This window comes from Curtobacterium sp. VKM Ac-1376, from assembly GCF_015351025.1.
Classification (GTDB): Bacteria; Actinomycetota; Actinomycetes; order Actinomycetales; family Microbacteriaceae; genus Curtobacterium.
The window spans coordinates 1-112627 of sequence record NZ_JADKRV010000004.1; the positions used below are offsets into that span (position 1 = coordinate 1).

A 112627-nucleotide genomic window follows, 5' to 3' on the forward strand; every position below is an offset into this window, starting at 1 on the left:
CAATCACCACCGGCCCCACACCGCCATCGGGAACCGGTCACCCATCACACGGTTGACCAACGTCCCTGGGCAGTACATCTAGGCGAGACCCCCGACAGCGACCTCGGGCGGCAGGATGGCGCCGTGGCGATCACACCGGACCGACCTGACGTCTTCGTGCTCCCTGCGATGTCGGCCGCGATCCCCGCCACGCAGGACGTCCTCTGCATCCTGCCCCCGGACGGGCGCGACGACCCCGCCGCGATCATCGAGAGTCACCGTCGGGCCCGTGCTCAGCGGTCTCGACAGGACACGGCGGGGTGCCTGGTCCCGCTGTCGGTCGGCATGGTCGCCGCTGGGCTGTGCCTGGCCGCACTCGGGGCCCTCGCTGCGTCGACGTTCCCGAGGAGTGCCCGGCTCCTCGTCGCCGTGGTGGTGTTCCTCGTCGTCTCGTCCGCCGTCGCGGTCCTCGTCGATCGACGGCGACGCCGACAGCCACAGGTGCAGCCCCTCCCGGTGACACCGATCGACGCTCGGGTCGCCCGTCTCGCGCCCGGGGACCTGCCCGCAGCCGAGGTCATCCGCGCCTCGGCAGTCCTGCAGGCGCTCGACCGTGCGCGTGCCGACCTCCGGAAGGGCGAACACGACGCCGACCTGACGGACGCGCAACGGACGGTCTCACCCGGCGACCGGAGCACGTGGTTCTTCCGGCCCGAGGACCTGGCCGCACTCCGCGCCGCTGCCACGTCCGCACGCGAGGAGGCCACCGAGGTCCTCCGGTCAACCGGCATCCCGCTCGAGGCGCTCGAGGACTAACCGGGCACGCACCGCTAGGTCGGGGTGGTCGGCGAAGACCCCGTCGACTCCGGTGCGGATCACCGACGTGAACCAGCGCTCCCAGTCACCGAAGGCCGCGACGTCGCCACCACGACGCAACGGCGACGGCAGGAACCGGTTCTCCGGCCGGAGGGTCCACGTGTACACCGCGAGGCCGACTGCGTGGGCGCGGTCGGCGATCGCGCTGCGCACCGGGGTCGGGTCGTCGAGCGCGACGCTGTCCACGCCGGCCATCAGGGTGCCCAGGTCGACGCTGATGCCGTGGAACTCGGTCGCGAACGACGCGAGCGCGTCCTCGGAGCGCTCGGCGGCGTAGGTGGGGGCGAGCGATCCGTGCGACGCGACCTCGTCCGCGGCGCTGCCACGGGCCTCCTGGAGGTACACGAGCCGACCACCGGTCCCACGCTCGCGCAGGTTGCGCAGCACGCCCTTCTCGAAGCTCTCCACCGTGAGCCGCTCGTCCTGCCGCCACCCGGCCTCGCCGAGCACAGCGTCGATGAGCTCGCCCATCGGGAATCCGGCACGGTCGAAGAAGGCGGCGTGCTTGACCTCGGCGACGAGCCCGACGGGGCGGGGCGCGGCATCGAGGATCGCGAGCAGGTCGACGAGCCGCAGGATCGGCTGTTCCCAGTCGTGCTCGGCGGATCCCGGGCGCAGCACGGGCAGGCGCTCGCGGGTGCGGAGCGTCTGCAGCTCGGCCCAGGTGAAGTCCTCGGTGAACCAGCCGGTCAGCGTCTGCCCGTCGACGGTCTTCGTCGTGCGCAGGTGCCGGAACTCCGGGTGGTCGGCGACATCCGTGGTGCCGGAGACCTCGTTCTCGTGCCGGAGCACCAGCACGCCGTCCTTCGTGGGCACCAGGTCCGGCTCGATCGCGTCGGCTCCGAGCTCGATCGCGAGCTCGTAGGCACTCCGCGAGTGCTCGGGGCGGTGGCCGGACGCGCCGCGGTGGGCGATGACGAGGGTCATGGCGCGACCCTACTTGTCGTGGGTGTCCGGGGACGGCGTCGCGTGCGGCTCGGGTGTCCTGTGTCGCGGGACACATGCGCTCGTGCGGGGGCCGTCGTTCCCAGTGTCGCCGCAGAGCATCGCCGCATGACCGTCCATTCGCTCTCCACCGCCGTCGAGGCCCGGATCGACCGCGCCGCCCGCCGCGTGCTCGATGCCGGGCACCAGCCGCACCGACCCGTCCGGGTGTTCGTCACCGAGTTCCTGGTGTTCGGGGCGAAGCAGGCCTGGGCGTGCGCGCTCGGTGCGCTGCTGCTCGGCACGATGGCCGTGGTGCACCTGACCCTGCCGGCGGCGATGCGCAACGACGTGCTGACGATCGCGGCCGTGCTGCTGCAGGTCGCCATGCTCGTGTTCGGACTCGAGACCGTGCGGGAGCTCCGGGTCGTGCTGTTGTTCCACGTCGTCGGCACCGTGATGGAGGTCTTCAAGACGCACATGGGCTCGTGGACCTACGAACCCGGCGGCCTGCTCGTCGTCGCCGGGGTTCCCCTGTTCTCCGGGTTCATGTACGGAGCCGTCGGGTCCTACATGGTGCGGGTGTACCGGCTGTTCGACCTGCGGTTCGAGCGGTACCCACGGCAGTGGGTACTGGCGGTCGTCGCCGCGGGTGTCTACCTGAACTTCTTCGGACACCACTTCGTCGCCGACGCCCGGTACCTGCTGCTCGCGCTCGTGGTGCTGCTCTTCGCCCGCACGACCATGCACGTCCGCATCCACCGGGCGACGCTGCGGATGCCCGTACTCGTCGCGATCGGACTCGTCGCCGTGTTCATCTGGGCCGCCGAGAACGTCGCCACCTGGGCCGGGGCGTGGAGCTACCCCGCGCAGCTCGACGCGTGGCAGCCGGTCGCCCCGACCAAGATCGTGGCGTGGTTCCTGCTCATGACGATCTCGGTCGCGCTCGTCACATGGCTCCACCCCGCGGCGGACTCTCGTCGACCTCGCGGCGCGCGCGCAGCGGGTCCCCATAGGCTCCCCTCGTCAGGGCCTCCCGTGCCCGCGTCCGCTCGCCGCGAATCCTCAGCCTTCCGCGACCGAGCACACCTAGGCTGAGAGGACTCGAATCTCCTAGGAAGAGGACACCATGGCCTTCAAGCCCGGTTTCGACCAGTCCCCCGCCTTCAACGCACAGGGGGCCAACACCTGGGGCGGGCGCGGTGCTGGTCAGCAGCAGGCCGGCTGGGGACAGACCCCGCAGCAGGCCCAGGGCGGCATGACCCCCGAGCAGCTGCAGTACATGTACGACCGTCCGACAGCGTCCCCGGTGGACACCGACCGCATGTCGTACGAAGACACCATCGTCAAGACGCTGCTCGCCTTCGGCGTGCTCGTCGTCGGCGCGGTGGCCGGCTGGAACCTGCCGCCGATCGTCTGGATCGTCGGCGCGATCGTCGGGTTCGTCCTGGCGCTCGTGAACACCTTCAAGAAGAAGCCGTCGCCGGGTCTGATCCTGACGTACGCGTTCTTCGAGGGGCTGTTCGTCGGCGGCATCTCGGGGTTCTACAACACCGCGTTCGACGGCATCGTCCCGCAGGCCGTGTTCGGCACGCTCGGTGTGTTCTTCGTCACCCTGCTCCTGTTCCGCTCGGGCAAGGTGCGTGCGACCCCGAAGGCCACGCGCTTCTTCCTGATCGCGATGGTCGGGTACATGGCCTTCTCGCTCGTGAACATCGTCCTGATGCTGACGGGTGTGACGCAGAGCGCGTTCGGTCTGATGGGCGTGACGCTCTTCGGCATCCCGCTCGGTGTCATCATCGGAATCTTCGTGGTCGTCATGGCGGCGTACTCGCTGATCCTCGACTTCGATCAGATCAAGACCGGTGTCGAGCGCGGCGCACCCCGCATCTACGCCTGGACCGCAGCGTTCGGCCTGATCGTGACGCTCGTCTGGCTGTACCTCGAGATCCTGCGCATCCTCGCCATCATCGCGAGCAGCTCGCGCAACTAGTACCACCGCACACGCGAAGGGCCCCGGCACTGCCGGGGCCCTTCGTCGTTCCCGGGCCGGTCGGGGGCGCTCCGACTCCTGCCGCCCGAGGTCGCACAACACGCCGCACGCGCAGCGCCGAGGTCGCGCGAACTGCCGTCCGATGCCCCGCCGGGCGGCAGTTCGTGCGACCTCGACGCCGGCCCCGGACGCACGAAGGCCCGGCACGCGAGCGCGTGCCGGGCCTTCGTGACTCTGGGGAGCCCTACTCCCACTCGATCGTCCCCGGCGGCTTCGACGTGACGTCGAGCACGACCCGGTTGACGTCGGGCACCTCGTTCGTGATGCGGTTCGAGATCTTCGCGAGGGTGTCGTACGGCAGACGCGTCCAGTCGGCGGTCATGGCGTCCTCTGATGAGACCGGACGGAGCACGATCGGGTGCCCGTAGGTCCGGCCGTCGCCCTGCACGCCCACGGAGCGGACGTCGGCGAGCAGCACGACCGGGCACTGCCAGATCTCGTCGTCGAGACCGGCCGCGGTCAGTTCTTCGCGGGCGATCTTGTCGGCGGCACGGAGCAGTTCCAGTCGCTCCGCAGTCACCTCACCGACGATGCGGATGCCGAGCCCCGGGCCGGGGAACGGCTGGCGACCGACGATGACCTCGGGCAGCCCGAGCTCACGACCGACCGCGCGGACCTCGTCCTTGAACAGGGTGCGCAGCGGCTCGACGAGCTCGAACGTCATGTCCTCGGGCAGGCCGCCGACGTTGTGGTGCGACTTGATGTTCGCGGTGCCCGCTCCACCGCCGGACTCGACGACGTCCGGGTAGAGGGTGCCCTGCACGAGGAACTTGACCTCGCCCTCCTCGTCGGAAGCCTTGGCCTCGAGCACGAGCGCCTCAGCCGCACCTTCGAACGTGCGGATGAACTCGCGCCCGATGATCTTGCGCTTCTGCTCCGGGTCGCTCACACCGGCGAGGGCGTCGAGGAACTGCTGCTCGGCGTCGATCGTGATGAGCCGGACACCGGTGGAGGCGACGTAGTCCTCTTCCACCTGCTTGCGCTCGTCGGCACGGAGGAGCCCGTGGTCGACGAAGACGCACGTGAGCTGGTCGCCGACGGCCTTGTGCACCAGGGCTGCGGCGACGGCGGAGTCGACACCACCGGAGAGCCCGGCGATGACCCGCGCGGAGCCGACCTGCTCGCGGATGCGGGCGACCTGGTCCTCGATGACATTGCTCGAGTTCCAGTCGCCGGGCAGCCCGGCAGCCCGGTGCAGGAAGTTCTCGAGCACGGCCTGGCCGTACACGGAGTGCTTCACCTCGGGATGCCACTGCACGCCGTAGAGCTTGCGCTCGTCGGACGCGAAGGCCGCGACGGGCGTCGAAGCGCTCGAGGCGAGCACTTCGAACCCGGCCGGCGCCTTGGCCACGGAGTCGCCGTGCGACATCCACGCCACCTGGTCCGACGGCTGGTCGCCGAGCAGCGTGCTCGTGCCGGGGGCCAGCGTCACGTCGGTCGCGCCGTACTCGCGCAGACCGGTGTTCGCGACCTCGCCGCCGAGCGCGGTCGCCATGGCCTGGAAGCCGTAGCAGATGCCGAGTACGGGGACGCCGAGGTCGAGGATCTCACCGTCGAGCGAGGGCGCCCCCGCTTCGTACACGGACGACGGACCGCCGGACAGCACGATGGCCGCCGGGTCCTTGGCGCGGATCTCGTCCGCGGTGATGGAGTGCGGGACGATCTCGCTGTAGACGTTCGCTTCACGGACCCGACGCGCGATGAGCTGCGCGTACTGGGCCCCGAAGTCGACGACGAGGACGGGACGCTGTTCGGTCTCGCTCACCGAGCGGCCTCCTTCTCACGCTGCTGGGCAGCGATCAGCTCGTGGTAGGTGGTCATGGCCTTCTGCTGCATGCGGTGTTCGACCACGAAGGACATGAACGGGATGATGCCCCCGAGGGCGATGAGCAGGAAGCGCGACGGCCTCCAGCGCATGATGCTCCACAGGCGGAAGTCCGTGAAGAGGTAGAGGACGTACAGCCAGCCGTGGGCGATGAGGATCGCGATCGACAGGTTGAACGTGCCGGGGGTCTCACCGGCGGTGCCGTTCGGCACGAGGAACGGGCCGTTGCCGAGCTGCATCTCGAGCTGCAGCGGCGTGTACTTGATGATGACCTCGACCACCAGGGCGAGCAGCAGCACACCGGTGATGTACGCCGAGACGCGGTACCACTTCACCGCCCCCGGGATCTTCGGGATGTCACGGGTGCGGACGGTCAGGGCCATGTCGGCAATCCTACCGTCGGAGCGCGTCGGCTTCGGTGGCGAGCACTGCCTCGCGCTCGTCCTCCTGCTCGCGCTCCCAGGCGTCCTTCACGAAGCGGTACCAGAGGAACACGGCGAAGCCGGCGAAGACGACCCACTCGATCGCGTAGAACAGGTTGAGCCAGTCGAAGCGCACCTCGCGAGAGGGAGCGCGGTCGGCGATGGCGCCGAGGTCGGCGGCCTTCGCGGTGGTGCCGTCGGCGACGACGTACCCGAGGTACATCCGGTCGTCGAACGCCTGCCAGGTGTTCACGAACCGGGCCGGTGCGACGGCCGAGTACTCGGCGTCCTTGTACGAGTCTTGGTCGGGCGACTCCGCCGGGTAGTACCGGCCCTGGATCGTCAGGGTCTGGCCGTCCGCCAGGCGGTCGCCCCCGGCGACGGCGTCCGACCGCTGGTCGGACCACCCGATGACCACCGGGAGGCTCGCCCCACCCTCCGAGTCCACCAGGTGCCCGACGGTCTGGTACTTCCCACCCCCGGTGCGGCCGGTCAGGACGGTGGTGTCACCGGCGACGAAGGTCCCGGTGACGGTGACCTTCTGCCCGGCGATGTCCTCGCTGACGGGTCGCGCGGGGTTGGTCACCGCCTCGAGCGTCCTGCGGGTCTCGGTGGTCGCCGGCAGCGGTTTGCCGTTGGTGATCGACCGCTCGAGCTGCCACTTGCCCAGCCCGGCGAACACCGCCGCCAGCACGAGCGCCAGCAACAGCAGCGCGATCCACCTCGGTCGTCGGGCAACGGCCCACATTCGTATCAGTACTCCGGATCGCGCTGTCGGACCGGGCGTTCGGGGCGCTCGGCGGGGATCTCGACCGGCGACGTCACGGGGTCGGACGTCGTCTCGGGCCCCTCATTCTCTCGCTCGTCCCTGCCAGCAGCCTCCACGAGCGCGAACTCCTCCGCGAACTGGCGGTCCCGCTCGGCCTTGCGCGCAGCCGCCGTGGCGTCCGCCTCGGCCACGGCTGCCTCGGCACTCTCGGCGGCCGCAGCCGCGACGGCGCCTCGGCGCCCGCCGAGGCGCCCGCGCAGGCGGATGAGTCGACCCGGGCGCGCCACGAGGCGGCCGATCCGGTCCGAGTTCACCGCGAGCAGGGGGCCGAGCACGGCCATGCACAGGACGTAGAGGCCCGCGAACGCGGTGATCCGCGCCTCCAGGCCGGCGGCAGCCGACAGGGTCGCGAGGATCAGCGCGAACTCGCCACGGTTCACCAGGATGACGGCGGTGTTGATGCCCTGCTGGACGTTGAACCCGTTCATGCGGGCGACGATCTGCCCGGCGACGGCGTTGAGCACGACCGTCATGCCGATCGCGGCGACGACCGGCCAGAGGACCTCGCCGAACGTGGAGAGGTCGAGGCCGAGCCCGAAGTTCACGAAGAAGAACGCGGCGAAGACGTCGCGCATCGGCAGGGCGAGCTGCTCGATGCGGTCGCGGTACCGGGTGGCGCCGCAGAGCAGACCGATGACGAAGGCGCCGATCGCGTCGGTCACGCCGAGCAGTTCGCCGATGCCGCCGAACATGACCGCGAGACCGAAGAACAGCACCGTGAACAGCTCGTCGTCGCGGGTGGCGAAGATCTTCGAGACCCACTTGCCCGCGAAGCGCGCGAGCGTGAACATCACGATGAGGAACCCGAACGCGAGGGCGAGCTTGCCGATGACGGCCCACACGTTGGTGTCGCCGGAGAGCACCACGGAGACGATCGCCAGGTACACGGCGATGAAGACGTCCTCGATGACCGTGACGCCCAGGATCATCGGGGTCTCGTCGTTCGCCAGGCGCCGGAGCTCGATGAGGAGCTTCGTCACGATGGCGCTCGACGAGGTCGCCGTCATGCCCGCGATGATCAGGGCCTCGCGGGTGCCCCAACCGAGCGAGAAGCCGAAGGCGAACCCGACGCCCATGTTGATGACGACGTAGGTGCCGCCGGAGACCAGGAGTTTGCCGGCGTTGCCGTAGAACTCCTCTTGGTCGAACTCCAACCCGAGGTTGAACAGCAGGAGGATGAGCCCGAACGTCGCGATGAGCTCGATGGTGTGGGACTCGACGCTCAGCCCGAACCACGGCGTGTTCGGACTCGCGACGAGCCCGACCACCATGTAGATCGGGATGGCCGGCAGACCGATGACCTTGCCGAGCCGGCCGAGGACGTAGGCGATGACGAAGAGCACACCGATGGTGAGCAGCTCACCACCCAGGTGCACGCGCTAGCTCTTCCGCGGGGCCTCGGCCGATGCGGCCGCAAGCTCTCCGCTGCGGTAGAAGGAGAACGCCTTGGAGACCTTCTCGGGGGAACCGGCGACCACGATCGTGTCGCCGGGGAACACGACGAAGTCCGACGACGGCACCGGGTTCGCGCTGTCGCCACGGACGACGGCCACGACGGTCAGGCCGATGAAGCCCGAGTCGTGCAGGTCGCCGAGCGGCTTGCCGGCGATGGCGTCGTCGTAGTCGACGGAGAACCAGTCGATCGACAGGCCGGGGATCTCGTCGAGCTTGTCGAGCCCCTCGGTGATCCGGGTGCCACCGAGCAGTTCGGCGAGCGTGTGTGCTTCGTCTTCGCTGAGGCGCAGCGAGACCTTCTCGGACTTGTCCGCCCCGTCGGAGACGTCGGCGAACGAGATGAGGTCGGAGTGACCCGACCGGTGCGTGATGACACCGCACTTGCCACCGTCGTCGGTGTAGAAGCTGTGCAGCACGCCGACTCCGGGGAGTTTGACGCGATGGACGTCGACCATGATGGCTCCCTCTTCGAGTACCCCCATGCTAACCACCGGATGGTCTCGGCCATTCCGCCGTCTACTGTTCTGTGGATGAGGAGAACCCGGGTCGTCGTGGCCGTCGTCGGGGTGTCGGTCGTCACGCTGTACGCGGCACTGCTGGCGGTGAACGCGCTGGTGCTCGACCCGCTCGGCGCGGTCCCCGGTGCGACGCTGGCCGAGATCGACCGGCACCTCGACGCGCAGGGGTTCCACGTGCAGACCGACATCGTGGTCGTGATCGCGCTCGCCTCGGTCGGGGTCGTGCTCGCCGTGGTGCTGTCGGTGCTGCTGCTCGTCACCCGGGCACCGACCCACGTCATCGCCGCGGTCCTGCTGGCCGTGGTCGTGCTGGGCGGTCCGGCGTCGTTCTGGAGCGGGTTCGCGCTCGGCATGGACGTCGCGGACGGCTTCGGCACCGACGGCGGTGACCACACCATCTGGGCCGGCGTGCTGTACGTGACGAGCCTCGTCGCGCTCGTCGCACTGCCGTTCGTGCTCGTCATCGGTCAGGCACGGCACGTGCGCCGCACCACCCTGCGGGCGCGCGCGGCCTGACGGACGCACCACGGGCCTCCAGTCCGGTCTTCCGGTCTTCCGGCCTGGAGGCCCGTGGCCGCGTCCGCACGACGCCGTCGTCTCGTCGAGACGCCCCGTCCACCGCGAGACGCCGCCGTATCCGGCGGCGTCTCGACGACCAGACGGCGTCAACGCAACACGACGGCGTCTGCCGGCCGTGCTACTCCGGCTCGCTCGTCTTCTCGCCGATGACCTGCTCGTCGGACGCCTTCGCACCCTCGGCGCCGTCCGACCGCCCGCCGCCCACGACCACGTCGTCCTCGTCGAAGCCGAACGCGATGTCCGGGGCCTCGAGCCGCACGCGGTCCGCGCTCTCGTCGTCGGGCTGCAGCTGCGACTCCCGCTCGGCGGCGACGCGCTTGAGGTAGTTCGCGACCTCGTGCTCGGTCGTCTCCTGGTCCCAGCCGAGCACGTCCGCCATGAGCCTCGCGGCGACCGGGGCCGCGGACTCGCCGCGGTCCCAGGCCTCGATCGAGATGCGTGTGCGGCGGGCCAGGACGTCCTCCAGATGCAGGGCTCCCTCGTGCGAGGCCGCGTACACGACCTCGGCGCCGATGTAGTCGTCGGCTCCGGGCAGCGGCTCGGCGAGCGCCGGGTCCTGCTCGACGAGCTGCAGGACCTCGGTCGCCAGGGTGCCGTACCGGTTCAGCAGGTGCTCGATGCGGACCTTGTGCACGTTGAACGCACGGGCCGTGCGGGCGCGACGGTTCCACGCGGCCGGGTAGCCCTCGGCCCCGAGGAGCGGGATGTCCTCCGTCGTCGACGCCGGGATCTTGCCGTCCATCGCTGCGACGGCCTCGTCGATGGCGTCCTTGCCCATCACGCGGTAGGTCGTCCACTTGCCACCCGCGACCACGACGAGCCCGGGGACGGTGTGCGCGACGACGTGCTCGCGGCTGAGCTTCGAGGTCTGATCGGACTCGCCCGCCAGCAGTGGGCGGAGCCCGGCGTAGACGCCCTCCACGTCCTCGCGGGTGAGCGGCACCCGGACCACCTTGTTGATGTGCTCGAGGATGTAGTCGATGTCCGCCGCGGTCGCCGCCGGGTGGGCCTTGTCGAGGTACCAGTCGGTGTCGGTCGTGCCGACGAGCCAGTGTCGGCCCCACGGGATGACGAACAGCACGCTCTTCTCGGTGCGCAGGATCATGCCCATGTTCGACTGGAACCGGTCGCGCGGGATGACGAGGTGCACGCCCTTCGACGCCCGCACCTTGAACTGCCCGCGGGTGCCGATCATCGCCTGGGTGTCGTCGGTCCAGACGCCGGTGGCGTTCACGACCTGCTTCGCCCGGATCTCGAACCGCTCACCGGTCTGGATGTCGTGCGCCTGGGCACCGACGACCCGCTCCCCGACCTTGATGAAGCCCTCGATGCGGATCCGGCTGGCGGCGTGGGCACCGTACGACGCCGCGGTGCGGACGAGCGAGGCGACGTAGCGGGCGTCGTCGACCTGGGCGTCGTAGTAGGTCATGCCACCGACGAAGGCGTCCTTCTTGAGCGCCGGCATCGAGCGGAGCACCTGCGTGCGGCTGAGGTGCCGGTGGTGCGGAACCCCTGGCGGACGACCCCCGGACCAGCTGAACGCGTCGTACATTGCCATGCCGATGCCGATGTAGAAGCGCTCCCAGACACGGTGGTTGAGCGGGTAGAGGAACCGTACGGGCTTCACCAGGTGCGGGGCGATCCGCTGCAGCAGCAGACCGCGTTCGATGAGGGCCTCGCGCACGAGCCCGAAGTTCAGCTGCTCGAGGTACCGGATGCCGCCGTGCACGAGCTTCGACGACCGGCTCGACGTGCCAGAGCCCCAGTCGCGCGCCTCGACGATGCCCACGCTCAGGCCACGGGTGACGGCGTCGAGCGCGCTCCCCGCGCCGACGATGCCGCCGCCGACGACCAGGACGTCGAGCTCCTTGGTCTTCAGCGTCTCGATCGCCGCCGCGCGTTCGTCGGGCCCGAGCTTCGCCGCGGGGTCGAACCCCACGCCGGGCGCGACGTCACGCGGACGTCCGGCCGTGCTGGTCTGCTTCGTCGTGCTGGACTTGGCCATCGTCGCCTCCGGGTCACGGACGGCGCCGGGGCGTCACCCGCGGCAGTGCCCGGGTGCCACCGTCACTGGTGGTACGGCGCCACGACCACTTCTACTCGCTGGAACTCCTTGACGTCGGAGTATCCGGTGGTCGCCATCGACCGACGGAGTGCACCGACGAGGTTGGCACGCCCGTCGAACGTCGGCGTCGGACCGTTCAGGACGTTCTCGAGCGGGGCGATGGTGCCCACCTGGACCCGGCGACCGCGGGGCAGCTCGGGGTGGTGCGCCTCGGCACCCCAGTGGTAGCCACCACCGGGAGCCTCGGTCGCGCGGGCGAGCGCGGTGCCGAGCATGACGGCATCGGCCCCGACGGCGATGGCCTTGACGATGTCGCCGGCGGTGTCGAGCCCGCCGTCGGCGATGACGTGCACGTAGCGGCCACCCGACTCGTCGAGGTAGTCACGACGGGCACCGGCGACGTCCGCGACGGCGGTGGCCATCGGGGCGTGGATGCCGAGCGCGGCGCGGGTGGTCGACGCTGCGCCGCCACCGAAGCCGACGAGCACGCCGGCGGCACCGGTGCGCATCAGGTGCAGCGCCGACGTGTACGTCGAGGCACCGCCCACGATGACCGGGACGTCGAGCTCGTAGATGAACTTCTTGAGGTTGAGGGGCGCTTCGTTCTGCGACACGTGCTCGGCCGAGACCGTCGTGCCACGGATGACGAACAGGTCGACGCCGGCGTCGACGACCGTCTTCGAGAACTCCTGCGTGCGCTGCGGGCTGAGCGAACCGGCGACCGGCACACCGGCGGCACGGATCTCGGCCAGGCGTGCGGTGATCAGTTCGGCCTTGATCGGCTCGGAGTAGATCTCCTGCATGCGCTTCGTGACGTTGCCGTCGGTGAGTGACTTGATCTCGTCGTAGTGGGGCGTCGGGTCCTCGTACCGGGTCCACAGCCCCTCGAGGTCGAGCACGCCCAGGATGCCGAGCTTGCCCATCTGGATGACCGTCGCCGGCGAGGACACGGAGTCCATCGGTGCCGAGAGGATCGGCGATGCGAAGGTGAACGCGTCGATCGACCACTGCACACTGACGTCACGCGGGTCACGCGTCCGCCTGGAGGGGACCACTGCGATGTCGTCGAACGCGTACGCCCGACGTCCGCGCTTGCCTGCACCGATCTCGACTTCGCTCACCAGGACAGCCTACCGGGCGGGTTCCGCCGCGTGCACGGGCCGGACGGTGCGGACGGGGGCGTGGCGGGCGGGTCGTGTGGCGGGCGGGTCGTGTGGCGGGCGGCCTCGCACGGTGCGAGGCGTTCCGCGCACGGTGCGAGGCGTTCCGCGCACGGTGCGAGGCGTTCCGCGCACGGTGCGAGGTTCCGTCTTCGGTGCGAGGTCGCGAGGATCGCACGACGTGCAGAACCTCGCACCAGGCGGCGTCAGCGCGACCGGAGCCGTCAGCGCGGACGCCGCGGCGCGCGCCGGCGCTTCCGGAGCGCCCGCAGCACGAGGCCGAGCAGGAGCGCGAGCACCACGAGGACGACGAGGAGCACGGCCGCCACCTTGACGAGCAACGCCGCCCCCACGAAGAGCGCGATGAACACCAGCCAGACGAGGGCGTCGAGCACGAGGGGTCCGGAGGTACGCACCCGCGGAACGATACCGACCTGCGCGGGGCGAGCCGTGCCTCCAGGCCGGGTGAAGGAGCGGGGCCGTGCGGCGCGAAGCGACCACGCACGGCCCCACCCGTCACGGATACCACCCCCACAGCGGTACCCGTAGCCGACGACAGCGCTAGCGCTGTGCGTCGACGTCCTTGGCGAGCGTCCCCAGGTAGAGCTCGATGACCTTGGGATCGTCGGCGAGTTCCTTCCCGGTGCCCGAGTACGCGTTCTTCCCCTGGTCGAGCACGTACCCACGATCGCAGATCTGCAGACAGCGTCGCGCGTTCTGCTCCACCATGATGATCGACACACCGGCCTTGTTGATCCGCCGTGTGCGCAGGAACGTCTCGTCCTGGCGGACCGGGGACAGTCCAGCGCTCGGCTCGTCGAGCAGCAGCACCTTCGGGTCCATCATCAGCGCCCGGGCCATCGCGACGGACTGCCGCTCACCGCCCGAGAGCGATCCGGCCCGCTGGTTGCGCCGCTGTTCGAGGACCGGGAACAGGTCGTAGATGACCTCGAGCCGCTCCGCGAACTTCCGGGGCCGCAGGTACAGCCCCATCTGCAGGTTCTCCTCGATCGACAGCGAGGGGAACACGTTGTTCGACTGCGGCACGAAGCCGACGCCGGCCTGCACGAGCTTGTTCGCCTTGAGGTTCGTGATGTCCTCACCCTGCAGCGTCACCGCGCCCTCGCGGATCGACACCAGCCCGAACAGCGCTTTGAGCAGCGTCGACTTGCCCGCGCCGTTCGGCCCGATGATGCCGATCAGTTCGCCCGGGTAGCAGTCCAGGTCGCAGCCGTTCAGGATGTTCACGCCCGGCAGGTACCCGGCGACGAGGTTCTTCGCGCTGAGCACCGGCTCGCGTTCCAGCGTGGCCGCCGGGGACGGACTGGAGGCACCGCTCACGTTCGTGGGGTCCGTTGCGTCGGTCATCGGGTCGTCTCCTCTGCTGCGTCCTCTTCGGCGACTTCCTCGGCGAGTTCCTCGAAGGTCTCCTCGGTGAGGAGCGAGTCGTCGCCCAGGTCGGTGTCGTGGTGCGCACCGAGGTACGCGTCGATGACGGCCTGGTCGTCCATCACCGTGTCGGCCGGCCCCTCGGCGACGACCTTGCCCTCGGCCATCACGACCACCCAGTCCGAGATGTGCCGGACCATGTGCATGTCGTGCTCGACGAACAGCACGGTCATGCCGTCGTCGCGCAGGGACTGGATGTGCCCGAGCAGTGACTGGGTGAGCGCGGGGTTCACGCCGGCCATCGGCTCGTCGAGCATGATCATCGTCGGGTCGGACATCAGCGCCCGTGCCATCTCGAGCAGCTTCCGCTGGCCGCCCGACAGCGAGCCCGCGTAGTCGTCCTTCTTGGTGTCGAGCTTGAAGCGGGCGAGCAGGTCCTCGGCCTTCGCCGTGATCTCGCGCTCCCGCTTCGCCCACACCGGCTTGACCAGGGCGGCGAAGAAGTTCTCGCCGGGCTGGTCACGGGCGCCGAGCAGCATGTTCTGCATCACGGTCAGACGGGACAACGCCTTCGTCAACTGGAAGGTGCGGACCATGCCCCGGTTCGCGATGTGCGTCGCGCTCGTCTTCTGCAGCGTGGTGCCGTTGAACTGCGTCGTCGCACCGGGGCCCGGCTTGTCGAACCCGGTGAGCAGGTTGAAGAACGTCGTCTTGCCGGCGCCGTTCGGACCGATGAGGGCCGTGATGGAGCCGCGCTGGACCTCGAGGTGGTCGACGTCGACGGCGGTCATGCCCCCGAAGCGCCGGGTGACGCCGTCGACCGAGAGGATCGGGTCGGCCTTGGGGTGACTGTAGGTCTCAGACACTGAACGTCAGCTCCTTCTTGTTGCCGAGCAGTCCCTGTGGACGGAACACGATGAGGAGCATGAGCGCGACGCCGACGAGCACGTACGAGAACTGCTCCGCCTGCTGTGCGTTCATGACGGAGTCCGGGATGAAGTCGCCCGCGAGGGTGCGGACGAACAGCCGGACGACGAAGAACAGCACGGCGCCGAGCACGGGCCCGAACACCGTCGCCGCTCCGCCGAGGATCAGCGCCGTCCAGATGAAGAACGTCATCGACCGGCCCATGGCATCGGGCTGCACCGAACTCGGCAGCACGTAGATGATGCCGGCGATGGCACCGAGCGCCCCGCCGAACACGAGCGCCTGCATCTTGTACGAGTAGACGTTCTTGCCGAGCGAGCGGACGGCGTCCTCGTCCTCGCGGATGGCCTTGACCACGCGGCCCCACGGGCTGCGCATGAGCAGGAAGAGCACCAGGGTGAACAGGGCGACCATGCCCCACGCCGCGATGCGGATCCACCAGCCGTTGACGCCGTTGTTGGCGTAGGTGAACCACAGGATCGTGGTGGTGCCGTCGGGCAGCGGGCTGAGCGCGTTGAACGGGTCGCGGTAGCTCGAGCCGGTGATGCCGTTCGAACCGCCCGTGGTCGTGGTGAGCAGACTCGAGCGGCCGACCATGCGGATGATCTCGGCGCCGGAGATCGTGACGATCGCCAGGTAGTCGCCACGGAGCCGCAGGGTCGGGATGCCGAGGATGATCGCGAACACGATCGCGACGAGCAGGGCGATCAGGACGGCCATCACGAACGGCAGGCCGTTCGTGATCGAGATGGCGAACCCGTAGGCGCCGAGCAGCAGGAACGCCGCCTGGCCCATGTTCACGAGCCCGGTGAGGCCGAAGTGCACGTTCAGCCCGATCGCGGCCAGGGCGAACGCCGCCGTGGTCGGGGCGAGTGCTTCCTGACTGAGCGAGGACAGCAGGTTGAGGATGTAGTCCATGCGCGTGCTCCCTTAGCCGATCCGCTCGGCGCGGCCGAAGATGCCCTGCGGCCGGAACAGCAGGATGAGGATGAGGATGACGAGGGCGGTGGCGTACTTGAAGTCACCGGGGAGCACGAGGTTCGTGAGCTCGACGACGACGCCGATGATCATCGACCCGACCAGGGCGCCGTAGGCGGTACCGAGCCCACCGAGCGTGACCGAGGCGAACATGAGCAGGAGCAGCTGGAGCCCGGTCTGCCAGTTCACGCCGTTCAGCACGAGCCCGAGCATCACGCCGGACAGCCCCGCGAGGCCGGCGGCGAGCGTCCACACGAACCGGATCACCCGGTCGACGTCGATGCCGGACGCCGCGGCGAGCGCCGGGTTGTCCGAGACGGCGCGGGTGGCCCGGCCGAAACGGGTCTTCGCCAGGAAGAGCCCGGTGGCGACGAGGACGACCAGCGCGATGCCCATCGCGACGTAGGACTGCACCGTGAGGGTGACGCCGGCGAACCGGACGGTCTCCGGGTTGCCCTGCTGGATGCGGACCGTCGAGGCGCCGAAGAAGTACTGGAACGCGTACTGGGCGGCGATCGACAGGCCGATCGTCACGATCATGAGCTGCGTGAGGCTGATGCGCCTGCGTCGGAGTGGTCGCCAGATGGCGGCGTCCTGCAGGTAACCCGTCGCCGCGCAGAGCAGGGTGACCACGATCCCGGTGACCCAGATGTTCCACCCGAGCTGGTTCGCGAACACGTAGGCCAGCAGCCCGCCCAGGGTGACCTGCTCGCCGTGCGAGAAGCTCGACAGCCCGGTCGTGCCGTAGATGAGCGAGAGCCCGATGGAGGCCAGGGCGATGAGCAGCCCGAGTCGAAGCCCCGAGGCCAGCTGCTGCCATGCTCGCTGCGCACTGACACCCGTCGAGTCGGTCGAGGTCGTCGCGCCCTTCTGGTCGGACAGCTGGAAGATCTGCCCGACGTTGGCGTTCAGCGTCGCCTGCACCTTGCGGTCGGCGTCGGCCGCGTTGGTCAGGTACTGCCCCTTCGGCAGCGTGCTCTGGTCGACGCTCACGGTGTACCCGCCGGCATCGTCGACGCTGACCGACCAGCGGCCGTCGTCGTTCGTGGTGGCGGTCTCGGCGAAGCCGCCCGGGCCGGTGACGTCGACGTCGACGCCTGCGGCCGGCTCGCGCTCGGAGTCGGTGATCGTGCCCTGGATGCACCCGTTGTCGGGGCTGACGGTGCAGGCCTGACTGGTGGCCGGTGCCGAGGTGGCACCGAGCGCCGGCAGGGTGACCGCCCAGTCGATGAGGAAGGTCGCCAGGAACGCGGCGACGAGCACGGCCGCGAGGACCGGTCGTCGTCGTGCGTGGCGGAGGCGGAACAGGCGCGGCTGCGCCCGTCCCGGAGGAGTGATGGATCCCACGGAAGAGCCTCTCGTTCGGATGACGAGGACGCTATGGGGATTTTGTGACACCCGTGTTTCCAACACGTTCCCTGTGTGATTCGTACCCGAACTGTGACGTTGTGGGGGAACGTTCGCGGCGGGCGCGATCCGTGCCTCCAGGCGGAATGCGGCGACAGCCGCCCGCGTTACCATGTCCTATCCGGAACCCGTCGTCGCGTTCCCGGTGTCTCGACCACTTCACGCGCCCACGAAGGGGACCCATGGACCAGCCGGATCCGTTCGGATTCATCGGACTCACGTACGACGACGTCATGCTCCTGCCCGGGCACACCGACGTCATCCCCAGCGAGGCGTCCACGGCGTCCCGGCTCACCAAGCGGATCTCCGTCAACGTCCCGCTGCTCTCCGCGGCGATGGACACCGTCACCGAAGCCCGCATGGCCATCGCCATGGCACGCCAGGGCGGCATCGGGATCCTGCACCGCAACCTGTCCATCGAGGACCAGGCGGCCTACGTCGACAAGGTCAAGCGCTCCGAGTCGGGCATGATCACCAACCCGGTGACCACGACGCCGGACGCCACCGTGGCCGAGGTCGACGCCCTCTGCGGCCAGTTCCGTGTCTCCGGCCTGCCGGTCGTCGAGCAGGACGGCACGCTCGTCGGCATCATCACGAACCGCGACATGCGGTTCGTTGCGACGTTCGAGCAGTCGACCACCTTCGTGCGGGACGTCATGACCAAGGCGCCGCTGATCACCGCGATGGAGGGCATCGACCCCGAAGAGGCGATCGCCATCTTCGCGCAGCACAAGATCGAGAAGCTGCCGCTGGTCGACGCCGAGGGCAAGCTCCGCGGGCTGATCACCGTCAAGGACTTCGACAAGAGCGAGCAGTACCCGGACGCCACGAAGGACGACGAGGGCCGGCTCCGCGTCGGTGCCGCGATCGGTTTCTTCGGTGACGCCTGGCAGCGCGCCGAGGCCCTCCGCGACGCCGGCGTCGACGTCCTCGTCGTCGACACCGCCAACGGCGAGAGCGAAGGCGTGCTCGACATGGTCCGCCGTCTGAAGGCCGACCCGTCGTTCGACGCCATCGACGTCATCGGCGGCAACGTCGCCACCCGCGCGGGTGCTCAGGCGCTCATCGACGCCGGAGTGGACGCCGTCAAGGTCGGCGTCGGCCCGGGCTCGATCTGCACCACGCGTGTCGTCGCCGGTGTCGGTGTCCCGCAGGTGACCGCCGTGTACGAGGCCTCCCTCGCCGCACGCGAAGCCGGCGTCCCGATCATCGCCGACGGCGGTCTGCAGTACTCGGGCGACATCGCCAAGGCCCTGGTGGCCGGCGCCGACACCGTCATGCTCGGTTCCCTCCTCGCCGGCACGGACGAGTCCCCGGGGGACCTGGTGTTCGTGGGCGGCAAGCAGTTCAAGGCCTACCGCGGCATGGGGTCCCTCGGGGCCCTGCAGACCCGTGGCAAGAAGACCTCGTACTCGAAGGACCGCTACTTCCAGGCGGACGTGCCGAACGACGACAAGTTGATCCCCGAGGGGATCGAGGGCCAGGTGCCCTACCGCGGCTCGGTCGGCAACGTCGTGTACCAGCTCACCGGCGGTCTGCGGCAGTCGATGTTCTACGTCGGCGGTCGGACCGTCGCCGAGCTCAAGGCCCGTGGCAAGTTCGTCCGCATCACCGCGGCGGGGCTCAAGGAGTCCCACCCGCACGACGTCCAGATGGTCGTCGAGGCGCCGAACTACCGCAGCTGAGTTCTGGTCCGGGCCGATTCTGGTCCGCGAGACGCCGTCGTGTCGTTTTGCGACTCCTCCACAGCCGGCAACGGACTGGAGGCTCTCCACCGGTCCGACGTGCGAGTCGCCTCGCAGCGTGGTCGCGTTCCATGCTGCGGGCATGAACACGCTCGCCCAGACCGTCCTGGTCCGTGTCCCGTCGGCCCCGCACGAACCGGTGCGTCTGTTCCATGGCGCCGCCGTCGAACGCCCGGAGTGGGAGGCGCTCTCACTCCTCGAACGCCGGCGACTGTTCGTCCGCGCACGGTACGGATCCCTGGAGTCCGAGTGCGTCGTCTCGGGGACCTCGGCCGCGGCGCTCTGGGGGTTGCCCGACTTCGACGCTGCGGACTGGCGGTTGCACGTTATCGACGTCCGGCTCGACAAGACGCACACCGGTCGGGGCGTCGTCCGTCAACCGGGCGGATCCGGAACGGCGAGCGCGTCGTGGTCGACGGGATACCGACGACGTCCCTCGAGCGGACGGTCCTCGACATCGCGCGTCGGCAGTCGTTCACCCACGCCGTCGTCGTCCTCGACCACGTGCTCCGGAGCTCGCCGACCTGCGGCACCCGGACGGCGGGTGGGTGGTCTTCGCCGACCCCGAGGGCAACGAGTTCTGCGTCCTGCGGTCCCAGGCCGAACTCGACGAGGAAGCCGGCCGGCAGAGCTGACCAGCGGGGCCGGCCAGCAGCGCTGGCCCGACGGACCGAGCCCCTACGCGGAGCGCCAGTCGTTCGACGTGATGTGCGAGCCGCCGTGCGGCCCCATCTGCAGCATCCCGCCGTCCACCGGCAGGGACACCCCCGTGATGTACGACGACGCGCGCGACGCCAGGAACGCCACCGCGGCCGCGATCTCCCACGCGTTGCCCGGACGCCCGAGCGGTACCCCGGGGCGGTCGATCGTGTGCGGGTCCTCGTCCTCGGCTCCGGTCATCCTGGTGGCGATCTCGCCGGGTGCGACGGCGTTCACGGTGATGCCGTGCTCGGCGAGCTCGATCGCCATCGTCTTCAGCAGGCCGCCCAGCCCGTGCTTCGCGGCGTCGTAGGCGCTCGCCCCGTACCGCGGCTGGTGCTCGTGCACGCTCGTGATGCCGATGATCCGACCGCCGGTGCCGGCCTGCACCATGTGCTTCGCGGCGGCCTGCATCGTGACGAAGGCGCCGTCCAGGTCCGTCGACACGGTGTGGCGCCACTGGTCGAGCGTCATCTCGAGGAACGGCGCGTTGTCACCGGTGCCGGCATCGGCGACGAAGACGTCGACTCCGCCGAGCTGGGAGACCAGGCGGTCGATGCCCTCCGCGGCGCCCGCGAGGTCGGAGACGTCGACCTGCTCGACGAAGGCCCGGCGTCCGAGGGCTCGGACCTCCTCGGCCGTGGCCTCGGCGCGCTCGGGTTCGGACAGGTACGTGATGCCGATGTCCATGCCGGCCTCGGCGAGCGCGACGGCGGTCGCGCGGCCGATCCCGGATTCGGAGCCGGTGACGATGGCGGTGGTGGGCTGGTAGTCGCTCATGCGGCGGAACGTACGCCGGGCCTCCCGGACGACCTGCCGGACCATCCGCGTGACGCAGGTCTGCCCCGGCCCCCGGCCGCACGACGGGTGCCGCGATCCCTGACCTTCCGCTCAGCAACGTCACGGCTCGATAACGAAACACTTTTGCGTACCACCCCGTCACACGGGCGAAACACATGGACCCTACGTTTCTCGACATCCAGTGGAGGCGTCGCATTCACCCGAAGCGGCAGAGCCTCCGCGCAGAGAAAGGGCTCCACGGATGATCAGAACCACCCGTGCCACAGCGGCACTGGCGTTGGCGGGCGCAGCAGCCGTCCTCCTCGCCGCGTGTTCCACCACCGGCAGTGCTTCCCCCTCGAGCTCGGCGTCGAGCGATTCGAACAAGGACCCCGCCGCCAGCTGCAAGGCCCCCGACACCCCGAGCACGGACGCGCTGAAGATCGGCACGATCCTGCCGCTGACCGGTTCGCTGGCCTACCTCAACCCGCCGGCCGAGTCCGGTGTGGGCCTCGCCGTCAAGGACATCAACGCGGCGGGTGGCGTGCTCGACAAGGACGTCACGATCGACCCCGCGACCGACTCCGGCGACAGCAACGACATGACCGTGTCGAGCTCGGCCGCGACGAAGCTCGTGAACGCGAAGGTCCCGGTCGCGATCGGTGCCGAGTCCTCGTCCGTCACGCTGAACGTCATCGACCAGCTGACGAGCAACTGCATCGTCGAGATCTCGCCGGCGAACACGGCGAGCGACCTCTCCGGCTACTCGTCGTACTACTACCGGACCGCTCCGCCGGACTCGGTGCAGGGTTCGGCGCTCGGTCAGCTCGTGACCGGCGACGGCAACGCGAAGGTGGCGTTCCTGGTCTTCAACGACACCTACGGCACGGGCCTCCGCAACTCGGTGCAGGCAGCGGTCGAGGCCTCCGGCGGCCAGGTCGTGTACGGCGGCAAGGGCGAGGGCCAGGAGTTCCCGCCCGGACAGACCACGTTCTCGTCCGAGGTGACGGCGGCCCTGGCCTCCAAGCCCGACGCGATCGTCGTCCTGGCCTTCGACGAGACGAAGTCGATCATCCCGGAGCTCGTCTCGCAGGGGAACGAAGCGAAGATCTACATGTCCGACGGCAACACGGCTGACTACTCGAAGGACTTCGACAAGGGCACCCTCGACGGCGCGCAGGGCACCATCCCCGGTGCTTCGCCGAAGGACGAGTTCAAGAAGCAGCTGGCCGCCTTCTACAAGGACTCGTCGGGCAAGACGCTCGCCGACTACTCGTACGCCGCTGAGTCCTACGACGCCACGATCCTCGCCGCCCTCGCCGCGGTGAAGGGCAAGGGCACCGACTCGGGCACGATCCAGGCCAACATGGCTGCGGTCTCCGGCGCTGACGGCGGCACCGAGTGCGCCACGTACAAGGAGTGCGTCGCGCTCCTGGACGACGGCGAGGACATCCACTACACCGGCCCGTCCGGCATCGGTCCGTTCGACGACAACAACGACCCGTCGAGCGCCTACATCGGCATCTACAAGTTCGACGGCGACAACAAGCCCGTCTACCAGAGCGCCATCCAGGGTGCGGTGAAGAAGTAGGGCACAGCCCAGCACCGCTCGCCGAAGCGACAGTCCCCCGCGGAACTTCCGTGGGGGACTGTCGCTTTCGCGTTGGTGGCCGGGAGGCCCGGGGATGCGGCCGTCAGGTCGGCTCGACCGGGGTGGGCGCGAACGTCCGGCGGGACGCGCGCGCCGCGACGAAGGAGTCCGCGGTCAGCACCACGAGCGCCACCCAGACGATGCCGAAGCCGAACCAACGCCCGGCCGACATCTCCTCGTGCTGCACCACGACGCCGACGAGCAGCTGCATCACCGGCGCGAGGTACTGCGTCAGGCCCAGGGTCGACAGGCTCAGCCGTCGCGCCGACGACGCGAACAGCAGGAGCGGCACCGCGGTCGCCGGCCCGGTCAGCACCGTGACGGCGACGTGCCCCCAGCCCTCGCTCGCGATGGTCACGCCACCGCCGAGCCCCGTCACCCCGAGCACCACCAGCGCCACGACCGCGATCGGCAGCAGCCACACGGTCTCGATCGTCAGCCCGCTGAGCGCGTCCACGGTGCCGCCGACGCGCTTCTTCACCAGGCCGTACGCGCCGAACGAGAACGCCAGCGCGAGCGCGATCCACGGCATCCGGCCGTAGCCCACCGCGATGACGACGACCGCGACGACGCTCAAGCCCACGGCCGCCCACTGCGCTGGACGCAGGCGTTCGCGCAGGACCACGACGCCGAGCGCGATCGTGACGAGCGGGTTGATGAAGTAGCCGAGTGCCGCCTCGACGGTGTGGCCGGTCGTCGCCGCGAGGACGTACACCGTCCAGTTCACCAGGATGAGGACCGCGGCGAGGCCCATCACGAGCATCACGCGGCGCTGGGCCATCAGGGAACGGGTGCGCAGCCACGACCGGGTGATGGCGATGGCGATCACGCAGAACACCAGGCCGAAGACGATCCGCCAGGACACGATCTCGAACGCCGCGGCGGGGGCCATCGCCGCGAAGAGGAGCGGCATGAGTCCCCAGAGCCCGTACGCCACGATCGCCTGCACCACGCCGACGGATGCCTCGCTGCGGACGGGTCGCGTCGGACTCGGTTCACTCACGGAACCATCCTAGGAACGACCGTTGACCCGTGGGACCCGCACCGGGCCTTCAGGCGGGCTGATCAGGACCGGAGCACCCGGGTGAGGTGCCCCGAACGCACGAACGCCCCGCCGGCCACAGGGCCGGACGGGGCGTCCGAGAGGAGTACTGGACTCAGTGAACGATGACCGCGAGGACGTCGCGGGCCGACAGGACCAGCAGGTCCTCGCCCGAGTACTTGACCTCGGTTCCGCCGTACTTGGAGTAGATGACCTTGTCACCCACGGCAACGTCGAGCGGAACGCGGTTGCCGTTGTCGTCGATCCGACCCGGACCCACGGCGACGACCTCGCCCTCCTGGGGCTTCTCCTTCGCGGTGTCGGGGATGACCAGACCGGATGCAGTGGTCTGCTCCGCCTCGACCTGGCGGATGACGATGCGATCCTCGAGCGGCTTGATGCTGACGGCCACGGTGACCTCTTCTTTCTCGGTACGGACTCGGTACAGATGAAAACCGGGTTGGCACTACGCACAGGAGAGTGCCAACGCCAACTCTAGGGGGCCACTGGCACTCGGTCAATCCGAGTGCCAGCACATCCGGAGAACACCCAGCACCTGGGAGGATCGGGGGCATGGACGCCGCCGAACTCGCCGAACTGCTGACCCCCGACGGGATGGCCCTGCTCGACCGTACGCCCGCTGTCTCGGACGGGGGCGAGATCGTCCGCGCCGTGTCCCGCCTGCGCGCCGACGGACACGGCCCGCGGCTCGTCGCGGCCGTGCTGACGCAAGCGAAGCTGCGCCTGAAGGCCCGCGGCAAGTTCGGCGACTTCGCCGGGCGCATGCTGTTCACCGAGGCCGGTCTCGAGCAGGCCACCCGCCTGCAGGTCGCCGCCCAGCACGCCGGACGCTTCGCCGCCGCCGGCATCACCCGGGTGGCCGACCTCGGCTGCGGCATCGGGGGCGACGCGATGGCGATGGCCGCGCTCGAACTCGACGTCACCGCCGTCGACCGCGACGAGGTCACCGCGGCCGTCGCGACGCACAACCTGGCGGTGTGGCCGAACGCCCGGGTGGAGCTCGGCGACGCGGCGTCCTTCGACCTGTCCTCGGTGGACGGCGTGTGGATGGACCCGGCACGACGCACCTCGGGTCACTCGGACACCCGGCGGTTGTCCGACCCGGACGACTGGTCCCCCTCGCTCGACACCGTGTTCGCCGCCGCGACGACGACCCCGACGGGCGTCAAGCTCGGCCCGGGGATCGACCGCGACCTGATCCCCGACACCGCCGAGGCGCAGTGGACCTCCGTCGACCGCGAGGTCGTCGAGCTCGCCCTGTGGTTCGGCCCGCTCGCCCGACCGGGCATCCGCCGTGCAGCCACCGTGATCGGTGCGCACGGGATCGCCGAGATGACCGGACCGGAGGACTCCGAGGACGCCGAGGTCGGACCGCTCGGCGCCTACCTGTACGAGCCGGACGGCGCCGTCATCCGCGCCCGGCTCATCGGCGATCTGGCCCGCGCACTGGACGGGCACATGCTCTCCGACGGCATCGCCTACGTCACGTCGGACCGCGCAGTGGCCACGCCGTTCGCGCAGGGCTTCCGGGTGCTCGACACCATGCCGCTCGACGTCAAACGCCTGTCGGCCCGACTCGCGGCGGACGGCATCGGCACCGTCGAGATCAAGAAGCGCGGCGTCGACGTCGACCCGGCGCAGTTCCGCAAGCGGCTGCGGTTGCGCGGGACGGGTCGCGTCACCCTCGTGCTCACCCGCCTGGAGGGACGCCACACGGCGATCCTGTGCGAGCGGCTCGGCGACGTGGCCGGCTGACGACCCGCCCACGGTCCCGGCGCGGGGCCCTCCTCGGGCACGCGGTCAGCGGATGACGGCGCCGGTCCCGGAGTCGTAGCCGTAGTCGGACGAGTACCCCGACGAGTTCGCGATCGAGATCCACACCAGGGCGACGATCAGGACGAACAGCCCGGTCATGATCCAGCCGCCGATGATGCCCGCGAGCGCGAGACCCCGCCCGCCCTCGCCGGTCTGCTTGATCTTGCTCAGGGCGACGTGGCCGAGGATCGCGCCGGTCGGGCTCGTCAGGATGACGATCGGCCAGATGATGATCCCGCCGAAGGCGAAGATGATGGACAGGATCGACAGCACGTTCGTCTTCGGTCGCTGCGCGTACGGCTGGTACGCGTACGGGTTGGACGCGTAGGGCTGCTGCTGGACGTACGGGTTCTGCTGCTGGGCGTACGGGTTCTGCTGCTGTTGAGGAGCGCCGTACGGGTTCTGCTGCTGCTGTTGGGGAGCGCCGTACGGGTTCTGCGGCTGCTGCGGAGCGCCGTACGGGTTCTGCTGCTGCGGAGCCGCGTACGGGTCCTGCTGCTGGCCGTACGGGTTCTGGGGCGCTTCCGGGGCCGACGGCGCCTGCGGTGCGTCAGGAGCCTGCGGGGCGTCCGGGGCGGGCGTGCCGTCGGGCTGTCCGTTCGCCGGGCCGTTCGGCGTCTCGCCCGGCTTCGGCCACTCGTTCTGATCAGACACCGTCCACCCCTCTCGGGCGTCCGGTCTCTCCGACGCCCGTGTGAATCCTCCCACAGGCTCCCGAAGAAGGACCGGGGCCGAACTGGTCAGACCTGGACGGTCGTCACCGGCAACGTCGAGTCCGCGGCGATGCCGAGGTCGCTCGGCGCGTGCCCCTCGGCGACCAGGCGTGCCCCGACGGCCGCGATCATCGCGCCGTTGTCGGTGCACAGGTCGAACGGAGGAATCCGCAGCCGCACCCCGGCGGCCGCGCAACGTTCCTCGGCCACCTGGCGCAGCCGGGCGTTCGCGACGACCCCGCCGCCGAGCAGCAGTCGGTCGACCCCGGTGTCGCGGCAGGCGTTCAGTGCCTTGGTGAGCAGGACGTCCACCACGGCCTCGCGGAAGCTCGCGGCAACGTCGGCAACGGGGACCTCGTGCCCCTCGTCGCGGCAGCGCTCCACCCAGCGCGCGACCGCGGTCTTCAGCCCGGAGAACGAGAAGTCGTACCGGTGCGCGGCCATGTCCTTCGGCAGCGTCAGACCGCGCGGGAACCGGATCGCCCGCTGGTCGCCCTCGGCCGCCGCACGGTCGATCTGCGGGCCGCCGGGGTACGGCAGGCCGAGCAGCCGTGCGACCTTGTCGAACGCCTCACCCGCCGCGTCGTCGATGGTCTCGCCGAGCAGTTCGACGTCGCCGACCAAGTCCTTCACGAGCAGCAACGACGTGTGCCCGCCGGACACCAGCAGCGCGATCGTCGGCAGCTCGATCTCGCTGCCGTCCTCGCGCAGCACGTCGGCGCCGACGTGACCGACCAGGTGGTTCACGCCGTACAGCGGCTTGCCGGTGGCCACGGCGAGCGCCTTCGCGGCCCCCACCCCGACCATGAGGGCACCCGCGAGTCCGGGGCCCGCGGTGACCGCGACGGCGTCGAGCTCGTCGAGCGTCACGCCGGCGCGGTCGAGTGCCTCGTGCAGCGTCGGGGTCATCGCCTCCAGGTGGGCCCGTGCGGCGACCTCGGGCACGACCCCGCCGTAGCGCGCGTGCTCGTCCATGCTCGACGCGATCACGTTCGCCAGCAGGGTGCTGCCCCGCACGATGCCGACGCCGGTCTCGTCGCAGCTCGTCTCGATGCCGAGCACCAGTGGTTCAGCCACCGGTGCTGGGTCATCCCTGGCGCAGCTCGTCTCGATGCCGAGCACCAGTGGTTCAGCCACGCTCATCGAGCGCCTCCTGTCCGATCGGTCCGACGGCCGACGTCGGCGCCACCGGGTGGGTCGTCACGGGCAGCTCCGCCCGCATCACCCACGCGTCGACGCCGTCCGGCTGGTAGTACCGGGGCCGGGTCGCGATGTGCTCGAAGCCGAACGCGGTGTACATGGCCTGGGCCACGGGGTTGTCCGCACGCACCTCGAGGAAGACCTCCTGCACGCCGCGGCGTCGTGCCTCGTCGAGGAGCTCGGTGAACAGGACCCGTCCGAGCCCCTTGCCGCGCTGGTCCGCGGCGACCGCGATGGTCTGCACGTCGGCCACCGGGTTGCCCGCGAGCGACGAGAGCCCGGCGTACCCGACGACCAGCGGTGCCGCGGAGTCGTCGATGGTCTCGATGACGACGTAGTACCCGTGCGGCGAGTACAGCTCGCCCGACATCTGCGACGCCGACCAGGCGTCCGTCGGGAACGAGACGTGCTCGAGCCACATGATGTCGTCGAGGTCCTGCGGGTGCGCCCGCCGCAGGCGGAGACCGTCCGGCAGGGTCACTGCTTCACCCGCTTCGGCGCACCCGGCACCGTGACGTCGGGGTCGCGCAGGTACAGGGGCGTGTCCTGGTCGAACGCCGCGCCGGACGCGAGCCGGTCCGCGGCGAGCGCCCCGAGCCTCCAGGCCGGGATGGACAGGGCGGTCACGCGGTCCCAGCCCACCGCTTCGGGCCGGGAGGCACGGATCGCCTCGTCGAGATCGGCCGGCTTGGCGAGACCCGGGCCCGCAACCCGGGTGCCGGTCTGGTCGTACGCGCTCCAGTAGACCTCGCGGCGGCGGGCGTCCGTCAGGACGACGAACGGGACGGCGAGCCCGTCCGCACGCTGGTCTGCGGCGACGGCGTCGTGGCTGACGAGTGGTAGGACGGGGACGCCGACCGCTGCGGCGAAGGTGCGGGCGGCGGCGATGCCGACGCGCAGTCCGGTGAACGGGCCGGGTCCCATGCCGGCGACGACGCCCGTGACGTCCGCGCCGGTGAGGCCGGCCTCGGCCAGCGTGTCGGCCAGGAACGGGCCGATGACCTCGGCGTGCCGACGGCTGTCCTCGGTGTCGCGGGTCGCGAGGGCCTGGCCGGTGGCCGGGTCGACGACGGCGACGGACGTTCCGGCGGAGGTGTCGATCGCGAGCAGCACCCGTCCATCGTAGGCGGCTCCGCCGACCGAACCGGTGGTGGTGTCAGAGGGCCACGCCTGCCCAGCGCGGGCCGGTGGCGGTGACCAGGACGCGGCGGGGCTCGTCGGGGACGTCGTCCGGGTCGTGGTCGACCCGGACGTCGTCCGCGCCGGTCGCACGGGTGATCTCGACGTCGAGCACGCTGTCGCTGATGCCGTCGACCATGCCGCGTCCCCACTCGACGACGACGATCGCGGCGTCCCAGTCGAGGTCGAGGTCGTCGAGCTCCACCGGGTCGGACAGCCGGTAGGCGTCGACGTGCACCAGGTCCGGGCCGGCCGTCGTGGGGTGTGTCCGGGCGAGCACGAACGTCGGGCTGGACACCTGGCCCCGAGCACCGAGCGCTGCGCCGAGGCCGCGGGTCAGCGTCGTCTTCCCGGCACCGAGCGGCCCGGTCAGCACGACGAGGTCTCCGGCGCGCAGGACTGCGGCGAGTCGCGCGCCGAGTTCCCCCATCGCCTCGGTGCTGTGGACGGTGGTGTCGAGCAGGACGTGCGCCGGGTCGGTCACGGCCGCTCGCCTCGCAGGTAGGCGCCGACCCGTCCCTCGACCTCGTGCCCCTCGTAGACCCGGGGCACACGGCTGCCGATCCGGCAGACGATCTCCTCGCCGATGGTGTCGAGCGCCCGGCCCCAGTCGAGCACGGTCATCTCGTCGTGCTCGCCGGTGCCGAAGAGCACCACGGTGTCGCCGGTCTGCACGTCATCGTCGCCGACGTCCACCAGGAACTGGTCCATCGCCACGCGGCCGGCGATCGGGTAGCGTTTGCCGCCGATCGCGACCTCGATGCGGCCCTGCGCCAGACGTGGGACCCCGTCCGCGTAGCCGACGGGCACGAGCGCGAGGGTGGTCTCCGTCGCCGTGCGGTACGTGTAGTCGTACGAGACACCGGTGTCGACGGGGACCCGCTTCGTCTTCGCGACCGAGGCCGTCAGGGTCATCACCGGCTCGAGCCCGAGGTCCGCCGCCGAGACGCCGTCGGCCCCCGGGATCCCGAACAGGTTCGCGCCCATCCGGACCATGTCCTTCCGGAACTCCTTGCGCTCCAGGCCCGCGAGTGACGCGGCGACGTGCTCCATCGGGACGTCGAGCCCCAGGTCCTCGGCGATCTCGATCGCGGCGTCGAAGACGGCGACCGCGGCGCTGTCCTCGTGGTCGGACGACTCCGCCAGGTGCGTGTACGCGGCGACGACCTCGATGCGGCCGTTCCGCTGGGCGTCCCGCGCGAGCTCGACGAGCGCCGGCCAGTCCGCCGGGGTCGCGCCGTCGCGGTGCAGGCCCGAGTCGACGCCCAGGTGCACGCGAGCCGGACGCTGGTCGACGGCGTCGACGATGCGCTGCAGCTCGGCGACGTTCGAGACGCCGAGGTCGACGGCGGAGTCGACGGCGTCGCGGAACTCCAGGTCGGGATCGTGCTGCCAGGTGAACAGGTGGACGTCCTCGCCGACACCGATCGACCGGAGGCGCAGGGCTGCCGGGACAGTCAGGACACCGATCCAGCGGATGCCGGCGTCCACCGCGGCGAGCGCGATCGGCTCGAGGCCGTGCCCGTACGCGTCGGCCTTCATGATCGCCATGACCGACACGGGGTCCATCCACTCGCGGACCAGGTCGAGGTTCGCGCGGTAGGCGTCGAGGTCGATGCGCGCCTGACGCAGGGGTGCGGAGCTCACGTCGTCCTCCGTTCCACGCTGCGGCCGACCCGGGCGACCACCTCGTAGTTGATCGTGCCGATGGCGTCGGCCCAGTCCTCGACGGCGGGGTCACCGTTCGCGGGGTCACCCCAGAGCACAGCTTCGTCACCGACCCGCACGTCGGCGTCACCGATGTCCACGTGCATGGCGTTCATGGCGATCCGGCCGACCACCGGGAACAGCCGGTCGCCGATGCGGACCGAGACCCGGTTGCCGAAGTCACGGTCGAACCCGTCAGCGTACCCGAGTCCGATGACCGCCAGGCGGGTGTCCGTCTCGGCACGCCAGGTGTAGCCGTAGGAGACGCCATCGCCGGCGCTGGCCGGCACGGTGCGCAGCACGGCGGCGGTGACCCGCATCGCCGGGCGCAGGCCCAGGTCGGCCGAGGTGCGGCCCTCGAAGGGGCTCAGCCCGTACAGGGCGAGACCCACGCGGGACAGGTCGTGGCGGGTCTCCGGCACGGCGAGGCTCGCGGCGCTGGCGGCGAGGTGCACCACGTCCGGCACGATGCCGTTCGCGGCCAGTCCGTCGAGGGCGCGCTGCAGTGCGGCGTCCTGGTCGAGGTCCTCGGTGCGCGACGCGTTCGACAGGTGCGACATGAGTCCCTCGACGCGGGTGCGGTTCCCGCCGCGGGTCAGGGCGCCGGCGGTGGCGAAGAGCTCTGCCCACTCGGACTCGACCGCGCCGTTGCGGCTCAGTCCGGTGTCGACGCACAGGTGCACGGCACGGACGTCGGAGTCGGCGGCGGCGGAGAGCTGCTCGACGCTCGACACCGCCGGCGTGATGTCGTACTGCGCGGCGCGCCGGAAGTCCTCGTCGGGGGCGTGCAACCAGGCGAGGATCCGGACACCCTCGTCGATGCCGCCCTGGCGCAGCGCGACGGCCTCGTCGATGTCCGCCACACCGAGCCACTCGGCCCCGGCGTCGACGAACGCCTGCGCGGCGCCGACCGCCCCGTGGCCGTACGCGTTGGCCTTCACGACCGCGATGACCCCGGCCGGGGCGACCTGCTCGGCGATGGTCGCGTAGTTCTCGATCAGGGCCTCACGGTCGAGCGTGATCCCGGTGAACGCAGTCACTGATCCGTTCCTCCCAGAACCACGTCTGTTCCTTCCAGGACCACGTCTGTTCCCTCCAGGACCACGAACGCGGTTGCGATCCCTCCATCATGGGAGAGCGAGAGGTGCACCGACGTGACGCCACGCGCATCCGCCACCTGCCGCGCGCCCTGGTGCAGCGTCAGCGACGGGTTCCGCTGGTCGTCGGACACGACCTCGAGGTCCTGCCAGCTGAGTCCGGCGCTCGACCCGAACGCCTTGATCAGCGCCTCCTTCGCGGCGAACCGTGCCGCGAGCGACGCGATCGGCCGGGGTTCACCGTCACGGAGCTGCTCCGACGGGGTGAACAACCGCGCGCGCATGGCCGGGGTGCGCGACAGCACCCGCTCGAACCGCTCCAGGTCGACCACGTCGACCCCGATGCCGATGATCACGTCCGACTACTCGACGGTGACCGACTTCGCGAGGTTGCGCGGCTGGTCCACGTCGAGGCCCTTCGCCGCGGCGAGCTCCATGCCGAACATGTGCAGCGGCGCCACGGCGAGCAGCGGCTCGAACAGCGGCGTCGCGAGCGGGATCCGCAGGACCTCGTCGGCGAAGGGCAGCACGGCGGCGTCGCCCTCTTCCGCGATGGCGATCACCCGGGCACCGCGGGCGCGGATCTCCTGGATGTTCGACACGACCTTGGGGTGCAGCGACCGCGGGTCGCGGGGCGACGGCACGATGACGAAGACGATCTGGCCGGGCTCGATGAGCGCGATCGGGCCGTGCTTGAGCTCGCCGGCGGCGAAGCCCTCTGCGTGGATGTACGCGAGCTCCTTGAGCTTCAACGCACCCTCGAGCGCGATCGGGTACCCGACGTGCCGGCCGAGGAACAGGACGCTCCTGGTGTCCGCCATCCAGCGAGCCAGGTCCTTGATGCCGGCGGCGTCGTCGATGGTCTGCTGCAGCTTCGGCGCGAGCCCCTCGAGCTCGGCGACCTGCTCCGCGATCTGCTCCGTGGTGAGCGTGCCGCGCAGCGTCGCCAGGTGCAGCCCGAGCAGGTACAGCGCGACGCCCTGCGCGATGAACGCCTTCGTCGAGGCGACGGCGACCTCGGGCCCGGCGTGCGTGTAGATCACCGCGTCGGACTCACGCGGGATCGTCGCGCCCTGGGTGTTGCAGATCGACAGGACCTGCGCGCCCTGCTCGCGGGCGTACTTGACGGCCATGAGCGTGTCCATGGTCTCGCCGGACTGGCTGATCGAGACGACCAGGGTGCGCTCGTTCAGTACCGGGTCGCGGTAGCGGAACTCGTGCGCGAGCTCGACCTCGACCGGGATCCGAGCCCACTGCTCGATGGCGTACTTGCCGAGGATGCCGGCGTAGGCCGCGGTGCCGCACGCGATCACGATGACCCGGTCGACGGTCGCCAGGCGCTCGGCGATCGGGTCGAGGTCGGTCAGCGTGACGGCGCCGTCGTGCACGCGGCCGAGGATCGTCTTGGCGACGGCCTCGGGCTCCTCGCTGATCTCCTTCGCCATGAACGAGGACCAACCGCCCTTGTCGGCGGCGGAGGCGTCCCAGTTCACCTCGAACTCGCTCGGCGTGGCCGGGGTGCCGTCGAAGTGGATGACGTCGACGCCGTCGGGGCGGATCGTGGCGATCTCGTCCTGCCCGATCGACAGCGCGCGCTGCGTGTAGGCGACGAACGCGGCGACGTCCGAGCCCATGAAGTTCTCGCCGTCGCCGAGCCCGACCACCAGGGGCGAGTTGCGACGGGCGCCGACGACGACGCCGGGCTGGTCGGCGTGCACGACGAGAAGCGTGAACGCGCCCTCGAGTCGCTGCACGGCCTGCTGCATGGCGGCGGTCAGGTCACCGGTCTCGCGGAACGCGCGGCCGACCAGGTGGGCGGCGACCTCGGAGTCGGTCTCGCTGCGGAACGTGGTGCCCTCGGCCTGCAGTTCGGCGCGCAGCTCGGAGAAGTTCTCGATGATGCCGTTGTGGATGAGCGCGAGCTTGTCGCCGTCGGCCAGGTGCGGGTGCGCGTTGCCGTCGGTCGGGCCACCGTGGGTCGCCCAACGGGTGTGCCCGATGCCGGTCGTGCCGTCCGGGATCGGCGACGACTCGAGCTCGTCGACCAGGGCCTGGAGCTTGCCCGCCTTCTTGGCGGACACGAGGTCTCCGGCCGGGTCGACGACGGCGATGCCCGCCGAGTCGTAGCCGCGGTACTCGAGGCGGCGGAGCCCACCGAGGAGGACGTCCTGGCTGCTGTTGCTGCCGACGTAGCCGACGATTCCACACATGGGACCGATCCTACGGTCTGCCTGGACGCCGACCCTGCGAAGTCCCGGGGGTGGGGATAACGTTTCGGCCATGGGACGCTTCGACGACATCGGCATCACCACGCTGCACGGCGAGGACACCACGTTCGGCGCCTACGCCGACAAGGCCGTCCTGGTCGTGAACGTCGCGTCCCGGTGCGGTCTGGCTCCGCAGTACGAGCAGCTCGAGGCCCTGCAGAAGCAGTACGGCCCGCGCGGTTTCACGGTCCTCGGGTTCCCGAGCAACCAGTTCCTGCAGGAGCTCGGTTCGTCCGAGGCCATCGACGAGTACTGCTCCACCACGTGGGGTGTCACGTTCCCGATGTCCGAGAAGGTCAAGGTGAACGGCAAGAGCACCCACCCGCTCTACCAGGCGCTCAAGGAGACCCCCGACGCCGACGGCAAGGCCGGGCGGGTCGCGTGGAACTTCGAGAAGTTCCTCGTCGCCCCCGACGGCAGCGTCACCCGCTTCCGCCCGACCACGAAGCCGGACGCCCCCGAGGTCGTCGCCGCCATCGAGGCGGCCCTGCCCGCCTGACGCGCCGCGTCCCACGGACGCACACCGCGCACTGGACGGGAGGCCCTGCTCACGTCAGCCGGTCGGCTCACGTGATCCGGGCCTCCCGTCTGTACGCTCGATCCCATGCCGTTCTCGGAGACCGCCGTCGCGCACCCGACCCCCTTCGTGGAGATCCCGCGGGACGACTGGTCGCAGCTCGCCCCGAAGGAGCACCTGTCGCTCACCGAGACCGAGATCGTGCAGCTGCGCGGTCTCGGCGACCGGTTGGACATGCAGGAGGTGCAGGAGGTCTACCTCCCCCTGTCGCGACTGCTCACCCTGTACGCGGCCGGTGCACGCAACCTGCACGCCGAGACGAGCCGGTTCCTCGGTGAGCGGGCCAGCCGCACGCCGTTCGTGATCGGGGTCGCGGGGTCGGTCGCGGTCGGCAAGTCCACCGTCGCGCGTCTGCTGCGCGAGCTGACGAAGCGCTGGCCGGACACCCCTCGGGTCGAGCTGGTGACGACCGACGGCTTCCTGTACCCGAACGCCGAGCTCGAGCGACGCGGGATCATGGATCGGAAGGGCTTCCCGGAGTCGTACGACCGGCGGTCCCTGCTGCGCTTCGTGAGCCAGGTGAAGAGCGGGGCGACCGAGGTCCGTGCGCCGTACTACTCGCACCTGGTCTACGACATCGTGCCGGACGCCGAGATCGTCGTCCGGCAGCCAGACGTCCTCATCGTCGAGGGGCTGAACGTGCTGGCACCGCCGGTGCACGGGCGGCTCGCACTGTCCGACCTGTTCGACTTCACCATCTACGTCGACGCGAAGACGAAGGACATCGAGTCCTGGTACGTCGACCGGTTCCTCGCCCTGCAGGAGGAGGCGTTCTCGAGCCCCGACTCGTTCTTCCACCGCTTCGCCTCGCTCTCGCGTGAGGACGCCGTGCGGACCGCGACCGAGGTCTGGCGGGCGATCAACGAGCCGAACCTGCTCGAGAACGTGCTGCCCACGCGCTCCCGCGCCACCCTGGTGCTGAAGAAGGGCGCGAACCACAAGGTGAACTCCGTCCTGCTCCGCAAGATCTGAGCTGGGGCCACGCGGAACCAGGTTCCGGACACCACACCAGGGAAGAACGTGGTGCTGTGTCCGGAACCTGGTTCCGTGAGCGGCGAACGCCCCTACGCGGCGTCGAGCGCCAGGCGGTCCTGCACCACGGCGGCGAGCTCCTCGGCGATGCGCTGGGCATCGTCCTGCGAGGCGGCCTCGACCATCACCCGCACGACCGGCTCGGTGCCCGACGGACGCAGGAGCACGCGGCCGCTGTCCCCGAGCGCTCCGCTGGCGGCGGCGATGGCGTCCTGCACCCCCTGGTCGGCGAGCCCGTGACGGTCGACGCCCCGGACGTTGAGCAGCACCTGCGGGAACACCGTCATGCACGAGGCGAGTTCCTGCAGGGTCTTGCCCGTCCGCGCCATCTCGGCGACCAGGTGCAACCCGGTCAGGATGCCGTCGCCCGTGGTGGCGAACTCGTTGAAGATGATGTGACCGGACTGCTCGCCACCGATGGAGTAGTCGCCCTCGGTCATCTTCTCGAGCACGTAGCGGTCACCCACCCCAGCCTCGATCACGGTGATGCCCGCGTCGGCCATGGCACGCTTCAGGCCGAGGTTCGACATGACCGTCGCGACGAGGGTGTCGTCCTTCAGCCGACCGCGCTCCTGCAGGGACAGGGCGAGGATCGCCATGATCTGGTCGCCGTCGATCGCGTTGCCCGCGGCGTCGACCGCCAGGCAGCGGTCCGCGTCGCCGTCGTGGGCGATGCCGACGTCAGCGCCGGCCTCGAGGACGGCGCGCGACAGGTTGTCGATGTGCGTCGAGCCGACACCGTCGTTGATGTTCATGCCGTCCGGGTCGGCGCCGATGAGCGTGACACGGGCTCCGGCGTTGACGAAGACCTCGGGCGAGACGCCGGCGGCGGCACCGTTGGCGCAGTCGAGCACGACGTGGATGCCGTCGAGCCGGTGCGGCAGGGTGCCGAGCAGGTGCACGACGTAGCGGTCCTCGGCGTCGGCGAACCGGGTGATCCGGCCGACGTCGGCGCCGGTGGGGGTCGGGGCGGAGTGGTCGTGCATGGCCGCTTCGATGCGGTCCTCGACCTCGTCCGGCAGCTTGCGACCACCCGCGGCGAAGAACTTGATCCCGTTGTCGGGCGCGGGGTTGTGCGACGCGGAGATCATCACGCCGAAGTCGGCGTCGATGTCCGCCACGAGGTATGCCGCAGCAGGGGTGGGGATGACCCCGGCGTCGAGCACGTCGACGCCGGCAGAGGCGAGCCCGGCCGCGACAGCGGCGCCGAGGAACTCACCGGAGACGCGCGGGTCGCGCGCCAGGACCGCGCGGGGGCGCGGTCGACCGGACGCCCGGCGGGCGTCGGCATGGTGTCCGTGTGTGAGGACGGCCGCGCTCGCCTGGGCAAGACCCAGTGCGAGCGCGGCCGTCAGCTCGCCGTTGGCGAGACCACGAACCCCGTCGGTACCGAACAGACGCGGCATTGCGATCCCCAGCCGGTGACGACTAGCGCTTCGAGAACTGCGACGCCTTGCGGGCCTTCTTGAGACCGGCCTTCTTGCGCTCGATGACGCGGGCGTCACGGGTGAGGAAGCCGGCCTTCTTGAGGGCCGCGCGGTTGTTCTCGCGGTCGATCTCGTTCAGGGTACGGGCGATGGCGAGACGGAGCGCGCCGGCCTGGCCCGAGGGGCCGCCACCGGTGATGCGGGCGACGACGTCGTACGAGCCGAGGAGCTCGAGGACCTTGAACGGGTCGTTGATGAGCTGCTGGTGCAGCTTGTTCGGGAAGTAGTCCTCGAGCGAGCGACCGTTCACGACGAACGTGCCGGAGCCCGGAACGAGGCGAACGCGCGCGATGGCCTCCTTGCGGCGCCCGACGGCACCGCCGGAGACGTTGAGGATCTGACGGGGAGCAGCCTCGGCAGCGGCGGGTGCGCTCTCCGTGGTGAAGCTCTCCGGGGTCTGGTCGAGGGAATCAGCGATCTGAGCCATGAGTTTTTTCGTGTCCTTGAAGTCGTCGTGGCCGGAACTACTGTGCGACCTGGTCGAAGATGTACGCCTTGGGCTGCTGCGCGGCGTGCGGGTGCTCCGCGCCGGCGTAGACCTTCAGCTTCTTGAGCTGCTCGCGGCCGAGGGTGTTCTTCGGCAGCATGCCGCGGATCGCCTTCTCGACGGCGCGCGTGGGGTGCTTCTCGAGCATCTCCGGGTAGGAGGTCGCCGTCAGGCCGCCCGGGTACCCCGAGTGACGGTAGTAGACCTTCTTCGCGAGCTTCGACCCGGTCAGGGCGACCTTGTCGGCGTTCACGATGATGACGAAGTCACCCATGTCCATGTGCTGGGCGAAGGTGGCCTTGTGCTTGCCGCGCAGGAGCGCCGCGGCGTGGGTGGCGAGACGACCGAGGACGACGTCGGTGGCGTCGATGACGATCCAGTCGTGCTGGACGTCTGCCGGCTTCGGTGAGAACGTGCGAGTCACAGGAGTGCTGCTTTCGTGTCGAGGTGAGGAGTCCGTGAATCCCGCTCCGGTCGGGGGTTCCACATGCAGAAGCCTGCGGAACACCTCGGGTGGAGGGCTCATCTGACTGTCCGCGCGCGGGGCGCACAGACCAAGGTGAGAGCCTAGCCGATGCGGGTCGCGTCGGTCAAACGCGGCCGCCCTGGGGTCACGCCCACACCGCATGGTGAGCAGCAATGGTCGGGTCCGCAGCGCGAACCCGACCATCCCTGCACCCGACGTGCCCCACGCGGGGCATGGGGACTACTCCGCGGCGGCCGCCACCTTCCGACGGCGCACGATCAGCACACCCGCACCCGCCGCGAGCAGCAGGAACGCCACCAGCACACCGGCACCGAGACCCTCAGCACCCGTGAACGCGAGCTGCCCGTCCGTGGTGATCGTGATCGGGGTCCACCCGATCAGGCTGCCGTCCGCAGCGGTCACCGCGAGCCGGTGCACCCCAGCCGCGGTGTCCGACGGGATCGTCACCCGCACCGTGCCGTCAGCCGCGACCACCACGGTGCCGATCAACGTCGGCTCCGAGAACAGCCACACGTCCACCGTGTCACCGGCGTACCGCGAGCCGACCGTCACCGTGATCGTCTCCCCCGCAGCAGCCGTCGCCGGAGCCGAGATCCCACCGCGGTTCCCCTCCGTCAACAGCGACTCCGACGGCGCCACCGGCACCGACGGAACAGCCGAGGGGGTCGCCGTCGGACCCGCGGTCGGACCGCCGGTGGGCATCGGGGTCGGGGTCGGCACCGGCGTCGGGTCCGTGCCCGGGTCGGTCCCGGCAGCAGCCAGGTCGAAGCCGACCAGGATCGGGTCGTGGTCGCTCGCGCGGAACACGTCGTCCGTGTACAGGTTCGACGCGTTGTAGTTGTAGCGGCTGTACTCCAGGCCCACCGACTCGACCGAGTTGATGTTCCAGATGTCCACACCGGTCACGGTCTCGAGCGCAGCGGGTGACGCGAACACGTGGTCGAGCGACCCGCTCAGCCCGGAGAACACGTACGAGTACTCGGTGGCGTCGAGCGCCGGGCCGAGGTCGGTGTAGCCGGCGTCGTCGAGGACGACCACCGGGTCCTCCTTGCTGTAGGCGTTGAAGTCGCCGAGCATGAAGACCCGGTCGGTGCCGTACTGCTCCTGCATGTCCGTGGAGAAGGTGACGAGGGCCTCCGCCTGCTCGACACGGTCGGCGTTCGAGGCGCCCTGGCCGTCACCCTGGTCGGCGTTCTCGCCGGTGCCGGAGCCCTTGGACTTGAAGTGGTTCGCGATCACCAGGAAGTCGTCGTCCGCCGTGCCGCCGACCGGGCGGAACGCGTCCGCGACGGGCTGCCGGGCGTTCGTGAACGCGTCGTCGAGCAGGATCGTCGACTCCCCCGCGGGCTGGACGCGATCCTGCTTGTAGATGAGTGCGAGACGGATGACGTCCTCGCTCGCCGGCACCGTGGCCGGGGACTTCGCGTAGGCCCAGGTGTCCTCGCCGGTGGCGGCGTTCAGCGCGTCGACGAGGGTGGCCACGGCGGCGTCGCGGTCCTGGCCGAAGCGCGCCGAGTTCTCGATCTCCTCGAGCGAGACGACGTCGGCGTCCAGCCCGTTGATCGCCTTGACGATCTTGACCTGCTGGCGCAGGAAGTCCTCTTCCTCGGCGGCACCGCGGGCGTCACAGCCCGAGTTCACCGTGACGGGGTCGCCGGCACGGTCCGTGTAGTACGAGCAGCCGGTGAGTTCGTCGCCCGTGGTCGGGAAGTAGTTCAGCACGTTGAACCCGGCGAGCTTCAGGTCACCGCCGACGTCCTGCGGCTCCGCCTGGCGCACGTTCGAGAACGCGGCGGGCAGGTCGGCCGCCGGTGTGGCTCCGGTGATCGGCGTGGTCGGTTGGAACTTCCAGCCGCTGTTGCGGTAGTCGAGGACGACCGGCTTCGAGAACGTGGCGGTCGCGCCGACCGTGACCGGCCCCTGGGTGAGCCACGACACCGGGATGCTCTTGTTCGCCTGCGTCAGGAAGTTCGTGCTCGCACCGTCGTCGAGCGTGACCTTGCGCGCGGCGTTGGACGCCTCGACGGACTTCGCCTCGGCGCTGCCCGGGCGGCCGACCTCGGTCGGCTGGACGAGCCGGCCGGAGCCGCTGGCCAGCACGACCTCGCCGTACTGGTTCGTCGTGTAGTTGTCGGCGACCGTGTACGAGCCCTGCGGTGCGATGAGCATGCTCTCGAGCGCCTCGCGCTGCGCGTCGGAGGACGGGAACGCGACCGCGGCGGGCTGCGGGGCGACGACGGTGTCGGTGAGCTCCTCGAACGATGCCGTGTTCGACACCGTCAGCTCGGTCAGGCCGAAGTACTCGGAGACCGCACCGGTGACGCGAACGTGGTCACCGACAGCCACCAGGCCGGCGGTCGCGGACGAGTACACGAACACGGCGTCGGAAGCGGTGTGCGTGGTGAGGTCGATCGCGCCGCCGGTGCCCGGGGTCTGGATCGTGTAGCCGTTGAAGCCGCCGTCGGCGTAGACCGCCGTGACGACACCGTCGGTGGTGACGGTCTTGCCGGCGTACGGCGAGGTGTCCGTGGTGCCCTGCAGCTGCGCGATGGTGACGGTCTCGGCGGGCATGCCGGGGTCCGTCGGCTCGGTCGGGTCGGTGGGCTCCGTCGGGTCGGTCGGCGCGGTCGTCTCACCGGCGGCGTTCCGCGGGGTCAACGCCGTCGTCACCGAGAAGTCGGCGCCGTTGTCGTCGGTGTCCGTCGTGCCCTGCCGGGCCAGGCCGTTCGGCACGGCGTTCGCACCCTCGACGGTGCGCACGGTGTCCTCGTACGTGTTCGAGGCACCGTAGCCGAGCAGGTCGACGACGCCCGCGGTACCGGTCGTCACGGGACCCGCGGCGAGCGCCAGGGGTGCGGTGGCGTCGGACAGCACGAGCGTGCCCGTGGTGCCGGAGGGGTTGAGCGACGCGGTGTCGTCCGCCGTCGGCAGGTCCGCACCGACCGCGGTGGCGCCGCCGTTGCCGGCCATCGACACCAGGAACGTGCCCTCGGCCGGGACCGTGCCCTCGAGCGCGCTCGTCGAGAAGGTGCCGGTGCTCGTCGCCGAGCGGTACTGCAGCGACCAGCCGTCGAGCGACACCGGGGCGTCGGTCGGGTTGCCGATCTCGATGAACTTCTGGTTGTAGAAGGCGCCGGTGCTGCCGGCCTTGAGGTAGGCCTCCTCGATGACGAGGTCGGTCCCCTCGGGGTTCGCGGTTGCTGCGGTGACGGTGACGAGTGGGGCCGCGAGGAGCGTCGCGGCCGCCGTGGCGCACAGCAGAGTGCGCCCGAGGGTGTTGGCCATGCCCGCACGCTACCGACCTGCGGGGACGTTCAGGTTGCGTCGAGGTGAATGATTGCGTTCGGCAACACCAGAGGCGGGGTGCTTACCCCCGGTTCATGCTCCGCTCGCCAGCCGGAGGAGCACGACAGCGATGGTGATCGCGTACCAACTGGACAGGCCGCTCCGCTTGCGCGTGAGCCAGAGCGAGGCCGCACCAGCGAGCACCGCGATTCCGGCAGCGACGAGTCGGATCAGCGGCACCTGGCCGTCGACCCCGACGACGAACAGGCCGAGGGTCGCAATGAGGATGAGGCTCGCGGTGCCGACCGATCGACTTCGACGGAGCGTTCTTGTGCCTGCCACGTCACACCTCCGCTGAACGCGTGCGGAGCCAGCCTCCGACCAGAGGCACACCGATCCACAGGAGCCCAGACGTCAAGGAAGGCAGGAAAGGAGCATCCCCGGTCACTCCGGCTTGAACGGTGCTGAACCGGATGAAGTCCGTCCAGGGGCCGGCGAGCGCCAGTGTCGTGTCCACGACGAGGATGATCAAGAGGACACTCGCCAGTGCAACCGCGAGGCCTCTGAGCGACGCACCGATGCCAAAGCCCAGGGCTGCCGCCGCGAGAGCGAGCGATGCGACCTCTCCGAGTTGCGTCACGAAGGACACCGACGACAACTCGCCGCCGAGCGCGCTGGCCACCACGACGGAGAGAAGTGCCACAGCTGTGCTCGCAATGACCAGACCAGCCACCATCGCGACACAGGCACATCCACGCGCGAGGTAGAGGGTGTCGCGGGAGAGGCAAGTGAGTATCCCGTCGCGTTCCCCGCCCACCCGTCCGTCACCCACGCCGAACACGACGCCGATGATCGCCGAGGCGAGCGCGGCCGGGAGACCGACGATCACGAGCACTTCGCCGGCTCCGAAGGAGGGAGCGGACTTCACCACCCAGACGCTGAGCACACCGCACGCGATGACCAAGGCACTCAACAGCGCGTATGCAGTGATGGAGCCCTGCGTGTCGGTGCGCTTGCGGAGCTCCAGGAGCGAGCTCTGGACGAAGGAGATCATCGCGCGCCCCCTGCCAAGTACTCACCCGTTGTTGTGGTCGCGTAGAGGTCCTCGAGGTCGGTCCCACGTTCCTCGACACCGAAGACGTCGAGTGAGTTGGTGACCGCTTCACGAACAGCTTCCGGCGCAGGCAGGTCGACGCTCACCCATTCACCGCGGATCGTGCTGCAGCACCCCTTCAGCCCGAAGATGTCTACCAAAGCAGCCGGATCATTCACCCGGATGAGACAGCCGGGTTGTGCGACGCGGCGCATCGACTCGATGCGGGTGATCGTTCCGGCGCTGATGATCACCGCGACGTCGATGAATTGTGCCAGTTCGCTCAAGAGATGACTCGACACCACGACGATCACGCCCCGGCTCCGCATGTCCGCGATGACCGACCTGACCCACGAGATACCGTCCGGGTCGAGACCGTTCATCGGTTCGTCGAGGATCAGAAGACCGGGCTCGCCGATGGTCGCCGCGGCGATCGCCAGGCGTATGCGCATCCCGAGAGACAGCGCACCGACCTTCCGGCGCGCAACGGACTCCAGGCCGGCTCGGCGGAGCGCATCGTCCGCGACTTCCCGTCCCAACCGCGCGTAGGAGCCGCGGAGGCGAATCGTCTCGCGGACAGTCCGACCCGGGTGAAGTCCGTTTTCCGACAGAACGGCCCCGACGAGGGTCGGAGGCGACGACAGCTCTCCCGACGAGGCCGGGACCAAACGCGCAAGGACTGACATCAGCGAGGACTTCCCCGCCCCGTTCGGACCGATCAGGCCGTACACGACGCCTGGAGCGAGCCGGAGGTTCACTCCGTCCAGGCGTGGACGGCCACGCCCGCGCAAGCGAACGTCGACCATTTCGAGCATTGTGCTCCTCTCGCGCTACGGCTGCGGGGAGCGTTGCACCACTCCCCGCAGCCGTCATCGATCAACCGAAGAAGTAGTTCCAGAGCGCGCTGAACAGTTCGGTTACGCTCATGTTCCCGACTGCGGTGATGCCAGCGCGGATCCGCCCCGCCAGTGCGTTCCACCACCTCTTGAAGTTGTTGATTCCCCCTCGGACCGCGTTCTTCATCCCGGTCATGATCGACGAGGCGTTTTTCTTGATCCAGTTGACGATCGATCCGATCGGCACCCTGTTGGTCGAGTTCTCCCCCTGCGGAACAGGTGAGCTCGGCACGGGGCTCGATCTCATCGGGACTACTCCTGAAACGCCGCGCTCTCCGGCATTGGCCGATACGGAGATCGTCGACGCAGGCGCTGCCGCCGCAGCTGTTGCGCCCACCGTGCTCAGCATGGCGCCGGTGACGATCGCCCCGATCACCCCGACCGTACGAATTCGATTCATCCTTACGCCAATCGTTGCGGCTTCTTCGCCGTGCACCGATCGTGGCAGACCAAACGCTCATATTCCAGCGTTTCGGTTTCAGATATATACCAACCCGATAACGAAGTGCCGGACAGTCGTCAGCCTTGCGGCGCTCGCACGAGTTCCGCCCGCTCCGCAAGCTCCGCGCCCGCCGGCTGGTCCACGTCGGCCAGGGGGCCAGGGGGCCAGAGGGCCAGGGCGGACGATCGCGTCCGGCAACATCAGCCGATGGGCAACCATGTCCCACCGACGCGACGGACGGCCGGTCCGTGCCCGGGGAGCACGAGCGCGGGGAACGGCAGCGCCCGCGCGGACTCGAGCGCGCGGTCCTGGTCGGCGGTGAAGAACGGCGTGATCATCCGGGGCCGCGGGCCCACGACCCGGGCTGGGTGTCGTGCCGGCTCACGACCGCGTCACCCGTGACGATCGCGTCCGCGGCGGGGAGCAGGTAGGCGGTTGAGCCGTCCGTGTGCCCGACCGCCGGGAACGGCGTGATCGCCCGTCCGGCGAAGTCCGCACCCGTGAAGGCTCGGGCCGACGGCACGGTGGTCGGCCGCAGGGCGTCGGAGCGGAGCGCACGGGCCAGCCAGGCGAGCACGCGCGGGCTGGCGAGCCGTCCGCCGATCTCCGCGGGGGTGACCTGCTGCCGCTCCGGTCCGCGCACGTTGCCGAGCTCGTCGGCGTGGGCGAGCACCTCGACGTCGGGGTGGCGCTCGAGGATCCCGGGGATGCCTCCGACGTGGTCGACGTGTCCGTGCGTGACGTAGACGCGCCGGAGGTCGGCAGGGTCGTGGCCGGCTGCCCGCACGGTGTCGAGCACGAGCTCGGTGTCGGCCGGGTACCCGGCGTCGATCAGTGCGACGCCGACTTCTTCGGCCAGGACCACCCAGTTGGACACCGGCCCCTCGACGAAGACGACTCCTGGGGCGACGGACACGACGGAACGGGGTTCGCGCGGGCTCATCCCTCGACGGTACCGTCCGCCGATCGTCGGGCCCTGGTCTGCTCCGCCCGCTCCGCGAGCTCCGCGTCCGCCGGGTACCCCACCTCGGTCAGGGTCAGTCCCTTCGCCGGCGCCGTCTTGAACGCGCTCGTGCGCTCCTGGGCGACACGCAGCTCCTCGAGGTGGTCCGGCCCGAAGCGGCCCTCGCCGACGGCGATGGTCGCCCCCACCATCGCCCGCACCATGGAGTGGCAGAAGGCATCGGCCTGGAGGCGCGCCACCAGCACGCCATCCGGCTCACGGTCCCATCGGAACTGCTGCAACGTCCGGATGGTCGTCGCCCCCTCGCGCGGCTTGCAGAACGTCGCGAAGTCGTGCAACCCGAGCAGCGTCAGCGCACCGTGCTCCATCGCTGCCGGATCGAGCCGCGCCCCGTGCCAGACCGTGTGCCCGCGTCGACGTGGATCGCGCGGGGCGTCGGCGTCCGCGATCCGGTACTCGTACCGGCGCCAGAGCGGGGAGAACCGGGCGTCGAACCCGGCGGGCGCCACCGAGGCACCGGTGACGACGACGTCCCCCTCGGGGCCCGCGATGCCGTTGATCCGCTTGACCAGCCCGTCCAGGGGTGAGCGTCCCGAACCGCGCTTGGCGGCGAGCGCTGCCCACTGCTCCGCCGACAGGTCGAGGTGTGCGACCTGTCCGGTGGCGTGCACCCCGGCGTCGGTGCGTCCGGCGACGGTCAGCAACGGCGGTTCGCCCCAGCGGGTGAAGACGGTGGCGAGTGCGGTCTCGAGCGCGCCCTGCACGGTCCGGAGCCCGGGCTGTCGGGCCCACCCGGAGAACGACGCACCGTCGTAGGCGATGTCCAGCCGCAGCCGCACGTCGTCCCCGCGCTCGGCGCCCTGGAGCCCGTCCGTCTCGTCCACGTGACCACCGTACCGGCGGTGATCCGCGCCTCCCGGCCGTCACCGCGCTGTGGTCGACCGCGGCCGACGGTGCCCGCTCAGCCGCGCGGACGACCGAACGCCGACGGACCGGTCCGGGTGTCGAGGTCGTCGGTCGCCCGGCGCTCGGACTCGACGATGCCGCGCAGCGCGACGAGCGCCGCGGACGTCACCGCCACGTGCGAAGGGTTCTCCCGCGACGCGTCGAGCGCCTGCTCGAGCCGCGCGATGGCGTCCTCGGCCTGGTCCTCCGGGGACTCGCCGCGGATGGTGCTCGAGATCTTCCGCAGCGCCTCGGCGATGGGCGTCGCGAACGCGGGGTCCGGGCGGCCGACCCCCTCGGAGACCGGCCCGGAGCGCGCCACGAGCTCGGTGAGGTCCGTCGTGTACCAGGCGACCCGCTCGAGGGCACGGAACCGGGCGCCGTCCTTCTGCAGGCGGGCACGCGAACCGCGGAGCGCGCCGCGCGGGTTGAGCCGGCGGCTCTCGTGCGCGATCGCGACCCGGGAGCGGACATCGGCGATCGCACGGTCCAGGCGGTCCTGCTGGTGGTCCCACGCTCTCTCGTCGCGCGTGCCCTCCTCGAGCACGGCCGCGAGACCCTCGAGGTGGTCCGCGAGGACGCCGTTGACCGCGTCGATGCGGTGTTCGGCGTCCCAGAAGTGCAGCGGCGGGAACACGAGGAAGTTGACGAGCAGGCCCACCACGACGCCGACGGCCATCTGCACGAGGTACCCGAGCGAGTACCCCTCGGCGTGCGCACCGCCGACGAGCAGCACGAACAGCGCGGCCGTGGAGACCCAGGAGCTGCCCTCCCCGAGGACCCGGAAGCCCCCGACCAGCACGCCGACGCCGACGGCGAGTGCGATCGCCAGGAAGCCGGGGTCGCCGACCCACATGGTGAACCCCGCGATGACGATGCCCAGGCCGATGCCGACCAGCGTCTGCACCCCGCTCCTGATCCCCGCGAACACCGTGGTCTGCATCGCGACGACCGCGCCGAGCGGTGCGTAGTACGGGTACTCGGCGGCGACACCCGGGATGTGCTGGGCGATCACCCACGCGATCACGGCGGCGGCGGCGGCCTTGCCGGCGTGGAGCAGGCGCGGCTGCGTGCCCGAGGTCCGGCTCCACCGCCAGACGCGGCTGCCCAGACCCGTCACGTGCTGGAACGCCATGACTTCCTTCCCTGTCGTACCGGTCGGCCACCCTACGCGGGCCGGTGCCGGACTGCGGGTGGCACCGGACACGAGGAAGCCCCCGCGACCTGGGTCGCGGGGGCTTCCTCGTGGTGGTGCGCTGCCCTGGTGGGCACCGGACTACTTGGCGTCGTCGGCCTTCTCGGCAGCGTCGGCTTCGACCTCGGCAGCTGCGTCGGTCTCGGTCTCGGACTCGACCGGTGCGGACTCCTCGGTGGTCTCGGTCTCCTCGACCGGCGCCTCCTCGGTGGTCTCGTCGGTGCTGGTCTCCTCGACCGGAGCGGCGGTGGCAACCGGGGCTGCGTCGCGCTTCACCGGGGCGGGCGTACCCGAAACCGGCTCGAGGACGAGCTCGATCGACGCCAGCGGGGCGTTGTCGCCCTTGCGGAAGCCGAGCTTCGTGATGCGGGTGTAACCACCCTGGCGCTCCTCGACCTGCGGGGCGATCTCGGTGAACAGCGTGTGCACGACGGACTTGTCGCGCAGGATGCCGATCACGCGACGACGCGCGTGCAGGTCGCCACGCTTCGCGAACGTGATGAGACGCTCGGCGACCGGACGGAGGCGCTTGGCCTTCGTCTCGGTGGTCGTGATGCGACCGTGGGTGAAGAGGGCGTTGGCGAGGTTGCTCAGGAGCAGGCGCTCGTGGGCGGGACCGCCACCGAGGCGGGGGCCCTTGGTGGGCTTCGGCATGTCAGTTCTCCAGTGGTGAAAGTGGTGCGCGCGGTGTCAGCGCGCTTGCGCGTGAGCGCGAGGTCAGTTGTTGGACTCGTCCTCGTCGTACCCGCTGTAGAAGTGGGCGCCGTCGAATCCGGGGACGGTGTCCTTGAGGGACAGGCCGAGCTCGGTGAGCTTGTCCTTGACCTCGTCCACCGACTTCTGACCGAAGTTGCGGATGTTCATGAGCTGCGTCTCCGACAGGGCGACGAGCTCGGACACCGTGTTGATGCCCTCCCGCTTCAGGCAGTTGTAGCTGCGGACCGACAGGTCGAGGTCCTCGATCGGGGTCTGCAGTTCGTTCGAGAGCACGGCGTCGACCGGCGCGGGGCCGATCTCGATGCCCTCGGCCGCCGTGTTGAGCTCGCGGGCGAGCCCGAACAGCTCGACGAGCGTGCGACCGGCCGACGCGATGGCGTCGCGCGGCGTGATCGCCGGCTTCGCCTCGACGTCGACGACCAGGCGGTCGAAGTCCGTGCGCTCACCGGCACGCGTCGCCTCGACGCGGTAGGTGACCTTGAGCACGGGCGAGTAGATCGAGTCGATCGGGATCTGACCGGCCTCGCTGAACTCGGAACGGTTCTGCGTCGCCGAGACGTAGCCGCGGCCGCGCTCGATCGTGAGCTCGAGCTCGAAGCGCGCGGTGTCGTTCAGGGTCGCGATGACGAGTTCCGGGTTGTGGATCTCGACGCCGGCCGGAGCGGAGATGTCCGCCGCGGTGACCTGACCGGCACCCTGCTTGCGCAGGTACGCCGTGATGGGCTCGTCGTGCTCACTGGAGACGACCAGGCTCTTGATGTTGAGGATGATCTCGGTGACGTCTTCCTTGACACCGGGGACGGTGCTGAATTCGTGGAGGACGCCGTCGATGCGGATGCTGGTGACAGCCGCGCCCGGGATCGAGGAGAGGAGCGTGCGGCGCAGCGAGTTGCCGAGGGTGTAACCGAAGCCCGGCTCGAGCGGCTCGATGACGAAGCGCGAGCGGTGCTCGGAGATCGGCTCCTCGGTCAGGGTGGGGCGCTGTGCAATGAGCACTGTGGGATTCCTTTCGGCGAAGTGTCCGCTATATGACACTTGGCGGTACGACGGGGCCGCATGGGCCCCGACGGGTCTGTTGAGTTGTGATCACGCGCACACATGTGCGCGATCGAACGACCAGGAATGGCCGCGGGCCCTGCCCGACCCCGTCAGGGTTCGAGCAGGGCGCGGCCGGTTGCTCCTCGCGTCAGACGCGGCGGCGCTTGGGCGGGCGGCACCCGTTGTGCGCCTGCGGCGTGACGTCGTTGATCGAGCCGACCTCGAGGCCAGCGGCCTGGAGCGAGCGGATCGCGGTCTCGCGACCCGAACCCGGACCCTTCACGAAGACGTCGACCTTCTTGACGCCGTGCTCCTGCGCCTGACGCGCAGCGGACTCGGCGGCGAGCTGCGCCGCGAACGGCGTCGACTTGCGCGAACCCTTGAAGCCGACGGCACCCGAGGACGCCCAGCTGAGGACGGCACCGGACGGGTCGGTGATGCTGACGATGGTGTTGTTGAACGTGCTCTTGATGTGAGCCTGGCCCACTGCGACGTTCTTCTTTTCCTTGCGGCGCGGCTTGCGCGCGGCAGTCTTGGGGGTAGCCATGATGATCTCCTATCGGGCCTTCTTCTTGCCTGCCACGGTGCGCTTCGGCCCCTTGCGGGTACGAGCGTTGGTCTTGGTGCGCTGACCGCGCACCGGGAGACCACGACGGTGGCGGAGACCCTCGTAGCTGCCGATCTCGACCTTGCGGCGGATGTCGGCGGCCACCTCGCGGCGGAGGTCACCCTCGACCTTGAAGTTGCCCTCGATGAAGTCACGGAGGGCGACGAGCTGCTCGTCGGTCAGGTCCTTGACACGGATGTCGCCGGAGATACCGGTTTCGGTCAGTGCCTGGACTGCGCGGGTACGGCCGACGCCGTAGATGTACGTGAGTGCGATCTCCACGCGCTTCTCGCGCGGGATGTCGACGCCTGCTAGACGTGCCATGTGCTGGCTGCTCCTGTTGTTCGTGGAGGTGTGGCGCAGTACCGGTGCCCGGGCCTCCGCCCGAGGTGTCCCCCGACCGTCGTGCGGTCGGGTTCTGGTACTGCGTTGTCGATCTTCAGTTGTGGGTCGTGCTCGAGCAGCCTGCTGTCCGATGGACAGCGCCGGCTTCGGTCACGCGCCCAGGGCTAGCCCTGGCGCTGCTTGTGACGCGGGTTGCTCTTGCAGATCACCATGACGCGGCCCTTGCGGCGGATCACTCGGCAGTGTTCGCACATGGGCTTGACGCTGGGGTTGACCTTCATGGTTGTTTCCTCGTGCTCGCTGGCTTCGTGCGCGGCAGGATTGCCGTGCCGTTCCTTTCCAGCTCGCGGATCACTTGTAGCGGTAGACGATCCGGCCGCGGGTCAGGTCGTACGGGCTCAGCTCCACGATCACGCGGTCCTCTGGGAGGATGCGGATGTAGTGCTGGCGCATCTTCCCCGAGATGTGCGCGAGGACCTTGTGTCCGTTCGTCAGCTCAACGCGGAACATCGCGTTGGGCAGAGCTTCGAGCACCGAGCCTTCGATCTCGATGACGCCGTCTTTCTTGGCCATAGCCTCACTGTCGCTTGGTTGTGGAACTGGTGTGATCCCCGAACCGGTCTGCGGGTCGGTCGCCACACCCGAGAGGGCATGGCACACCAAAGATCGATCTTATGTGGTAAACCCGCAATTGCCAAGTGCGGGTGCCGAACACCCCATGTCTGGGGCTTCCGGCGTCGTGCCTGAGCGTTCCACAGTGGTTTGACGGCGCGCTCCGTGCGCGTGCATGCGCTCGAACCGTAGTTTTGCTCCGCAGCCACGTCCACGCGAGCACAGCGCGTCGGACCACCGAACGGAGACCACGTGCCCGACGCCATCCGACGCCCCGTCGCCCGACACGGCAAGCAGGCCCGTCGACGGGGTTGGACCACGCTCGTGACCGTGGTCGCCTCGACCCTCGCCGTCCTGCTCGTGAGCGGGACGAGCGTCGCCGCCATCGCGGGTGCCCAGCTCGCGACGGCGCCGCAGACGGTCGAACTCAGCACGGACGACCAGAGCACGGCGAAGACCGCGGACATCACCGCGATCAAGGGCGGCGCGAACATCCTGCTCATCGGCAGCGACACCCGCGTCGGGCAGTTCGACTCCGATGAGGACGTCGAGGGTGCACGCAACGACGTCACGATGCTCATCCACATCTCCGAGGACCACCAGCAGTTGACCGCTGTCAGCTTCCCCCGTGACCTGATGGTCCCGATCCCCGCGTGCACGAACCCCGCCACGGGCACCACCTACCCCGCGTCGACGTCCGCGATGTTCAACACCGCCCTCGGCAACGGCGGAGTCTCCTGCGTCGTCGACACCGTCGAGAACCTGACGGGCCTGAGCATTCCCTACGCCGGCCTCATCACCTTCGACGGCGTCATCGAGATGTCCAACGCCCTCGGCGGCGTCGACGTCTGCGTCGCACAGCCGATCGACGACACGTTCACCGGTCTGCACCTCACCCAGGGATCGCACTCGCTCGAGGGCTCCGACGCCCTCGCCTTCCTCCGGACCCGCCACGGCGTCGGCGACGGCAGCGACCTCGCCCGCATCAGCTCGCAGCAGGTCTTCCTGTCGGCACTGCTCCGCAAGGTGACCTCGGACGGCACCCTCTCGAACCCGATCACGCTCTACAAGCTGGCCGGTGCCGCCCTGTCGAACATGACCCTGTCCGACGGTCTCGCTCAGACCCGCACGCTCGTCGGACTCGCTTCGGCACTGCGCGGCATGAGCACGGCGAACATGCTCTTCGTGCAGTACCCGGTAGCCGACGACCCCGCCGACAGCGCGCGGGTGATCGTCGACCAGGACACGGCCCACACCCTCAACGTGGTGCTGCAGAACGACGTGAAGTCCTCGCTGAGCGACTCCACCACCGGTCGGGCCTCCGAGGAGTCATCGGGCAGTGACACAGCGTCGAGCTCGCCATCGACCGGCGCCTCCGCCGGGTCGTCGGGCTCGTCTGGCTCGTCTGGCTCCTCCTCGGCGGCCGCCGGGACGAGCGGTTCCGTCCCGAGCGCCACCGCGACGCCGACCGCCTCCGCGACGCCGCTGCCGTCCTCGATCACCGGCCAGAGCGCCTCCGAGCAGACCTGCTCCGTCGGCAACTGACACGGCACGCCGGCGTCGCCGCATGACTGCGTCGTGTCGACAGCACGCCTCGCAACCCGCGAGACGCCGCCGAACCAGGCGGCGTCTCGCCGCCGAGGCGGTGTCGCGCTGACACGACGACGTCTCGCGGCACTGGACCCGTGGGTCCCGACGACGCACTGAGCGGGACGGAGGCCAGCCGGGCCTCCAGGCCGCCGCACCGGGACCGGCCCGCGTCGCGAAACGCGGACACCGACCCGGCCTGGAGGCCCGTCCTAGGGGATCGGGACGGGCGTCACACCCAGCGGAGCCAAGCCCCGAGCGCCGCCGTCGGCGGCCGTGAGCACCCAGATGCCGTCGGCGTGCACCGCGATGCTGTGCTCCCAGTGCGCGGCGTCGGAGCCGTCCAGCGTTCGGACGGTCCACTCGTCGTCGTCGGTCGAGCTGTCGATCGCGCCGGCGGTCACCATGGGCTCGATCGCGACCACGAGGCCTGGTTTCACCGCGGGTCCCGCGCCGCGGACGCGGTGGTTGAACACCGGCGGTTCCTCGTGCATCGACCGGCCGATGCCGTGACCCGTGTAGTCCTCGACGATTCCCCATCTGCCGGTCTCGTCGATGGCGTCCTCGACCGCGGTACCGACCTCGTGCAGGTTCCTCGCGCTCGCGAGCGCGGCGATGCCGTACCAGAGCGACCGCTCCGTCGCGTCGCAGAGCGTCTGCCGTGCCGCAGTGGCCTCGGCGTCGCCGCCCGGGACGACCGTGGTGAAGGCGCTGTCGCCGTTCCAGCCGTCGACCTCGGCGCCGGCGTCCACCGACACGATGTCGCCGGGCACGAGCACACGCTCCCCCGGGATGCCGTGCACGATCTCGTCGTTCACGGACACGCAGAGCGTGTGCCGGTAGCCGGGGACGAGCTGGAAGTTCGGGATCCCGCCGCCGTCGCGGATCGTGCGCTCGGCGATCGCGTCGAGTTCACCCGTGGTGACCCCCGGCCGGATCGCCGCGCGGACCGCGTCGAGCGCTTCGGCCGTGAGCAGCCCCGGGCGCACCATGGCGCGGAGCTCGTCCGGGGTCTTGTAGATCGAGGGCTTCCTGAACCGGACCACGCTGGGTCAGACGGTTGCGGAGAGCCCGCGACCCGACAGTGCGGTCTGGATCCGGTCGCCGACCTCGTCGATGCCGCCGAGCCCGTCGACGTCGACCACGAGGCCTCGCTCGCCGTACGCCGCCACGATGGGAGCCGTCTGCTCGGCGTAGACCTGCTGGCGACGACGGATCGTCTCCTCGGTGTCGTCGCTGCGGCCCTGGTCCTCGGCGCGCTTCAGCAGGCGTCCGACGAGTACGTCCTGGTCGGCGACGAGCTGGACGACGGCGTCGATCGCGGTGCCGTGCTCGGTGAGCAGTGCGTCGAGGTACTCGACCTGACCCACCGTGCGGGGGTACCCGTCGAGCAGGAAGCCGTGCTCGGCGTCCGGTTCCTGCAGGCGGGACTTCACGAGCTCGTTCGTCAACGAGTCCGGAACGTACTCGCCCGCGTCCATGAGCGCCTTCGCCTGCACGCCGAGGGGCGTGCCCTCTGCCACGTTCTTGCGGAAGATGTCCCCGGTCGAGATCGCGGGGATCCCGAAGGACGCAGCGATGCGGCCGGCCTGGGTGCCCTTCCCGGCTCCGGGAGGTCCGACGATGATGAGACGTGCGCTCAACGGAGAAGCCCTTCGTAGTGACGCTGCTGCAGCTGCGAGTCGATCTGCTTGACGGTCTCGAGACCGACACCCACGATGATCAGGATGCTCGCACCACCGAACGGGAAGTTCTGGTTCGCGCCGAACAGCGCCAGTGCTGCCAGCGGGATGAGCGCGATGAGACCGAGGTAGAGCGAGCCGGGCAGCGTCACCCGGGTGAGGACGTAGTCCAGGTACTCGGCGGTCGGGCGACCGGCACGGATGCCGGGGATGAACCCGCCGTACTTCTTCATGTTGTCGGCGACCTCTTCGGGGTTGAAGGTGATCGCCACGTAGAAGTACGTGAACCCGACGATGAGCAGGAAGTACAGGACCATGTAGAACCAGTTGTCGCCCGAGGTCAGGTTGTTCTGGACCCAGGTGACCCACCCGGCGGGCTCGGAGCCGTCGGAGGGCTGGTTGAACTGCGCGACCAGGGCCGGCAGGTACAGCAGTGACGAAGCGAAGATGACGGGCACGACGCCGGCCATGTTCACCTTGATCGGGATGTAGGTGTTGTTGCCGCCGTACGTCCGCCGCCCGACCATGCGCTTGGCGTACTGCACGGGGATCCGCCGCTGTGACTGCTCGACGAACACGACCGCCATCATGATCACGAGTCCGACGAGGATCACGAACAGGAAGAGCTCGAAGGACTGCGACTGCTCGATGGCCCAGAGCGCCGACGGGAACTGCGCCGCGATCGACGTGAAGATGAGCAGGGACATGCCGTTGCCGATGCCGCGCTCGGTGACGAGCTCGCCCATCCACATGATGAGGCCGGTACCGGCGGTCAGCGTGACGACCATGAGCATGATCGCGTACCAGCTGTCGTTCGAGATGATCGACGTGCAGGAGGCGGAAGCGTTCGTGCCGAAGAGCGCCCCGGAGCGGGCGACCGTGATGAGCGTCGTCGACTGCAGGACACCGAGCGCGATCGTCAGGTACCGCGTGTACTGCGTCAGCTTCGCCTGGCCGGACTGGCCCTCCTTGTAGAGGGTGTCGAAGTGCGGGATCACCACGCGCAGCAGCTGCACGATGATCGACGACGTGATGTACGGCATGATGCCGAGCGCGAAGACCGAGAGCTTCAGCAGCGCGCCGCCGGAAAAGAGGTTGATCAGGTCGTAGAGGCCACCCGACGACGAGGCGCTGGCGAGACAGCTCTGCACAGCGGCGTAGTCGACGAACGGTGCCGGGATGTACGACCCGAGACGGAACAGCGCGATGATCGCGAGGGTGAAGCCGATCTTCTTGCGAAGATCAGGGGTGCGCATGATGCGCGCGACCGCTCTGAACACGAGGACTCCGAACTTCTGGGACCGGGGCCGTCGAACGCGGCCGTTCCGGTGTCGGTCGGCAGGGCCGACCCGGCTGGCGGATGCCGGCCACTGTCAAGGAAACCGTAACGGCGGCCCGTGCGCAAACGCACGGGCCGCCGACGGGGGTTACTGGGAGACGGTGCCGCCAGCAGCCACGATCTTCTCGGCGGCGGACGCCGAGACCTTGTCGACCGTGACCGTGAGCTTCACGGTGATGTCACCCTGTCCGAGAACCTTGACCTTCTCGTTCTTGCGGACGGCGCCCTTGGCGACCAGGCCCGCAACGGTGACGTCGCCACCATCGGGGTAGAGCTCCGAGATCTTGTCCAGGTTCACGACCTGGTACTCGACCCGGAACGGGTTCTTGAACCCGCGGAGCTTCGGGGTGCGCATGTGCAGCGGCATCTGCCCACCCTCGAAGCCGACCCGGACCTGGTAACGGGCCTTCGTGCCCTTGGTACCACGCCCAGCGGTCTTGCCCTTCGAGCCCTCACCGCGACCCACACGGGTGCGGTCCTTCTTGGCGCCCGCGGCGGGGCGGAGGTGGTGCAGCTTCAGCACCTGCACGCGCTCGTTCTTCTCGTCGCTCATGCGTCGACCTCCTCGACCTTCACGAGGTGCGCCACCGTCGCGATGTACCCGCGGTTCTGGGCGTTGTCCTCACGCTCGACCGTACGGCCGATGCGCTTGAGGCCCAGGCTGCGCAGGGTGTCGCGCTGGTACTGCTTCTCGCTGATAACGGACTTGATCTGCGTGATCTTCAGCGTTGCCATCACGCACCTGCCTTCTCGGTCGCGGCACGCAGGGCTGCGGCCTCGGCCTGGAGCAGACGAGCCGGGATGACCCGCTCGACGTCGAGGCCACGACGGCTCGCGACGGCGCGGGGCTCCTCGAGCTGCTTCAGAGCCTCGACGGTCGCGTGCACGATGTTGATGGTGTTCGACGAACCGAGCGACTTGCTCAGGACGTCGTGGATGCCGGCGCACTCGAGCACGGCGCGGACCGGACCACCGGCGATGACACCGGTACCGGGCCCGGCCGGACGCAGGAGCACGACGCCGGCGGCAGCCTCGCCCTGCACCGGGTGCGGGATCGTGTTGCCGACGCGGGGGACGCGGAAGAAGTTCTTCTTCGCCTCTTCGACGCCCTTGGAGATCGCCGTGGGGACCTCCTTGGCCTTGCCGTAGCCGACACCCACGAGACCGTTGCCGTCACCCACGACGACGAGCGCCGTGAAGCTGAAGCGACGACCACCCTTGACGACCTTCGAGACGCGGTTGATGGTCACCACGCGCTCGAGGAACTGGCTGTCGCCACCGCGGTTGTTGCGGTCACGGCCCTGCTGACGGTCACGACCGCCGCCACGACGGCCGCGGTTGTCAGCGGAGTCGCGGTTGTTGGACGCGGAACCCGCAGCCGTCTCGACCGGACGCTCGGCGACGGCAGGTGTCTCCGCCTCCTTGCCCTTCGCGGCCGTGTCGGTTGCCTCGGCGCCCTCTGCAGGTGCCTCGGCGCCCTCTGCGGGTGCCTCGGCGCCCTCTGCGGGTGCCTCGGCGCCCTCTGCGGGTGCCTCGGCGCCCTCGGGGGTCGCCTCCGTGCTCGCCTCGGGGACCGCAGTGGCCTCCGTGGTCTCGACGGCGTCCGTGGCCTCGACGGCCTCGGTCTTGGCGTCTTCGTTGGTGTTCGCGTTGTCGCTCACAGGTTCAGCCCTCCTTCACGGGCACCATCGGCGATCGCGGCGACGCGACCGGCGTACTTGCTGCCACCGCGGTCGAAGACCACGGCCTCGACGCCAGCCGACTTCGCGCGCTCGGCGAGGAGCTCACCGACGCGACGGGCCTTGGCGGTCTTGTCGCCGTCGAACGAGCGGAGGTCTGCCTCCATCGTCGAGGCGCTTGCGAGGGTGTGACCCTTCGCGTCGTCGATGACCTGCACGAACACGTGACGCGACGAGCGGGTGACGGCGAGACGGGGACGAGCCTCGGTGCCGGTGATCTTCTTGCGGAGACGGTTGTGACGACGCGCCTTGGCGGCCGCCTTGCTCTTGCCTCGTGTCTTGAGGAGTCCCATGATCACTTACCTGACTTTCCGGCCTTGCGGCGCACGTTCTCGCCGGCGTAACGGACACCCTTGCCCTTGTACGGCTCGGGCTTCCGGAGCTTCCGGATGTTCGCCGCCACTTCGCCGACTGCCTGCTTGTCGATGCCGGCGACCGTGACCTTGTTGTTGCCCTCGACCGCGAAGCTGATGCCCGCGGGCGGCTCGACCGTGATCGAGTGGGAGTACCCGAGCGCGAACTCGAGGTTCGAGCCCTTGGCCGCGACACGGTAACCGGTGCCGACGACCTCGAGGCCCTTGGTGTAGCCCTGCGTCACGCCGATGATGTTGTTGGCGATGAGGGTCCGGGTCAGACCGTGGAGCGAACGCGACTCGCGCTCGTCGTCCGGACGGGTGACGAGGACCTGGTTCTCCTCGACCTTGGCCTGGATGGGCTCCGCGATGACGAGCGCGAGCTCGCCCTTCGGGCCCTTGACCGCCACGTTCTGACCGTCAACGGACACGGTGACGCCGGCGGGGATGTCGATGGGAAGACGTCCGATTCGTGACATTCTCGATCACCACACGTAGGCGAGGATTTCCCCACCCACGCCCTTCTGCTCGGCTTCGCGGTCGGTCAGGAGGCCGGAGGAGGTCGAGAGGATCGCCACGCCGAGGCCACCGAGGACCTGGGGGATCTCCGTCGACTTCGCGTAGACCCGGAGGCCCGGCTTCGAGACGCGCTTGATGCCGGCGATCGAACGCTCGCGCTCGGGGCCGTACTTCAGGTCGATGGTGAGGGTCTGCCCGACTCGAGCGTCCTCCACCTTCCACTCGCTGATGTAGCCCTCACGCTTGAGGATGTCGGCGATGTTCTTCTTGAGCTTGGAGCTCGGGAGCGCGACGGCGTCGTGGTGCGCGGAGTTCGCGTTCCGCAATCTGGTCAGCATGTCTGCGACCGGATCGGTCATCGTCATGATGTTCGTCCATTTCTCGCCTGGTTTCGACACCCGTTCCACGAATGCCGACCTGAGCGATCGAGTGATCCCGGGGCGGTTCCCCGAGATCGGTGTGTTCGTGCGTGCGGGCCGGAGGAAGTGAATCCTCCGGCCCGCCGCTCGAAGTAGCTTAGACCGTCTGCTCGTTGGAGCGGAACGGGAAGCCCAGCTGCCGGAGCAGCGCGCGTCCCTCGTCGTCCGTCTTCGCGGTGGTGACGACAGTGATGTCGAAGCCGCGGACACGGTCGATGCGGTCCTGGTCGATCTCGTGGAACACGGACTGCTCCGTGAGACCGAACGTGTAGTTGCCGTTCCCGTCGAACTGCTTGTCGCTGAGACCGCGGAAGTCGCGGATGCGGGGCAGGGCGAGCGAGATCAGACGGTCGAGGAACTCCCAGGCACGGTCACCGCGGAGGGTGACGTGTGCGCCGATGGCCTGACCCTCGCGCAGCTTGAACTGCGCGATGGACTTGCGGGCGTTCGTGACCTGGGGCTTCTGACCCGTGATCGCCGTGAGGTCCTTGATGGCCCCGTCGATGATCTTCGAGTCGCGAGCTGCCTCGCCGACGCCGGTGTTCACGACGACCTTGACCAGGCCAGGGACCTGGTTGACGTTCGCGTACCCGAACTGCTCGGTGAGCGCCGACTTGATCTCGGCGAGGTACTTCTGCTTCAGGCGCGGCTGGGTCTTGCCAGCGGGCGCGGCAGTCGTGTCAGTCATCAGAGCTTCTCACCAGACTTCTTGGCATAGCGGACGCGGACGGTCTTCTTGACGCCGTCCTTCTCCACCTCTTCGGTGCGGAAACCGACGCGGGTCGGCTTCTTCGTCTTCGGGTCGACGAGCGCGACGTTCGACACGTGGATCGAGGCTTCGTGCTTCTCGATGCCGCCGGTCTTGGAGCCACGCTGCGTCTGGCCGACGCGGACGTGCTTCGTGATGAAGTTCACGCCCTCGACGACGACGCGGTTCTTGTCCCTGAGGACCTCGATGACCTTGCCCTGCTTGCCACGGTCGCCGCCACGCTCCTGCGTCGCGCCCGTGATCACCTGGACGAGGTCACCCTTCTTGATGTTCGCCATGGCTTACAGCACCTCCGGCGCGAGCGAGATGATCTTCATGAACTTCTTGTCACGGAGCTCGCGACCGACCGGACCGAAGATGCGCGTTCCGCGCGGGTCGCCGTCGGCCTTGAGGATCACTGCCGCGTTCTCATCGAACTTGATGTAGGAGCCGTCCTGACGACGGGTCTCCTTCTTGGTGCGAACGATGACTGCCTTGACGACGTCACCCTTCTTCACGTTGCCGCCGGGGATGGCATCCTTCACCGTGGCGACGATGACGTCACCGAGGCCGGCGTAGCGACGACCCGAGCCACCGAGCACGCGGATGGTCAAGATCTCCTTGGCACCCGTGTTGTCGGCGACCTTCAGGCGGGATTCCTGCTGAATCACTGCTGTCTCCTATTCCGAAGCAGGCCGAGGCCTACTTGGCCTTCTCGAGGATCTCGACCAGGCGCCAGCGCTTGGAGGCGCTGAGGGGACGGGTCTCGCTGATCACGACGAGGTCGCCGACACCAGCGGTGCCGAGCTCGTCGTGGGCCTTCACCTTGGACGTGCGGCGGATGATCTTGCCGTAGAGCGCGTGCTTCACGCGGTCCTCGACCTCGACCACGATGGTCTTGTCCATCTTGTCGCTCGTCACGTAGCCGCGACGCGTCTTGCGGTAGCCGCGAGTGAGGGCGGCGGAGTTCTTCTCTTCGTTCGCCATTACTTCTCCTCGGCGGTCTCGGCCTCGGTCGACTCGGCCGGCTTGTCAGCCTTCTTCGTCGTCTTCTTGGCCTTGGTGGCGGTCTCGACGGGCGCGGGGGTGGCACGGATGCCGAGCTCGCGCTCGCGGAGGACGGTGTAGATACGGGCGATGTCGCGCTTGACGGCACGGAGACGACCGTGGCTCTCCAGCTGGCCGGTGGCCGACTGGAAGCGGAGGTTGAAGAGCTCCTCCTTGGCCTTCTTCAGCTCGTCAGCGAGACGCTCGTTCTCGAACGTGTCGAGCTCCGTCGGACGGAGCTCCTTGGAACCGATCGCCATTATGCGTCGCCCTCCTCGCGCTTGATGATGCGTGCCTTGAGGGGCAGCTTGTGGATTGCACGAGTCAATGCCTCACGGGCGATCTCCTCGCTGACGCCGGAGAGCTCGAAGAGCACACGACCCGGCTTGACGTTGGCGACCCACCACTCGGGCGAGCCCTTACCGGAACCCATGCGGGTCTCAGCCGGCTTCTTCGTGAGCGGACGGTCCGGGTAGATGTTGATCCAGACCTTGCCGCCACGCTTGATGTGACGCGTCATCGCGATACGAGCGGACTCGATCTGACGGTTGGTCACGTACGCCGGGGTGAGGGCCTGGATGCCGTAGTCGCCGAAGCTGACCTTGGTACCACCGGTGGCCTGACCCGAGCGCTTCGGGTGGTGCTGCTTACGGTGCTTGACTCGACGGGGAATAAGCATGGTTACGCCTCAACTCCTGCGCCGGCCGGCGCGTCCTGCGGGGCCTGCTGCGGGCGGCGGTCACCGCGGTCGCCGCCACGACGGTCGCCGCCACGGTCTCCGCGCTCACCACGCGGGCCGCCACGACGCTCCGGGCGCGACGAACGCTGGTTCGCCTGCTCGCGAGCGAGCTCCTTGTTCGTGATGTCGCCCTTGTAGATCCAGACCTTCACGCCGATGCGGCCGAACGTGGTCCGGGCCTCGTAGAAGCCGTAGTCGATGTTCGCGCGGAGCGTGTGCAGCGGCACACGGCCCTCGCGGTAGAACTCCGACCGCGACATCTCGGCGCCGCCGAGACGGCCCGACACCTGGATGCGGACACCCTTGGCGCCGGCGCGCTGTGCACCCTGCAGACCCTTGCGCATGGCGCGACGGAACGCGACACGAGCGGAGAGCTGCTCGGCGATGCCCTGCGCGACGAGCTGGGCCTCGGTCTCGGGGTTCTTGACCTCGAGGATGTTCAGCTGGATCTGCTTCTTGGTGAGCTTCTCGAGCTCACCGCGAACGCGCTCCGCCTCGGCGCCGCGGCGTCCGATGACGATGCCCGGACGAGCCGTGTGGATGTCCACGCGGACACGGTCACGGGTGCGCTCGAGCTCGATGCGGGCGACGCCGGCACGGTCGAGGGTCTTCTTCAGGTACTCGCGCACCTTGATGTCCTCGGCCACGTAGTCGGCGTAGCGCTGGCCGGCCTTCTTGCTGTCGGTGAACCAGTGCGAGACGTGGTCCGTCGTGATCCCGAGACGGAAACCGTACGGGTTGACCTTCTGGCCCATTAGTTGCTCGCCTTCTTGCTCGTCGCGGCAGCCTCTGCCTCGTCCGGCGTCGCGAGGACGACCGTGATGTGGCTGGTGCGCTTGTTGATGCGGAAGGCGCGGCCCTGGGCGCGCGGCTGGAACCGCTTCAGGGTCGTGCCCTCGTCGACGAAGACGCGGCTCACGTAGAGGTCGCGCTCGTCGAGGAAGCTGTTCGTCGAGTCCGCCTTCACCCGGGCGTTCGCGATCGCCGAAGCGACCAGCTTGTACACCGGCTCCGAAGCGCCCTGGGGGGCGAACTTCAGGATGGCGAGGGCCTCGTGGGCCTGCTTGCCGCGGATCAGCTCGATGACGCGACGGGCCTTCTGAGGCGTGACGCGGATGTGTCGCACGCGTGCGATCGACTCCACCATTTCGTTCCTCCTCTGCGTCGCCGCCTTAGCGGCGACGGCCCTTCTTGTCGTCCTTCACGTGTCCACGGAAGGTGCGGGTCGGCGCGAACTCGCCGAGCTTGTGACCGACCATCGACTCGGTGACGAACACCGGGATGTGCTTGCGCCCGTCGTGGACGGCGATCGTGTGCCCGAGCATGTTCGGGACGATCATCGACCGCCGCGACCACGTGCGGATCACGTTCTTGGTGTTGGCCTCGTTCTGCGTGACGACCTTGCGGAGCAGGTGCTCGTCGACGAAGGGGCCCTTCTTCAGACTGCGTGGCATCTTCTGAACTCCTACTTGCGCTTCTTGCCGGCGTTACGGCGACGGACGATGAGCTTGTCGCTCGGCTTGTTCGACTTGCGCGTGCGGCCCTCGGACTGGCCCCAGGGGCTGACCGGGTGGCGACCACCGGAGGTCTTGCCCTCACCACCACCGTGCGGGTGGTCGACCGGGTTCATCGCGACACCACGGACGGTCGGGCGGACGCCCTTCCAGCGCATGCGGCCGGCCTTGCCCCAGTTGATGTTCGACTGCTCGGCGTTGCCGACCTCGCCGATCGTGGCGCGGCAGCGGGCGTCGACGTTTCGGACCTCGCCCGACGGCAGACGGAGCTGCGCGTAGGGGCCGTCCTTGGCGACGAGACGCACCGAGGCGCCGGCCGAGCGGGCCATCTTCGCGCCGCCACCGGGGCGGAGCTCGATCGCGTGCACGACGGTACCCACGGGGATGTTGCGCAGCGGCAGGCTGTTGCCGGGCTTGATGTCGGCGCCGGGCCCCTGCTCGACGACGTCGCCCTGCTTGAGCTTGTTCGGCGCGATGATGTACCGCTTCGTGCCGTCCACGTAGTGCAGGAGCGCGATCCGCGCGGTGCGGTTCGGGTCGTACTCGATGTGAGCGACCTTGGCGTCCACGCCGTCCTTGTCGGAGCGACGGAAGTCGATCACGCGGTACTGGCGCTTGTGGCCACCACCGATGTGACGCGTGGTGATGCGGCCGGAGCTGTTGCGACCACCGGTCTTCGGCAGCGGACGAAGCAGGGACTTCTCCGGAGTCGAACGAGTGATCTCAGCGAAGTCGGCGACGGACGAGCCGCGACGACCGGGGGTCGTCGGCTTGTAGTTACGAATAGCCATGATTTATCCCTCTGGTCCTCAGCCGACAGCCGTGAAGATGTCGATCGAACCGGACTTGAGCGTCACGATGGCGCGCTTGGTGTCCTTGCGCTTGCCGAGACCAAACTTGGTGCGACGGGTCTTGCCCGGGCGGTTCAGCGTGTTGATGCTCGCGACCTTGACGTCGAAGATCTTCTCGATGGCGAGCTTGATCTCGGTCTTGTTCGAGCGGGGGTCCACGATGAACGTGTACTTGCCCTGGTCGATGAGCCCGTAGCTCTTCTCCGAGACGACCGGCGAGATGATGACGTCGCGCGGGTCCTTGTTGAAGCCGCTCATGCGGTGATCTCCTTCGCGGTCTTCGACGCGATGAAGGCGTCGAGGGCGCTCTTGCTGAAGACGACGGCGTCCGAGCGGAGCACGTCGTAGGCGTTCAGCTGGCCGTACGAGAGCGCATGGACGTTCGACAGGTTGCGGATCGACTTGAGCGTGAGCTCGTCGTCCGACTCGAGCACGATGAGCACGTGCTTGACGGGCGCGACCTTCTCGAGGAGCGTGCGGGCGGTCTTGGTCGAGGGGATCTCAGCCTCGACGAAGCCCTCCACAGCGGAGATACGGCCACCGCGAGCGCGGTCCGAGAGCGAGCCGAGCAGCGCTGCGGCGATCATCTTCTTCGGGGTGCGCTGCGAGTAGTCGCGGGGGGTCGGTCCGTGGACGACGCCACCACCGGTGTGCTCAGGAGCGCGGACGGAACCCTGACGGGCGCGGCCGGTGCCCTTCTGCTTGAACGGCTTGCGACCGGCACCGCGGACTTCGCCGCGGTTCTTGGTCTTGTGGGTGCCCTGACGCGCGGCTGCGAGCTGCGCGGTGACGACCTGGTGGATCAGCGGGACGTTGGTCTCGACGTCGAAGAGAGCTGCGGGCAGCTCGACGGTGCCGGACTTGACACCCGATGCGTCGAGGACGTCGATCGTGGTTGCAGTCGTGGTGGCCATGATCACTTACCCTTCACGGCGGTGCGGACGAAGACGGAGCGACCGCGAGCACCGGGGACGGCGCCCTTGACGAGCAGCAGACCCTTCTCGGCGTCGACGGCGTGCACCGTGAGGTTGAGGACGGTGACGCGCTCGCCACCCATACGACCTGCCATGCGCATGCCCTTGAAGACACGCGACGGGGTCGAGGAAGCACCGATCGAGCCGGGCTTGCGGTGGTTGCGGTGCGCACCGTGCGAGGCACCGACGCCGTGGAAGCCGTGACGCTTCATGACACCGGCGAAGCCCTTGCCCTTGGACGTGCCGACGACGTCGACCTTCTGGCCCGCCTCGAACGTGTCGACGGTGAGCTCCTGGCCGAGTGCGTACTCAGCAGCGTCCGCGGTGCGGATCTCGGTGAGGGTACGGCGCGGGGTGACCCCGGCGGCCTCGAAGTGACCGGCAGCAGGCTTGTTGACCTTGCGCGGGTCGATCGCACCGGCGGCGATCTGGATGGCCTCGTAGCCATCGCGCTCGACGTTGCGGATCTGGGTGACCACGTTCGGGCCGACCTCGATCACGGTGACGGGGATGAACTTGTTGTTCTCGTCCCACACCTGCGTCATGCCGAGCTTCTTGCCGAGGAGGCCCTTGACGGTCTTGAGTGAATTCGCCATCAGTTCAGCCCCCTTACAGCTTGATCTCGATGTTGACGTCCGCCGGCAGGTCGAGTCGCATGAGCGAGTCGACGGCCTTCGGCGTCGGGTCGACGATGTCGATGACCCGCTTGTGCGTGCGCTTCTCGAAGTGCTCGCGCGAGTCCTTGTACTTGTGAGGGGAACGGATCACTGCGATCACGTTCTTCTCGGTGGGGAGCGGCACCGGGCCGACCACGGTTGCACCGGCACGGGTCACCGTGTCGACGATCTTCCGGGCCGACGTGTCGATGACCTCGTGGTCATACGACTTGAGCCGGATGCGGATCTTCTGTCCCGCCATGTGTCTCTTGTCCTCTCTGCGCCGCGCACCCTCTGGCCGCCTGACGCCGCTCGGTTCCGCATTCCTACGGACCGTGCTGTTTTCCTGAACCAACCGGCCGCATCCGCTGGGGATGACCGCTGTTCACCTGTCAACCGCGCGGGCGACCGGGGCCGTCCAGCGTGGGCAATCGACTCTTTCGCGCTCCGGGCGCAGCAGTCGTGCACCGCGTCCGTCGCATCTCGGAGAGTCGTGTTCTGCTGCCTGCGGCCCAACCCAGCCCTGCTGAACAGGGGGGTTGTGCACTGCCAGAGCAGTGATCCTGTGGGCGTACCCACGGGGAATTCGGAACCGGACAAGTCTCGCATAGGCCCGGCCCACGTGCAACCCGGGCGTGTCGCGGTTTACCGGGCGTGTCGCCGGGGCCCCGCATCGCCCGGTCCGCGCGGATCGGAGGGCCTGGAGGCCCGTGGCGGCCCACAACGCGACGCACCCTCCGGACGTGGTCCGGAGGGTGCGTGGAGGACGGTCGGCAGGCCCTCGCGGTGGCGGATTACTCGGCCGTCACCGGGGGCACGAACCACGGCGGGAAGACCGCGACCCGCGGTGCGTGTCCGCCGTGGTCGGCGAGCACGGCGCGGACGGTCTGGCGAGCCTTGTCGTTCGGCACACCGATGACGGCCACCGAGGTGAACGGCACGCTCGGGCCGGCGAGCAGCTCGAGGCCGTGCATCTCCGGGTCGCTGAAGTCCGTGCGCCGGATCAGGTTCGTCGCGGCGTCGGGGCCGACCGCGAACCGGACGTCGTCCGCATCGGCGTCCTGATCGGCGACGATGACCGATGCACCGAACGCCGACACCGGCACGACGAGCACGACGTAGTCGATCGCACGCGTGCGACGGGCCGCGTCGGACCAGCGGTCACCCTCGGCGCCCGTGCGGAGCTCGTCCCAGCGCGTGGCGTCCGGTGACAGCATGAACGGCACGTGCCCGGCGATCGACGAGCCGTCGGGCGCCTCGGCCTCGGCACGCGCGGCCCGGGTCTCGGCGGAGCTGACGTCGACGACGGGCTCGGCCTGGCCGGGCGCGAGGATCGCGGCCGCCCCGACGATGCCGTCGAGGTTGTCGATGTGCGTCACGTGGTGGGCGCGGAGGGTTGCGAACTCCCGGGCCTCGGGAAGGTCGGCGGACGACGACCGGAGCGAGGTCGGGGAACGCAGCGACGTCCCCGGTCCGGAGGCCGGCGGGTCGACGCGGAGGTTGGTGGTGATGCGGGTCCGGCGCGGCGCCGGGGTCACTGGCGTCTCCGCCTCGCGCTGCCGGGGCGCGCAGATGTCACAGAGCTCGGTGGGGAAACCGTGGATGCACTCGTCGGTCACGACTGTTGAGGGTCCTTCCGTGCCGTGTGGGGTGGTCCGGCACGTCGACCAACGCTACGTCATCCGGGCGACCGTGTGGTCATTGTCGGTAGAGCAAGGCACGCACCTCGGCCTCAGCGGACGCCAGCCGGTTCGGATCGATCGTCTCCCCGTGGTCGTAGGCGTCGAGCAACCGGGGGTCGATGTAGCTCTGTCGGCACACGGTCGGGGTGTTGCCGAGCTCCTCGCTGGCGGCCTTCACCGCGTGCGACACAGCCTTCTTCCGCTTCGCCTGCGAGGACTGCGGGCCGGTCTTGGCGAGGTCCACCGCGGCCGCGACCGTGCCGTGCAGCGTCCGGAAGTCCTTCGCGGTGAACTCGTCGCCGGCGCGCTCCTTCACGTAGGCGTTGATGTCCTCGGCCGAGAGCGGCTCCCACTCGGCACCGCGACGCTCGCGGAAGGACAGCAACCGCGCGTTCGGGCCACGGCGCTTCATACCGGCGATGACCCGTGCGAGGTCGTGGTCGTGGATCGACGACGACCACTCCTGCCCGCTCTTGCCCGGGAAGTCGAGTTCGATGTCGTCCCCGGTCACGTGCGCGTGGGCGCAGAGGAGCGTCGACAGTCCGCGGCTGCCGTGCTCGCTGGCGTACCGCTCCGATCCGACCCGGAGCGATCCCTGATCGAGCATCCGGAAGGCCGCGGCCAGTGCCCGGCGGCGGTCGGGCTCGGGGCGACGGAGGTCCTGCGTGACACCGCGACGAGCGACCGGCAGTGATTCGGCCAGCGCGAGCGCGCGGTCGTACTTGATGCGGTCCATCCGCTCGCGCCAGGACGGGTGGTACATGTACTGCCGCCGGCCGGCGCCGTCCGTGCCGGTGGCCAGGATGTGCCCGTTCGGGTAGGGCGAGATCCAGACGTCGTCCCACGCGGGCGGGATCACGAACTCCTCGAGTCGGGCACGTTCGGCGGGATCGGTCACCGTCCGGCCGTCGGGATCGCGGAACGAGAAGCCGCGTCCGGTCCGGACGCGGCGGTAGCCGCGACCGGAGGTCGCGGATCTGCGGAGACGTGTCACGGCATCGAGCCAACTCCGCAACGCCTGTGACGGGGCACGGGGCGGACGGAAGGCGCGACACCGGTCGTGCCCCGGGCCTCCCGTCCTGTGCCGCCCACCGCCCGGCAGTGGCCGCCTACGACGAAGCGGGGCCGAGCCCGAAGGCTCGACCCCGCTGGCGCAGGTGACCGGAGTTACTTGACGATCGTCTCGACCGTACCGGCACCGACCGTACGACCACCCTCACGGATGGCGAAGCGGAGGCCCTCTTCCATGGCGATCGGCTGGATCAGCTCGACCGTCATCGCGACGGTGTCGCCGGGCATGACCATCTCGGTGCCCTCGGGCAGCGTGATGACGCCGGTGACGTCCGTGGTGCGGAAGTAGAACTGCGGGCGGTAGTTCGCGTAGAACGGGTTGTGACGCCCGCCCTCTTCCTTCGTCAGGATGTACGCGTTCGCCTGGAACTCCGTGTGCGGCGTGACCGAACCCGGCTTCACGACGACCTGGCCGCGCTCCACGTCCTCACGCTTGAGGCCACGGATCAGCAGACCGGTGTTGTCACCGGCGACCGCCTGGTCGAGCAGCTTGCGGAACATCTCGATGCCCGTGACGGTGGTCTTCTGCGTCGCGCGGATGCCGACGATCTCGACCTCCTCGTTCAGGTTGAGCGTGCCACGCTCGACGCGACCGGTGACGACCGTGCCACGACCGGTGATCGTGAAGACGTCCTCGATCGGCATCAGGAACGGCTGGTCGGTGGCGCGCACCGGGTCCGGCACGTGCTCGTCGACCTGAGCCATGAGCTCCTGGACCGACTTGACCCACTTCTCGTCGCCCTCGAGCGCCTTGAGCGCCGAGACCTGCACGACGGGGGCGTCCTCGTCGAACTGCTGCGAGCCGAGGAGCTCGCGGACCTCGAGCTCGACGAGCTCCAGGATCTCCTCGTCGTCCACCATGTCGGACTTGTTCAGTGCGACGACGATGTAGGGGACGCCGACCTGGCGGGCGAGCAGGACGTGCTCACGCGTCTGGGGCATCGGGCCGTCGGTGGCGGCGACCACGAGGATCGCGCCGTCCATCTGCGCCGCACCCGTGATCATGTTCTTCACGTAGTCGGCGTGACCGGGGGCGTCGACGTGCGCGTAGTGACGCTTCTCGGTCTGGTACTCGACGTGCGAGATGTTGATCGTGATGCCGCGCTGGCGCTCCTCGGGAGCGTTGTCGATCTGCGCGAAGTCACGGGCCTCGTTGAGGTCCGGGTACTGGTCGTGCAGAACCTTGGTGATCGCCGCCGTGAGCGTCGTCTTGCCGTGGTCGACGTGACCGATGGTTCCGATGTTGACGTGCGGCTTGGTGCGCTCGAACTTGGCCTTGGCCACTGTGGGTCCTCCTCAGGACTCGGAAGCGTCACCCCCGGCCGGCCCTGGATGGGCTCGGGACCGTTGGTGCGCGGTGTGTGTCTTTACTTTACTTGGTGGCGAGGGGCCCGTCGCCGGGCTCCCCCGCCTGTGGAGAGACGCTCGAGCGTCACTCCCCCGCGTTCTTCGCGATGATCTCCTCGGCGACCTTCGCCGGGACCTGGCTGTAGGTCTCGAAGGTCATCGAGTAGACCGCACGACCAGAGGTCTTCGACCGCAGGTCGCCGACGTAGCCGAACATCTCGGACAGCGGCACGCTCGCGCGGACCACCTTGACGCCCGAGGCGTCCTCCATCGAGGCGATCTGGCCACGACGGGAGTTCAGGTCACCGATGACGTCGCCCATGTACTCCTCAGGAGTACGGACCTCGACGGCCATGATCGGCTCGAGGATCGCCGGACCGGCCTTGCGGGCCGCTTCCTTGTAGGCGATCGAACCGGCGATCTTGAACGCCATCTCGGACGAGTCGACGTCGTGCGCCGCGCCGTCCTTGAGGATGGCCTTCACGCCGACCGTCGGGTAACCCGCGAGGATGCCGACCTGCATGGCGTCCTGGATACCGGCGTCGACCGACGGGATGTACTCGCGCGGGACACGGCCACCGGAGGTCGCGTTGACGAACTCGTAGACCTTCTCGCTCGTTACCTCCATCGGCTCGAGCGCGATCTGCACCTTCGCGAACTGACCGGAGCCACCGGTCTGCTTCTTGTGGGTGTAGTCGTAGCGCTCGACGACCTTCGTCAGGGTCTCGCGGTAGGCCACCTGGGGCTTACCGACGCTCGCCTCGACGTGGAACTCGCGCTTCATGCGGTCGACGAGGATGTCGAGGTGGAGCTCGCCCATGCCCTTGATCGTCGTCTGACCGGTCTCGGCGTTGAGCTCGACGCGGAACGTCGGGTCCTCTTCGGCGAGCTTCTGGATGGCCGTGGAGAGCTTCTCCTGGTCGGCCTTCGTGTTCGGCTCGATCGCGACCTCGATGACCGGCTCCGGGAACGTCATCGACTCGAGGACGACCTGGTTGGTCGGGTCGCACAGGGTGTCACCGGTGGTGGTGTCCTTGAGGCCGATGACCGCGTAGATGTGACCGGCGGTCACGTTGGCGACCGGGTTCTCCTTGTTGGAGTGCATCTGGAAGATCTTCCCGATGCGCTCCTTCTTGCCCTTGGTCGAGTTGATGACCTGTGCGCCGGACTCGATCGAGCCGGAGTACACGCGGACGTAGGTGAGGCGACCGAAGAAGGGGTGCACCGCGACCTTGAACGCGAGAGCCGAGAACGGCTCGGTCGCGTCGGGCTTGCGGATGATCTCCTTCTCCTCGTCCTTGACGTCGTGGCCGATCATCGGCGGCACGTCGAGCGGGGACGGGAGGTAGTCGATGACGGCGTCGAGCATCGGCTGGACACCGCGGTTCTTGAACGCGGATCCACACAGCACCGGGTAGAGGGTGCTGCTCACCGTGAGGGCGCGGATCGCGGCCTTGATCTCGTCGACCGTGAAGTCGGTGTCGCCCTCGAGGTAGCGCTCCATGAGGACGTCGTCCGCCTCGGCCACGCGCTCGATGAGCTTCTCGCGGTACTCGGCGGCACGGTCCTGCAGGTCGGCCGGGATCTCTTCGATCTCGTACTTCGCACCCATCGCGACGTCACCCTTGGCGTCGCCGCGCCAGGTGAGTGCACGCATCTGGACGAGGTCGACGACGCCTTCGAACGAGCTCTCGGAGCCGATCGGCAGCTGGATCACCAGGGGTTCCGCGCCGAGGCGGTTGATGATCGTGTCGACGGTGTAGTAGAAGTCGGCGCCCAGCTTGTCCATCTTGTTGACGAAGCAGATGCGCGGGACGTTGTACTTGTCCGCCTGACGCCACACGGTCTCGGACTGGGGCTCGACGCCCTCCTTGCCGTCGAAGACGGCGACGGCACCGTCGAGGACGCGGAGCGAACGCTCCACCTCGACCGTGAAGTCCACGTGACCGGGGGTGTCGATGATGTTGATCTGGTTGTTGTCCCAGAAGCAGGTCGTCGCGGCCGACGTGATCGTGATGCCGCGCTCCTGCTCCTGCGCCATCCAGTCCATCGTGGCAGCGCCGTCGTGGACCTCACCGATCTTGTGCGTGATGCCCGTGTAGAACAGGATGCGCTCGGTCGTCGTGGTCTTGCCGGCATCGATGTGCGCCATGATGCCGATGTTGCGGACCTTGTTCAGGTCGGTGAGCACGTCCTGTGCCACAGGGTTCCTCCGGAAGAGTTGTAGGAGAGGTTGGCGGCCGTCCGGGCGCCGGGGTTCTTGACCACCGATGCCCGGACGGTGCCGGGACTACCAGCGGTAGTGGGCGAAGGCCTTGTTCGACTCGGCCATCTTGTGCGTGTCCTCGCGGCGCTTGACCGCGGCACCGAGACCGTTCGACGCGTCGAGGATCTCGTTCATGAGACGCTCGGTCATCGTCTTCTCGCGACGGGCCTTGGCGTACGAGGTCAGCCAGCGGAGCGCGAGGGTGTTCGCGCGGTGCGGCTTGACCTCGACCGGGACCTGGTAGGTCGAGCCACCGACGCGGCGGCTCCGGACCTCGAGGGTCGGACGGACGTTGTCGAGCGCCTTCTTGAGCGTGACGACGGCATCCTGCTGGTTCTTGGCAGTGACGCCCTCGAGTGCACCGTAGACGATGCGCTCGGCGAGGCCCTTCTTGCCGTCGAGCAGGATCTTGTTGACGAGCTGGCTGACGATCGGCGCGCCGTAGACCGGGTCGGCGACGACGGGACGCTTGGGAGCGGGACCCTTACGAGGCATCTAACTCAACCCTTCTTCGCGCCGTAGAGGCTACGAGCCTGCTTACGGTTCTTGACTGCCTGGGTGTCCAGGGCGCCACGGATGATCTTGTACCGCACACCCGGGAGGTCCTTCACGCGACCGCCGCGGACGAGCACCATCGAGTGCTCCTGCAGGTTGTGGCCCTCACCGGGGATGTAGGCCGTGACCTCGGTGCCGTTCGAGAGCTTGACACGAGCGACCTTGCGCAGTGCCGAGTTCGGCTTCTTCGGGGTGGTGGTGTAGACGCGGGTGCACACACCACGCTGCTGGGGGTTCGACTTCAGGGCGGGCGCCTTGGTCTTGGTGACCTTCGGCGTGCGACCCTTGCGAACCAGCTGCTGAATAGTAGGCAACTGTTCTCCTGGTTCTTCGCTCGTGCTCTCTGGCCGGCGCGATCCGCCGGCTTCCTCGTCCCACGCTGATCACCGCCGGACGGCGGGTGTTCGAGTGGGGGACGGAGTGGTCCGGCTGGGCGATTCCGCTCGCCGGACTTTTCGGGCGCGCCCGAGGGCGCACACCCGGTAGAGACTACCCGCGTAACGGGACGAAATCAATCCGGGTCACCCCGGCGACCGACACCGTCATGAGCCGGTGTCGGAGGACCCGTTGCCCACGGCGGAGCGGAACGTCGCGCCGTCCGACGAGAAGCCGGTGACGTACCCACTGGCGTTCACGTTGAGGGGCCCGGCCGATGCGGTTCCGGTGCCGGCTGCGCCCGAGATGTCCGCCGTGTACTTCGCCCGTCCGAACGTGGTCGTCGTGATCAACCAGCCGTTCGTGGTCCAGCTGCCGACCCGCACGGTCGGCCGTGTCTCGAGCGTCCACTTCTGGTTCGTGTAGGTGTAGGCGGGGTTCTGGCCGTAGGCGTAGAAGCTGCACCCTGCCGGCGCGGCGTCCTGCGAGGCGATGCACCCGTCCACCCAGTCGTCCACCGCCCGCTTGGCCGCCTGCTGCCCGGCGGTCGTGAGCGTCGTGGTCATCTGCACCGGGGTCGACGTCGTGCCCCCGAAGCCGCTCACGGTGGTGGATCCACCGGGAGCCGTCGTCCACTTGCCACCGTCGAGGGCGACGTCGTAGGTGCCCGGCAGCGCCCGGAGGCTCACCGTGCCGTCCTTCGCGGTCTTCACCGAGCGCCCGGCGACCTCGACGGTGGCGCCGGACGGACCGCGCACGCCGACGTCCACCGAGCCGAGGTCGGGGGCCTGCAGCTCCCAGATCGGGAAGACGCCCCAGTCGGTGCCCGTCTTGTCGAGCGTGAACGTCGCGGCGACGTCCTGCCCACCCTGGCGCAGGTAGGCCCGCACCGTCGCGGTGTCGCCGTCCGTCCGCGTCGCTGCCACGCGGTAACCCGTGACCTTGTCCGTCGCCTGCTCGTAGGCGGTGTCACCGAGGAGCACGTCGGACTTCTCGCGCTCGATTCCGGCCGCGTCGAGGGCGTCGGCCACCCGCCCCGCCGTCAGCTCGTCGAGGAACGCTCGGACCGGCCGGTCCGCCGAGTGCGAGCTCGAGCCGACCGAGTAGCCGACGACGCCGGCGACCAGCAGGAGGACGACCGCGGTACCACCGGCGATGATGCCGACGAGCTGCCCGCGGCGGACCTTCCGACGCGGTCGCTGCGGCGTCGGCCCGGGCGCGCCCGGCACGCCGGCTCCGGCAACACTCGTCGCCGGAGCGTCGTGCGTCCCGCGGATCGATGCCACGGACGGGACCGCGCCCCAGCCGCCCTGCCTGTCCGGATCCTGCGTGTGCTGGTCGCTCATCGTTCCCCCGTTGCGTGTGCGTCGTGCCCTCGCAGACTACCGCCCGGCGGGCTCGTCGCCCGGGATCGCCCGGTCCGACCTGGCCGGGTCCGCACCCGGCGCGGTGGTGCTGGCGGTGCGTTCCTGGTGCCGCGCTGCCGCGATGCCCCCGAGGACGGACAGCAGTGCCACCACGACGGACCCCACCACGAACGGGCCGAGCGCGTAACCAGCCGGGAACACGAGGAGCTCCGTCAGGTCCGAGCGGACGAGCGCGTACCCGACCGCTCCGACACCGAGCATCACCAGGTAGACGGTCGCCGCCGCCACCAGTGCGGTCACACCGGAGTTGCCGTCACGCGCACCGACGGCGGTCGCGAGGAACACCACGACGGCCGCACCGACGACCATCGACGGGCCGAGGTACGGGGTGGCGTCGGGCTGCGAGATGACCTCGACGTCGGCGAGCAACGCCTCGAAGCCCGTGACGGCGATCACGAGCGCGATGAAGAGGACGGACGTCATCGTCGCGATCAACCACCGGGACATGGGGCGATCGTATCGCCGTGCGGCTGGTCAGCGAGCGGGTTCCGCGCGGTCCGTCTCGACGGCGCGCTCCCGGCCCTCCGCTCGGCCGGACTGCTCCTGTGCCACCGCCACCAGGGCGAGCGCTATGGTCGCGGTGATGATCGGGACCGTCTCCGTCATCGGGGCGGGCGCGGCTTCCGGCGCGTCGTCGGCCTGGAGGCCCGGGGCTGCTCCCGCCTCGGACGCAGCCTCCGGCTCGTGGTTGCGCAGGGCCGGGCCGATGACCGGCAGGACCCCCGTGGTCGCCGCCGGTTCCGCGTGCAGCACCGGCGTCTCGGCGACCACGAGACCGCCGCGCTTCGCCGCTCGACGAGCGCGGCCCATCTTCACCAGGACGACGACGGCGACGACCGCCCAGATGCCGTTGACGATCGTCGAGGGGATCGCGTGGTGCGCGGCGACGTTGATGGCCACCGCGAGGCCGCCGACGAGGTTGAACAGCTGGTAGAGCGGGCCGTTCGAGATCTTGCCCGCAGAGAAGAGAACGTAACCCGCCAAGACGGTTACAGCACCGAACCAACCGAGGAATTCCACGATTCCGACCAACACGCGCGACTCCGGGCACGACGAGGAACGGCCGATTCGAGCCGACCGTTCGAGAGGGTATGAGCAGCCGCGATCACGGCGTCTGGAGCATCGTATTCACAGCGACGGGTGTCGCGGAAGAGGGGCGGCGTGGCGCGCCCGCCCCCAGTCCGCGGGGGCCCGTTCAGCCCTTGGCAGGCGTGTTCGAGTCGGCGGTCAGGACGTACACGTACCCGCCGAACGTCCACGTCGTGGCGGCCGTTGCGGCCTGGTCCGTGGAGTCCTGCGACGCCGAGGACGACACCGTCGTGACGAGGAACAGGCGCGCCCCGTCCTGGAGCCCGCCGACGAAGGCCAGGGCCTGGTCGAACGAGCCGTCGACCGACACCGACACCGGGATCGCCGAGAAGTTCTTACCCGAGATCGCGGGATCGGTCACCGGTGACGTGGCCGAGTCAGAGGGTTCCGCGGTCGCCGACGGTTCGGCGGCGGCCGTGTCGCTCGCTGCCGCGGCAGGAGCGGCGTACGCGACGGCATCGGAGGTCGTGATCGCCGAGACCTTCACCCCGGCGCGGGCAGCGACGCCGTCGACGGCGCCGTAGAACGACGACATGCTCGCGCTCGCCGGCACCGAGGCGGTGAGCTTCGCGAGTTCCGCCTTGAGCGCCGGCAGCGACTCCGCCTGGGCCTTGAGCCGGGCGAGCTCCGCAGCCGTCGTGCGGTTCGTGGCGTCGACGGATACCTGGTCCGTCCGGTCCGACGCGGCCTGCGCGAGGTGCGGCTGCACGCCCAGGAAGAAGCCGGCGAGCGCCACGACGACCATCGCCGCCGCCGCGAGGAGCATGTTGAGTCGGTTGCGGGTCATGTCACTCGCCCTTGTCCTGGTACTTGCCGTCGTAGGCGGCCTCGTCGACGTGGATCGTCATGTTCACCGTGTAGGTCCCCGTCGTCTCGTCGAGGGTCACCGAGTTCGCCGTCGCGTCAACGAAGCCCTTGAGCCCCTTCACGGCGTCGAGCCACGACGGAACCGACGGCAGTGTCGGGCTCTGAGCGTCGATCGTCAGTGTTGCAACGCGCTCGCCCTGGAGCGGGCTGTCCGCCTGCGCGTAGGCCTCGAGCGGCGTGGCCGAGTCGATCGCGACACCGGTGATCTCCACGCCCGCGGGGAGCGAGGCCTTCAGCGACCCGAGGTACGGCTGCCAGGCGATCTCCGTCGAACCGCCGACGGACTGCGCAGCTTCTCGCAGCGCTGTTCCCGCCTCGGTGTCGCGGACGTCGCGGTACTCCGCCTGCTGCCGCAGGAGCGACAGCGTCTCGTCCTGCGCATGGGTCAGGTCGTCGTGCGCCTGGCTCGCGAGCAGGCTGGCCGCAGCGGTGGCGATGCCGGCCACGATCGCCACCAGGACCACGCCCGCCCACATCCGGCGGACCACGCCGCGGCTGCGTCGGTCGGCGAGCACTTCGGTCGGCAGCAGGTCGACACTCGGGCGACCGCCGACAAGGATCTCGCTGCCCGTTGCGCGCCGCTGGCGTTTCGCGCGCTCGGCGCTCTCGACCGCGACTCGTACGGCAGGGTCGGACTGCGTCACACGACGTCGACTGCGTCCGGTGCGGGACGGCTTCGTCTGGCTCATGCTGCTTTCCCTCCGGCTGCGAGTCCCCAGGCGACCGCGATCGACGCACCGTGTGCGTGCAGGTCCTCGATCCGGATGGACTTCGCGAGCGCCACGTTGGCGAACGGCGCCCCGAAGCGGACGGGGGTCCGGGTGAACTCCGACAGCGCTGCGGCGAAGCCGGGCAGGGCCGCGGCGGCGCCGCAGAGCAGGATCTCCCCGATCGGCTCGGTCGGGTGCGTGTTCACGAAGTAGTTGACGGTGTTGCGGAGGCTGGCGAGCAGCTCGCCCATCGACTCACGCACCGCCGCGACCGCGAGCGCGTCGTCACTGGTCTTCGCGGTGAGCGGGTCCATGCCGAGGTGACGCTTCACCGCCTCGGCAGGTCCCTCGTCGATCGACAGCCGGCCTGCGAGGATCCGTGTGATGTCATCGCCCCCGGTCGGCACGATGCGGACGAACTTCGGGACGCCGTCCGTCACGATGACGACGGTCGTCGTGTTGCCGCCGCACTCGACGATGGCGACCGTGCCACGCTGGTTCGCCGGTGCGAGGACCCGTGCCAGTGCGAACGGGATGAGGTCCACACCGACGGGCTTCAGTCCGGCGATCTGGACCGCTCGCACGTTCGCGAGCACGGCGTCCTTCACCGCGGCGACGAGCAGTCCGCTCACGGTCGGGCCGTTCTCCCCCATGCCCTCGGCGGTGGGGTAGAAGTCGAGGATGGCGTCACCCACCGGCACCGGGAGCATGTCCTGCACCTGGAACGGCAGCGACTCGCGGATCTGCGCGATGGGGGCCTTCGGGACCGTCAGGTCGCGCGACAGCACCCGCTGGTTGCCCATGCCGAGCATGACGTCCTTCGATCGGAACCGACCGATCGACCAGAGCTGACGGAGTGCGCCGGCCACGGTGTTCGGCTCGAGCACCTCGCCCTGCTTCGTCGCGCCGACGGGCACCGGGACCTCGGCGAAGCGCAGGATCGTCGGCTTCGGCTTGTCGGCGTCCTGCACCTCGACGGCGCGGATCGCTGCGGCGCCGATGTCGACGCCGACGATGCTCTTCGACATGGTGGTCCTTCCGTGACCGTCTTCGGGTCGGTCTGGTGGTTCAGTGCGCGACGAGGCGTCAGGCGAGCCCGAGGATGCTCAGGTAGCGGTCCCAGGCAGGCGCGCCCACCGCGATGCCGAGCCAAGCGCCCGCGAGCATCCAGGGGCCGAACGGGATCCCGCTCCGGCGGCCCGCCCGGTGCACGACCAGGAGGACGACTGCGAAGGTACCTCCGAGCAGGAACGCGGCGAAAGAACCCACTGCGAGGGGTCCCCATCCGAGGTACGCCAGCACGAGGCCGAGCACACCGGCGAGCTTGACGTCACCGAGGCCCATCCCGCCGGGCACCGCCAGCGCCAGCGCGAGGTAGACGCCGCCGAGGACGACCAGGCCGATGACCCCGCGGAGCGCAGCGCCCCAGTCTCCGGACACCGCCGATGCGGCGAGCAGGAGCACGGGCAGCACGATGTACGCCGGCAGCACGATCCGGTTCGGCAGCGTGTGGGTGTCGAGGTCGATGAGCGTCAGCGAGATGCTGATCGCCATCACGTACAGGAGCGCGACGAGGAGGAGCGCGGCGTGCGCCACGCCCCGCGCGTCGGTCGGCTCCGCCAGCGGCGACCACGGCGCGAGCACCGAGAACAGCGCCACCGCGACGAACAGGAGGCCCGTGGCGGCTTCGACGAGCGGGTAGCGCGGCGAGATGGGCGCGCTGCAGTCGCGACACCGGGCGTGCAGGAGGAGCCACGACACCACCGGCACGTTGTCACGGCCGCGGATCTCGTGTCCGCAGCCGGGGCAGGAGCTCGCCGGCGCGACGACGGAGATGCCCGCGGGGACGCGGTACACGACCACGTTGAGGAACGAACCGATCGCGAGACCGAGCACACCGACCAGCACGGTGACGAGGGGGGCCACGGAGGCGAACACGGCCACGGTCACTTCCCCGTCGGGGTGCCGTCGGCGCGGAACGCCGTCGCGGACTCGGTCTCGGTCGTCACGCCGTACGTGGTGGACACCGGCTGCAGGAACTTCGGAGGGGCCGACGACTTCAGGCGCGTGTCGTAGGAGTAGCCCTTCGCGTAGCCCGTCAGCAGCCCGTTCGAGTACTGGCTGCGGACAGCGCCACGGAACTGCTGCGCGATCGACCCGTAGAGCGTGAGCGTTCCGAGGTTCGCGCCGTACTGGTAGTTCTGGACGTTGAACGTGCCGAGGTTGCTCGCGATCGCGGCGTCGATCTCGATGTTCTTCGTCGCGGCCAGGTTGCTCGAGTACGAGGTGCTCCCCGTGTTGCATTCCGTCTTCGACAGGTTGGAGTACGACGAGCACGAGACGGGGTTGTACACCGACACCGCCTTCTGCCCGACGATCCCGAGCATGTCGTCGGACGTACGGCCGTTCTGGTAGGTGATGTTCCCCGTGACGTACAGGAAGTTCTCGGCCGCGAGGGTCATCTGCCCGCCGAACGAGCCGGACACGAAGACGTCGCCGCTGCGGCAGCCGTAGTACCCGGCGTCACCACGTGTCCCGGTGAACTCGCCGCTGAGCGGGTACCCCAGGCCGTTGCCGTAGTCCGAGCTGGTCGAGGTCGTCGTGGTGGGACGGCCCCGCCAGTCGTACGTGGTGGAGGTCGTCTGCACGTTCTGCTGGCAGTAGACCGCGTCCCCCGCGCTCACGGTGCCGTTGACCGTGTTCGACGGCCCAGGGGTTGCGCTCGACGCCCAGTAGTTCGGATCACCGACCGTCGACGGCACGGTCTGCACGTAGACGAGGTTCGACGGCAGGGTCGGGATGACCGCGCCCGAACCGCCGAGCGCAGACACGGATCCACACAGCGCGTCGTTGGTGCTCCCACCGGTGATCGTCCCGTTCGTGGTGCCGGTCAACTGGGTCTTCTTCGTCCATGGCGAGACCACGCGCATCTTGCCGCCGGCCAGGAACGTGATCGAGGTCGGTCCGGTGTAGACGCAGCCCGGCTTCGCGACCTTGTCGGTGATGTCGGTCCGCGCCTCCTGCTTCATGTTGGCGTTGGTGCTCGGCATCGGCAGCGTGCCGACCGTCGAGATCTTCCCGCCGTTGAAGGTCGTCGAGTTCCGGCACGACGAGCTGATCGCCTTGTCCGCGCTCGTGTAGAAGTAGTCCGCCGGGCCGGTGTCCTGCACGGTCGAGTTGAACGTCGCGCCGCAGGCCGTGATGACGTCGTTGCTCCGGACGGGTCCGTCCAGGGTGTCGCCGCTGGCGAAGACGACCGCGTCGCAGCTGCTCGTCGTCCAGTCCGCGTCGTTGCGGTGCTTCGAGGTGCACCCGGCGCCGGTCAGGCTCGGGTCCTGCGACTCGTAGTCGGTGAAGTACAGGTAGTTGACGAAGCCGTCCCCGCGCAGGTCGACGACGATGGTCCTGGTGGTGGCTCCGGCCTTGCCCGTGACCCGCAGGCGCACCTTGCCGGTCGTCGGGTAGTCGGAGTTGTCGACCTCGTAGCGGTAGAACTGGTCGTCGCTGCCGACGACACTCGCCCAGGTGCCGACCTTTGCCGTCCCGAACGCCTTGTTGGACGCGTCAGCGGTGTAGGTGCTCGTCGACGAGAACGCCGTCCGGACCCCGTAGTTGACGTACGCGTTGTCGGCGGCGAGCCGCCCCTGGTACTCCGACAGGCCTGCGTAGGCGGCGGCGATCGCCTTGTTGTAGTTCGTGTCGGTCGTCGCCTTCGTCGCCCCGCTCGTCGCGGTGGCGACCACGAGGGACAGCACGATCATGAGCACCGCGCCGAGACCGATGACGGCGGCCAGGGCGACACCGCGTTCGTCATCACGGGCGCGCAGGCCGCGGAGGATCCGGATGAGCATCATGACTCCGTCGCTGCGCCGTAGTCGAGGTTGCGCAGGTTGATGGTCGCGTGGAACGTCGTGTCGTTCGCGGTCGTCCCGTTCGCGGACCCGACGGCGAGCTTGATCTCGACTGAACGAATCGAATCGAACGTGGCCGAGGTCGGGGTGATCGTGTCGTCCGTGACGTTGTAGTAGAGGAACTGCGTCGTGTAGGTGCCGGTCGTCCGGACCACGTCGGCGAGCCACACCGTCCGGGTGGCACCGGTGAATGTGCAGTACCCGCCGACCGGGCAGTTCCCCTGCTGCAGCTGCATGCGTAGCTTGCTCGACACGATGTCGACCGTGACCTTCGTCAGCCCGGACTGCGACGTCGACAGATCGACTGCGGAGTAGAAGGTCAGGCCGGTCGCTGTCGCCCGGGTGAACGCGGGGTTGAGCTTCGCCTTGCTCTCCTGCCAGCGTGATGCTTCACGGAGGTACCGGCTGAGCTGCGTCATCGAGGTGGTTCCCTGGCGGGTGCTGTCGTTCACGGCTGCAACGGTCCGCTGCGCCTTCGTCATCGACACGAAGAAGCTGCCGACCAGCGTGAGGAGCAGGGACGTGACGAGCATGGCGACCAGGAGCTCGACCAGGGTGATCCCGCGCTGGTCGCGGCGGAGACGACGGACGGACGCGCGCATCACTTTGCCGTCCTCGGGTCGACCATGACGACGCCGCCGCTCACCACGCCGTTGCTGACCATCGCGGTGTCCGGCGCTGTCAGCGTGAGCGGGGTCGTCGTCGCGCCGGGGGTCGTCCCGGTGTAGAGCCTCCACGTACCCCACGGCAGCGCGATCGTCATCGAGTCAGCGGTCGGCTTCGGGAAGGCGAGGGTCATGCCCTTCGCGCAACCCGGGTCCCCGTTGATCGGTGTCGTGGTCACCGCCGTGATGTACAGCGACTTGCTGGGCTTCGAGAGCGTCGCGGCTCCCATGGAGACAGGGATCTGCCCCGCGACCTGCGACGGGGTGGCCGTTCCCTTGAACCCTGCCTTGTTGGCGGTCGACCATGCACCCGGTTCCGGGCTCAAGCAGGTGGCGGACGCGCTCGAGGAGGCGTCGGCGGCGTACAGACCCGCAACCGCCTGGTACCCGGACGCGTACGGGAACAGTGACGCACTCGTCGGGGAGTTGGGGAAGACGGTCGTGCCGGACGTGGCGTTCGTCACCGACAGGGGCAGGTTCGTCGGCAGGATCGCACTACTGGCGGGGCTCGTGCCGTACTTGAACGTGTACGACGCCGCCTTGTCGAACGTGAACGCCGCGGCTCCGGAAGCACCGGCGGAGACGGTGACGGACTGGCTGGAGGGGCTCACCTGCTGGGTGGAGTCGATGTACCCGGTCCGCGCGACAGCCACTTTGTAGGTTCCGGCCGGGACCCCGGACGCGTAGGTGCAGCCTTCGGTGTCGGTGGCCGGGAACGTGACACCGGCGGGGCCGCCGCTCACGGTGGGCACGATGCCGGAGACCCCGACGCCGTTCGCGTTCGTGACCCCGACGAGGATCGAGCCGGTGGTGTCGGAGTTGATGTTCGTGAGCGGTGCGATCGCGCTCGACATCGTGACCTGCTGCGTGCCGGAGGTCGCGGCGCTGGTCTTCCAGCTCACCGTCACCGTGACGGCCTTGTACGACAGACTGCCGTCCCCGGTGCCGCACGCAGTGGCGGCTCCGGACGACCGGGTCCAGGAGACCTTGCGGACCAGGTCGAACTCCTGAGCGCCGACCGTCACCGGCTTGGCCGTGCTCTTGATGTCGAAGATGCTCGGGGTGTCGCGGAGGTCGTCGATGTCCTCCATCGCGACCGTCGACGCGACCTCACGCGCACGGGTGTCCTTCGAGAGGACGAGCGAGGCGGTGATCCCGGCGGCGATGCCGGCGGCGATCAGGGCGAAGATCGTCATCGCGACCATCACCTCGATGATCGTGAAGCCGTTCTCGTCGTCGCGGGCGGAACGCAGTCGCTCGGCGATGCGCGAGATCATGGCGTCCCTTCTGAGCGGAGTGGGTGTCTTCGATGCTCGTGTGGGCGCCAGCCTCGACGAGGCGGCGCCCACACGGTTCGCAGCGAGTGTCAGCAGGTACCGGCCTTGACGCCGTCGGTCTCGTTGGCGATGAAGGTCTTGGCGGTCGAGCTCGTGCCCTGGATGCAGAAACCGTCGGTGGTCTTCTTGTACGTGATCGCGGTGGTGTTCGAGCTCTTGGTCGCCCCGGCGCTCTTGTAGTCCGCGGCGGTGAGGTCAGCAGAGTCCGGGAAAGCGCCAGTGCCAGACGTCGCGATGCTCACCACGGCGGTCTTCGCGTTCGAGACGTCCGACTTGACGGCCGAGTCCTTCGCGTTGTTCTGCACACCGATGTAGACCGGGATGGCGATCGCGGCGAGGATGCCGATGATGATGACGACGACGAGGAGCTCGATGAGCGTGAAGCCCTTCTCGCCGTCCTTCAGGAGACCCTTGCGGCGAGCGTCGAGCTTGCCCATGAGAGCGAAGTACATGGTTGTTTCCATTCTGCGGGGGAATGTGAGAAATGATTTTGGGGCTTGCTCGGCCGCCGCAGATCAGCGTATTCGGGGTCAATCCGCCAGCCAATCCCGAGAACGGGGGGCAACTCGGTCACGAAGCACCCCCAGTGCGGGGGATGCGCAATACCCGTGATGCCCCCGCATGGGGGTGGAATGACTAGGACGCGTTCTGCACGACGTTGGTGATCTGGAAGATCGGCATGTAGAGCGCGATGATCATGCCGCCCACGACGACGCCGAGGAACGCGATGAGGAGCGGCTCGATCAGCGAGGTCAGGGCATCGGTGGTGGCTTCGACCTCGGCGTCGTAGAACACCGCGATCTTCTCGAGCATGATCTCGAGCGAACCGGCATCCTCGCCGACGGCGACCATCTGCGTCACCATTGCCGGGAAAACCGATTGCGCAGCGAGCGGGACGGCGATTGATTCGCCTTTCCGAACAGCCTCTGCGACATTGTCGAGAGCGTGCTTCACGACGAAGTTGTTGGACACCTCACCGACGATGCGCAATGCCTGCAGAATGGGGACACCTGCACCGATCATGTTCGAGAAGTTGCGTGCGAACCGCGCGATCACGATCTTCTTCTGCAGCGGTCCGAACACCGGCAGTTTCAGGGTGATCGGATCGACGAAGGCCCGGACCCGTTCGGTGTTCTTGTTCGCTCGCCACCACAGCCACGCGAGCAGGATGACGACGGCGAGCGGGATCGCGATGTACCGCATGGCGTGCGACAGGTACACGAGCACCATGGTCGGGAGCGGGAGCGTGCCGCCGAGCGACGAGAACATCTCCTGGAAGATCGGGACGATGAAGATGAGCATGATGGCGACTGCCACCAGTGACATCACGAGCACCACCACCGGGTAGGTCATCGCCGACTTGATGGTCGAGCGGAGCTTGTGCTCCTTCTCGAAGTTCGTGGCGATGGAGTCCATGGCCTGGTCGAGGAACCCGCCGGTCTCGCCCGCGCGGATCATGTTGATCATGATCGGCGGGAAGTCGACGGGGTACTTCGCGACGGCGTCCGAGAACGAGACGCCGCGCTCGACGTCGTCGCGGACCTTGCCGAGGATGTCCTTGAGCTTCTTGTTCTCGGTCTGGTCGGCGAGGATCGACAGCGCGCGCAGCAGCGAGAGCCCCGAGGTGAGCATCGTCGAGGCCTGGCGCGACATGATCGCGAGGTCCTTGAGGCCGACGCCCTTCTCGAACCCCGGGATCCTGATCTCGGTCTGCAGCCCGGTGCCGGCCTTGGCTTCGGTGATCGCGATCGGCGAGACGCCCATCCCTCGCAGGCGCTGGACGACAGCCCCCTCGGATGCGGCGTCGAGCCGGCCCTTGACGAGCTTGCCGGCGCCGTCGCGCCCGCGGTAGTCGAATGCGAGTGACATCAGTGGCCTCCGGAGTACTTGTCGCCGAAGTCGATGCCGCTGGCGGCGATCGCGGCGGCCGAGGAGTCGGACGGGGACTCGACGCGCTGCACGAGCCGGTCGAAGCCCTCTTAGTCGTGGACCTTCTCCAGGGCGGCCTTCCGCGAGATCGTGCCGACGTTGACCAGCTCGGCGAGGTCCTGGTCCATGGTGTGCATGCCGAGGTCACGCCCGGCCTGCATGGCGGAGGTGATCTGGTACGTCTTGCCCTCGCGGATGAGGTTGCCGATGGCCGGGGTGATGGTCATGATCTCGGTGGCGACGACCCGGCCGACGCCGTTGGCCTTCGGCACGAGGGTCTGGCAGACGACGCCCTGCAGCGTCGCCGCGAGCTGGGTGCGGATCTGGCCCTGCTGGTGCGGTGGGAAGACGTCGATGACACGGTCAATCGTGCCGGGTGCGCTCTGCGTGTGCAGGGTGGCGAACACCAGGTGGCCGGTCTCCGCAGCGGTGAGCGCGACGGAGATGGTCTCGAGGTCACGGAGCTCGCCGATGAGGATCACGTCGGGGTCCTGGCGCAGCACGTGCTTCAGCGCCGAGGCGAAGGACTGCGTGTCCGCCCCGACCTCGCGCTGGTTGATGATCGACCGCTTGTGCTCGTGCATGAACTCGATCGGGTCCTCGACCGTCACGATGTGGTCGGCGCGACTCTCGTTCACCAGGTCGATGAGGGCGGCGAGCGTCGTCGACTTGCCGGAACCGGTGGGGCCCGTGACGAGGACGAGGCCGCGCGGCAGTCCGGCGAACTCGCCGATGTGCTCGGGGATGCCGAGCTGCTTGAGTGTCTTGATCTTCGTCGGGATGATGCGGAACGCCGCACCCCAGTTGCCGCGCTGCTGGTAGTAGTTGACGCGGAAGCGGTACTCCGGGGACAGCGAGTACGCGAAGTCGAGTTCCTGCTCGTGGTCGAACTGGCCGGCCTGCTCGACGGACAGCAGCGTCTTGAGGGCCGCGATGACCTTGCCGCGCGACCACGCGCCTCCTGGCACGGCGGGACGGAGCGAGCCGTCGACGCGGACCGTGGGAGGGGCGTCGGCGGTGACGTGCAGGTCGGACGCGCCCTGGTAGACGACCTGGGCGAGGGCGGTGATCAGGTCGGGGTCGGCGACCTCGCGCGCGTGGCGGGCGAAGTCGATGTCGCCGGCCGCCGTGCCGGCTGGTGCCGGCGCCGCCGGGGCCGCGTAGTGCGCACCGCTGTAGGGCACGGCTGGCAGCTGCTGCGTCGGTGGTTCGGCGTAGCCGTAGGTGGCGGTCGAGGACGGGACCGCGGCGGGCGGTGTCGCCGGCGCGGTGTGTGACTGCGCGACGGGCACGGCCACCGGCGCGCCGGTGGGGGCAGTCATCGGGGTTCCCGTGGGACCGGGCCACACCGCCGAGTCGTCGGTGAGGTCGTAGACCTGCTCGGGCGGAGTCGCCGCTGCGGCCGCCAGGCGCGCTGCTCGGCGCGAGCCCACCTCGGCACCGGGGGTGCCCGGGTGCCAGCCCGCGACGGGCTCGTCACCGGGCATGGTGATGTCGTACACGGAGTCGGTCATCTGCTGCTCCTGTTCCCCGGTCACGCGACGACGCGCAGGATCTCGTCGACGCTCGTCATGCCCAGCTTGACCTTCTCGAAGCCGTCCTGGCGGAGCGTGAGCATGCCCTGCTGCTGCGCGACACGGCCGATCTCCGCGCTCGAGGCACGGCCGACCGCGAGCCGCTCGATCTCCTCGGTGACGGTCATGACCTCGTGCAGGGCGATGCGGCCGCGGTAGCCGGTGTTCGAGCAGACCGCGCAGCCGACGGGCGCGAAGAAGGCCGGCATCTCGTCGTCGGCACGCAGGAACCCGAGCGCCTGGAGCTGCTCGAGCTCGTAGACGGCCGGTGCCTTGCACCGGTCGCACAGTCGGCGAGCGAGCCGTTGGGCGACGACGGAGTCGAGCGCCGATCCGACGAGGAACGGCTCGATGTCCATCTCGGTGAGACGGGTCACGGCCGAGGGGGCGTCGTTCGTGTGCAGGGTCGAGAGCACGAGGTGCCCGGTCAGCGACGCCTCGATCGCGATCTGCGCCGTCTCGTGGTCGCGGATCTCGCCGAGCAGGACGACGTCGGGGTCGGAGCGCAGGATCGAGCGGAGTGCGGACGCGAACGTCAGGCCGGCCTTCGGGTTGACCTGCACCTGGTTGATGCCGGCCATCCGGTACTCGACCGGGTCCTCGACCGTGATGACGTTGATCTCGGGCTTCGCCACGGCGTTGAGCGTCGTGTACAGCGTCGTCGACTTGCCTGAACCGGTCGGACCGGTGACCAGGATCATGCCGTACGGCTTCGAGTAGGACCGCTGGTACGCCTGGAAGTTCTGTTCGAGGAGGTTGAGGTCCTTGAGGGTCAGCGACGTGTTCGTGTTGTCGAGGATCCGCATGACGACCTTCTCGCCCCACACGGTGGGCAGGGTCGCGACACGGAGGTCGATCTGGCGGCCGCCGTGCCGGACCGACATGCGGCCGTCCTGCGGCTTGCGACGCTCGGCGATGTCGATGTCGCTCATGATCTTCAGACGGCTGATCACGCCGTTCTGGATGGTCTTCGGCGCCGGTGCCATCTCGTGCAGCACACCGTCGATGCGGTACCGGATCCGGACCTCGTGCTCACCCGGTTCGATGTGGATGTCGGAGGCGTGGTCCTGGATGGCCTGCGAGACGAGGAGGTTCACGAAGCGGACGATGGGCACGTCGTCGAGGGCGCCGTCGCCGATGTCGACCTGGGTGCTGGTGCTCGCGGACGCCTCTTCCTCGAGCGACGAGGTGAGGTCGTTCAGTTCGTCGTCGGCGCGGAGGTACCGGTCGAGCGCCGCGACGAGGTCGCGCTCCTCGACCTGCAGTGGCTTGATCGACCGCCCCGACGCCGTCCGGGCGTCGTCGATCGCGAGGACGTTCGTGGGGTTCACCATCGCGAGGATGAGCAGGTCGCCCTCGAACCCGACGCCGAGCACCCCGTGGCGACGACACAGCGCCGCGGGCAGGATCGACACCGCGGTGCCGTCGACGGGGTAGTCGCTCAGCGGGACGGTGCGGGAGTTGTTGGACGCTGCTCGGGCGGTGATGAACTGCGCTTCGCTCACGACGCCCTGGTCGACCAGGCCACGGATGGCGCGCTCGTCGAGCTCCTCGTCGCCCGTCATCGCGTCGAGGTGCTCGATCGGTAGGGCGCCGTTCAGGATGAGGATCTCGGACAGGGTCGCCATGAGTCCCGTATCTCCTTGGACTCGCGTACGGCGAGCAGTCGTCGGGTGGTGCGCCACCAGGGATGTGTCGCCCGCCCACGCTACTTCCGGGGCACTCCTCGGCCGCAGTCCCAGAAAGAGGGGGCGAAGGGGTTTCCGCTGCACCCAGAACTGGGGTCTCCGACCAGTTCGGCCCCGGTCGGAGGGACACCGATGTCGCGTCGTCGGCGGGCAGCTGCACATGTCCTCCAGCATCCTGGTGGACGCGAGCGCCGCGGAGGCCGCAGCCGGCTTCGGTGGACAACATCGGCCCGCCCCGGGCTGTGGAGGAACCACCGGACAGCGCGGACCGCAGAACAGCCCCTCGACGCACGGGCCACGCCGGGACATGATGAGTCATGGACATCACGAGCGTGACCGTGGGGTTGCCGGTCACCGACATCGAGGCGTCCTGCCTCTGGTACGGCGCCGTGTTCGAACGCACCGAGCCGGATCTCGAGCCCGAGGACGGCGTCGCCGAGTACGAGGTCGGCGGCATCTGGATCCAGCTGTACGTGGACGACCAGGCCGAGGAGAACCCGGTGAGCGTGCGCTTCGGCGTCGACGACGTCGCCGCTCAGCACGCACGCATCGGTGCGCTGGGGATCGACATCGGCCCCGTCGAGTGCGTGGACGGCGCGGTCGACTGGTTCGACGTGCGCGACCCCGACGGCAACGTCCTCAGCCTGTTCTCGCTGGTGGACGAGACCGGCCGGGGATCCGGCCGCGGCAACGGTGCTGGTCGCGCGGTCTAGACGCGAGCCGACGGCGGTCTGGAGGCCCGTGGCGGTCCCGCACCGCGCCTCCAGGCCGTCACGTGGTGACGACACGACGAAGGCCCCGCCTCCTTGCGGAGACGGGGCCTTCGTGGGATCACATCAGGCTCAGTTGTACGTGCCCGGCGTGAAGTCGTCCGACGAGAAGCTGTCGAAGTCGACGAAGCTCAGGTCGGCGTCCGAGAACGACGAGTCGTCAGCGAAGATGCGGTTGGGGTACCGCTCCGCCTTCGCCTCTTCGGTCGCGTTCACGTCCACGTCACGGTACCGGCTGAGGCCCGTCCCGGCGGGGATGAGCTTTCCGATGATGACGTTCTCCTTGAGGCCGACGAGGTGGTCCTGCTTGCCCTCCATGGCCGCCTGCGTGAGCACGCGGGTGGTCTCCTGGAAGGACGCGGCGGACAGCCACGACTCGGTCGCGAGGGACGCCTTCGTGATGCCCATGACCTCCTGGCGAGCGGAAGCGGTCTTGCGACCCTCCTGCAGCGCCGCACGGTTCAGCGCGTTGTAGCGCGACCGGTCGACGAGCTCACCCGGAAGCAGGTCGGTGTCGCCGTGGTCGACGACGGTGACCTTGCGGAGCATCTGGCGGACGATGACCTCGATGTGCTTGTCGTGGATCGGCACACCCTGCGAGCCGTAGACGTCCTGCACACCGTTGACCAGGTGCTTCTGGACCTCTCGGACACCCTTGACCCGGAGGACTTCCTTCGGGTCGACGGTGCCGGCGATGAACTGCTCGCCGAGCTCGACGTGCTGGTTGTCCTCGATGAGGAGGGTCGCACGCTTGAGCACCGGGTAGATGAACGGCTCGTCGCCGTTGTCCGGCGTGAGGATGATCCGACGGCCCTTGTCCGTGTCCTCGACGACGACGCGGCCGGGGGCCTCGGCGATCGGGGACGCGCCCTTGGGCGTACGGGCCTCGAAGAGCTCCGTGACACGCGGCAGACCCTGGGTAATGTCGTCGGCCGAGGCCGAACCACCCGTGTGGAAGGTACGCATCGTCAGCTGGGTACCGGGCTCACCGATGGACTGGGCGGCGATGATGCCGACCGCCTCACCGATGTCGACCAGGTTGCCCGTGGCGAGCGAACGGCCGTAGCACTGCGCGCAGACACCGACGGCGGACTCGCAGGTCAGGACCGAGCGCACCTTGATGCTCTCGACACCGGCCGCGAGCAGCTTGTCGATGAGCACGTCACCGACGTCCTCACCGGCCTCTGCCACGACCGTGCCCTGTGCGTCCACGGCCTCGGTGGCCAGGGTGCGGGAGTACACGGTGTTCTCGACACGCGGGTCGCGGACGAGCTTGCCGTCAGCGTCCACGGTCGCGATCGGCAGCTCGAGGCCACGCGTCGTGCCGCAGTCGTCCTCGCGGATGATGACGTCCTGCGAGACGTCCACGAGACGACGGGTGAGGTACCCGGAGTCCGCGGTACGGAGCGCGGTGTCGGCAAGACCCTTGCGAGCACCGTGGGTGGCGATGAAGTACTCCGCCACGGTCAGGCCCTCGCGGTACGAGTTGATGATCGGGCGGGCGATGATCTCGCCCTTCGGGTTGTTCACCAGACCACGCATACCGGCGATGTTGCGGACCTGGAGCCAGTTACCACGAGCACCCGACGACACCATGCGGTTGATGGTGTTGTCGACCGGGAAGTTGTCGCGCATCTCCTGCGCGATCTCGTTCGTGGCCTCGGTCCAGATCTTGATCAGGTCCGCGCGACGCTCGGAGTCGGTGATCAGACCCTTGTCGAACTCGCCCTGCACCTTGGCGGCCTGGATCTCGTAGCCCGCGATGATCTCCTTCTTGCGAGGAGGCGTCACGACGTCCGACAGGGCGACGGTCACACCGGAGCGGGTGCCCCAGTAGAAGCCGGCGTCCTTGATCCGGTCCAGCGCAGCGGCCGTCTCGGTCTTGGAGTACCGCTCGGCCAGGTCGTTGACGATCGCGGAGAGCACGCCCTTGTCCGTGACCTTCTGGACGAACGGGTAGTTCGCCGGGAGGGTCTCGTTGAAGAGCGCACGGCCCAGGGTCGTCTCGAGCAGGACGGTGTCGCCCTGCTCGTACCCCTCGGGTGCTTCACCCTCGGCGAAGTGGACACCCGTCATGCGGATCTTCGCCATCGCGTTGAGGTGCAGCGTGTGCTGGTCGTTGGCCAGGATCGCCTCGGCGACCGAGGAGAACGCGCGGCCCTCACCGACGGCGCCCTCGCGGACGGTCGTCAGGTGGTGCAGACCGATGATCATGTCCTGTGCGGGCAGGGTCACCGGACGGCCATCGGACGGCTTCAGGATGTTGTTCGAGGCGAGCATCAGGATGCGGGCCTCGGCCTGGGCCTCGACCGACAGCGGCAGGTGCACGGCCATCTGGTCACCGTCGAAGTCCGCGTTGAACGCGGCACACACGAGCGGGTGGAGCTGGATGGCCTTGCCCTCGACGAGCTGCGGCTCGAACGCCTGGATGCCCAGACGGTGCAGCGTCGGCGCACGGTTCAGCAGGACGGGGCGCTCGCGGATGATCTCCTCGAGCACGTCCCAGACCTGCGGACGCGAACGCTCGACCATGCGCTTGGCCGACTTGATGTTCTGCGCGTGCGACAGGTCGATGAGGCGCTTGATCACGAACGGCTTGAAGAGCTCGAGCGCCATCTGCTTGGGCAGACCGCACTGGTGCAGCTTCAGCTGCGGGCCGACGATGATGACCGAACGGCCCGAGTAGTCGACGCGCTTGCCGAGCAGGTTCTGGCGGAAACGACCCTGCTTGCCCTTGAGCATGTCGCTCAGGGACTTCAGGGCGCGGTTGCCGGTACCCGTGACCGGACGTCCACGACGACCGTTGTCGAACAGCGCGTCGACCGCTTCCTGCAGCATGCGCTTCTCGTTGTTCACGATGATCTCGGGGGCACCGAGGTCGAGCAGGCGGCGGAGACGGTTGTTGCGGTTGATCACACGACGGTAGAGGTCGTTGAGGTCCGACGTGGCGAAACGGCCACCGTCGAGCTGCACCATCGGGCGCAGCTCCGGCGGGATGACCGGCACGACGCCGAGGACCATCGCTGCCGGCGAGTTGCCGGTGGCGAGGAAGGAGCTGACGACGCGCAGACGCTTGATCGCGCGGATCTTCTTCTGGCCCTTGCCCTCGGCGATCTGCAGGCGCAGTGCCTCGGCCTCGGCTGCCAGGTCGAACGCCTCGAGCCGGAGCTTGATCGCCTCGGCGCCCATGTAGGCGTCGAAGTAGATCCCGAACCGGTCCTGGAGCTCGTGGAAGACGGCGTCCTCGGGCTTGAGGTCGCCCACCTTGAGGTTGCGGAAGTCCTCCCACACGCGCTCGAGGCGGGTGATGTCCTCGTCGAACGACTTGCGGACCTGGGACATCTCCTTTTCGGCGGTGTCCTTGGCGCGGCGCTTGACGTCGGCCTTGGCACCCTCTTCCTCAAGGGCTGCGAGGTCGTCCTCGAGCTTCTTGAGGCGGTCGGCGATGATGGAGTCGCGCTGACCCTCGAGGGTCTTGATCTCGAGACGCATCTCGTTCTCGAGACCCGGCATGTCCGCGTGACGGCCCTCTTCATCGATGTCGATGATCATGTACGCCGCGAAGTAGATGACCTTTTCCAGGTCCTTCGGCGCCATGTCGAGGAGGTACCCGAGGCGCGACGGGACGCCCTTGAAGTACCAGATGTGCGTGACGGGGGCAGCGAGCTCGATGTGGCCCATGCGCTCACGACGGACCGAGGACTTGGTGACCTCGACGCCGCAGCGCTCGCAGACGATGCCCTTGAACCGGACGCGCTTGTACTTGCCACAGGCGCACTCCCAGTCGCGGGACGGCCCGAAGATCTGCTCGCCGAACAGACCGTCCTTCTCGGGCTTCAGGGTGCGGTAGTTGATGGTCTCCGGCTTCTTGACCTCGCCGTACGACCACTGACGGATGTCCTCGGCAGTTGCGAGGCCGATCCGAATGGCGTCAAAGGAAGTTGCTTCGAGCAATGTTCTTCTCTCTTGCTGATTCAGGCTTCGATGTACGGGCGGGATCAGATGTCGTCGACAGAGGACGACTCGAACCGCGAGGAGATGTTGATGCCCAGCTCCTCCGCAGCGCGGAAGACCTCGTCATCGTTGTCGCGCAGGCTGACAGCCTGTCCGTCGGCCGAGAGGACCTCGACGTTCAGGCAGAGCGACTGCATCTCCTTCATGAGGACCTTGAAGGACTCGGGGATGCCGGGCTCCTGGATGTTCTCGCCCTTGACGATCGCCTCGTAGACCTTCACGCGGCCGAGGATGTCGTCGGACTTGATCGTCAGGAGCTCCTGGAGGGCGTAGGCGGCGCCGTACGCTTCGAGCGCCCACACCTCCATCTCACCGAATCGCTGTCCACCGAACTGCGCCTTACCACCCAGCGGCTGCTGCGTGATCATCGAGTACGGCCCGGTCGAACGCGCGTGGATCTTGTCGTCGACCAGGTGGTGCAGCTTGAGGATGTACATGTAACCGACCGAGACGGGCTCCGGGAACGGCTCGCCGGAGCGACCGTCGAAGAGCTGCGCCTTGCCGGACGAGCCGATCAGGCGCTCGCCGTCACGGTTCGGGAGGGTCGAGTCGAGGAGGCCCTCGATCTCGCGCTCGTACGCACCGTCGAACACCGGGGTGGCGACCTTCGTGCCCGGAGCGGCGCTGTGCGCTGCCTCGGGAAGGGCCGACGCCCACTCCTGGATGCCCTCGACGTTCCAGCCCTGCTTGGCGAGCCACCCGAGGTGGATCTCGAGCACCTGGCCGAAGTTCATGCGGCCGGGGACGCCGAGCGGGTTGAGGACGATGTCGACGGGGGTGCCGTCGGCGAGGAAGGGCATGTCCTCGACCGGGAGGATGGTCGAGATGACGCCCTTGTTGCCGTGGCGACCGGCGAGCTTGTCACCCGCGGTGATCTTGCGCTTCTGGGCGATGTAGACGACCACGCGCTGGTTGACGCCCGAGCCGAGCTCGTCGTCGCCGTCCTGCGAGTCGAACACCTTGACGCCGATGATCGTGCCCTCTTCACCGTGGGGCACCTTCAGCGAGGTGTCGCGGACTTCGCGCGACTTCTCGTTGAAGATCGCACGGAGCAGACGCTCCTCGGCGCTCAGCTCGGTCTCGCCCTTCGGCGTGACCTTGCCGACGAGGATGTCGCCGGGGCGGACCTCGGCACCGATGCGGATGATGCCGCGCTCGTCGAGGTCGGCCAGCAGGTCCGGGCTGACGTTGGGGAGGTCACGGGTGATCTCCTCCTTGCCGAGCTTGGTGTCGCGGGCGTCGACCTCGTACTCCTCGATGTGGATCGAGGAGAGCGTGTCGTCCTTGATGAGGTTCTGCGACAGGATCATCGCGTCCTCGTAGTTGTAGCCCTCCCACGGCATGAACGCGACGAGGAGGTTCTTGCCGAGCGCGAGCTCGCCGTTCTCCGTCGCGGGACCGTCGGCGATGACCTCGCCCTGCTCCACGCGCTCGCCTGCGGAGACGATGACGCGGTGGTTGTAGCTCGTGCCCTGGTTGGAGCGGTCGAACTTGCGCAGGTAGTAGGTCTGCGTGCCGCCCTCGTCGAGCTGCAGGGTGACGGCGTCGGCCGAGACCTCGGAGACGACACCGGCCTTGTCGGCGGTGACGACGTCGCCGGCGTCGATGGCCGTGTAGCCCTCCATACCGGTACCGACGAGCGGCGACTCGGAGCGGAGCAGCGGGACGGCCTGACGCTGCATGTTCGCACCCATGAGGGCGCGGTTCGCGTCGTCGTGCTCGAGGAACGGGATGAGCGACGTCGCGACCGACACCATCTGGCGCGGCGAGACGTCCATGTAGTCGACCTCGTCCTTGGCGACGAGTTCGACCTCGCCACCCTTCTTGCGGACGAGCACCTTGTCGTCGGCGAAGTGGAAGTCGTTCGTCAGCGGGGCGTTGGCCTGCGCGACGACGAACTCGTCCTCTTCCGAAGCGGTGAGGTAGTCGATGGTCTTCGTGACCTCGCCGTTGACGACGCGACGGTACGGGGTCTCGATGAAGCCGAACGAGTTGATCCGACCGAACGACGCGAGCGAACCGATCAGGCCGATGTTCGGGCCTTCCGGGGTCTCGATCGGGCACATGCGGCCGTAGTGCGACGGGTGGACGTCACGGACCTCGACGCCGGCACGCTCACGGGACAGACCACCCGGGCCGAGTGCCGAGAGGCGACGCTTGTGCGTCAGACCCGCGAGCGGGTTGTTCTGGTCCATGAACTGCGACAGCTGGGACGTTCCGAAGAACTCCTTGATCGCGGCGACGACCGGACGCACGTTGATGAGCGTCTGGGGCGTGATCGCCTCGATGTCCTGCGTGGTCATGCGCTCGCGGACGACGCGCTCCATGCGGGACAGGCCCGTGCGGACCTGGTTCTGGATGAGCTCGCCCACCGCACGGATGCGACGGTTGCCGAAGTGGTCGATGTCGTCCACGTCGAGGCGCAGCTGCACCGGCTCGCCGTCACGGATGCCGTCGATCGTGGTGCGCTCGGCGTGCAGGGACACGAGGTACTTGATCGTCGCGACGATGTCCTTGACGGTGAGCACCGAGTCGGACAGCGGGGCGTCGATGCCGAGCTTGCGGTTGACCTTGTAGCGGCCCACCTTCGCCAGGTCGTAGCGCTTCGAGTTGAAGTAGAAGTTGTCGAGGAGCGCACGCGCGGCCTCGGCAGCGACCTGCTCGCCCGGACGCAGCTTGCGGTAGATGTCCTTGAGCGCCTCTTCCTTCGTCAGGACGGCGTCTTTCTCGAGGGTCGACTCCATCGAGGCGAAGCCCTGGAACTCGTCCATGATCTCTTCGCTCGTCAGGCCGAGGGCCTTGAGGAAGACCGTCACGGACTGCTTGCGCTTGCGGTCGATGCGCACGCCCACCTGGTCGCGCTTGTCGATCTCGAACTCGAGCCAGGCACCACGCGACGGGATGATCCGCGCCGAGTAGATGTCCTTGTCGGAGGTCTTCTCCTGCTGGCGCTCGAAGTACACGCCGGGCGAACGGACGAGCTGCGACACGACGACGCGCTCGGTGCCGTTGATGATGAACGTGCCGCGCTCGGTCATGAGCGGGAAGTCGCCCATGAAGACCGTCTGCGTCTTGATCTCACCCGTCATGTGGTTCATGAACTCGGCGTTGACGTACAGCGGAGCGGCGTAGGTCTTGCCGCGCTCCTTGCAGTCGTCGATCGAGTACTTGGGGTCCTCGAGCTCCGGCGCGGTGAACGAGAGCTGCATCGTCTCGCCGAGGTCCTCGATCGGGGAGATCTCCTCGAAGATCTCCTCCAACCCGGAGTGCAGGGCGAGGTCCGTACGGCCCTGCTCCTGCCCTTCGGCGAGGCGGGTCTTCCAGACGTCGTTGCCGACGAGCCAGTCGAAGCTCTCCGTCTGGAGTGCGAGCAGATCAGGAACCGTGAGGGTGTCCGTGATCTTGGCGAACGAGAGTCGCGAGTGGTTGCGACCGTTCTTGGGGTTGGTGGATGCGTTGGGCGCAGCAGCCAAGGGTGTGACCTCCGGTAGGCCCCGTCGGGCCGACACTGACGAGCAGTGTGTAGGTGAGTGGATTGATCGCTCGGCGAACCCCGAGAGTTCATGCCCTGTGACCACGCCGACACGTCCACGACGCGGAACGTCGGTGTACGTGTGGGATGATCTCCGTGAGCGGTACCCGCCGCCATATACGGGTCCGGCTGCACCAGGGCGAGTTGAGTACGGTGTATCTCGAGAGCACGAGTGTCTCGAGAGCACGATGTATCTCAGAACTCTGCGTCGACCGAAATATGACGACACGGATGCCAGGGAGCGCGAACTGTCATCATAGTTCGCCTCGAGTCGCGCTGTCCAGTCCTGGCTTGACCGAATTCGACACCGGCGTGTATAAGCCCGCCAGCATCGCCGACGTTCCCGCCGGTCGGCCACCGTCGACGGCCGTCGCGGCGGCGCACTGGACCGGCCCCGAGTCAGCTGATGCGCTCGCGCTCGACGTGCCCCGCGCCTCCCGGCCCGCCCTGCAGCCCCGCCAACGCGCGGAACGCGTCCTCGGGTCGGCGTGTGCGGACGAACGTGACGCGTCCGCGGTCGTCGGTGAGCTCGATCCCGAGTCCGGGGGTGAGGATCAGGGCGCGCACACCGCGTCGGATCCGCAGGCCGACGCCGCCGTAGGTGGCAGCGTCCGCCTCGACCAGACGGACATCCGTGATGCGACGTCGCGGAATGCGCCGTGGCGGCAGCGGACGGAAGTGCAGGGTCACGTGGCGCTCGGTGACGGTGAAACCGGCGCGGGCGAGCACGAGCAGCGACCCGACGACGACCGCGAGCAGGCCCGGCACGATGAGCGCGATCTCCGGTGCGTCACCCGGCCACCCGAGCACGGCAGCGGTCAGACCGAGGCCGCCGGCGAGGACCAGCGCACCGAGGGTGCGCATCCAGGTGGGCGCCGGTTCGCGGTCGGCGTGGAAGGGTCGGGAGGCGCGGGGTGCCCGGGCAGGGCGAGCGGCGGTCCGGCTCGTGGTCGGTGCTGGAAAGCGGGCGGTGGGCACGCTCATCGTGTCGGCGGTCATGACGGGTCTCCTGCAACGGGTCAGAAGTGTTGCATCCGGTATTTTACATAGCGGACGCTGTGCATTCAACGGCCAGCGCGCACGGGTGACCGGAGGGGAGGCGCACGACAGCACGCCGACGGCGCGCACGCGCGAGCGGTGGGGACGCTCACGGGCACGTCGTGGTCACGCAGCAGGGGCGGACGCATGGGGTGTGGGGCACGGCACGCATCGACGCTCCGCGACGGGACGACTGTGCCAACGGTACGAGACGAGTCTTGGCGTCGGCTGGCTGTTCATGTGTACGCATTCATGTGTCCGCTGTGCCTGCGCTGTGGGGCGGGTGGTGGTCGCGGTGGTGTTCCATTGACGGCATGGCTGATGCGTTCGACGGGTTCCGGATCGGTGCGGGGTACTCGGTGGTGGAGCCGGACCGGCACCGACCGGGGTCGTTCACCCTCGTCGTGGACGGCACGCCGCAGTCGCACGTCGACCTGGAGGACCCGACGCACCTGGCGTTCGAGTACATCCGGCGGATCGGCCACGCGATCGACCTGCTGCCCGACGGACCGATCACCGCGCTGCACCTCGGAGCCGGTGCCCTGACCCTTCCCCGGTACGTCGCCGTGACCCGTCCGGGTTCGCGGCAGCAGGTGATCGAGCTGGAGCGGGACCTGGTCGAGCACGTCCGCGAGGCCCTGCCGTTCCCCCGGGGTGCGTCGATCCGAGTCCGGTACGGCGACGCACGCGAGGTCCTCGGCAAGCTGCCCGCCGGGCTCCGTGGCACGGTGGACCTGGCGGTGGTGGACGTCTTCGGCGGCTCGCAGATCCCGGCACACGTGACGAGCGTCGAGTTCTACCGGGAGGTCGCCGCGTTCCTGTCGCCGAGGGGCATGGTCGCGGTGAACGTGGCCGACGGCGCCGGCCTGGCATTCGCCCGCGGGCAGGCGTCGACGCTGCAGTCGGTGCTGCCCTCGGTCGCGGCCGTGGCGGACACCGGGATGCTCAAGGGCCGCCGGTTCGGCAACATCGTGCTGCTCGGGTCGCCGTCGGACCTGCCGGTGGCGGACATGCCCCGGCGGTACTCGTCGGACCCGATGCCGGCGAAGGTCGTGCACGGCGCGGAGCTGCGGGCCTTCATCGCGGGGGCACCGATCGTCACCGACCAGACCGCGGTGGCGTCTCCGGAGCCGAACCGGAGCGTCTTCGGCGGCTGACGAGCGCCGTGGCGGGTGCCCGCGGTGCACGGATGTCGGGCACTCGACCGGTCCGGCTGCCAGGATGGGCTGAACGACCGCGCAGGTGCGCGACCGAGCGATGGGAACCCTGATGACGAACGACGACCGGAACGACCAGGACCGGACGGGCGACGGCCAGGCGCCGAGCTGGGGCGGGGCCCCGCAGCAGCGGCCCGACGCCGACGCCCCGCGGTACGGCGAGCGGGTGGACCCGGCACCGGGCTCGACGCCGCAGTACGGCCAGCAGTACGGCCAGGGCCAGCAGAACGGCGAGCAGCAGTACGGCCAGCCGCAGAACGGGCAGCAGTACGGCCAGCCGTCCAGCACGCCGAGCTGGAACGACCAGCAGCGCCACGACCAGGGCCAGCACCACGACCAGCAGCCGTACGCCGCCGCACCCGCATGGCAGAGCCACGACGAGCCGAAGCCCAAGAAGAAGACGCTGGGGGTCGTGGCGTTCATCCTCGGGCTCGCGGCGCTCGTCATCGGCGTCATCGGCGGGTACGTCATGGGATCGGCACTCGCGAACAGCGACGCGATCAACAACCTCGTGCCGAGCGGCGGCGCGACCCCGGACCAGCAGGAACTGCAGCAGCAGCTCATGAACGACCCGGCCGTCATCTCGCAGATCGGCGTCGGCGCCGTGATCGCCGGCATCGCCGCGATCCTCGGCCTCTGGGCGCTCGTGCAGGGCATCATCGCCGCGGTCACCAAGCGCGGGCGCGGGTGGGGCATCTTCGCGATCGTCCTGGCCGTCGTCGCGACCATCGCGACGTTCGCCACCTACATCGGCGTCGCAGCTGCCGCCGCGGTGGCAGCCACCTCCTGACGACCCACTCGAACGGCCCGTCGCGCTCCGGCACGGCGGGCCGTTCGTCGTCCGGTGCCCGCCGGGCCGCTCCGGGGCGGCAGCGCCTGCGGAACCCTGAGCGCGTCGCACCGACCGCTCCCGGGCGACCGCGGCTACCCTCGAACCGATGTCCCTCCCGCCCGACGACCGCCAGCAGCCCGACGCCTCCGACCGTTCCCGCGAACCGCGCCACGCGGCTCCCGTGACGGCCGGTGTGAGCCCGGGCAGCACCTTCGCGCCCATCAGCCTGCGACCCGCGGTCGACGTCGACGCCGTGCACCAGCGGCTCCGCGACCTCGGCCAGAGCCGCAGCACCGACGCCCTCGCCGAACGCGCCGAACTCCTCCGGCTGCTCGGTCGACTGGACGAGTCGCTCGTCATCGCGGAAGAGGTCTTCCGTCTCGCGATGTTCACCGGGGAGCGCCAGGACAAGGTCGCCGCCCGGATCCGTCGTGCGCACATCCTGCACGACCTCGGCCGACACGAGCGTGCCGCCACCGAGGCCGCGCTCGCCCGTGACACCGCCGCGACCGAAGAGTGGCCGGAGCTCGAGGGCGCCGCCGCCGAGATCGAGGGGTGGTCGCTGTTCGAGAACGACCGCTTCGAGGAGGCCCGCTCCGCACTGGCACGGGCGTACCAGGCCTTCCGGCAGGCGGGCGCCCCGTCCGAGCGCACCGACGCCCTCCGCGCCGCCGTCGAGGCCGCGATGCGCGCCTCGATCACCCACCCAGCGGAACCGTCCGACCGGCCGCGCACGGCCCGCGAGATCGCCGCACGCCGGTCGGAGGACGAAGAGCCCACGACCCGCGTCGCCGAACCGGTGAAGCAAGTGCCGCCGATCCGTCGCCGGGTGCTCGGCGCACCGGACGCCGCACGGACCGAGGCCGACGACATCTGGGGCCGGATCGCGGCCCGGGCGGCGAAGAAGGGCCAGGCCGACCCCCGCGCCGAGCAGTGACCGCGCTCGAGACCGTCCGGCTGCGAGCCGAAGCCCTGATCGCCGAGCACCTCGGCACGGGCACGTGGTCGTTCGGCTTCGACCACGCCAAGACCCGCGCGGGACAGTGCGACTTCGCCCGCAAGCGCATCACTGTGAGCCGGCACCTGGCGACCCGGTTCTCCGACGACGACGTCGAGCAGGTCCTGCTGCACGAGGTCGCGCACGCCCTCGCCGGGGCGCGGGCGGGGCACGGACCGAAGTGGAAACGCACCGCCTCGGCGATCGGCTACACCGGCTCCCGCCTGCACGACGGTCCGATCGCCAGTGAGCTCGCTCCCTGGATCGGCACCTGCCCCGCTGGTCACGAGCACTTCCGGTACCGCACCCCGACCAGGCCACTCGCCTGTGCCCGCTGCTCCCGCCGGTTCGACGCCCGCAACGTGATCGCCTGGCGCCGCCGGACCGCTGCCGACGACGCGGCAACGATGTCGTCGGTTACCGCATGAGGTGCTCGACGCACGGAGGCGCGCCGGTAACCCGTTAGCCTGGGCGGATGCACACGGGGCAGCACATCCGCACGGACGCCGGTTCCAGCTGGTTCTTCGACGCCGGGCGGATCGCGCTGGACTTCGCGCACACGGGCGGGTTCGCGGACGACCCAGCAGGCCGCCGGCCGCGGTCGCAACTGGGCGAGCTGCTCGCGAGCCCGGCCGACCTGGACGAGTGGCTCAGCGAGCACACCGAGCCGATCGACGTCGGCGCGAGCGCCCGCGAGCTGCAGGACGGCCGTGCCCTGCGCGCCGCGATCGCCCGCCTCGCCGTCGCGGCGGCCCCCGCACCGGCGAGCACCGCCGCCGAGCGCACCGCAGTCGCCGCCGGCCTGCGCGCCGGGGCCGGCCGCACGCGCCCCGCGCCCGACGACATCGACACCGTCAACCTGTTCGCCGCCCTGCCGGACGTGCCCCCGAGCCTCCCGGGTGGCCGACGCCGCGCCGGCGCGAACCGGGTCCGCCTGGCGCAGGCGCTGTCGAGCGTGGCCCGCGACGCGGTCGCGCTCTTCACCGAGGTCGGCTTCGACGACGTCGAGGCCGACGGGCGGCCCACCCGGCTGAGCCGGTGCTCGGCCGAGGACTGCGGGCTCGTGTTCTACGACTCCTCGCGTGGCGGGACGCGGCGCTGGTGCTCGATGCAGCGGTGCGGGAACCGGGCCAAGGTCCGGGCGCACCGCGCCCGGCGCGCCGCCGAGTGACCTCGCCGTCCGCGTGATCCGGAGCACGTTCGCGAGATAGCGAAGAAAAAGATTCGGTGTGCCGAATTCTCTGGCAGTGTGGGTTCATGACCGACACTGCCACCCCCCGGCTCGACGAGCACCCACCCGGTGCCCCGCGTCGTCGCGCAGCCGGCCTGACCCTGCTCGGACCGGCATTCGTGGCCGCCATCGCGTACGTCGACCCGGGCAACGTCGCGGCCAACCTGACCGCCGGCGCCGAGTACGGGTACCTGCTGCTCTGGGTCCTGGTGGCTGCGAACGCCAGCGCAGTCGTCGTGCAGTACCTGTCGGCCAAGCTCGGGGTGGTGACGGGGAAGTCCCTGCCGGAGCACCTCGGTCTGCGGATGCGTCGCACCCCGCGCCTGCTGTTCTGGGGGCAGGCCGAGATCGTCGCCGCCGCGACCGACATCGCCGAGGTCATCGGCGGCGCACTCGCGCTCTACCTGCTCTTCGGCCTGCCGCTGGTCGTCGGTGGGATCATCACGGGCGTCGTGTCGATGCTGCTGCTGACCCTGCAGAGCCGCAGGGGCACCCGTCTGTTCGAGACCGTCGTCACGGCGATGCTCGCGATCCTGACCGTCGGGTTCTGCGCGGGCCTGCTGTTCGCCCGGGTGTCGCCGACCGACCTCGTCGCGGGGTTCGTACCGCGCTTCGAGGGCGCCGGGTCGGTCCTGCTCGCCGCGTCCATGCTCGGCGCGACCGTCATGCCGCACGCCGTCTACCTGCACTCCGCGCTTGCCCGCGACCGGCACGGCGACGTCCCCGCCGGGCCGGAGCGCCGCCGGGTGCTCGTCGCCACCCGGTGGGACGTCGGACTCGCCCTGGTCGTCGCCGGCGGGGTGAACATCGCGATGCTCGTCCTCGCCGCGGCCACCCTGCCCGGCGTCGAGGGCACGGACTCGATCCCCGGCGCGCAACGAGCCATCGCCGAGAACGTCGGCCCGGTGGTCGGGGTGCTCTTCGCGGTGGGACTGCTCGCGTCCGGCCTGGCATCGACCTCGGTCGGCTGCATGGCCGGCGCCGAGATCATGAAGGGGCTGCTGCACGTCCGGATCCCGCTGATCGCGCGACGGGCCATCACCCTGGTCCCCGCGATCGTGCTGCTCGCGGTGAACGCCGACGCGACCATGCTGCTGGTCGTCAGCCAGGTGGTGCTGAGTTTCGGGATCGCCTTCGCGATCGTGCCGCTGGTGGTCTACACCTCGCGGCGGAGCGTGATGGGGGCGGACGTGAACGCCGCGGTCACCCGCGTGGTGGCGTGGGTGATCGCGGCGGTCATCGTGGCGCTCAACGTGGCGCTGGTGGTGCTCACCCTGACGGAGTGAGCACGCGTCGTCGGCACCGGGGCCGTCAGTCGACGACCTTGACGTCCTTCCAGAACGCGACGTAGCCCGAGTAGTCCTTGCCGACGCGGTCGAACGAGGACGGGATCGGCGTCGGGTACGACCAGGCGCGGTCCTGCAACGCCTGTCCGCCGACGTTCACCGTGTAGTACTGCGTGTCGCCCTTCCACGGGCAGTGGTACTGGGTGGGACTGTCGGTGAACAGCTCGGACTTCACGCTGGACGGCGGGAAGTACCAGTTGCCCTCGATCTTGATGAGGTCCTCTTCCGGGGCCTCCGCGATCACCGTGTCGCCGACGACTGCCTTCATGGCGTTGCTCCTTCGCTCGCTGGTTCCGTGCCGGGGCGAACGCTACGCGCGCTCCCCCGATTCCCGCAGGACGGTGAGCTCGGGCCCCGCGGCGACCGCCGCGTGCACGTCCGCGCGCGCGAGCCCGGCGGCGCCCTCGGCTGCGCTGACCAGGTGCTTCACCGCGCGCTGGAGTCCCGTGTACGCCGCGCAGGCCGCGGCGGCCTCCGGCGAGGTGTGGTCGATGCCGACCGCGGCGAGCGCGTCGACGACGGCACCGGCGGCGAGCAGGTCCTCCACGGCGAAGTCGGGCGCGTCGGCGACGTCGACGGCCTCGCCTGCGGCCTCGGCCGCCTCGTCGAGGGCGGACGGGTGGTGCAGCCCGGCGGCGACGACCGCGACGACGCACCGGTCGCCGCGCTCGGCCTGGAGGCGCGTCACCCGTTCCGCGACCGCCGCCGCGTTGCCCAGATGGCCGAGCACGACCTCCGGGCCCATCGGCAGGCGGCCGGCCACGTCGCGCAGGGCACGCCGCTGCTCGGCCGCGTCGGAGGTGGGCGGGAGCGTGTCGACCCAGACGAGCAGGTGTGTGCGGTGGGCGATCCGAGCCGCACCACGGGTGCCCCACGCGAACCGGACCTGGTACTTCTCCTGGGTGCGTTCTGCCACGCCCGTCACGATAGCCGTCCGGACGAATCTGTCCCTCTCCACAGGGTCTGCGTCCGACCGGGTGTCCCCCGGGTCGGCGACCGTAGGATGCATGTCCATGGAGATCGCCCCCGTGCCCACCCTGACCGGCGACCGTGTCACCCTCGAGCCCCTCGGGCAGGAGCACGCGGACGACCTGCGGGCGGCGGTCGCCGACGGCGATCTGTGGCGCACCTGGTACACCTCGATCCCCGCTCCGGCGCAGGTCGAGGCCGAGATCGACCGCCGGCTCGCCGAGCACGAGGCCGGGCGCATGGTGCCGTTCGCGGTGCGCGACCGTCCGACCGGCCGGGTGGTGGGGTCGACGACCTTCATGAACATCGACTCCGGCAACCGCCACGTCGAGATCGGCCACACGTTCCTCGCCAGGTCGGCGCAGCGTTCGGGCATCAACACCGAGTCGAAGCTGCTCATGCTCTCGCACGCGTTCGAGGCGTGGCAGTGCATCGCGGTCGAGTTCCGCACGCACTGGCACAACCTGCAGTCGCGCGCCGCCATCGCCGGCCTCGGGGCGAAGCAGGACGGCGTGCTCCGGAACCACGCGATCGGCCGTGACGGCACCCTGCGCGACACCGTGGTCTTCTCGATCATCGCGTCGGAGTGGCCGGCGGTGCGGCTCTCGCTCGCCGAGCGGCTCCGGCGGCACGACCGCTCCGAGGGGTCCCGCCGCCGGTCGGCCCGGCACGCCTGACGAGCAGATCACGCTGTCGTCAGAGGGCGTGGCGGACGCTTCGGTCGCCGAGCGGCTGCACCGGACGCGCGTTCTCGACGTGCGCCGCTTCGAGGTCGGCGAGCTGGTCGGCTCCGAGCTCGATCGTGTTCTCGAGCACGATCCACCGCACCCCCTCGGTGCAGGGCGGCGTGGTGAGCGACCCCTCGTACGTCGCGAACGAGCGGATCTGCGGCAGCATCGCTTCGATGTCCACGGCGCTCTCCCGGCCGGCACCAGCCGTCGCCCCGGCGATGTAGCTCTCGTACGCCGCGTTGTGCGCACCGCGCTCGGCAAGGACCCCGACGACGGTCAGGGCTCCGCGATCGTCGGCGTGCACGAAGTGGAACTCCGCCTCGGCCGGGTCGCCGTCGACGGTGTGCTCCGACCCCGCGTGGAAGTGCATCTGCACCAGGTCGAGGTCCTGGCCGGCGATGGTCGTCGAGGCTCCGTCGTCAGCGGTGAACTGCACGGTGTGCCCGTTGTCCGCCGTCAGCCCCGCGACGGCGCCGGAGCCGACCAGGTCGAGTTCGGCGTCGCCACGAGCTGTCGGCAGGTCGATCGGCGATTGCTGCGCACCCGTGCCGCACGCGGCGTACTCGTCAGCGAGGGCGCCCCAGTGCTCCGGGGAACCCGTCCCGTCGTACGACCACGACGCCCCGGCGTCGTGTGCGTCGGTTCCGGGCTGGGTCGGGGCCGCGCAGCCGGCGAGGACGAGGAGCACGGCAGGGGCGGCGAGCAGGGACAGGCGGGCGTGAGTGGATTGCATGCTGTACAGACTCGCACACTCATATTTCACATTCGCCGAGCGCTTCTCTCTGGACGAGGCGTAGCGTCGTCGGCATGCACGTCGGCCTCCGGATCGTCCTCGATGCGCCGGTCGACGCCGTGCGCAACGCCCTGCTGTCCCCGTCCGTGATGGTGGCGGTGACCAAACCGTTCCTGGCGTACCGGTCCCGCGACCCCGAGGGGTTCCCGGAGCGGTGGCAGCCGGGGCACCCGCACCCGATCACGGCGGACGCCTTCGGGCTCGTGCCGAGCGGCGACACGCACGTGGACCTCGACCTGTACGAGGTCCACGGGATCCCCGTGCAGCGCGACAACGGCGGCGGGACGTCCGGCCTGTTCGGGCGGATGACGATGTCCCACCGGATGGCGGTCGTGCCGGCCCCCGGCGGCCGCACCCTGCTGCTGGACCGCCTGACGTACCGGATGCGGCCGGCGGTCCTCGGTCTCGCCCTGTGGCCCGGCATGTGGGTCATCTGGCAGTGGCGGGCGTTCCGGATGCGGGCCCTCGCGCCCACCTGGCGGACCGACGGCGACTGACGCGGGGTGGGTCGGGCCTCCCGTCCACCGCGGAGCGGGCGTAGCCTCGACCACGTGAGCCAGACGCGCCCCCAGGAGCCGACGACCGACGACCGCGTGCTCAGCACGCTCGCGACCGCGGATTGGCGGCGGATGACGTTCGACCTGTACCGCCGCGTCCGCGCCACCCCGGACCCCGAGACGGCGCACGCGCTCTGGCGCGAGACGCGCGACGCGATGTTCGCGGAGCACCCGGCCTCGCCGCTCCTCGACGAGGACGCCCGCGACTTCGAGGCGCTGCCCGTGCCGGGCTACGACCCGGCCTGGCGCTTCCACGCACGGATCGAGGCGGCGGATCCCGCGGAACTGGACGTCGAGACCGGTACCGACGGCATCGTGCACTTCGATCGGCTCGGCGTCGTGCGGCTGCCCGGTGTCGGCACCCTCGACGTCTGGGCCCACGGCGGCTACGCGGGCGGGATCTTCGTGCCCGTCAAGGACGCGAGCGCCGGCCGGGCCCGTGGGACCTACGGCGGCGGGCGCTACCTGCTCGACACGATCAAGGGTGCCGACCTGGGCGGCGACGACTCCGGGTCGCTCGTGCTCGACTTCAACTTCGCGTACAACCCGTCGTGCGCGCACGACCCGGCGTGGGCGTGCCCGCTCGCGCCTCCGGGCAACACCGTGCCGGTGCCGATCCCGGTCGGCGAGCAGTACGACTTCTAGGGTGGAACGCATGGCAGGACTGGTCGCACTCGACGTCGGAGGGCGGGTACCGCCGTTCGAGCAGGTCCGCTCGCAGATCGCGGCACAGATCACCGCGGGGTACCTGGTGGACGGCGAGCGGTTGCCGAGCGTGCGCGGGCTGGCGGACGAGCTCGGGCTCGCGGCCGGCACGGTCGCGAAGGCCTACCAACTGCTCGAAGAGGCCGGGCTCGTGCACACCGCGCGCGGTGCCGGCACCCGGGTGGTGCGGCCGGCCGAGGTGCCGGACGCCGTGGCGGACGCTGCTCGTGTCCTGGCCGCTGCTGCACGGTCGGCCGGGTTGTCGGCGGACCAGGCGGCGACGGCGCTGCGGGACGCCTGGCCGGCGTAGCGTGACGGGGCCTGCGGGCTCACCTGGTGGGTTCGCACGTACCTGGTGGGTTCGGGCGTACCTGGTGGATTCGGGCAAGGAACCGCAGCGCTCCGGCTCAGCAGTGCTCGAAGACGTACGCGTCGTCCTTCGGTGCCACCAGGTCGCGGTCGCGCAGGATCGTCATCGCGGGGCGGCTCTTCAGCTTGCACACCGACGCCCACGAGCGCTCGAGGGTGTCCGAGTACTCGACGTCGATGACCCGCTTGCCGTAGGCCTTCGTGTACGCCCCGCACTCCCGGTACTGAACGCACTCCTCGGCGACGACGAAGTCGAACCCGGTCTGCTCCCGGCCGGAGGCCCCGAGCTGCGGCGTGTTCTTCTGCCCGACGGCCAGGCCGAGGCGGTGCCCCGCGGCGACGAGTGACCTCGCGAGTGCCAGGTTGCCGGCCCGGGTGAGCCGCCCGCCGCTCCGGGTCCACGAGTCGAGGTTGTCGAACTCCACCGCGTCGAACCCGCGGTCGCCACAGCGTGCCACGGTCTTCGTCAGGACCTTCGTGATCAGCGCGCGCTCGGCCGCGGTCCGGGTGTCCAGGAGCATCTCGTCCGGCCACCCCGGGTCCGACACCGGCGTGCCGTCCCGATCGCGCAGGATCGCCGACGGGTACGACTTCTTCCACGTCCGTGCGGCCTCGGGCTGGGTCTGGAACCCGTTGACGTAGCAGATGCCGTACGTGCCCTTCGCCGGGCGGTCGGTGCTGTCACGCTCGACGATCGTCACGCCGGAGGGCGGGGTGTACGCGCCACCGAGCTGGTAGTCCGGGCGGCCCGAGGTCGGCAGGTCCGTGGAGGTCGTGCGGGCACCGGTCGTCGCGGCGTCGGCGCAGCCGGCCGTGCTGAGGACGGCCGCCAGGGCCACGGCGGTGGTCAGCAGGACGGTTCGGGTGCGCACGCCACGAATCCTTGCACGCGCACGGCGAACGGCCTTCCCCTCGGCGATCCCGGGAGCAGGCGCTATGCTGGACGTACTCGAGGCGCCGATCGCCTCGTGCGTCGTACGGACGCCCCCGAACTCCCGATCTCGTGTCTCCGGACCCTGGTCGATGATCGAGCACCTCACGAAGGTGCCCAGGCTTCTCTGCTGCGGCGACTGCGCCAGCCACATCCGTTGGCGCGCATCCCGCCCGCGCGCTGCCTCAGAGCGCGCCCACAGCCGGTCACCTCCGGCTCGAAAGGTCACCATGACCACCGATGACATCCGTTTCTCCGACCTCGGCGTCCCCGCGCCGATGGTCTCCGTCCTCGCCGACCAGGGCAAGGACATGGCGTTCCCCATCCAGGCGGACACCCTTCCGGACTCCCTGCAGGGCAAGGACGTCCTCGGCCGCGGCCGAACCGGCTCCGGCAAGACGATCGCGTTCGCGATCCCGCTCGTCGCCCGCCTCGCCGCCAGCGGCCGCAAGCGCCGCGCCGGCCGCCCCCGTGCCCTGGTCCTCGCCCCGACCCGTGAGCTCGCGACGCAGATCGACGTCGCCCTCGCCCCGCTCGCCAAGGCCATGGGCCTGAACACCACGACCATCTTCGGTGGTGTGGGTCAGGGTCGTCAGGTCGACGCCCTGCGCGGCGGCGTGGACGTCGTCGTCGCCTGCCCGGGTCGCCTCGCCGACCTCATGCAGCAGGGCCACGTGAACCTCGGCGACATCGAGGTCACCGTCCTCGACGAGGCCGACCACATGGCCGACATGGGCTTCCTGCCCGGCGTGACCAAGATCATGCAGGCGACGCCCGAGCAGGGACAGCGTCTGCTGTTCTCCGCGACGCTGGACAACGGCGTGGACAAGCTCGTCAAGAAGTTCCTGCACAACCCGGTGATGCACTCCGTCGACGAAGCGAACAGCCCCGTCGAGGCGATGACCCACCACCTGTTCGAGGTCGCCGACGCCGACGCGAAGAAGAACCTCGTGAGCACCCTCGCCTCGGGCAACGGTCGCCGCATCCTCTTCATGCGCACGAAGCACCACGCCAAGCGCCTCGCCAAGCAACTCAGCAGCCAGGGCATCCCGGCCGTCGACCTGCAGGGCAACCTGTCGCAGGGTGCGCGTGAGCGGAACCTCGCGAAGTTCTCCTCCGGCGAGGCCCTCGTCCTCGTCGCCACGGACGTCGCCGCCCGTGGGGTGCACGTCGACAACGTCGAGCTCGTCGTGCACGTCGACCCGCCGACCGAGCACAAGGCGTACCTGCACCGCTCCGGTCGCACGGCGCGTGCCGGTTCGTCCGGTGACGTCGTCACGGTGACGATGCCCGCCGAACGTCGCGACGTCGCGCAGATGATGCGCGCCGCCGCGATCAAGGTCACCCCGCAGCACGTCACCGCGGACTCCGCGGCGGTCACCGCGCTCGTCGGCGAGGTCGCGCCGATCCGCCACGTCGCCGAGGACCAGCCCGCGCAGCAGCAGCGTCAGCCCAAGCAGCGCTCGGCCGAGTCCGCCGGTGACGGTCGTCGCCGTGGTCGCGGCGGTCGTTCGGGAGGCGCGGCGCAGCCCGCACGCTCCGGCTCGGCATCCGAGTCCGCCGGTTCGGCCGGTGGCCGTCAGGGTCGTCCGGCCCGCGGCGCACGCTCCGAGGGCACCGGGCGCTCCGGTGCTGCCGCCGCCGGCTCGACGGGTGGTCGCCGCAGTGGCGGCAACCGTCGCTCGGGCAGCGGCGACGTCGTGCGCGGCGGCTCGTCGGCCGTCTGGTCCTCCGAGGGTGGCTACGCCGCCGGTCGTGGGTCCGGCAGTGAGTCGGGCGGCAACCGTCGCGGTGACTCGCGCCGCGCCTCCCGTCCGGCCGGTGCCGCCGATCGCCACTGACGCTCATCTGAGCGCGTCGGCCTGATCCAGTCGGGGCCCGAACCAGCAAAACACCGGTGTTCACGCGCCGAACACCCGCATTCCGCGGTGTGTTGCGTGAACACCGGTGTCTTGCGTCGGCGCGCCGAGCGAACCTTGACGGGGGCTGGGGGAGGGGTGCCCTGCGGAGCGTACGGTCTGCTTCACCGGATGCCGCGCAAGCGGTTGACGGGGAACACGTCCGCTTCTGGAAGGAGTGCCTATGGCTGGCATCGATGACATCAAGAACGCCGCTGAGAAGGCGGCAGGCAAGGTCAAGGAAGCCGCTGGCAACACGACCGGCAACGACCGGCTGAAGGCCGAAGGCCAGACCGACCAGGGCAAGGCCTCGGCGAAGCAGGGCGTCACCGACGTCAAGGACGCCGCGCACGGCGTCGCCGACAGCTTCAAGAACGACAAGCACTGAGCCGGTTCGCGACCGCGCTGCGAAGCCCCCGGATCCGATCGGATCCGGGGGCTTCGTCGTGCTCGCGAGAGCCAGCTACGCTGCAGCCGGCCGCCCGCCTCAGCGGATTCGGTCTGCCTTGCTCGGCTGGTACTGCTCGTTGGCTCGCTGTGCACGAGACCGGAGTTGATCCGCCCTCACCTGGGTCGAACGTCGCGCCGGCGACGGCTGTGGAAGTTCGATGCCCCGAACAGCGACGTGACTGATGGACGATCTTCCGATGGCGCCGAGCCTCAGAGTCGGACAGGAGCAGAAAAAAGCGCCTGACCTACGCTGTCTCGAAGACTCCAGCTGCCGACGGCTTTCATCGATGCACCTAGTGGAAGGCTCCGACCGAGGCGAGTCCGGCACGCAGGAGTGCGCCGCGACCGCCCTCCATGTCGTCGGCCACGCCGTCGGACGCGGCCTCCATCGGGGTCATCCAGGTGAGTTCGAGAGCGTCCTGCCGCGGCTCGCACGTGCCCGTGACGGGGACGACGTAGGCGAGCGAGATCGCGTGCTGCCGTTCGTCGGTGTACACCGAGGCGCCGGGCAGCGGGAAGTACTCGGCCACCGTGAACGGCGCGGGGCTCGTCGGCAGCTGCGGGAACGCCATCGGGCCGAGGTCCTTCTCGAGGTGCCGGAAGAGCGCGGTGCGGATGGACTCGCCGAACATCACACGGCCGGACACCAGGGTGCGGACGATCGAACCGCTCGGGGCCACGCGCAGGAGCACCCCGACCTCGGTCACGACGCCGAGGCCGTCCGTGCGGACGGGGATCGCCTCGACGTAGCAGATGGGGAGTCGACGACGCGCGTTGGCGAGTTCCTCGTCGGACAGCCAGCCGGAGTCAGGGTCGGGGGTTTGCAGCGAGGACATGCACCGTGTCTACCAGGGACGACGACGAGTTCGGCGGAAGGCGCGGGAGTTGGGGATGGTTAGCGTTGCGCACATGATCGATGCAGACCAGGTGCAGTGGACCCGGAGCACCTCGGCCCGGACGGGCACACCACTGCTCGTCGCGATGCACGGCGTGGGGTCGAACGAGCAGGACCTGCTCGGGTTGGCGCCCGCGCTGCCGCCGGCATGGACGGTCGCGTCGCTGCGGGCACCGATGCCGTGGGGGCCCGGGTACAGCTGGTACCCACTCGGCACGCCCGGCTCCCCCGCCCTCGAGCAGGTCGACGCTGCCGTCGCCGGAGTGCTCGACTGGATCGACTCGGTCGCTGCCGACCACCCGACGATCGGGCTGCTCGGGTTCTCGCAGGGCGGCTCGATGGCCCTCCAGCTGCTCCGAGCACGGCCGGCGGGATTCGCGTTCGCGGTGTCGCTGTCCGGGTTCGTGGTGCCCGGGGTCACGGACTCGCGGGACGAGGCCGTGGCGGCGGTGCGGCCCCGGGTGTTCCTCGGGCACGGCGACCTCGACCCGGTGATCCCGGCCGAGGCCACCACACGGACGCAGGCGTGGGCGGCGGCGCACACCGACGTGACCGATCGCTCGTACGAGGGGCTGCCGCACGCGGTGTCGGCGGCGGAGCTCACCGACGTGGCAGCGTTCATCGCCGCGACGTCGGCGCGCGGAGCGCGCTTCGTGAGCACGAATGGCCGGGTCCGACGTGCGGACCCGACCATTGCGGCTCACGATGCGCGCGGGACGGACGGGAGGCGCGGTGCCAGCTGACACCGCGCCTCCCGTCCGCCTCGGGGTTGCGGACGCTAGTCGGCGAGGATCTGGAGCAGGTCCTTGCGGAGCTGGTCGACCTTGGCCGTGGCGGCCTTGGCCTGCTCTTCGGTCGCGGTGCTGCGGTACATCTGCAGCACACCCATCGTCTTGCGGAGCGCCTCGAAGAACTCGCGCTGGGCGTCCGGGATGCCCGGCGCCCCGTCGAGGGCCGCGGCGATCTCGTCGGCCTTCGCCTCGGTTTCGGCCTTGCCGGCGTCGGTGAGCTCGAAGAGGGTCTTGCGGCCGTCGCCCGAGGAGACCACGAGGTCTTCGTCGACGAGCTGCTGGAGCGTCGGGTAGACCGAGCCGGGGCTCGGCTTCCAGGCGCCGCCGGTGCGCTCGGCGATGGTCTTGATCACGGCGTAGCCGTTCTGCGGGCCCTCGGCCAGCAGGCCGAGGATCGCGAGGCGGACGTCGCCGCGGCGGCGACGTTCACGGCCGAAGCCGGGTCCGCCGAAGCCCCCGAAGCCGGGACCGAAGCCCATGCCCGGCCCGAAGCCCGGGCCGAAGCCACGGCCGCCTCGACCGCCGTGCTCGTGGTCACCGCGGTCGCGACCGGGGAAGCCGGCGCCGTGGTGCTGCCGCGCGCCGCCGAAACGGGGGCCGCGCGGGTGGTGGTTGCTGTCGTTGTCGTCGTGCATGGGGCGCATGATGCGTCCTTCCTTGTCGCTGAGTCGGCTCGCGATCGGTCTGACAGTGATCGTCTTCGTCGTATCGCAATGTGTTTACGATAGATCGGTAACTATCGCTTTGTCAAGCGGTGCTCGGCGCTCGGTCGGCTGTCGGTGGCGGCGGGCAGGATGGGACGGACCATGACGGACGTCTTCGAGCGCTTCTCCCCCGCCACCACCGAGTGGTTCCGCGGCGCCTTCGAGGCACCGACGCCCGCACAGGCCGGCGCGTGGGACGCGATCTCCACCGGGCAGCACGCGCTCGTCATCGCGCCGACCGGTTCCGGCAAGACCCTGGCCTCGTTCCTGTGGTCGATCGACCGGCTCATCAGCGCGACGGACCGCCCCCCTGTGAAGCAGCGCACGCGCGTGCTCTACGTCTCGCCGCTCAAGGCCCTCGGCGTCGACGTCGAACGCAACCTCCGCAGCCCCCTCGTCGGCATCACGCAGACCGCCCGCCGGCTCGGCACCAAACCGCCGGACGTCACGGTCGGGGTGCGCAGCGGTGACACCCCGTCGTCCGACCGGCAGAAGCTCCTGCGCCAGCCGCCGGACATCCTCATCACCACGCCCGAGTCGCTCTACCTGATGCTCACCTCGCAGGCACGCGAGACCCTGGTCAACGTCGACACCGTCATCGTGGACGAGGTGCACGCCGTCGCCTCGACCAAGCGCGGAGCGCACCTCGCCGTGTCGCTCGAGCGCCTCGACGACCTGCTCGACAAGCCCGTGCAGCGCATCGGGTTGTCCGCCACCGTGCGCCCGCCGGAAGAGGTCGCGCGGTTCCTCGGGGGTCGCGCGCCGGTGACGATCATCGCGCCGCCCGCGCAGAAGACCTTCGACCTGCGGGTCGTCGTGCCCGTCGACGACATGACGGAGCTCGGGGCACCCCCGGTCGGCGCGGACCCGTCCGAGTCGCCGACGAACGGGTCGATCTGGCCGCACGTCGAAGAGCGGGTGGTCGATCTGATCGAGGAGCACCGGTCGACGATCGTGTTCGCGAACTCACGGCGGTTGGCCGAGCGGCTGACCGCACGGCTCAACGAGATCCACGAAGAGCGCGTGCTCGCGGCGGCGGCACCTGCCGTGGCCGCCGACGCGCTGGTGCCGGCGGGTGTCTCACCGGCCGACGACGGCCTTCCGGCGGCGCGGGGTCGCCCGCAGTCGCCCGCGCGGACCTCGGCGCACGCAGTCGCTCCGCAGGGCACGAAGCGTCCGCCTGCGCAGATGATCGGCGGGTCCGGGCAGACGGGCGGTGGCGGCTCGGATGCGTCCGTCCCCGTGCTCGCCCGCGCGCACCACGGCTCGGTGTCGAAGGACCAGCGCGCGATCATCGAGGACGACCTGAAGTCCGGCCGACTGCGGTGCGTGGTCGCAACCAGCTCGCTCGAGCTCGGGATCGACATGGGCGAGGTCGACCTCGTCGTCCAGGTCGAGGCGCCGCCCTCGGTCGCGAGCGGCCTGCAGCGCGTCGGCCGTGCCGGGCACCAGGTGGGCGAGATCTCCCGCGGGGTGCTGTTCCCGAAGCACCGCGCCGACCTCGTCAACAGCGCGGTGACGGTGGAGCGGATGGTCACGGGGCAGATCGAGTCGATCTCGGTGCCGGCGAACCCCCTCGACGTCCTGGCACAGCACACCGTCGCGGCCGGGGCGATCGACACCGTCGACGTCGAGCACTGGTTCGACCTGGTCCGACGCAGCGCCCCGTTCAGCGGCCTGCCCCGC

At 69.4% G+C, this 112627-nt stretch carries 119 protein-coding genes and 1 pseudogene (1 of these 120 cut by a window edge); 25 read left to right on the forward strand and 95 right to left on the reverse strand.

The genetic code is table 11. The features are described 5' to 3' along the window. Positions 1–123: 123 nt before the first annotated feature. Positions 124–795 carry a hypothetical protein gene (locus ITJ56_RS06660; RefSeq protein WP_194628975.1) on the forward strand — a complete coding sequence of 224 codons (672 nt, stop codon included), beginning with the start codon at positions 124–126 and terminating at the stop codon, positions 793–795. Here ITJ56_RS06660 and ITJ56_RS06665 read toward each other — a convergent pair. Next, a complete protein-coding gene (locus tag ITJ56_RS06665; RefSeq protein WP_194628977.1) occupies positions 760–1782 on the reverse strand; it encodes a glycerophosphodiester phosphodiesterase family protein in 1023 nt (340 codons plus the stop codon). The two genes, ITJ56_RS06660 and ITJ56_RS06665, sit on opposite strands and share 36 nt — an antisense overlap. A gap of 126 nt (positions 1783–1908) precedes the next feature. On the opposite strand from ITJ56_RS06665, the gene ITJ56_RS06670 reads away from it, so the two are divergent. Both ITJ56_RS06670 and ITJ56_RS06675 read left to right on the forward strand, forming a co-directional pair. After that, on the forward strand, positions 1909–2877 hold the full coding sequence (locus ITJ56_RS06670; RefSeq protein WP_194628979.1) for a DUF817 domain-containing protein: 969 nt from the start codon (positions 1909–1911) through the stop codon (positions 2875–2877). 31 nt (positions 2878–2908) lie between these two features. After that, complete coding sequence (locus ITJ56_RS06675) at positions 2909–3772, forward strand: Bax inhibitor-1/YccA family protein (protein ID WP_194628981.1); 864 nt, start codon at positions 2909–2911, stop codon at positions 3770–3772. Between the two features lie 244 nt (positions 3773–4016). Here ITJ56_RS06675 and guaA read toward each other — a convergent pair whose 3' ends face one another. Genes guaA through ITJ56_RS06700 form a run of 5 tightly spaced genes read right to left on the reverse strand, consistent with a single transcriptional unit; the run spans position 4017 to position 8818 of the window. Continuing rightward, positions 4017–5597 carry a glutamine-hydrolyzing GMP synthase gene (gene guaA / locus ITJ56_RS06680; RefSeq protein WP_194628983.1) on the reverse strand — a complete coding sequence of 527 codons (1581 nt, stop codon included), beginning with the start codon at positions 5595–5597 and terminating at the stop codon, positions 4017–4019. Continuing rightward, positions 5594–6040: a DUF3817 domain-containing protein gene (locus ITJ56_RS06685; RefSeq protein WP_194628985.1), complete on the reverse strand. Its 447-nt coding sequence runs from the start codon at positions 6038–6040 to the stop codon at positions 5594–5596. The genes guaA and ITJ56_RS06685 overlap by 4 nt, the downstream gene beginning before the upstream one ends. A gap of 10 nt (positions 6041–6050) precedes the next feature. Then, on the reverse strand, positions 6051–6785 hold the full coding sequence (locus ITJ56_RS06690) for an SURF1 family cytochrome oxidase biogenesis protein (RefSeq protein ID WP_194628987.1): 735 nt from the start codon (positions 6783–6785) through the stop codon (positions 6051–6053). A gap of 47 nt (positions 6786–6832) precedes the next feature. Continuing rightward, on the reverse strand, positions 6833–8284 hold the full coding sequence (locus ITJ56_RS06695; protein ID WP_194628989.1) for a cation:proton antiporter: 1452 nt from the start codon (positions 8282–8284) through the stop codon (positions 6833–6835). A 3-nt stretch (positions 8285–8287) separates the two neighbouring features. Beyond that, positions 8288–8818 carry a cation:proton antiporter regulatory subunit gene (locus ITJ56_RS06700; RefSeq protein WP_194628991.1) on the reverse strand — a complete coding sequence of 177 codons (531 nt, stop codon included), beginning with the start codon at positions 8816–8818 and terminating at the stop codon, positions 8288–8290. A 75-nt stretch (positions 8819–8893) separates the two neighbouring features. Between ITJ56_RS06700 and ITJ56_RS06705 the strand changes: the two genes are divergently transcribed. After that, entirely contained in the window at positions 8894–9397 is a 504-nt protein-coding gene (locus ITJ56_RS06705) for a hypothetical protein (RefSeq protein ID WP_194628993.1), read from the forward strand. 181 nt (positions 9398–9578) lie between these two features. On the opposite strand, the gene ITJ56_RS06710 is transcribed toward ITJ56_RS06705, so the two are convergent. The 7 genes from ITJ56_RS06710 to ITJ56_RS06740 form a co-directional block, all read right to left on the reverse strand. Beyond that, the gene (locus ITJ56_RS06710; RefSeq protein WP_194628995.1) at positions 9579–11465 is read right to left on the reverse strand and encodes a glycerol-3-phosphate dehydrogenase/oxidase; all 1887 of its coding nucleotides are present in this window, start codon (positions 11463–11465) and stop codon (positions 9579–9581) included. A 62-nt stretch (positions 11466–11527) separates the two neighbouring features. Beyond that, a complete protein-coding gene (locus tag ITJ56_RS06715) occupies positions 11528–12646 on the reverse strand; it encodes a GuaB3 family IMP dehydrogenase-related protein (RefSeq protein WP_194628997.1) in 1119 nt (372 codons plus the stop codon). Positions 12647–12909: 263 nt separating this feature from the next. Next, positions 12910–13101, reverse strand: a complete 192-nt coding sequence (locus ITJ56_RS06720; protein WP_194628998.1) for a hypothetical protein — start codon at positions 13099–13101, stop codon at positions 12910–12912. A gap of 145 nt (positions 13102–13246) precedes the next feature. Next, positions 13247–14053, reverse strand: a complete 807-nt coding sequence (locus ITJ56_RS06725) for an ABC transporter ATP-binding protein (protein WP_228517307.1) — start codon at positions 14051–14053, stop codon at positions 13247–13249. Beyond that, a complete protein-coding gene (locus ITJ56_RS06730) occupies positions 14050–14940 on the reverse strand; it encodes an ABC transporter ATP-binding protein (protein ID WP_194629000.1) in 891 nt (296 codons plus the stop codon). Before ITJ56_RS06730 ends, ITJ56_RS06725 begins: the two co-directional genes overlap by 4 nt. Next, positions 14933–15919: a branched-chain amino acid ABC transporter permease gene (locus ITJ56_RS06735; protein ID WP_194629002.1), complete on the reverse strand. Its 987-nt coding sequence runs from the start codon at positions 15917–15919 to the stop codon at positions 14933–14935. Before ITJ56_RS06735 ends, ITJ56_RS06730 begins: the two co-directional genes overlap by 8 nt. Before the next feature lie 12 nt (positions 15920–15931). Further along, positions 15932–17242 carry a branched-chain amino acid ABC transporter permease gene (locus ITJ56_RS06740; RefSeq protein ID WP_194629463.1) on the reverse strand — a complete coding sequence of 437 codons (1311 nt, stop codon included), beginning with the start codon at positions 17240–17242 and terminating at the stop codon, positions 15932–15934. 326 nt (positions 17243–17568) lie between these two features. Between ITJ56_RS06740 and guaB the strand changes: the two genes are divergently transcribed. Further along, entirely contained in the window at positions 17569–19071 is a 1503-nt protein-coding gene (gene guaB, locus ITJ56_RS06745) for an IMP dehydrogenase (RefSeq protein WP_194629004.1), read from the forward strand. Between the two features lie 738 nt (positions 19072–19809). On the opposite strand, the gene ITJ56_RS06755 is transcribed toward guaB, so the two are convergent. Further along, positions 19810–20610: an SDR family oxidoreductase gene (locus ITJ56_RS06755; RefSeq protein ID WP_194629006.1), complete on the reverse strand. Its 801-nt coding sequence runs from the start codon at positions 20608–20610 to the stop codon at positions 19810–19812. A gap of 262 nt (positions 20611–20872) precedes the next feature. Here ITJ56_RS06755 and ITJ56_RS06760 point away from each other — a divergent pair, with 262 nt between their 5' ends. Continuing rightward, positions 20873–22201, forward strand: a complete 1329-nt coding sequence (locus ITJ56_RS06760) for an ABC transporter substrate-binding protein (RefSeq protein ID WP_194629008.1) — start codon at positions 20873–20875, stop codon at positions 22199–22201. 103 nt (positions 22202–22304) lie between these two features. Here ITJ56_RS06760 and rarD read toward each other — a convergent pair whose 3' ends face one another. Continuing rightward, positions 22305–23264 carry an EamA family transporter RarD gene (gene rarD / locus ITJ56_RS06765; protein WP_194629010.1) on the reverse strand — a complete coding sequence of 320 codons (960 nt, stop codon included), beginning with the start codon at positions 23262–23264 and terminating at the stop codon, positions 22305–22307. Positions 23265–23418: 154 nt separating this feature from the next. Beyond that, a complete protein-coding gene (gene groES, locus ITJ56_RS06770; protein ID WP_017885484.1) occupies positions 23419–23715 on the reverse strand; it encodes a co-chaperone GroES in 297 nt (98 codons plus the stop codon). A gap of 161 nt (positions 23716–23876) precedes the next feature. Between groES and ITJ56_RS06775 the strand changes: the two genes are divergently transcribed. Further along, entirely contained in the window at positions 23877–25079 is a 1203-nt protein-coding gene (locus ITJ56_RS06775; protein WP_194629012.1) for a THUMP-like domain-containing protein, read from the forward strand. Positions 25080–25124: 45 nt separating this feature from the next. Here ITJ56_RS06775 and ITJ56_RS06780 read toward each other — a convergent pair whose 3' ends face one another. The 9 genes from ITJ56_RS06780 to glmS all read right to left on the reverse strand — a co-directional run bounded on the left by ITJ56_RS06780 (position 25125) and on the right by glmS (position 33245). Beyond that, positions 25125–25793: a DUF4190 domain-containing protein gene (locus ITJ56_RS06780; protein WP_194629014.1), complete on the reverse strand. Its 669-nt coding sequence runs from the start codon at positions 25791–25793 to the stop codon at positions 25125–25127. An 86-nt stretch (positions 25794–25879) separates the two neighbouring features. After that, complete coding sequence (gene tsaD / locus ITJ56_RS06785) at positions 25880–26995, reverse strand: tRNA (adenosine(37)-N6)-threonylcarbamoyltransferase complex transferase subunit TsaD (RefSeq protein WP_228517308.1); 1116 nt, start codon at positions 26993–26995, stop codon at positions 25880–25882. Then, positions 26982–27533, reverse strand: coding sequence for a ribosomal protein S18-alanine N-acetyltransferase (gene rimI, locus ITJ56_RS06790; protein WP_194629016.1), 552 nt, complete (start codon positions 27531–27533; stop codon positions 26982–26984). The genes tsaD and rimI overlap by 14 nt, the downstream gene beginning before the upstream one ends. Further along, on the reverse strand, positions 27530–28165 hold the full coding sequence (gene tsaB, locus ITJ56_RS06795) for a tRNA (adenosine(37)-N6)-threonylcarbamoyltransferase complex dimerization subunit type 1 TsaB (RefSeq protein WP_194629018.1): 636 nt from the start codon (positions 28163–28165) through the stop codon (positions 27530–27532). Before tsaB ends, rimI begins: the two co-directional genes overlap by 4 nt. Positions 28166–28208: 43 nt before the next feature. Further along, positions 28209–28715 carry a tRNA (adenosine(37)-N6)-threonylcarbamoyltransferase complex ATPase subunit type 1 TsaE gene (gene tsaE, locus ITJ56_RS06800; protein WP_323749743.1) on the reverse strand — a complete coding sequence of 169 codons (507 nt, stop codon included), beginning with the start codon at positions 28713–28715 and terminating at the stop codon, positions 28209–28211. Continuing rightward, on the reverse strand, positions 28712–29878 hold the full coding sequence (alr, locus tag ITJ56_RS06805; protein ID WP_194629020.1) for an alanine racemase: 1167 nt from the start codon (positions 29876–29878) through the stop codon (positions 28712–28714). The genes tsaE and alr (ITJ56_RS06805) overlap by 4 nt, the downstream gene beginning before the upstream one ends. After that, positions 29875–30978: an alanine racemase gene (alr, locus tag ITJ56_RS06810; RefSeq protein WP_194629022.1), complete on the reverse strand. Its 1104-nt coding sequence runs from the start codon at positions 30976–30978 to the stop codon at positions 29875–29877. The genes alr (ITJ56_RS06805) and alr (ITJ56_RS06810) overlap by 4 nt, the downstream gene beginning before the upstream one ends. After that, the gene (locus ITJ56_RS06815) at positions 30975–31391 is read right to left on the reverse strand and encodes a holo-ACP synthase (RefSeq protein WP_194629024.1); all 417 of its coding nucleotides are present in this window, start codon (positions 31389–31391) and stop codon (positions 30975–30977) included. The genes alr (ITJ56_RS06810) and ITJ56_RS06815 overlap by 4 nt, the downstream gene beginning before the upstream one ends. Positions 31392–31397: 6 nt before the next feature. After that, positions 31398–33245 (reverse strand): glutamine--fructose-6-phosphate transaminase (isomerizing), encoded by a 1848-nt coding sequence (gene glmS / locus ITJ56_RS06820; protein WP_194629026.1) that lies wholly within the window; start codon positions 33243–33245, stop codon positions 31398–31400. Positions 33246–33315: 70 nt separating this feature from the next. Between glmS and ITJ56_RS06825 the strand changes: the two genes are divergently transcribed. Together ITJ56_RS06825 and coaA are read left to right on the forward strand one after the other, a co-directional pair. Next, positions 33316–33801, forward strand: coding sequence for a glutathione peroxidase (locus tag ITJ56_RS06825; RefSeq protein ID WP_194629028.1), 486 nt, complete (start codon positions 33316–33318; stop codon positions 33799–33801). Positions 33802–33906: 105 nt separating this feature from the next. Further along, the gene (coaA, locus tag ITJ56_RS06830; RefSeq protein ID WP_194629030.1) at positions 33907–34851 is read left to right on the forward strand and encodes a type I pantothenate kinase; all 945 of its coding nucleotides are present in this window, start codon (positions 33907–33909) and stop codon (positions 34849–34851) included. A gap of 92 nt (positions 34852–34943) precedes the next feature. On the opposite strand, the gene glmM is transcribed toward coaA, so the two are convergent. From glmM to infA, 18 genes are all read right to left on the reverse strand, one after another. Continuing rightward, positions 34944–36317 (reverse strand): phosphoglucosamine mutase, encoded by a 1374-nt coding sequence (gene glmM / locus ITJ56_RS06835; RefSeq protein WP_194629032.1) that lies wholly within the window; start codon positions 36315–36317, stop codon positions 34944–34946. A gap of 22 nt (positions 36318–36339) precedes the next feature. Then, entirely contained in the window at positions 36340–36825 is a 486-nt protein-coding gene (gene rpsI, locus ITJ56_RS06840) for a 30S ribosomal protein S9 (RefSeq protein WP_111116925.1), read from the reverse strand. A gap of 37 nt (positions 36826–36862) precedes the next feature. Next, complete coding sequence (gene rplM / locus ITJ56_RS06845; protein ID WP_194629034.1) at positions 36863–37309, reverse strand: 50S ribosomal protein L13; 447 nt, start codon at positions 37307–37309, stop codon at positions 36863–36865. A gap of 282 nt (positions 37310–37591) precedes the next feature. Further along, a complete protein-coding gene (locus ITJ56_RS06850; protein WP_194629036.1) occupies positions 37592–40657 on the reverse strand; it encodes an ExeM/NucH family extracellular endonuclease in 3066 nt (1021 codons plus the stop codon). A gap of 93 nt (positions 40658–40750) precedes the next feature. Further along, positions 40751–40999 (reverse strand): hypothetical protein, encoded by a 249-nt coding sequence (locus ITJ56_RS06855; protein ID WP_194629038.1) that lies wholly within the window; start codon positions 40997–40999, stop codon positions 40751–40753. Position 41000: 1 nt separating this feature from the next. Beyond that, positions 41001–41711, reverse strand: coding sequence for a hypothetical protein (locus ITJ56_RS06860; RefSeq protein WP_194629040.1), 711 nt, complete (start codon positions 41709–41711; stop codon positions 41001–41003). Beyond that, the gene (locus ITJ56_RS06865) at positions 41708–42565 is read right to left on the reverse strand and encodes an ATP-binding cassette domain-containing protein (protein WP_194629049.1); all 858 of its coding nucleotides are present in this window, start codon (positions 42563–42565) and stop codon (positions 41708–41710) included. Before ITJ56_RS06865 ends, ITJ56_RS06860 begins: the two co-directional genes overlap by 4 nt. A 61-nt stretch (positions 42566–42626) precedes the next feature. Continuing rightward, positions 42627–43022, reverse strand: coding sequence for a hypothetical protein (locus ITJ56_RS06870; RefSeq protein ID WP_194629051.1), 396 nt, complete (start codon positions 43020–43022; stop codon positions 42627–42629). A gap of 266 nt (positions 43023–43288) precedes the next feature. Continuing rightward, complete coding sequence (locus ITJ56_RS06875; RefSeq protein WP_194629053.1) at positions 43289–43426, reverse strand: hypothetical protein; 138 nt, start codon at positions 43424–43426, stop codon at positions 43289–43291. After that, entirely contained in the window at positions 43423–44031 is a 609-nt protein-coding gene (locus ITJ56_RS06880; RefSeq protein ID WP_194629055.1) for an MBL fold metallo-hydrolase, read from the reverse strand. Before ITJ56_RS06880 ends, ITJ56_RS06875 begins: the two co-directional genes overlap by 4 nt. Continuing rightward, positions 44028–44936: a tRNA pseudouridine(38-40) synthase TruA gene (gene truA / locus ITJ56_RS06885; protein ID WP_194629057.1), complete on the reverse strand. Its 909-nt coding sequence runs from the start codon at positions 44934–44936 to the stop codon at positions 44028–44030. The genes ITJ56_RS06880 and truA overlap by 4 nt, the downstream gene beginning before the upstream one ends. Positions 44937–45013: 77 nt before the next feature. Continuing rightward, the gene (locus ITJ56_RS06890) at positions 45014–46132 is read right to left on the reverse strand and encodes an FUSC family protein (protein ID WP_194629058.1); all 1119 of its coding nucleotides are present in this window, start codon (positions 46130–46132) and stop codon (positions 45014–45016) included. A gap of 141 nt (positions 46133–46273) precedes the next feature. Further along, entirely contained in the window at positions 46274–46846 is a 573-nt protein-coding gene (rplQ, locus tag ITJ56_RS06895) for a 50S ribosomal protein L17 (RefSeq protein ID WP_194629060.1), read from the reverse strand. A 63-nt stretch (positions 46847–46909) separates the two neighbouring features. Further along, positions 46910–47905, reverse strand: a complete 996-nt coding sequence (locus ITJ56_RS06900; RefSeq protein ID WP_017885506.1) for a DNA-directed RNA polymerase subunit alpha — start codon at positions 47903–47905, stop codon at positions 46910–46912. Between the two features lie 190 nt (positions 47906–48095). Further along, positions 48096–48494, reverse strand: a complete 399-nt coding sequence (rpsK, locus tag ITJ56_RS06905) for a 30S ribosomal protein S11 (protein WP_017885507.1) — start codon at positions 48492–48494, stop codon at positions 48096–48098. Between the two features lie 9 nt (positions 48495–48503). Further along, the gene (gene rpsM / locus ITJ56_RS06910; protein ID WP_194629062.1) at positions 48504–48878 is read right to left on the reverse strand and encodes a 30S ribosomal protein S13; all 375 of its coding nucleotides are present in this window, start codon (positions 48876–48878) and stop codon (positions 48504–48506) included. Positions 48879–49063: 185 nt separating this feature from the next. Next, the gene (gene rpmJ, locus ITJ56_RS06915) at positions 49064–49180 is read right to left on the reverse strand and encodes a 50S ribosomal protein L36 (protein WP_071276701.1); all 117 of its coding nucleotides are present in this window, start codon (positions 49178–49180) and stop codon (positions 49064–49066) included. A 70-nt stretch (positions 49181–49250) separates the two neighbouring features. Then, positions 49251–49472 (reverse strand): translation initiation factor IF-1, encoded by a 222-nt coding sequence (gene infA / locus ITJ56_RS06920; RefSeq protein WP_017885509.1) that lies wholly within the window; start codon positions 49470–49472, stop codon positions 49251–49253. 291 nt (positions 49473–49763) lie between these two features. Here infA and ITJ56_RS06925 point away from each other — a divergent pair, with 291 nt between their 5' ends. Further along, complete coding sequence (locus ITJ56_RS06925) at positions 49764–51056, forward strand: LCP family protein (RefSeq protein ID WP_194629064.1); 1293 nt, start codon at positions 49764–49766, stop codon at positions 51054–51056. A 254-nt stretch (positions 51057–51310) separates the two neighbouring features. On the opposite strand, the gene map is transcribed toward ITJ56_RS06925, so the two are convergent. The 43 genes and pseudogenes from map to ITJ56_RS07140 all read right to left on the reverse strand — a co-directional run bounded on the left by map (position 51311) and on the right by ITJ56_RS07140 (position 86111). After that, the gene (gene map / locus ITJ56_RS06930; protein ID WP_228517330.1) at positions 51311–52090 is read right to left on the reverse strand and encodes a type I methionyl aminopeptidase; all 780 of its coding nucleotides are present in this window, start codon (positions 52088–52090) and stop codon (positions 51311–51313) included. 60 nt (positions 52091–52150) lie between these two features. After that, positions 52151–52741: an adenylate kinase gene (locus tag ITJ56_RS06935; protein WP_194629068.1), complete on the reverse strand. Its 591-nt coding sequence runs from the start codon at positions 52739–52741 to the stop codon at positions 52151–52153. Continuing rightward, positions 52738–54060, reverse strand: coding sequence for a preprotein translocase subunit SecY (gene secY, locus ITJ56_RS06940; RefSeq protein ID WP_194629070.1), 1323 nt, complete (start codon positions 54058–54060; stop codon positions 52738–52740). The genes ITJ56_RS06935 and secY overlap by 4 nt, the downstream gene beginning before the upstream one ends. Before the next feature lie 147 nt (positions 54061–54207). Continuing rightward, positions 54208–54672, reverse strand: coding sequence for a 50S ribosomal protein L15 (rplO, locus tag ITJ56_RS06945; RefSeq protein WP_228517309.1), 465 nt, complete (start codon positions 54670–54672; stop codon positions 54208–54210). After that, positions 54669–54854 carry a 50S ribosomal protein L30 gene (rpmD, locus tag ITJ56_RS06950; protein WP_173168934.1) on the reverse strand — a complete coding sequence of 62 codons (186 nt, stop codon included), beginning with the start codon at positions 54852–54854 and terminating at the stop codon, positions 54669–54671. Before rpmD ends, rplO begins: the two co-directional genes overlap by 4 nt. Beyond that, positions 54854–55525 (reverse strand): annotated as a pseudogene (gene rpsE / locus ITJ56_RS18890) (30S ribosomal protein S5); the annotation flags it as partial. The gene rpmD and the pseudogene rpsE, both read right to left, overlap by 1 nt. Before the next feature lie 251 nt (positions 55526–55776). Then, positions 55777–56151, reverse strand: coding sequence for a 50S ribosomal protein L18 (gene rplR / locus ITJ56_RS06960; protein WP_031259041.1), 375 nt, complete (start codon positions 56149–56151; stop codon positions 55777–55779). Positions 56152–56153: 2 nt separating this feature from the next. Continuing rightward, positions 56154–56690, reverse strand: a complete 537-nt coding sequence (rplF, locus tag ITJ56_RS06965; protein WP_017885518.1) for a 50S ribosomal protein L6 — start codon at positions 56688–56690, stop codon at positions 56154–56156. Between the two features lie 6 nt (positions 56691–56696). Beyond that, positions 56697–57095 carry a 30S ribosomal protein S8 gene (gene rpsH, locus ITJ56_RS06970; RefSeq protein ID WP_194629073.1) on the reverse strand — a complete coding sequence of 133 codons (399 nt, stop codon included), beginning with the start codon at positions 57093–57095 and terminating at the stop codon, positions 56697–56699. 151 nt (positions 57096–57246) lie between these two features. Next, a complete protein-coding gene (gene rplE, locus ITJ56_RS06975) occupies positions 57247–57837 on the reverse strand; it encodes a 50S ribosomal protein L5 (protein ID WP_194629075.1) in 591 nt (196 codons plus the stop codon). Continuing rightward, positions 57837–58196: a 50S ribosomal protein L24 gene (rplX, locus tag ITJ56_RS06980; protein WP_194629077.1), complete on the reverse strand. Its 360-nt coding sequence runs from the start codon at positions 58194–58196 to the stop codon at positions 57837–57839. The genes rplE and rplX overlap by 1 nt, the downstream gene beginning before the upstream one ends. A 3-nt stretch (positions 58197–58199) precedes the next feature. Continuing rightward, a complete protein-coding gene (gene rplN / locus ITJ56_RS06985; protein ID WP_017885523.1) occupies positions 58200–58568 on the reverse strand; it encodes a 50S ribosomal protein L14 in 369 nt (122 codons plus the stop codon). Between the two features lie 31 nt (positions 58569–58599). Continuing rightward, entirely contained in the window at positions 58600–58884 is a 285-nt protein-coding gene (rpsQ, locus tag ITJ56_RS06990; RefSeq protein ID WP_017885524.1) for a 30S ribosomal protein S17, read from the reverse strand. Continuing rightward, positions 58884–59204 carry a 50S ribosomal protein L29 gene (gene rpmC, locus ITJ56_RS06995; RefSeq protein WP_111083464.1) on the reverse strand — a complete coding sequence of 107 codons (321 nt, stop codon included), beginning with the start codon at positions 59202–59204 and terminating at the stop codon, positions 58884–58886. Before rpmC ends, rpsQ begins: the two co-directional genes overlap by 1 nt. Next, on the reverse strand, positions 59204–59623 hold the full coding sequence (gene rplP, locus ITJ56_RS07000; protein WP_017885526.1) for a 50S ribosomal protein L16: 420 nt from the start codon (positions 59621–59623) through the stop codon (positions 59204–59206). Before rplP ends, rpmC begins: the two co-directional genes overlap by 1 nt. A 2-nt stretch (positions 59624–59625) precedes the next feature. Continuing rightward, positions 59626–60438, reverse strand: a complete 813-nt coding sequence (gene rpsC / locus ITJ56_RS07005; RefSeq protein ID WP_017885527.1) for a 30S ribosomal protein S3 — start codon at positions 60436–60438, stop codon at positions 59626–59628. Next, on the reverse strand, positions 60438–60830 hold the full coding sequence (rplV, locus tag ITJ56_RS07010) for a 50S ribosomal protein L22 (protein ID WP_194629085.1): 393 nt from the start codon (positions 60828–60830) through the stop codon (positions 60438–60440). The genes rpsC and rplV overlap by 1 nt, the downstream gene beginning before the upstream one ends. Before the next feature lie 25 nt (positions 60831–60855). Further along, a complete protein-coding gene (gene rpsS / locus ITJ56_RS07015; protein ID WP_017885529.1) occupies positions 60856–61137 on the reverse strand; it encodes a 30S ribosomal protein S19 in 282 nt (93 codons plus the stop codon). A gap of 11 nt (positions 61138–61148) precedes the next feature. Continuing rightward, complete coding sequence (gene rplB, locus ITJ56_RS07020) at positions 61149–61988, reverse strand: 50S ribosomal protein L2 (protein ID WP_194629087.1); 840 nt, start codon at positions 61986–61988, stop codon at positions 61149–61151. An 18-nt stretch (positions 61989–62006) separates the two neighbouring features. Then, positions 62007–62306, reverse strand: a complete 300-nt coding sequence (rplW, locus tag ITJ56_RS07025; RefSeq protein WP_071259768.1) for a 50S ribosomal protein L23 — start codon at positions 62304–62306, stop codon at positions 62007–62009. Beyond that, the gene (gene rplD, locus ITJ56_RS07030; protein ID WP_194629089.1) at positions 62303–62962 is read right to left on the reverse strand and encodes a 50S ribosomal protein L4; all 660 of its coding nucleotides are present in this window, start codon (positions 62960–62962) and stop codon (positions 62303–62305) included. Before rplD ends, rplW begins: the two co-directional genes overlap by 4 nt. 2 nt (positions 62963–62964) lie before the next feature. Beyond that, positions 62965–63618 carry a 50S ribosomal protein L3 gene (rplC, locus tag ITJ56_RS07035; RefSeq protein WP_194629091.1) on the reverse strand — a complete coding sequence of 218 codons (654 nt, stop codon included), beginning with the start codon at positions 63616–63618 and terminating at the stop codon, positions 62965–62967. A 13-nt stretch (positions 63619–63631) separates the two neighbouring features. Next, on the reverse strand, positions 63632–63940 hold the full coding sequence (gene rpsJ / locus ITJ56_RS07040; protein ID WP_017885534.1) for a 30S ribosomal protein S10: 309 nt from the start codon (positions 63938–63940) through the stop codon (positions 63632–63634). A gap of 532 nt (positions 63941–64472) precedes the next feature. Further along, positions 64473–65297 carry a DarT ssDNA thymidine ADP-ribosyltransferase family protein gene (locus ITJ56_RS07045; RefSeq protein WP_194629093.1) on the reverse strand — a complete coding sequence of 275 codons (825 nt, stop codon included), beginning with the start codon at positions 65295–65297 and terminating at the stop codon, positions 64473–64475. A 79-nt stretch (positions 65298–65376) separates the two neighbouring features. Beyond that, positions 65377–66354, reverse strand: coding sequence for a DNA topoisomerase IB (locus ITJ56_RS07050; protein WP_194629095.1), 978 nt, complete (start codon positions 66352–66354; stop codon positions 65377–65379). A 173-nt stretch (positions 66355–66527) separates the two neighbouring features. Beyond that, positions 66528–67715 (reverse strand): elongation factor Tu, encoded by a 1188-nt coding sequence (gene tuf, locus ITJ56_RS07055; protein ID WP_194629097.1) that lies wholly within the window; start codon positions 67713–67715, stop codon positions 66528–66530. Positions 67716–67863: 148 nt separating this feature from the next. Further along, positions 67864–69981: an elongation factor G gene (gene fusA / locus ITJ56_RS07060; RefSeq protein ID WP_194629099.1), complete on the reverse strand. Its 2118-nt coding sequence runs from the start codon at positions 69979–69981 to the stop codon at positions 67864–67866. An 87-nt stretch (positions 69982–70068) separates the two neighbouring features. Beyond that, complete coding sequence (rpsG, locus tag ITJ56_RS07065) at positions 70069–70539, reverse strand: 30S ribosomal protein S7 (RefSeq protein WP_055950927.1); 471 nt, start codon at positions 70537–70539, stop codon at positions 70069–70071. A 5-nt stretch (positions 70540–70544) separates the two neighbouring features. Beyond that, complete coding sequence (gene rpsL, locus ITJ56_RS07070) at positions 70545–70913, reverse strand: 30S ribosomal protein S12 (protein WP_194629101.1); 369 nt, start codon at positions 70911–70913, stop codon at positions 70545–70547. 228 nt (positions 70914–71141) lie between these two features. After that, on the reverse strand, positions 71142–72320 hold the full coding sequence (locus tag ITJ56_RS07075; protein WP_194629103.1) for a hypothetical protein: 1179 nt from the start codon (positions 72318–72320) through the stop codon (positions 71142–71144). A gap of 36 nt (positions 72321–72356) precedes the next feature. Next, a complete protein-coding gene (locus ITJ56_RS07080; protein WP_194629104.1) occupies positions 72357–72848 on the reverse strand; it encodes a DUF6121 family protein in 492 nt (163 codons plus the stop codon). Positions 72849–72875: 27 nt separating this feature from the next. Further along, a complete protein-coding gene (locus ITJ56_RS07085) occupies positions 72876–73436 on the reverse strand; it encodes a CBU_0592 family membrane protein (RefSeq protein WP_416354756.1) in 561 nt (186 codons plus the stop codon). A 160-nt stretch (positions 73437–73596) separates the two neighbouring features. Beyond that, entirely contained in the window at positions 73597–74277 is a 681-nt protein-coding gene (locus tag ITJ56_RS07090) for a hypothetical protein (protein WP_194629107.1), read from the reverse strand. A gap of 1 nt (position 74278) precedes the next feature. Beyond that, a complete protein-coding gene (locus ITJ56_RS07095; protein WP_194629108.1) occupies positions 74279–75046 on the reverse strand; it encodes a hypothetical protein in 768 nt (255 codons plus the stop codon). Beyond that, entirely contained in the window at positions 75043–76095 is a 1053-nt protein-coding gene (pilM, locus tag ITJ56_RS07100) for a type IV pilus assembly protein PilM (protein WP_194629110.1), read from the reverse strand. Before pilM ends, ITJ56_RS07095 begins: the two co-directional genes overlap by 4 nt. 58 nt (positions 76096–76153) lie before the next feature. After that, a complete protein-coding gene (locus ITJ56_RS07105; protein ID WP_416354757.1) occupies positions 76154–77017 on the reverse strand; it encodes a prepilin peptidase in 864 nt (287 codons plus the stop codon). Next, entirely contained in the window at positions 77014–78921 is a 1908-nt protein-coding gene (locus ITJ56_RS07110) for a hypothetical protein (protein WP_194629114.1), read from the reverse strand. Before ITJ56_RS07110 ends, ITJ56_RS07105 begins: the two co-directional genes overlap by 4 nt. Continuing rightward, positions 78918–79580, reverse strand: a complete 663-nt coding sequence (locus tag ITJ56_RS07115; protein WP_228517335.1) for a PilW family protein — start codon at positions 79578–79580, stop codon at positions 78918–78920. Before ITJ56_RS07115 ends, ITJ56_RS07110 begins: the two co-directional genes overlap by 4 nt. Beyond that, entirely contained in the window at positions 79580–80920 is a 1341-nt protein-coding gene (locus tag ITJ56_RS07120; protein ID WP_194629118.1) for a prepilin-type N-terminal cleavage/methylation domain-containing protein, read from the reverse strand. The genes ITJ56_RS07115 and ITJ56_RS07120 overlap by 1 nt, the downstream gene beginning before the upstream one ends. A gap of 89 nt (positions 80921–81009) precedes the next feature. Further along, the gene (locus tag ITJ56_RS18895) at positions 81010–81432 is read right to left on the reverse strand and encodes a type II secretion system protein (RefSeq protein ID WP_323749744.1); all 423 of its coding nucleotides are present in this window, start codon (positions 81430–81432) and stop codon (positions 81010–81012) included. 184 nt (positions 81433–81616) lie between these two features. Further along, entirely contained in the window at positions 81617–82849 is a 1233-nt protein-coding gene (locus ITJ56_RS07130; RefSeq protein WP_194629120.1) for a type II secretion system F family protein, read from the reverse strand. 110 nt (positions 82850–82959) lie between these two features. Next, positions 82960–84423 carry a type IV pilus twitching motility protein PilT gene (locus tag ITJ56_RS07135; RefSeq protein WP_323749745.1) on the reverse strand — a complete coding sequence of 488 codons (1464 nt, stop codon included), beginning with the start codon at positions 84421–84423 and terminating at the stop codon, positions 82960–82962. 20 nt (positions 84424–84443) lie between these two features. Beyond that, entirely contained in the window at positions 84444–86111 is a 1668-nt protein-coding gene (locus ITJ56_RS07140; protein WP_194629121.1) for a GspE/PulE family protein, read from the reverse strand. Positions 86112–86488: 377 nt separating this feature from the next. Between ITJ56_RS07140 and ITJ56_RS07145 the strand changes: the two genes are divergently transcribed. Further along, a complete protein-coding gene (locus tag ITJ56_RS07145) occupies positions 86489–86884 on the forward strand; it encodes a VOC family protein (protein ID WP_194629123.1) in 396 nt (131 codons plus the stop codon). Between the two features lie 129 nt (positions 86885–87013). On the opposite strand, the gene rpoC is transcribed toward ITJ56_RS07145, so the two are convergent. The 3 genes from rpoC to ITJ56_RS07160 form a co-directional block, all read right to left on the reverse strand. Beyond that, on the reverse strand, positions 87014–90895 hold the full coding sequence (gene rpoC / locus ITJ56_RS07150) for a DNA-directed RNA polymerase subunit beta' (RefSeq protein WP_194629125.1): 3882 nt from the start codon (positions 90893–90895) through the stop codon (positions 87014–87016). A gap of 44 nt (positions 90896–90939) precedes the next feature. Then, entirely contained in the window at positions 90940–94428 is a 3489-nt protein-coding gene (gene rpoB, locus ITJ56_RS07155; RefSeq protein ID WP_194629127.1) for a DNA-directed RNA polymerase subunit beta, read from the reverse strand. A 458-nt stretch (positions 94429–94886) separates the two neighbouring features. Then, positions 94887–95486, reverse strand: coding sequence for a hypothetical protein (locus tag ITJ56_RS07160; RefSeq protein ID WP_194629129.1), 600 nt, complete (start codon positions 95484–95486; stop codon positions 94887–94889). A gap of 353 nt (positions 95487–95839) precedes the next feature. Here ITJ56_RS07160 and ITJ56_RS07165 point away from each other — a divergent pair, with 353 nt between their 5' ends. From ITJ56_RS07165 to ITJ56_RS07190, 6 genes are all read left to right on the forward strand, one after another. Further along, positions 95840–96682 (forward strand): spermidine synthase, encoded by an 843-nt coding sequence (locus ITJ56_RS07165; protein WP_194629131.1) that lies wholly within the window; start codon positions 95840–95842, stop codon positions 96680–96682. A gap of 112 nt (positions 96683–96794) precedes the next feature. Beyond that, positions 96795–97532 carry a DUF4064 domain-containing protein gene (locus tag ITJ56_RS07170; RefSeq protein ID WP_194629134.1) on the forward strand — a complete coding sequence of 246 codons (738 nt, stop codon included), beginning with the start codon at positions 96795–96797 and terminating at the stop codon, positions 97530–97532. Positions 97533–97680: 148 nt separating this feature from the next. Further along, a complete protein-coding gene (locus ITJ56_RS07175) occupies positions 97681–98511 on the forward strand; it encodes a hypothetical protein (protein ID WP_194629136.1) in 831 nt (276 codons plus the stop codon). Further along, positions 98508–98999 carry a SprT-like domain-containing protein gene (locus ITJ56_RS07180; RefSeq protein ID WP_194629138.1) on the forward strand — a complete coding sequence of 164 codons (492 nt, stop codon included), beginning with the start codon at positions 98508–98510 and terminating at the stop codon, positions 98997–98999. The genes ITJ56_RS07175 and ITJ56_RS07180 overlap by 4 nt, the downstream gene beginning before the upstream one ends. 47 nt (positions 99000–99046) lie before the next feature. Beyond that, complete coding sequence (locus ITJ56_RS07185; protein WP_194629140.1) at positions 99047–99742, forward strand: CGNR zinc finger domain-containing protein; 696 nt, start codon at positions 99047–99049, stop codon at positions 99740–99742. A gap of 86 nt (positions 99743–99828) precedes the next feature. Beyond that, the gene (locus ITJ56_RS07190; RefSeq protein WP_194629142.1) at positions 99829–101088 is read left to right on the forward strand and encodes an Nramp family divalent metal transporter; all 1260 of its coding nucleotides are present in this window, start codon (positions 99829–99831) and stop codon (positions 101086–101088) included. A gap of 25 nt (positions 101089–101113) precedes the next feature. Here ITJ56_RS07190 and ITJ56_RS07195 read toward each other — a convergent pair whose 3' ends face one another. Both ITJ56_RS07195 and ITJ56_RS07200 read right to left on the reverse strand, forming a co-directional pair. After that, positions 101114–101416, reverse strand: a complete 303-nt coding sequence (locus ITJ56_RS07195; protein ID WP_194629144.1) for a DUF427 domain-containing protein — start codon at positions 101414–101416, stop codon at positions 101114–101116. A 42-nt stretch (positions 101417–101458) separates the two neighbouring features. Continuing rightward, on the reverse strand, positions 101459–102064 hold the full coding sequence (locus ITJ56_RS07200) for a 2-phosphosulfolactate phosphatase (protein ID WP_194629146.1): 606 nt from the start codon (positions 102062–102064) through the stop codon (positions 101459–101461). Positions 102065–102155: 91 nt separating this feature from the next. Here ITJ56_RS07200 and ITJ56_RS07205 point away from each other — a divergent pair, with 91 nt between their 5' ends. Continuing rightward, positions 102156–102794: a GNAT family N-acetyltransferase gene (locus ITJ56_RS07205; protein ID WP_194629148.1), complete on the forward strand. Its 639-nt coding sequence runs from the start codon at positions 102156–102158 to the stop codon at positions 102792–102794. Positions 102795–102813: 19 nt separating this feature from the next. Here ITJ56_RS07205 and ITJ56_RS07210 read toward each other — a convergent pair whose 3' ends face one another. Next, positions 102814–103581, reverse strand: coding sequence for a carbonic anhydrase (locus ITJ56_RS07210; RefSeq protein ID WP_194629150.1), 768 nt, complete (start codon positions 103579–103581; stop codon positions 102814–102816). Between the two features lie 74 nt (positions 103582–103655). Here ITJ56_RS07210 and ITJ56_RS07215 point away from each other — a divergent pair, with 74 nt between their 5' ends. The 3 genes from ITJ56_RS07215 to ITJ56_RS07225 all read left to right on the forward strand — a co-directional run bounded on the left by ITJ56_RS07215 (position 103656) and on the right by ITJ56_RS07225 (position 105213). Further along, entirely contained in the window at positions 103656–104138 is a 483-nt protein-coding gene (locus tag ITJ56_RS07215) for a hypothetical protein (RefSeq protein WP_194629152.1), read from the forward strand. Between the two features lie 132 nt (positions 104139–104270). Then, positions 104271–104843, forward strand: a complete 573-nt coding sequence (locus tag ITJ56_RS07220) for a DUF1684 domain-containing protein (protein ID WP_194629480.1) — start codon at positions 104271–104273, stop codon at positions 104841–104843. Positions 104844–104853: 10 nt separating this feature from the next. After that, positions 104854–105213: a GntR family transcriptional regulator gene (locus ITJ56_RS07225; protein ID WP_228517310.1), complete on the forward strand. Its 360-nt coding sequence runs from the start codon at positions 104854–104856 to the stop codon at positions 105211–105213. Positions 105214–105310: 97 nt separating this feature from the next. On the opposite strand, the gene ITJ56_RS07230 is transcribed toward ITJ56_RS07225, so the two are convergent. Then, positions 105311–106144 carry an endo alpha-1,4 polygalactosaminidase gene (locus ITJ56_RS07230; RefSeq protein ID WP_194629156.1) on the reverse strand — a complete coding sequence of 278 codons (834 nt, stop codon included), beginning with the start codon at positions 106142–106144 and terminating at the stop codon, positions 105311–105313. 289 nt (positions 106145–106433) lie between these two features. Between ITJ56_RS07230 and ITJ56_RS07235 the strand changes: the two genes are divergently transcribed. Together ITJ56_RS07235 and ITJ56_RS07240 are read left to right on the forward strand one after the other, a co-directional pair. After that, positions 106434–108044: a DEAD/DEAH box helicase gene (locus ITJ56_RS07235; RefSeq protein WP_194629158.1), complete on the forward strand. Its 1611-nt coding sequence runs from the start codon at positions 106434–106436 to the stop codon at positions 108042–108044. 241 nt (positions 108045–108285) lie between these two features. Beyond that, positions 108286–108489, forward strand: a complete 204-nt coding sequence (locus tag ITJ56_RS07240) for a CsbD family protein (RefSeq protein WP_194629160.1) — start codon at positions 108286–108288, stop codon at positions 108487–108489. A 355-nt stretch (positions 108490–108844) separates the two neighbouring features. Here the strand turns inward: ITJ56_RS07240 and ITJ56_RS07245 are convergent, their stop codons facing one another. Next, the gene (locus tag ITJ56_RS07245) at positions 108845–109387 is read right to left on the reverse strand and encodes an NUDIX hydrolase family protein (protein ID WP_194629162.1); all 543 of its coding nucleotides are present in this window, start codon (positions 109385–109387) and stop codon (positions 108845–108847) included. Between the two features lie 73 nt (positions 109388–109460). Between ITJ56_RS07245 and ITJ56_RS07250 the strand changes: the two genes are divergently transcribed. Further along, positions 109461–110189 (forward strand): alpha/beta hydrolase, encoded by a 729-nt coding sequence (locus ITJ56_RS07250; protein WP_194629164.1) that lies wholly within the window; start codon positions 109461–109463, stop codon positions 110187–110189. 35 nt (positions 110190–110224) lie between these two features. On the opposite strand, the gene ITJ56_RS07255 is transcribed toward ITJ56_RS07250, so the two are convergent. Next, positions 110225–110881 (reverse strand): PadR family transcriptional regulator, encoded by a 657-nt coding sequence (locus ITJ56_RS07255; RefSeq protein ID WP_194629166.1) that lies wholly within the window; start codon positions 110879–110881, stop codon positions 110225–110227. 162 nt (positions 110882–111043) lie between these two features. On the opposite strand from ITJ56_RS07255, the gene ITJ56_RS07260 reads away from it, so the two are divergent. After that, a protein-coding gene (locus ITJ56_RS07260) for an ATP-dependent helicase (RefSeq protein WP_194629168.1) crosses the window boundary here: on the forward strand, positions 111044–112627 show its 5' portion. 3186 nt of this gene lie beyond the right edge of the window; only the first 1584 of its 4770 coding nucleotides appear in the window; the start codon lies at positions 111044–111046; its stop codon lies off the right edge, out of view.

Coding starts and splice junctions, on each gene's coding strand:
- ITJ56_RS07225 (WP_228517310.1), top strand. CDS start 104,854: ATGGCAGGACTGGTCGCACTCGACGTCGGAGGGCGGGTACCGCCGTTC.
- ITJ56_RS07165 (WP_194629131.1), top strand. CDS start 95,840: ATGGCTGATGCGTTCGACGGGTTCCGGATCGGTGCGGGGTACTCGGTG.
- ITJ56_RS06685 (WP_194628985.1), bottom strand. CDS start 6,040: ATGGCCCTGACCGTCCGCACCCGTGACATCCCGAAGATCCCGGGGGCG.
- rplX (WP_194629077.1), bottom strand. CDS start 58,196: ATGGCGAACATCAAGAAGGGTGACCTCGTCCAGGTGATCACGGGCGCG.
- rplO (WP_228517309.1), bottom strand. CDS start 54,672: ATGAGCGACGAGAAGAACGAGCGCGTGCAGGTGCTGAAGCTGCACCAC.
- ITJ56_RS06665 (WP_194628977.1), bottom strand. CDS start 1,782: ATGACCCTCGTCATCGCCCACCGCGGCGCGTCCGGCCACCGCCCCGAG.
- ITJ56_RS07090 (WP_194629107.1), bottom strand. CDS start 74,277: ATGACCCGCAACCGACTCAACATGCTCCTCGCGGCGGCGGCGATGGTC.
- pilM (WP_194629110.1), bottom strand. CDS start 76,095: ATGTCGAAGAGCATCGTCGGCGTCGACATCGGCGCCGCAGCGATCCGC.
- ITJ56_RS07145 (WP_194629123.1), top strand. CDS start 86,489: ATGGACATCACGAGCGTGACCGTGGGGTTGCCGGTCACCGACATCGAG.
- ITJ56_RS07130 (WP_194629120.1), bottom strand. CDS start 82,849: ATGTCACTCGCATTCGACTACCGCGGGCGCGACGGCGCCGGCAAGCTC.
- glmM (WP_194629032.1), bottom strand. CDS start 36,317: ATGCCGCGTCTGTTCGGTACCGACGGGGTTCGTGGTCTCGCCAACGGC.
- ITJ56_RS18895 (WP_323749744.1), bottom strand. CDS start 81,432: ATGTACTTCGCTCTCATGGGCAAGCTCGACGCTCGCCGCAAGGGTCTC.
- ITJ56_RS07160 (WP_194629129.1), bottom strand. CDS start 95,486: ATGACCGCCGACACGATGAGCGTGCCCACCGCCCGCTTTCCAGCACCG.
- rplD (WP_194629089.1), bottom strand. CDS start 62,962: ATGGCCACCACGACTGCAACCACGATCGACGTCCTCGACGCATCGGGT.
- ITJ56_RS06755 (WP_194629006.1), bottom strand. CDS start 20,610: ATGAGCGACTACCAGCCCACCACCGCCATCGTCACCGGCTCCGAATCC.
- ITJ56_RS06775 (WP_194629012.1), top strand. CDS start 23,877: ATGGACGCCGCCGAACTCGCCGAACTGCTGACCCCCGACGGGATGGCC.
- ITJ56_RS07190 (WP_194629142.1), top strand. CDS start 99,829: ATGACCGACACTGCCACCCCCCGGCTCGACGAGCACCCACCCGGTGCC.
- ITJ56_RS07175 (WP_194629136.1), top strand. CDS start 97,681: ATGTCCCTCCCGCCCGACGACCGCCAGCAGCCCGACGCCTCCGACCGT.
- guaB (WP_194629004.1), top strand. CDS start 17,569: ATGGACCAGCCGGATCCGTTCGGATTCATCGGACTCACGTACGACGAC.
- tsaD (WP_228517308.1), bottom strand. CDS start 26,995: ATGAGCGTGGCTGAACCACTGGTGCTCGGCATCGAGACGAGCTGCGCC.
- ITJ56_RS07245 (WP_194629162.1), bottom strand. CDS start 109,387: ATGTCCTCGCTGCAAACCCCCGACCCTGACTCCGGCTGGCTGTCCGAC.
- ITJ56_RS06880 (WP_194629055.1), bottom strand. CDS start 44,031: ATGAGCCCGCGCGAACCCCGTTCCGTCGTGTCCGTCGCCCCAGGAGTC.
- rplE (WP_194629075.1), bottom strand. CDS start 57,837: ATGACTGACACGACTGCCGCGCCCGCTGGCAAGACCCAGCCGCGCCTG.
- ITJ56_RS07140 (WP_194629121.1), bottom strand. CDS start 86,111: ATGGCGACCCTGTCCGAGATCCTCATCCTGAACGGCGCCCTACCGATC.
- rplR (WP_031259041.1), bottom strand. CDS start 56,151: ATGGGACTCCTCAAGACACGAGGCAAGAGCAAGGCGGCCGCCAAGGCG.
- ITJ56_RS07235 (WP_194629158.1), top strand. CDS start 106,434: ATGACCACCGATGACATCCGTTTCTCCGACCTCGGCGTCCCCGCGCCG.
- rplP (WP_017885526.1), bottom strand. CDS start 59,623: ATGCTTATTCCCCGTCGAGTCAAGCACCGTAAGCAGCACCACCCGAAG.
- rplC (WP_194629091.1), bottom strand. CDS start 63,618: ATGGCGAATTCACTCAAGACCGTCAAGGGCCTCCTCGGCAAGAAGCTC.
- map (WP_228517330.1), bottom strand. CDS start 52,090: ATGGTGCGCCCGGGGCTGCTCACGGCCGAAGCGCTCGACGCGGTCCGC.
- ITJ56_RS07095 (WP_194629108.1), bottom strand. CDS start 75,046: ATGAGCCAGACGAAGCCGTCCCGCACCGGACGCAGTCGACGTCGTGTG.
- rpsS (WP_017885529.1), bottom strand. CDS start 61,137: ATGCCACGCAGTCTGAAGAAGGGCCCCTTCGTCGACGAGCACCTGCTC.
- rpsG (WP_055950927.1), bottom strand. CDS start 70,539: ATGCCTCGTAAGGGTCCCGCTCCCAAGCGTCCCGTCGTCGCCGACCCG.
- rplB (WP_194629087.1), bottom strand. CDS start 61,988: ATGGCTATTCGTAACTACAAGCCGACGACCCCCGGTCGTCGCGGCTCG.
- coaA (WP_194629030.1), top strand. CDS start 33,907: ATGCCGTTCTCGGAGACCGCCGTCGCGCACCCGACCCCCTTCGTGGAG.
- infA (WP_017885509.1), bottom strand. CDS start 49,472: ATGGCCAAGAAAGACGGCGTCATCGAGATCGAAGGCTCGGTGCTCGAA.
- rpsM (WP_194629062.1), bottom strand. CDS start 48,878: ATGGCACGTCTAGCAGGCGTCGACATCCCGCGCGAGAAGCGCGTGGAG.
- ITJ56_RS07255 (WP_194629166.1), bottom strand. CDS start 110,881: ATGCGCCCCATGCACGACGACAACGACAGCAACCACCACCCGCGCGGC.
- ITJ56_RS07110 (WP_194629114.1), bottom strand. CDS start 78,921: ATGATGCTCATCCGGATCCTCCGCGGCCTGCGCGCCCGTGATGACGAA.
- ITJ56_RS07080 (WP_194629104.1), bottom strand. CDS start 72,848: ATGTCCCGGTGGTTGATCGCGACGATGACGTCCGTCCTCTTCATCGCG.
- glmS (WP_194629026.1), bottom strand. CDS start 33,245: ATGTGTGGAATCGTCGGCTACGTCGGCAGCAACAGCAGCCAGGACGTC.
- rpsJ (WP_017885534.1), bottom strand. CDS start 63,940: ATGGCGGGACAGAAGATCCGCATCCGGCTCAAGTCGTATGACCACGAG.
- rpsH (WP_194629073.1), bottom strand. CDS start 57,095: ATGACGATGACCGATCCGGTCGCAGACATGCTGACCAGATTGCGGAAC.
- ITJ56_RS06890 (WP_194629058.1), bottom strand. CDS start 46,132: ATGGCGTTCCAGCACGTGACGGGTCTGGGCAGCCGCGTCTGGCGGTGG.
- ITJ56_RS07210 (WP_194629150.1), bottom strand. CDS start 103,581: ATGCAATCCACTCACGCCCGCCTGTCCCTGCTCGCCGCCCCTGCCGTG.
- ITJ56_RS06825 (WP_194629028.1), top strand. CDS start 33,316: ATGGGACGCTTCGACGACATCGGCATCACCACGCTGCACGGCGAGGAC.
- rplQ (WP_194629060.1), bottom strand. CDS start 46,846: ATGCCGAAGCCCACCAAGGGCCCCCGCCTCGGTGGCGGTCCCGCCCAC.
- ITJ56_RS07240 (WP_194629160.1), top strand. CDS start 108,286: ATGGCTGGCATCGATGACATCAAGAACGCCGCTGAGAAGGCGGCAGGC.
- ITJ56_RS06700 (WP_194628991.1), bottom strand. CDS start 8,818: ATGGTCGACGTCCATCGCGTCAAACTCCCCGGAGTCGGCGTGCTGCAC.
- rpsQ (WP_017885524.1), bottom strand. CDS start 58,884: ATGGCGAACGAAGAGAAGAACTCCGCCGCCCTCACTCGCGGCTACCGC.
- ITJ56_RS06760 (WP_194629008.1), top strand. CDS start 20,873: ATGATCAGAACCACCCGTGCCACAGCGGCACTGGCGTTGGCGGGCGCA.
- rpsI (WP_111116925.1), bottom strand. CDS start 36,825: ATGGCTCAGATCGCTGATTCCCTCGACCAGACCCCGGAGAGCTTCACC.
- rpsC (WP_017885527.1), bottom strand. CDS start 60,438: ATGGGCCAGAAGGTCAACCCGTACGGTTTCCGTCTCGGGATCACGACG.
- ITJ56_RS07075 (WP_194629103.1), bottom strand. CDS start 72,320: ATGAGCGACCAGCACACGCAGGATCCGGACAGGCAGGGCGGCTGGGGC.
- ITJ56_RS07205 (WP_194629148.1), top strand. CDS start 102,156: ATGTCCATGGAGATCGCCCCCGTGCCCACCCTGACCGGCGACCGTGTC.
- ITJ56_RS07220 (WP_194629480.1), top strand. CDS start 104,271: ATGACGTTCGACCTGTACCGCCGCGTCCGCGCCACCCCGGACCCCGAG.
- rpmJ (WP_071276701.1), bottom strand. CDS start 49,180: ATGAAGGTCAACCCCAGCGTCAAGCCCATGTGCGAACACTGCCGAGTG.
- ITJ56_RS06710 (WP_194628995.1), bottom strand. CDS start 11,465: ATGGCCAAGTCCAGCACGACGAAGCAGACCAGCACGGCCGGACGTCCG.
- ITJ56_RS07185 (WP_194629140.1), top strand. CDS start 99,047: ATGCACACGGGGCAGCACATCCGCACGGACGCCGGTTCCAGCTGGTTC.
- ITJ56_RS06735 (WP_194629002.1), bottom strand. CDS start 15,919: ATGGACTACATCCTCAACCTGCTGTCCTCGCTCAGTCAGGAAGCACTC.
- ITJ56_RS06675 (WP_194628981.1), top strand. CDS start 2,909: ATGGCCTTCAAGCCCGGTTTCGACCAGTCCCCCGCCTTCAACGCACAG.
- ITJ56_RS06875 (WP_194629053.1), bottom strand. CDS start 43,426: ATGATCACGCCGTTCTTCACCGCCGACCAGGACCGCGCGCTCGAGTCC.
- ITJ56_RS07120 (WP_194629118.1), bottom strand. CDS start 80,920: ATGATCTCGCGCATCGCCGAGCGACTGCGTTCCGCCCGCGACGACGAG.
- ITJ56_RS07215 (WP_194629152.1), top strand. CDS start 103,656: ATGCACGTCGGCCTCCGGATCGTCCTCGATGCGCCGGTCGACGCCGTG.
- ITJ56_RS06850 (WP_194629036.1), bottom strand. CDS start 40,657: ATGGCCAACACCCTCGGGCGCACTCTGCTGTGCGCCACGGCGGCCGCG.
- rpsK (WP_017885507.1), bottom strand. CDS start 48,494: ATGGCTACCCCCAAGACTGCCGCGCGCAAGCCGCGCCGCAAGGAAAAG.
- ITJ56_RS06670 (WP_194628979.1), top strand. CDS start 1,909: ATGACCGTCCATTCGCTCTCCACCGCCGTCGAGGCCCGGATCGACCGC.
- ITJ56_RS07115 (WP_228517335.1), bottom strand. CDS start 79,580: ATGCGCGCGTCCGTCCGTCGTCTCCGCCGCGACCAGCGCGGGATCACC.
- ITJ56_RS07170 (WP_194629134.1), top strand. CDS start 96,795: ATGACGAACGACGACCGGAACGACCAGGACCGGACGGGCGACGGCCAG.
- ITJ56_RS06860 (WP_194629040.1), bottom strand. CDS start 41,711: ATGATCTCCTTCGTCCAGAGCTCGCTCCTGGAGCTCCGCAAGCGCACC.
- rplF (WP_017885518.1), bottom strand. CDS start 56,690: ATGTCACGAATCGGACGTCTTCCCATCGACATCCCCGCCGGCGTCACC.
- rpmC (WP_111083464.1), bottom strand. CDS start 59,204: ATGGCGATCGGTTCCAAGGAGCTCCGTCCGACGGAGCTCGACACGTTC.
- rplW (WP_071259768.1), bottom strand. CDS start 62,306: ATGAGCGGCTTCAACAAGGACCCGCGCGACGTCATCATCTCGCCGGTC.
- ITJ56_RS06865 (WP_194629049.1), bottom strand. CDS start 42,565: ATGCTCGAAATGGTCGACGTTCGCTTGCGCGGGCGTGGCCGTCCACGC.
- ITJ56_RS07135 (WP_323749745.1), bottom strand. CDS start 84,423: ATGACCGACTCCGTGTACGACATCACCATGCCCGGTGACGAGCCCGTC.
- ITJ56_RS07250 (WP_194629164.1), top strand. CDS start 109,461: ATGATCGATGCAGACCAGGTGCAGTGGACCCGGAGCACCTCGGCCCGG.
- ITJ56_RS06725 (WP_228517307.1), bottom strand. CDS start 14,053: ATGACCGACGCAACGGACCCCACGAACGTGAGCGGTGCCTCCAGTCCG.
- rplV (WP_194629085.1), bottom strand. CDS start 60,830: ATGGTGGAGTCGATCGCACGCGTGCGACACATCCGCGTCACGCCTCAG.
- ITJ56_RS07195 (WP_194629144.1), bottom strand. CDS start 101,416: ATGAAGGCAGTCGTCGGCGACACGGTGATCGCGGAGGCCCCGGAAGAG.
- ITJ56_RS06705 (WP_194628993.1), top strand. CDS start 8,894: ATGAGGAGAACCCGGGTCGTCGTGGCCGTCGTCGGGGTGTCGGTCGTC.
- rpmD (WP_173168934.1), bottom strand. CDS start 54,854: ATGGCAACGCTGAAGATCACGCAGATCAAGTCCGTTATCAGCGAGAAG.